The sequence below is a fragment of the Herbaspirillum huttiense genome (genome assembly GCF_047300815.1).
Classification (GTDB): Bacteria; Pseudomonadota; Gammaproteobacteria; order Burkholderiales; family Burkholderiaceae_D; genus Herbaspirillum; species Herbaspirillum huttiense_A.
The window spans coordinates 680955-793344 of the sequence record NZ_CP178608.1 but is presented as its reverse complement, the minus strand read 5'-3'; the positions used below and the strand labels follow the sequence as shown (position 1 = coordinate 793344).

The 112390-nt window shown below is 62.2% G+C and carries 107 protein-coding genes (2 of these 107 only partly in view); 53 read left to right on the top strand and 54 right to left on the bottom strand.

The features are described 5' to 3' along the window. The 9 genes from ACLRDN_RS03725 to ACLRDN_RS03685 form a co-directional block, all read right to left on the bottom strand. A protein-coding gene (locus ACLRDN_RS03725) for a TonB-dependent receptor (protein WP_413459018.1) crosses the window boundary here: on the bottom strand, positions 1-1343 show its 5' portion. 781 nt of this gene lie to the left of the window's left edge; only the first 1343 of its 2124 coding nucleotides appear in the window; the start codon lies at positions 1341-1343; its stop codon lies off the left edge, out of view. 204 nt (positions 1344-1547) lie between these two features. Continuing rightward, a complete protein-coding gene (locus ACLRDN_RS03720; protein WP_413459017.1) occupies positions 1548-2831 on the bottom strand; it encodes a chloride channel protein in 1284 nt (427 codons plus the stop codon). A gap of 153 nt (positions 2832-2984) precedes the next feature. Next, on the bottom strand, positions 2985-3389 hold the full coding sequence (gloA, locus tag ACLRDN_RS03715; RefSeq protein ID WP_039790136.1) for a lactoylglutathione lyase: 405 nt from the start codon (positions 3387-3389) through the stop codon (positions 2985-2987). A gap of 106 nt (positions 3390-3495) precedes the next feature. Next, complete coding sequence (locus tag ACLRDN_RS03710) at positions 3496-5091, bottom strand: EAL domain-containing protein (RefSeq protein ID WP_413459016.1); 1596 nt, start codon at positions 5089-5091, stop codon at positions 3496-3498. Positions 5092-5345: 254 nt separating this feature from the next. Continuing rightward, positions 5346-5723: a hypothetical protein gene (locus ACLRDN_RS03705; protein ID WP_413459015.1), complete on the bottom strand. Its 378-nt coding sequence runs from the start codon at positions 5721-5723 to the stop codon at positions 5346-5348. A 163-nt stretch (positions 5724-5886) separates the two neighbouring features. Next, positions 5887-6669, bottom strand: a complete 783-nt coding sequence (gene rsmA, locus ACLRDN_RS03700) for a 16S rRNA (adenine(1518)-N(6)/adenine(1519)-N(6))-dimethyltransferase RsmA (protein WP_413459014.1) — start codon at positions 6667-6669, stop codon at positions 5887-5889. 26 nt (positions 6670-6695) lie between these two features. Further along, a complete protein-coding gene (gene pdxA, locus ACLRDN_RS03695; RefSeq protein WP_413459013.1) occupies positions 6696-7718 on the bottom strand; it encodes a 4-hydroxythreonine-4-phosphate dehydrogenase PdxA in 1023 nt (340 codons plus the stop codon). 123 nt (positions 7719-7841) lie between these two features. Next, positions 7842-9329: a peptidylprolyl isomerase gene (locus tag ACLRDN_RS03690; protein WP_413459012.1), complete on the bottom strand. Its 1488-nt coding sequence runs from the start codon at positions 9327-9329 to the stop codon at positions 7842-7844. Between the two features lie 25 nt (positions 9330-9354). Next, positions 9355-11637, bottom strand: a complete 2283-nt coding sequence (locus ACLRDN_RS03685) for an LPS-assembly protein LptD (RefSeq protein WP_413459011.1) — start codon at positions 11635-11637, stop codon at positions 9355-9357. 97 nt (positions 11638-11734) lie between these two features. Here ACLRDN_RS03685 and ACLRDN_RS03680 point away from each other — a divergent pair, with 97 nt between their 5' ends. The 5 genes from ACLRDN_RS03680 to upp all read left to right on the top strand — a co-directional run bounded on the left by ACLRDN_RS03680 (position 11735) and on the right by upp (position 16851). Continuing rightward, positions 11735-12766, top strand: a complete 1032-nt coding sequence (locus tag ACLRDN_RS03680; protein ID WP_413459010.1) for an aminoglycoside phosphotransferase family protein — start codon at positions 11735-11737, stop codon at positions 12764-12766. 10 nt (positions 12767-12776) lie between these two features. Next, the gene (gene murU / locus ACLRDN_RS03675) at positions 12777-13493 is read left to right on the top strand and encodes an N-acetylmuramate alpha-1-phosphate uridylyltransferase MurU (RefSeq protein WP_413459009.1); all 717 of its coding nucleotides are present in this window, start codon (positions 12777-12779) and stop codon (positions 13491-13493) included. Beyond that, positions 13490-14836 carry a Xaa-Pro aminopeptidase gene (gene pepP / locus ACLRDN_RS03670; protein WP_413459008.1) on the top strand — a complete coding sequence of 449 codons (1347 nt, stop codon included), beginning with the start codon at positions 13490-13492 and terminating at the stop codon, positions 14834-14836. Before murU ends, pepP begins: the two co-directional genes overlap by 4 nt. A 107-nt stretch (positions 14837-14943) precedes the next feature. Then, on the top strand, positions 14944-16092 hold the full coding sequence (locus ACLRDN_RS03665; RefSeq protein ID WP_413459007.1) for an FAD-dependent monooxygenase: 1149 nt from the start codon (positions 14944-14946) through the stop codon (positions 16090-16092). A 111-nt stretch (positions 16093-16203) separates the two neighbouring features. Beyond that, positions 16204-16851 (top strand): uracil phosphoribosyltransferase, encoded by a 648-nt coding sequence (gene upp, locus ACLRDN_RS03660; RefSeq protein WP_006461705.1) that lies wholly within the window; start codon positions 16204-16206, stop codon positions 16849-16851. 85 nt (positions 16852-16936) lie between these two features. Here the strand turns inward: upp and ACLRDN_RS03655 are convergent, their stop codons facing one another. The 4 genes from ACLRDN_RS03655 to ACLRDN_RS03640 form a co-directional block, all read right to left on the bottom strand. Beyond that, positions 16937-18376 carry an NAD(P)(+) transhydrogenase (Re/Si-specific) subunit beta gene (locus tag ACLRDN_RS03655; protein WP_413459006.1) on the bottom strand — a complete coding sequence of 480 codons (1440 nt, stop codon included), beginning with the start codon at positions 18374-18376 and terminating at the stop codon, positions 16937-16939. Continuing rightward, on the bottom strand, positions 18373-18687 hold the full coding sequence (locus ACLRDN_RS03650; RefSeq protein ID WP_034335569.1) for an NAD(P) transhydrogenase subunit alpha: 315 nt from the start codon (positions 18685-18687) through the stop codon (positions 18373-18375). Before ACLRDN_RS03650 ends, ACLRDN_RS03655 begins: the two co-directional genes overlap by 4 nt. 60 nt (positions 18688-18747) lie before the next feature. Beyond that, complete coding sequence (gene panD / locus ACLRDN_RS03645; protein WP_008325650.1) at positions 18748-19110, bottom strand: aspartate 1-decarboxylase; 363 nt, start codon at positions 19108-19110, stop codon at positions 18748-18750. 85 nt (positions 19111-19195) lie between these two features. Further along, positions 19196-20311, bottom strand: a complete 1116-nt coding sequence (locus ACLRDN_RS03640) for a Re/Si-specific NAD(P)(+) transhydrogenase subunit alpha (RefSeq protein WP_413459005.1) — start codon at positions 20309-20311, stop codon at positions 19196-19198. Between the two features lie 167 nt (positions 20312-20478). Here ACLRDN_RS03640 and ACLRDN_RS03635 point away from each other — a divergent pair, with 167 nt between their 5' ends. From ACLRDN_RS03635 to bfr, 9 genes are all read left to right on the top strand, one after another. Beyond that, entirely contained in the window at positions 20479-20967 is a 489-nt protein-coding gene (locus ACLRDN_RS03635) for an NUDIX hydrolase (RefSeq protein ID WP_413459004.1), read from the top strand. Positions 20968-21024: 57 nt separating this feature from the next. After that, positions 21025-22131, top strand: a complete 1107-nt coding sequence (gene mnmA / locus ACLRDN_RS03630; RefSeq protein ID WP_413459003.1) for a tRNA 2-thiouridine(34) synthase MnmA — start codon at positions 21025-21027, stop codon at positions 22129-22131. Between the two features lie 219 nt (positions 22132-22350). Beyond that, positions 22351-22539 carry a hemin uptake protein HemP gene (gene hemP, locus ACLRDN_RS03625; RefSeq protein ID WP_008325641.1) on the top strand — a complete coding sequence of 63 codons (189 nt, stop codon included), beginning with the start codon at positions 22351-22353 and terminating at the stop codon, positions 22537-22539. Positions 22540-22637: 98 nt separating this feature from the next. Continuing rightward, positions 22638-22958: a hypothetical protein gene (locus ACLRDN_RS03620; protein WP_088754613.1), complete on the top strand. Its 321-nt coding sequence runs from the start codon at positions 22638-22640 to the stop codon at positions 22956-22958. A gap of 46 nt (positions 22959-23004) precedes the next feature. Continuing rightward, positions 23005-23232 (top strand): bacterioferritin-associated ferredoxin, encoded by a 228-nt coding sequence (locus ACLRDN_RS03615; protein ID WP_259435241.1) that lies wholly within the window; start codon positions 23005-23007, stop codon positions 23230-23232. A gap of 9 nt (positions 23233-23241) precedes the next feature. After that, positions 23242-23940: an energy transducer TonB gene (locus tag ACLRDN_RS03610; RefSeq protein WP_413459002.1), complete on the top strand. Its 699-nt coding sequence runs from the start codon at positions 23242-23244 to the stop codon at positions 23938-23940. A 95-nt stretch (positions 23941-24035) separates the two neighbouring features. Further along, complete coding sequence (locus ACLRDN_RS03605) at positions 24036-24767, top strand: MotA/TolQ/ExbB proton channel family protein (RefSeq protein ID WP_039786252.1); 732 nt, start codon at positions 24036-24038, stop codon at positions 24765-24767. Continuing rightward, positions 24767-25183: an ExbD/TolR family protein gene (locus tag ACLRDN_RS03600; protein ID WP_145607184.1), complete on the top strand. Its 417-nt coding sequence runs from the start codon at positions 24767-24769 to the stop codon at positions 25181-25183. Before ACLRDN_RS03605 ends, ACLRDN_RS03600 begins: the two co-directional genes overlap by 1 nt. Positions 25184-25463: 280 nt before the next feature. Continuing rightward, entirely contained in the window at positions 25464-25943 is a 480-nt protein-coding gene (gene bfr / locus ACLRDN_RS03595; RefSeq protein WP_008325625.1) for a bacterioferritin, read from the top strand. Positions 25944-26036: 93 nt separating this feature from the next. Here bfr and ACLRDN_RS03590 read toward each other — a convergent pair whose 3' ends face one another. After that, positions 26037-26651, bottom strand: coding sequence for a glutathione S-transferase family protein (locus tag ACLRDN_RS03590; protein ID WP_286863578.1), 615 nt, complete (start codon positions 26649-26651; stop codon positions 26037-26039). 241 nt (positions 26652-26892) lie between these two features. Between ACLRDN_RS03590 and purB the strand changes: the two genes are divergently transcribed. From purB to ACLRDN_RS03560, 6 genes are all read left to right on the top strand, one after another. Next, positions 26893-28260: an adenylosuccinate lyase gene (purB, locus tag ACLRDN_RS03585; RefSeq protein ID WP_413459001.1), complete on the top strand. Its 1368-nt coding sequence runs from the start codon at positions 26893-26895 to the stop codon at positions 28258-28260. 305 nt (positions 28261-28565) lie between these two features. Continuing rightward, complete coding sequence (locus tag ACLRDN_RS03580) at positions 28566-29090, top strand: cytochrome b (RefSeq protein WP_209579873.1); 525 nt, start codon at positions 28566-28568, stop codon at positions 29088-29090. Positions 29091-29153: 63 nt separating this feature from the next. After that, a complete protein-coding gene (locus ACLRDN_RS03575; RefSeq protein WP_413459000.1) occupies positions 29154-29726 on the top strand; it encodes a YceI family protein in 573 nt (190 codons plus the stop codon). 120 nt (positions 29727-29846) lie between these two features. Next, the gene (locus tag ACLRDN_RS03570) at positions 29847-30419 is read left to right on the top strand and encodes a YceI family protein (protein ID WP_413458999.1); all 573 of its coding nucleotides are present in this window, start codon (positions 29847-29849) and stop codon (positions 30417-30419) included. A gap of 221 nt (positions 30420-30640) precedes the next feature. Next, entirely contained in the window at positions 30641-31276 is a 636-nt protein-coding gene (gene pdxH, locus ACLRDN_RS03565) for a pyridoxamine 5'-phosphate oxidase (RefSeq protein WP_413458998.1), read from the top strand. Between the two features lie 57 nt (positions 31277-31333). Then, on the top strand, positions 31334-32542 hold the full coding sequence (locus ACLRDN_RS03560) for a class I SAM-dependent methyltransferase (RefSeq protein ID WP_413458997.1): 1209 nt from the start codon (positions 31334-31336) through the stop codon (positions 32540-32542). Positions 32543-32631: 89 nt separating this feature from the next. Here the strand turns inward: ACLRDN_RS03560 and msrA are convergent, their stop codons facing one another. Continuing rightward, a complete protein-coding gene (gene msrA / locus ACLRDN_RS03555) occupies positions 32632-33195 on the bottom strand; it encodes a peptide-methionine (S)-S-oxide reductase MsrA (RefSeq protein WP_413458996.1) in 564 nt (187 codons plus the stop codon). A gap of 114 nt (positions 33196-33309) precedes the next feature. On the opposite strand from msrA, the gene ACLRDN_RS03550 reads away from it, so the two are divergent. Next, positions 33310-34671 (top strand): site-specific integrase, encoded by a 1362-nt coding sequence (locus tag ACLRDN_RS03550; RefSeq protein ID WP_413458995.1) that lies wholly within the window; start codon positions 33310-33312, stop codon positions 34669-34671. 150 nt (positions 34672-34821) lie between these two features. On the opposite strand, the gene ACLRDN_RS03545 is transcribed toward ACLRDN_RS03550, so the two are convergent. After that, complete coding sequence (locus tag ACLRDN_RS03545) at positions 34822-36324, bottom strand: hypothetical protein (protein ID WP_413458994.1); 1503 nt, start codon at positions 36322-36324, stop codon at positions 34822-34824. Position 36325: 1 nt separating this feature from the next. Continuing rightward, positions 36326-36754, bottom strand: a complete 429-nt coding sequence (locus ACLRDN_RS03540) for a plasmid mobilization protein (protein ID WP_413458993.1) — start codon at positions 36752-36754, stop codon at positions 36326-36328. A 319-nt stretch (positions 36755-37073) separates the two neighbouring features. Between ACLRDN_RS03540 and ACLRDN_RS03535 the strand changes: the two genes are divergently transcribed. Next, entirely contained in the window at positions 37074-37298 is a 225-nt protein-coding gene (locus tag ACLRDN_RS03535; protein WP_413458992.1) for a hypothetical protein, read from the top strand. A gap of 991 nt (positions 37299-38289) precedes the next feature. On the opposite strand, the gene ACLRDN_RS03530 is transcribed toward ACLRDN_RS03535, so the two are convergent. Continuing rightward, entirely contained in the window at positions 38290-38721 is a 432-nt protein-coding gene (locus tag ACLRDN_RS03530) for a hypothetical protein (RefSeq protein WP_413458991.1), read from the bottom strand. Between the two features lie 100 nt (positions 38722-38821). Between ACLRDN_RS03530 and ACLRDN_RS03525 the strand changes: the two genes are divergently transcribed. After that, entirely contained in the window at positions 38822-39115 is a 294-nt protein-coding gene (locus ACLRDN_RS03525; protein ID WP_413458990.1) for a helix-turn-helix domain-containing protein, read from the top strand. Between the two features lie 96 nt (positions 39116-39211). On the opposite strand, the gene ACLRDN_RS03520 is transcribed toward ACLRDN_RS03525, so the two are convergent. Both ACLRDN_RS03520 and ACLRDN_RS03515 read right to left on the bottom strand, forming a co-directional pair. Further along, entirely contained in the window at positions 39212-39976 is a 765-nt protein-coding gene (locus ACLRDN_RS03520) for a MipA/OmpV family protein (RefSeq protein WP_413458989.1), read from the bottom strand. Positions 39977-40014: 38 nt separating this feature from the next. Continuing rightward, positions 40015-40713: a TetR/AcrR family transcriptional regulator gene (locus ACLRDN_RS03515; RefSeq protein ID WP_413458988.1), complete on the bottom strand. Its 699-nt coding sequence runs from the start codon at positions 40711-40713 to the stop codon at positions 40015-40017. 533 nt (positions 40714-41246) lie between these two features. On the opposite strand from ACLRDN_RS03515, the gene ACLRDN_RS03510 reads away from it, so the two are divergent. Continuing rightward, complete coding sequence (locus ACLRDN_RS03510) at positions 41247-41756, top strand: flavin reductase family protein (RefSeq protein WP_413458987.1); 510 nt, start codon at positions 41247-41249, stop codon at positions 41754-41756. A gap of 93 nt (positions 41757-41849) precedes the next feature. On the opposite strand, the gene ACLRDN_RS03505 is transcribed toward ACLRDN_RS03510, so the two are convergent. From ACLRDN_RS03505 to ACLRDN_RS03460, 10 genes are all read right to left on the bottom strand, one after another. Next, entirely contained in the window at positions 41850-42599 is a 750-nt protein-coding gene (locus ACLRDN_RS03505) for an OmpW/AlkL family protein (RefSeq protein WP_413458986.1), read from the bottom strand. Between the two features lie 354 nt (positions 42600-42953). Continuing rightward, positions 42954-44009: an L-threonylcarbamoyladenylate synthase gene (locus ACLRDN_RS03500; RefSeq protein WP_413458985.1), complete on the bottom strand. Its 1056-nt coding sequence runs from the start codon at positions 44007-44009 to the stop codon at positions 42954-42956. 12 nt (positions 44010-44021) lie between these two features. Then, positions 44022-45227 (bottom strand): 5-(carboxyamino)imidazole ribonucleotide synthase, encoded by a 1206-nt coding sequence (locus ACLRDN_RS03495; RefSeq protein WP_413458984.1) that lies wholly within the window; start codon positions 45225-45227, stop codon positions 44022-44024. Then, positions 45224-45721 carry a 5-(carboxyamino)imidazole ribonucleotide mutase gene (purE, locus tag ACLRDN_RS03490; protein ID WP_034331809.1) on the bottom strand — a complete coding sequence of 166 codons (498 nt, stop codon included), beginning with the start codon at positions 45719-45721 and terminating at the stop codon, positions 45224-45226. The genes ACLRDN_RS03495 and purE overlap by 4 nt, the downstream gene beginning before the upstream one ends. Before the next feature lie 12 nt (positions 45722-45733). Then, entirely contained in the window at positions 45734-46630 is an 897-nt protein-coding gene (locus tag ACLRDN_RS03485; protein ID WP_413458983.1) for a phosphoribosylaminoimidazolesuccinocarboxamide synthase, read from the bottom strand. 102 nt (positions 46631-46732) lie between these two features. Then, positions 46733-47797, bottom strand: coding sequence for a class II fructose-bisphosphate aldolase (fba, locus tag ACLRDN_RS03480; RefSeq protein ID WP_006461735.1), 1065 nt, complete (start codon positions 47795-47797; stop codon positions 46733-46735). Positions 47798-47823: 26 nt separating this feature from the next. Continuing rightward, complete coding sequence (gene pyk / locus ACLRDN_RS03475; RefSeq protein ID WP_034331813.1) at positions 47824-49257, bottom strand: pyruvate kinase; 1434 nt, start codon at positions 49255-49257, stop codon at positions 47824-47826. Between the two features lie 189 nt (positions 49258-49446). After that, on the bottom strand, positions 49447-50637 hold the full coding sequence (locus ACLRDN_RS03470) for a phosphoglycerate kinase (protein ID WP_134221377.1): 1191 nt from the start codon (positions 50635-50637) through the stop codon (positions 49447-49449). Between the two features lie 122 nt (positions 50638-50759). Next, entirely contained in the window at positions 50760-51083 is a 324-nt protein-coding gene (locus ACLRDN_RS03465; protein WP_039789151.1) for an AzlD domain-containing protein, read from the bottom strand. Then, positions 51080-51880, bottom strand: a complete 801-nt coding sequence (locus ACLRDN_RS03460; RefSeq protein ID WP_413458982.1) for an AzlC family ABC transporter permease — start codon at positions 51878-51880, stop codon at positions 51080-51082. The genes ACLRDN_RS03465 and ACLRDN_RS03460 overlap by 4 nt, the downstream gene beginning before the upstream one ends. 210 nt (positions 51881-52090) lie before the next feature. On the opposite strand from ACLRDN_RS03460, the gene ACLRDN_RS03455 reads away from it, so the two are divergent. From ACLRDN_RS03455 to ACLRDN_RS03435, 5 genes are all read left to right on the top strand, one after another. Continuing rightward, entirely contained in the window at positions 52091-53011 is a 921-nt protein-coding gene (locus tag ACLRDN_RS03455; protein WP_402708912.1) for a branched-chain amino acid transaminase, read from the top strand. A 67-nt stretch (positions 53012-53078) separates the two neighbouring features. Continuing rightward, positions 53079-53279, top strand: a complete 201-nt coding sequence (locus tag ACLRDN_RS03450) for a zinc-finger domain-containing protein (protein ID WP_413458981.1) — start codon at positions 53079-53081, stop codon at positions 53277-53279. A 68-nt stretch (positions 53280-53347) separates the two neighbouring features. Continuing rightward, entirely contained in the window at positions 53348-53782 is a 435-nt protein-coding gene (locus tag ACLRDN_RS03445) for a YybH family protein (protein WP_121043029.1), read from the top strand. Positions 53783-53841: 59 nt separating this feature from the next. Then, the gene (locus ACLRDN_RS03440) at positions 53842-54834 is read left to right on the top strand and encodes a YheT family hydrolase (RefSeq protein ID WP_039789159.1); all 993 of its coding nucleotides are present in this window, start codon (positions 53842-53844) and stop codon (positions 54832-54834) included. Then, positions 54827-55432 carry a DUF2946 family protein gene (locus ACLRDN_RS03435; protein ID WP_413458980.1) on the top strand — a complete coding sequence of 202 codons (606 nt, stop codon included), beginning with the start codon at positions 54827-54829 and terminating at the stop codon, positions 55430-55432. Before ACLRDN_RS03440 ends, ACLRDN_RS03435 begins: the two co-directional genes overlap by 8 nt. An 18-nt stretch (positions 55433-55450) precedes the next feature. On the opposite strand, the gene ACLRDN_RS03430 is transcribed toward ACLRDN_RS03435, so the two are convergent. After that, entirely contained in the window at positions 55451-56995 is a 1545-nt protein-coding gene (locus tag ACLRDN_RS03430) for a M48 family metalloprotease (protein WP_413458979.1), read from the bottom strand. A gap of 147 nt (positions 56996-57142) precedes the next feature. Here ACLRDN_RS03430 and moaC point away from each other — a divergent pair, with 147 nt between their 5' ends. Further along, entirely contained in the window at positions 57143-57649 is a 507-nt protein-coding gene (gene moaC, locus ACLRDN_RS03425) for a cyclic pyranopterin monophosphate synthase MoaC (RefSeq protein WP_039789163.1), read from the top strand. Positions 57650-57761: 112 nt separating this feature from the next. Here moaC and ACLRDN_RS03420 read toward each other — a convergent pair whose 3' ends face one another. The 6 genes from ACLRDN_RS03420 to recA form a co-directional block, all read right to left on the bottom strand. Then, positions 57762-58268, bottom strand: a complete 507-nt coding sequence (locus ACLRDN_RS03420; protein WP_413458978.1) for a pilin — start codon at positions 58266-58268, stop codon at positions 57762-57764. A gap of 202 nt (positions 58269-58470) precedes the next feature. After that, complete coding sequence (locus tag ACLRDN_RS03415; protein ID WP_413458977.1) at positions 58471-59205, bottom strand: TerC family protein; 735 nt, start codon at positions 59203-59205, stop codon at positions 58471-58473. A gap of 178 nt (positions 59206-59383) precedes the next feature. Further along, complete coding sequence (gene sucD, locus ACLRDN_RS03410; RefSeq protein ID WP_013232695.1) at positions 59384-60265, bottom strand: succinate--CoA ligase subunit alpha; 882 nt, start codon at positions 60263-60265, stop codon at positions 59384-59386. A gap of 99 nt (positions 60266-60364) precedes the next feature. Further along, positions 60365-61525, bottom strand: a complete 1161-nt coding sequence (sucC, locus tag ACLRDN_RS03405; protein WP_034341272.1) for an ADP-forming succinate--CoA ligase subunit beta — start codon at positions 61523-61525, stop codon at positions 60365-60367. A gap of 523 nt (positions 61526-62048) precedes the next feature. Then, positions 62049-62513, bottom strand: coding sequence for a recombination regulator RecX (recX, locus tag ACLRDN_RS03400; RefSeq protein WP_413460337.1), 465 nt, complete (start codon positions 62511-62513; stop codon positions 62049-62051). A gap of 149 nt (positions 62514-62662) precedes the next feature. After that, entirely contained in the window at positions 62663-63712 is a 1050-nt protein-coding gene (gene recA, locus ACLRDN_RS03395) for a recombinase RecA (RefSeq protein WP_413458976.1), read from the bottom strand. A gap of 470 nt (positions 63713-64182) precedes the next feature. Between recA and ACLRDN_RS03390 the strand changes: the two genes are divergently transcribed. The 6 genes from ACLRDN_RS03390 to ACLRDN_RS03365 all read left to right on the top strand — a co-directional run bounded on the left by ACLRDN_RS03390 (position 64183) and on the right by ACLRDN_RS03365 (position 69881). Further along, a complete protein-coding gene (locus ACLRDN_RS03390; protein ID WP_413458975.1) occupies positions 64183-65811 on the top strand; it encodes a tetratricopeptide repeat protein in 1629 nt (542 codons plus the stop codon). 2 nt (positions 65812-65813) lie between these two features. Beyond that, positions 65814-66419, top strand: a complete 606-nt coding sequence (locus ACLRDN_RS03385; RefSeq protein WP_413458974.1) for a sensor histidine kinase — start codon at positions 65814-65816, stop codon at positions 66417-66419. A gap of 386 nt (positions 66420-66805) precedes the next feature. Continuing rightward, on the top strand, positions 66806-67792 hold the full coding sequence (locus tag ACLRDN_RS03380) for an aliphatic sulfonate ABC transporter substrate-binding protein (protein ID WP_413458973.1): 987 nt from the start codon (positions 66806-66808) through the stop codon (positions 67790-67792). A 4-nt stretch (positions 67793-67796) separates the two neighbouring features. Continuing rightward, positions 67797-68714, top strand: a complete 918-nt coding sequence (locus ACLRDN_RS03375) for an ABC transporter permease (protein WP_413458972.1) — start codon at positions 67797-67799, stop codon at positions 68712-68714. Between the two features lie 25 nt (positions 68715-68739). Beyond that, positions 68740-69723 (top strand): aliphatic sulfonate ABC transporter substrate-binding protein, encoded by a 984-nt coding sequence (locus ACLRDN_RS03370; RefSeq protein WP_413458971.1) that lies wholly within the window; start codon positions 68740-68742, stop codon positions 69721-69723. A 2-nt stretch (positions 69724-69725) separates the two neighbouring features. Further along, positions 69726-69881: a hypothetical protein gene (locus ACLRDN_RS03365; RefSeq protein WP_413458970.1), complete on the top strand. Its 156-nt coding sequence runs from the start codon at positions 69726-69728 to the stop codon at positions 69879-69881. A gap of 258 nt (positions 69882-70139) precedes the next feature. On the opposite strand, the gene ACLRDN_RS03360 is transcribed toward ACLRDN_RS03365, so the two are convergent. Together ACLRDN_RS03360 and ACLRDN_RS03355 are read right to left on the bottom strand one after the other, a co-directional pair. Further along, complete coding sequence (locus tag ACLRDN_RS03360) at positions 70140-71102, bottom strand: Tim44 domain-containing protein (protein ID WP_413458969.1); 963 nt, start codon at positions 71100-71102, stop codon at positions 70140-70142. Between the two features lie 215 nt (positions 71103-71317). Continuing rightward, positions 71318-71740 (bottom strand): hypothetical protein, encoded by a 423-nt coding sequence (locus ACLRDN_RS03355; RefSeq protein WP_413458968.1) that lies wholly within the window; start codon positions 71738-71740, stop codon positions 71318-71320. Between the two features lie 299 nt (positions 71741-72039). On the opposite strand from ACLRDN_RS03355, the gene ACLRDN_RS03350 reads away from it, so the two are divergent. The 5 genes from ACLRDN_RS03350 (at position 72040) to ACLRDN_RS03330 (ending at position 78349) form a co-directional block, all read left to right on the top strand. Further along, positions 72040-72750 (top strand): response regulator transcription factor, encoded by a 711-nt coding sequence (locus ACLRDN_RS03350; RefSeq protein ID WP_039789191.1) that lies wholly within the window; start codon positions 72040-72042, stop codon positions 72748-72750. A gap of 49 nt (positions 72751-72799) precedes the next feature. After that, complete coding sequence (locus ACLRDN_RS03345) at positions 72800-74395, top strand: sensor histidine kinase N-terminal domain-containing protein (protein WP_413458967.1); 1596 nt, start codon at positions 72800-72802, stop codon at positions 74393-74395. A 1-nt stretch (position 74396) separates the two neighbouring features. Next, entirely contained in the window at positions 74397-74681 is a 285-nt protein-coding gene (locus tag ACLRDN_RS03340) for a DUF4212 domain-containing protein (protein ID WP_034329583.1), read from the top strand. Next, positions 74671-76722 (top strand): sodium:solute symporter family protein, encoded by a 2052-nt coding sequence (locus tag ACLRDN_RS03335; protein ID WP_413458966.1) that lies wholly within the window; start codon positions 74671-74673, stop codon positions 76720-76722. Before ACLRDN_RS03340 ends, ACLRDN_RS03335 begins: the two co-directional genes overlap by 11 nt. 247 nt (positions 76723-76969) lie before the next feature. Continuing rightward, on the top strand, positions 76970-78349 hold the full coding sequence (locus ACLRDN_RS03330) for an MFS transporter (RefSeq protein WP_413458965.1): 1380 nt from the start codon (positions 76970-76972) through the stop codon (positions 78347-78349). Positions 78350-78454: 105 nt separating this feature from the next. Here the strand turns inward: ACLRDN_RS03330 and ACLRDN_RS03325 are convergent, their stop codons facing one another. From ACLRDN_RS03325 to ACLRDN_RS03310, 4 genes are all read right to left on the bottom strand, one after another. Continuing rightward, positions 78455-79390 (bottom strand): transglutaminase family protein, encoded by a 936-nt coding sequence (locus tag ACLRDN_RS03325; RefSeq protein ID WP_413458964.1) that lies wholly within the window; start codon positions 79388-79390, stop codon positions 78455-78457. 1 nt (position 79391) lies between these two features. Further along, positions 79392-81893, bottom strand: coding sequence for a circularly permuted type 2 ATP-grasp protein (locus ACLRDN_RS03320; protein WP_413458963.1), 2502 nt, complete (start codon positions 81891-81893; stop codon positions 79392-79394). Between the two features lie 95 nt (positions 81894-81988). Beyond that, positions 81989-85384, bottom strand: coding sequence for a DUF2126 domain-containing protein (locus tag ACLRDN_RS03315; RefSeq protein ID WP_413458962.1), 3396 nt, complete (start codon positions 85382-85384; stop codon positions 81989-81991). A 237-nt stretch (positions 85385-85621) separates the two neighbouring features. Next, entirely contained in the window at positions 85622-86848 is a 1227-nt protein-coding gene (locus ACLRDN_RS03310) for a polyhydroxyalkanoate depolymerase (RefSeq protein ID WP_413458961.1), read from the bottom strand. Positions 86849-87186: 338 nt separating this feature from the next. Here ACLRDN_RS03310 and ACLRDN_RS03305 point away from each other — a divergent pair, with 338 nt between their 5' ends. From ACLRDN_RS03305 to ACLRDN_RS03285, 5 genes are all read left to right on the top strand, one after another. Further along, on the top strand, positions 87187-87843 hold the full coding sequence (locus tag ACLRDN_RS03305; protein ID WP_413458960.1) for a glutathione S-transferase family protein: 657 nt from the start codon (positions 87187-87189) through the stop codon (positions 87841-87843). Between the two features lie 87 nt (positions 87844-87930). Next, positions 87931-88374 (top strand): cupin domain-containing protein, encoded by a 444-nt coding sequence (locus ACLRDN_RS03300; RefSeq protein ID WP_413458959.1) that lies wholly within the window; start codon positions 87931-87933, stop codon positions 88372-88374. 258 nt (positions 88375-88632) lie between these two features. Continuing rightward, positions 88633-90060 carry a circularly permuted type 2 ATP-grasp protein gene (locus tag ACLRDN_RS03295; protein ID WP_034338355.1) on the top strand — a complete coding sequence of 476 codons (1428 nt, stop codon included), beginning with the start codon at positions 88633-88635 and terminating at the stop codon, positions 90058-90060. A gap of 1 nt (position 90061) precedes the next feature. After that, positions 90062-91066 (top strand): alpha-E domain-containing protein, encoded by a 1005-nt coding sequence (locus ACLRDN_RS03290; RefSeq protein WP_039789198.1) that lies wholly within the window; start codon positions 90062-90064, stop codon positions 91064-91066. Between the two features lie 171 nt (positions 91067-91237). After that, complete coding sequence (locus ACLRDN_RS03285) at positions 91238-92116, top strand: peptidase (protein WP_413458958.1); 879 nt, start codon at positions 91238-91240, stop codon at positions 92114-92116. 160 nt (positions 92117-92276) lie between these two features. Here the strand turns inward: ACLRDN_RS03285 and purM are convergent, their stop codons facing one another. After that, entirely contained in the window at positions 92277-93320 is a 1044-nt protein-coding gene (gene purM / locus ACLRDN_RS03280; protein ID WP_413458957.1) for a phosphoribosylformylglycinamidine cyclo-ligase, read from the bottom strand. A gap of 104 nt (positions 93321-93424) precedes the next feature. On the opposite strand from purM, the gene ACLRDN_RS03275 reads away from it, so the two are divergent. From ACLRDN_RS03275 to folK, 5 genes are all read left to right on the top strand, one after another. Next, positions 93425-94507, top strand: a complete 1083-nt coding sequence (locus tag ACLRDN_RS03275) for an AI-2E family transporter (RefSeq protein ID WP_034338366.1) — start codon at positions 93425-93427, stop codon at positions 94505-94507. Between the two features lie 123 nt (positions 94508-94630). Then, complete coding sequence (hda, locus tag ACLRDN_RS03270; RefSeq protein WP_034338369.1) at positions 94631-95347, top strand: DnaA regulatory inactivator Hda; 717 nt, start codon at positions 94631-94633, stop codon at positions 95345-95347. Next, complete coding sequence (locus ACLRDN_RS03265) at positions 95344-96027, top strand: HAD family hydrolase (protein WP_413458956.1); 684 nt, start codon at positions 95344-95346, stop codon at positions 96025-96027. Before hda ends, ACLRDN_RS03265 begins: the two co-directional genes overlap by 4 nt. After that, positions 96024-97643 carry a polynucleotide adenylyltransferase PcnB gene (pcnB, locus tag ACLRDN_RS03260; protein ID WP_413458955.1) on the top strand — a complete coding sequence of 540 codons (1620 nt, stop codon included), beginning with the start codon at positions 96024-96026 and terminating at the stop codon, positions 97641-97643. The genes ACLRDN_RS03265 and pcnB overlap by 4 nt, the downstream gene beginning before the upstream one ends. A 5-nt stretch (positions 97644-97648) precedes the next feature. Next, entirely contained in the window at positions 97649-98134 is a 486-nt protein-coding gene (folK, locus tag ACLRDN_RS03255) for a 2-amino-4-hydroxy-6-hydroxymethyldihydropteridine diphosphokinase (RefSeq protein WP_413458954.1), read from the top strand. 15 nt (positions 98135-98149) lie between these two features. Here the strand turns inward: folK and ACLRDN_RS03250 are convergent, their stop codons facing one another. The 7 genes from ACLRDN_RS03250 to ACLRDN_RS03220 are packed head-to-tail and all read right to left on the bottom strand — an operon-like array spanning position 98150 to position 106368. Further along, complete coding sequence (locus tag ACLRDN_RS03250; protein ID WP_413458953.1) at positions 98150-99412, bottom strand: EAL domain-containing protein; 1263 nt, start codon at positions 99410-99412, stop codon at positions 98150-98152. Beyond that, positions 99390-100583 carry a protein-glutamate methylesterase/protein-glutamine glutaminase gene (locus ACLRDN_RS03245; RefSeq protein ID WP_413458952.1) on the bottom strand — a complete coding sequence of 398 codons (1194 nt, stop codon included), beginning with the start codon at positions 100581-100583 and terminating at the stop codon, positions 99390-99392. Before ACLRDN_RS03245 ends, ACLRDN_RS03250 begins: the two co-directional genes overlap by 23 nt. After that, entirely contained in the window at positions 100580-102289 is a 1710-nt protein-coding gene (locus ACLRDN_RS03240; protein WP_413458951.1) for a CheR family methyltransferase, read from the bottom strand. Before ACLRDN_RS03240 ends, ACLRDN_RS03245 begins: the two co-directional genes overlap by 4 nt. A 41-nt stretch (positions 102290-102330) precedes the next feature. Next, the gene (locus ACLRDN_RS03235; RefSeq protein ID WP_413458950.1) at positions 102331-104532 is read right to left on the bottom strand and encodes a chemotaxis protein CheA; all 2202 of its coding nucleotides are present in this window, start codon (positions 104530-104532) and stop codon (positions 102331-102333) included. Further along, positions 104529-104843: an STAS domain-containing protein gene (locus ACLRDN_RS03230; RefSeq protein ID WP_413458949.1), complete on the bottom strand. Its 315-nt coding sequence runs from the start codon at positions 104841-104843 to the stop codon at positions 104529-104531. The genes ACLRDN_RS03235 and ACLRDN_RS03230 overlap by 4 nt, the downstream gene beginning before the upstream one ends. A 39-nt stretch (positions 104844-104882) precedes the next feature. Beyond that, positions 104883-105251, bottom strand: coding sequence for a response regulator (locus tag ACLRDN_RS03225; RefSeq protein ID WP_088756398.1), 369 nt, complete (start codon positions 105249-105251; stop codon positions 104883-104885). Between the two features lie 16 nt (positions 105252-105267). Continuing rightward, positions 105268-106368 carry a chemotaxis protein gene (locus ACLRDN_RS03220; RefSeq protein ID WP_413458948.1) on the bottom strand — a complete coding sequence of 367 codons (1101 nt, stop codon included), beginning with the start codon at positions 106366-106368 and terminating at the stop codon, positions 105268-105270. Positions 106369-106784: 416 nt separating this feature from the next. On the opposite strand from ACLRDN_RS03220, the gene ACLRDN_RS03215 reads away from it, so the two are divergent. Both ACLRDN_RS03215 and panB read left to right on the top strand, forming a co-directional pair. Next, positions 106785-107426 (top strand): deoxynucleoside kinase, encoded by a 642-nt coding sequence (locus ACLRDN_RS03215; protein WP_413458947.1) that lies wholly within the window; start codon positions 106785-106787, stop codon positions 107424-107426. A 7-nt stretch (positions 107427-107433) separates the two neighbouring features. Next, positions 107434-108261, top strand: a complete 828-nt coding sequence (panB, locus tag ACLRDN_RS03210) for a 3-methyl-2-oxobutanoate hydroxymethyltransferase (RefSeq protein WP_134135504.1) — start codon at positions 107434-107436, stop codon at positions 108259-108261. 98 nt (positions 108262-108359) lie between these two features. Here panB and dnaJ read toward each other — a convergent pair whose 3' ends face one another. The 3 genes from dnaJ to grpE all read right to left on the bottom strand — a co-directional run. Beyond that, positions 108360-109487: a molecular chaperone DnaJ gene (dnaJ, locus tag ACLRDN_RS03205; RefSeq protein WP_088756402.1), complete on the bottom strand. Its 1128-nt coding sequence runs from the start codon at positions 109485-109487 to the stop codon at positions 108360-108362. 252 nt (positions 109488-109739) lie between these two features. Then, positions 109740-111680: a molecular chaperone DnaK gene (dnaK, locus tag ACLRDN_RS03200; RefSeq protein WP_121042962.1), complete on the bottom strand. Its 1941-nt coding sequence runs from the start codon at positions 111678-111680 to the stop codon at positions 109740-109742. Between the two features lie 155 nt (positions 111681-111835). Beyond that, positions 111836-112390: the 3' portion of a nucleotide exchange factor GrpE gene (gene grpE, locus ACLRDN_RS03195; RefSeq protein ID WP_413458946.1), read on the bottom strand. It continues 9 nt past the right edge of the window; 555 of the gene's 564 nt are visible here — the last part of the coding sequence; its start codon lies off the right edge, out of view — the gene reads right to left on this strand; the stop codon is at positions 111836-111838.

Below are 112390 nucleotides of genomic sequence, written 5' to 3'. Positions count from 1 at the left end.
GTTTTGCGGGCATAGCCGACTTCCCAGGTCTGACCGGCGTCGGGCGTGAAGCGCGCCAGTGCAGTGAGGTCGATGTTGTTGTCGGTCTTCGCATGGCCGCGGGCATTGAAGGCATTGGCCGCCGTCAGGTCAGCCATGTTCATCATGTTGGTGCCATAGGATTGCACGTTGCCGGCATCGGTCTTGACCAGCTCGTCGCGCACACCCACGATCGTGCTCCAACGTTCATTCAACTTGCCTTCCCACTCGGCGAAGAGGGCGTAACGATCGCGCTTGCCGTCGTTGATGTTCACATAGGTCCGGGGGCCCATCATCATCGAGCCCGGTACGGCCGGCCAGTCGTCATCCAGATGGAAGCTGTGGTATTCGTTGCCCACGCGCAGTACGCTGCGGCCCTCGGGCGCGAGATCGAACTCGGCGCGCAGCGTGTAGCCGAGATCACGGCCCTGCGTCTGCATGGGCATGGTGCCGGTGCGTTCTGCGCTGAAGAATCCCATCTCATGCTCGGTCCGTTGCCAGTACACGCGGCCCAGCAGCTTGCCCCAGTCGAAGCGACGCTCATAGCCCAGGTTGGCAAAGGTGGAGCGGTTGCCGGTCATGTCCATGTACTGATTGGGGAAGCCCTGGTAAGGGATGTATTGCTGTCCGGCCTTGAACACCAGTTGCTGTCCTTCGCCGCGCGCGGCCACCGTCACCGCGTGGTTGTTGCTCTCGAACTGGCTGCCCAGCACCTTGTCGCCACGGCCGTTGAGGTAGCTCTCGGCCCGCGACTGGCTGGCCACGTAATGCACCGAGAGACTGTCACTGGCCACTGTCCCCTCCACCGACGCCGACACTTCCGAATTGACGCTGCGTGCGGCCACCGAGAAGCCGCCCTTGGTCAACAGCTCCCCGGGCTGTGCTGCGAACTGCGGTGCCGGCGAAGCCAGTTCGATGGTGCCGCCGATGCTGTCGCCACCGACGCTGACCGGCGTGATGCCGGCCATCACGCGCGTGACCCCGACCTGCGCGGGCGGCATGTAGGACATGGGTGCGTTCATCTGGTTGCCACAGGCGGCAGTCACCTCCATGCCATCCAGGCGGATCTTGAGGCGGTCGGCAGCGAAGCCATTGAGCACCGGCAGCGCCGAAACACCGCCCGCTGCAGCGCTGGCGTAACCAGGTTGATCGGCCAGCAGCGCAGCGCTGTCGGCGTTGAGCGGCACCGTTGCGGCAGGCTTGTCACCGCGTACGGTGACGGTCGGCAAGGGCGCATCGGCCGCTTCAGAAGTGGTCTGGGCCAGAGCGTGGCCACAAGCGCTGAAGGCCAGCGCGATAGCGCAGGCACAAGGAGTGAGTTGCATGGAAATCCCCAGGGGTTGTCGTTATCGGTCTGCCTGTCTGTGCAGGCAGGTGCAGCGGGCGATTATGGCCATGCAAAACGACGAGGGAGTGCGACATATTGTCGCGCGCGGCACGACAGAATGACGAAGGCGGCGCGCAAGCGCCCGGGGAGCGGGTGTCGGCGGCTGCGTCAAATTGACGCAGCCTTTCGACGATGTGTAGCGTCAGTGCTTGAGATAACGTTCGGCCAGCGTTTCGTAGAGCGGTGGTGCGAATACCTTGGAGACCGCAGAGGCAATCAGGGCGGTTGCCATCAGCGAGATCACCAGCGCATGGCCGTCGACCATTTCCATCACGATCACGAAGGCGGTAATCGGTGATTGCGTCACCGCCGCCAGATAGCCCACCATCGCCAGCGCCACCAGCATCGGCAGCGAGGTGCCACCGAAGAGCAGGTGCAGCAGGTTGCCGAAGCCGGCGCCGATGGACAGCGAGGGCGCGAAGATGCCACCCGGCAGGCCCGGCAGGTAGGAGCCGATCATGGAGGCGAACTTGAGGAAGGGATAGAACACCGACAGCCCCTGCCCGTCATTGAGCAAGCCATGCGCCTGCTCGTAGCCGCTACCGAAGGTGGCCCCGCCGGCCGCCACGCCGATGACCGCGACGATGAAACCGCACAGCGCCGCAAACACCACCGGACGCTCAGCGCGAAGGGTCACCACGGGAGCAGGAATCCAGCGCGCGGGATTCAAGATGAGCCAGCAGAAGAGCCCGCCGGCCACGCCCATGAGCACCGCCGTCACGATGACGGCAAGGATCAGGCGGCCACTGGTTTCGCCAGGGAAGGCAATCGAGCCGAAGTAGGTGTAGTTGCCATTGATCGACAGCGCCACCAGGCCGGCGAAGATGATGGTGGTAATGACCACGCCGCTGGCGCGCTGTTCGAAGCTGCGCGAGAGTTCCTCGATGGCGAAGACGATGCCCGCCAGCGGCGTATTGAAGGCCGCCGCCAGGCCGGCGGCAGCACCGGCCAGGATCAGGCGGCGCTCCATGTGCTCGTATCCGGCTGGATACAGGCGGCGCAGGTTGACCATGATGGCCGCACCGATCTGCACCGTCGGTCCTTCGCGCCCGATGGTCATGCCGCCGGCGATGGCCACCACCGACAGCACGACCTTGCCAACCAGTACGCGGATGGACAGCAGAACGCTGCTACGTTCAGTGGTATCCCCATGCAGGGTGGCGATGGCCTGCGGGATGCCGCTGCCTTCGGAGCCCGGGAAGTAGCGGCGCGTGAGCCACACGCAGGCGGCACAGACAGACGGCGTCAGCAGCAGCGGCAGCCAGGGCGACCTGTGTTCGATGCTGCGAAAGAAGCCGAAACCGATCTCGATGGCCTGTGCATAAAGCACGGCGACCAGGCCGACGATGATGGCGCCGCTCCAGAGGATGCCGTATTCGACCCACAGCCGGCGCAGGTGGCTTTTGGAGAGTTGGTAGAGGCTCAATTGGCGTTCCTGTTCTTGTTCTGTTGATGCGGAGTTACGTGGATGCGTGGATGCATCCTCATGGACACGGCCTGCGCTGCGAAAATCCCGCAGCAGGTCCGCACCATGAAAAAAGCCCGCGTGAGCGGGCTGGCAGGCTGACAGCGGCTTGCCTCAATCGGCGGCGCTGTACTGTTCCTTCTTCTGGATGAACTCGATCTTGTAGCCATCCGGATCGGTGACGAAGGCAATCACGGTCTTGCCGTGCTTCATCGGACCGGCTTCGCGGGTGACCGCGCCGCCCTTGGCCTTGACCGCCTCACAGGCAGCGTAGGCATCGTCGACCTCGATGGCGATGTGGCCGTAGCCGGTGCCTAGGTCATAGGATTCGGTATCCCAGTTGTGGGTCAGTTCAAGCACGGTGTGATCGCGTTCTTCGCCGTAACCGACGAAGGCCAGCGTGAACTTGCCGTCGGGGTAGTCATTCCTGCGCAGCAGTTTCATGCCCAGCACCTGGGTATAGAAATCGATGGAACGGTCCAGATTTCCCACGCGCAGCATCGTATGCAACATTCTCACTTGGCGACTCCTTTTCATGGCTAACGTGAAGCAAGCCGACATTATCCCTGATTTGCCGCGCGCTCGCCCACGGGCCGCCGGGCGCGCACTGGCACACGCTGTACTGTCAGTCCTGGTCGGTCCCGCGCAGGCGGTGGATCTGCTCTTCCAGGGCGTTGATGCGGTAATGCAGCCGGCGCTCGGTGCTGATGTCAACGATGACGCCGTACCAGCGCACGATGCGTCCCTCGGCATCGGCATGGGGCGAAGCGCGGCTGCGCATCCAGCGCCACTGTCCATCGGGCCAGAGCACCCGGAACTCGGTACTGAAGGGACGCCCCGTGGGGATGTTGGCCAGCCATTCCTGGCGCACCCGCAAACGGTCTTCCTCGGGCATGCGCGCCAGCCACTGCTGGTGGCGCTCCGTGGTGGTCAGTTCGGGCAGCCATTCGAAGGTCGGCCCGATGTAGTCGATCACGCCTTGCGCGTCCGCGGCCCAGGGGATGTTGGGGCTCAGGTCGATGGCCCGATGGAAATGCTCTTCACTGTCGCGCACGGTGCGCTCGGCGCAGACCCGCGCCGTGATGTCCACGGCCGAGCCCGAGATGCCCAGCATTTCACCCAGGTCGCTGCGCACCAGCTGGAAGGCCAGCAGCGAAGTGCGCCCGGTGCGTGAGTTGAAGAATTCCATGGGCGCGGGCGCTGCCCCATCGACCACCTCGGCCACCATCTGCAACAGTGGGCGGTGTTCACTGCGGTCCAGCAGGTCGATCACGGGACAGCCCTCCAGGTCGCTGCCGGCATTGCCGCCGAGCAGGTCGATCATCATCGCATTGGCGCTGACCACCCGCAGCAGCGGGTCGAGGAAGCACAGCCCCACCGGCGCGCTGCGGTAGAGCGAATCAAGCTGGTGCCAGCGCTGGAAAGGCGATGTATCGATACCGGCACTGTGGCGCTGCCAGACGCCGCGCTCACCGATGGCGCGCGCGGCGTCGGCCAGCGGGGCCGGACGGCCGAGATGGAAGCCCTGCCCGAATTCGCAGCCCATGCGCTTCAACAGGTGGGCGTGGTGTTCGGTCTCGATACCTTCGGCCACCACGTGCATCTTCAGGCTCTGGCCCAGCCCGGCCACCGCCAGCACGATGCGAAAGTTGTCCGGATCCTGGTCCATCGTGCGCACGAAGCTGGCGTCGATCTTGATCTCGTCGAAGGGATAAGACTGCAGCCGCGTCAGGCTGGAATAGCCGGTGCCGAAATCGTCCAGCGACAGGCTGGCACCGGCCTTGCGCGCGGCCAGGATGGTCTGCAGCGTGCGCTCGTGGTCCTGCACCAGCACCGTTTCGGTGATCTCCAGCTGCAGGCGCGACATGGGCAGGCCATGGGCATGCATGACGGCGGCCAGCCGCTCCAGCAGGCCGGTGTCGAGGAACTGGCCGGGCGACAGGTTGATCGCCAGCCGCAGCTCGGGCGGCCAGTGACACAGGCTGGCGGCCACCGTATCGAGCAGCTTGAGCAGCAGCGCATCGAGCACGCCACCGCGTTCGGCCACCTCGATGAAATCGATGGGAGAGACCACGCCGCGCTGCGGGCAGGTCCAACGTGCCAGCATCTCGAACCCGGCGATGCGGCCAGTCCGCAGATGTACCAAGGGCTGCAGCGCAGGCCAAAGGTGGCCAGCGTCGAGGGCGGTCCTGATGTCATCGGCAGCGATGGGGGCCATCATCTGGAGTGCGTCTCCTTGCTGTTGGGCAATGCGCGCCATTTCGTCATTCTGACGAAACGACAGGGCCTATTATGCTGACAAAATGCCAATCGCTTCGTCATTATGTAGCGTTTTATTGACGATTTGCTTGTCCGGCGGCTCCTTTTTCAGGCTGGCGAAAAAAAACGGGCAAGCCGCAAAGCTTGCCCGTTTCCCTCAAGATGGCTTGCGCCGGGATGTCCCGCCTCCTCGGAGGAACTGGTTTTACGCCAGGTTTAGCGGCCGTAGTAGGAGTAATAATCCGGACGGTCGTCGTAGCGATAGGTGCGCACTTCGGTGCGCTCCACATAGCGCACCGGACGCGGCGGCGGCGGTGCATAGTAACGCGGCTGCTCATAGACCACTTGCTGCGGCGGCTGGTAATACACCGGCTGCGGCGCCTGGTAGTAGACCTGTTGCGGCGGGGCTTGGTAGACCGGTGCCGGCTGCGCGTTGGCGATCAGTGATCCGATGGCGACGGCACCGATGATGCCGGCAGCAATGGCCACGCCGTTGCCGCCCCGATCATGCGCCATCGCAGGCGTGCTGACGACGGCGGCCGAAGCCAGAAGTGTGGTGGCGATCAATACCGATGCGATTTTTTTGCTGGCCATGATTGGCTCCTGTCAAAGAAGTCCGCGATCTGTCGCGGCACGATTCCAATATAAGACAGGTTCAGCTTGAAACTACGGAATATGAAACTTCGTTACAGTTCTTACGGGTCGCGGCGCGGCTGTAATAAAGTGCGACAGCCGCACTGCGCGCCCCACGCCGGCCTCAGGCCTGGCGCACCGCCAGCAGGTTGGCCAAGGCCACGAACTGTTCCACCGGCACCGCTTCCGGGCGTGCCTGGGGATCGACGCCGGCCTGGCGCAATTCGTCTTCCGTGAAGAGGCCCGCCACGCAGTTGCGGATCACCTTGCGGCGTTGGGAGAAGGCCTTCGTGACGACCTGCTCCAGCAAGGCCTGCTCGCAGGCCATGGGCTGTGCCAGCGGGATCATGCGCACGATGGCCGAATCCACCTGCGGTGGCGGATCGAAGGCAGTCGGCGGCACCACGAACAGCAGCTCCATGTGATAGCGCCACTGCAGCATCACCGACAGGCGGCCATAGGCCTTGCCGCCCGGCTCGGCGACCATGCGCTCGACGACTTCCTTCTGCAGCATGAAGTGCTGGTCCTGCACCTGCGGGGCGATCTCGGCCAGGTGGAACAGCAAGGGGCTGGAGATGTTGTAGGGCAGGTTGCCGACCACGCGCAGCTTGCGGCCTTCGGGGACCGGGATGCTGGCGAAGTCGAACTTGAGGGCGTCGGCTGAATGCACGGTCAGGCGCTCGGCGCTGAAACGTTTCTTGAGGCGCTCGACCAGGTCGCGGTCCAGTTCCACCACGTGCAGGTGGCGCAATTGTTCCAGCAGCAGCGTGGTCATGGCCGCCAGGCCCGGGCCGATCTCGACCATGGCATCGTCGGCGGCGGGCGCGATGGAGGCGATGATGTCGTACAGCACCACGTCATCGGTGAGGAAGTTCTGGCCGAAGCGTTTGCGCGGGATGTGTTTCATGGGGGTTCCAGTGGGTTCTTGCAATCTCAGGCGGCGGCCCGGCGGCGCGCCATGTCGGCGGCAGCGCGGATGGCCACGCACAGGCTGCCATGGTCGGCGTGGCCCAGGCCGGCGCCGGCCAGGTCCAGGGCCGTGCCATGGTCGACCGAAGTGCGGATCAGGGGCAGCCCGAGGGTGATGTTGATGCCATGGCCGAAGCTGGCGAATTTCAGGACCGGCAGGCCCTGGTCGTGATACATGGCCAGCACGCAATCGGCCTCTTCCAGGTATTTGGGCTGGAACAGCGTGTCGGCCGGATAGGGACCGCGCGCATCGATGCCGCGCGCGCGCGCCGCTTCCAGCGCGGGCGTGATGACATCGATCTCTTCGCGGCCCAGGTAGCCGTTCTCACCGGCGTGCGGGTTCAGGCCCGTGACCAGGATGCGCGGACGAGCGATGCCGAACTTCTCGCGCAGGTCCGCTTGCAGGATATCGAGCGTGCGCGCCAGGCTCTCGGCGGTGATCGCGGCCGGCACATCCTTCAGCGCCAGGTGCGTCGTGGCCAGGGCTACGCGCAGGTGCGGAGCATCCCCGCCGGCCAGCATCATCACCACTTGCGGGGTGCCGGTGACTTCGGCCAGGTATTCGGTGTGGCCGGTGAAGGCCACGCCGGCATCGTTGATGGTGCTCTTCTGCAGGGGCGCGGTGACGATGGCGGCAAAAGCACCCGAGAGCGCGCCCTGTACCGCCAGGTCCAGCGTCTGCAGCACGGCGCGGCCATTGCGTGCATCCAGCACGCCGGCGCGCACCGGTTCGGCCACCGGACAATCGATCACGGTCAGGCAATCCACCGGGAAAGCGGGCAGGCCGCTGTTGCGCCAGGCCTGGATGGAAAGCGCGGCGACCCGCATCTGCGGATCGATCTCATAGGCCGTCTGCGCCAGCAGGGCAGCGTCGCCCAGCAGGATGCAGCGCGCTTCGTGGCGCAATTCCCAAGCGGCACGCAGGGAAATTTCCGGACCGATGCCTGCCGGTTCGCCGCAGGTCAGCGCGAGGATGGGTCGGTTCATGGCGGTCTCACTCATGGCCTGTGAAGGCAAAAACGGGCTTCAAAAAGGCAAGGGCCGGCAACAAGGCCGGCCTCTCTTGCACGCATGGGGACAGCCCGCTGGCTACCCCTGATGGTGCAGCGATCAGTCGTCGTTACGATACTCGACGTAGGCTCGGTCGCGGATCTGGCGCATCCAGTCCTCGGTGGCTTCCTCGATCTTGCGGTCGCGGATGGCCTGGCGGGCGGCCTGGCGAGTACGCTCCTTGGAGGCGTCGTCGGTCTTGCGCTCGACTACCTGGATCAGGTGATAGCCAAACGGGCTTTCCACGGGCTGGCTGACTTCGCCCGGTTTCAACTGGTCCATGGCGCGCTCGAACTCGGGTACGGTGTCGCCCGGATAGATCCAGCCAAGGTCGCCGCCCTTGGAGGCGGACAGGTCATTGGAATACAGCTTGGCCAGTTCCTCGAAGGTGGCCGAACCGTGGTCCAGGCGCTCCTTCAACTCGGTCAGCTTGCGCTTGGCTTCGGCTGCCGAAACGACCTGGTTGACCTTGATGAGGATGTGGCGCACATGGGTCTGCTGCACGGCCGGGGCGGCAGCCTGGGTGTTGCCGGCGGCGCGGCGGCCGACCAGCTTCAGGATGTGGAAACCGTTGCCGCTCTTCAGGAGGCCGCTGACCTGGCCATCCTGCAGCTTGGCGACGCCATCCAGGAAGAGCTGCGGCAGGCGATCGGCCGGACGCCAGCCGAGGTCGCCGCCGGAAAGAGCATCCGACGAATCGGAGAAGGCGGCGGCGGTCTTGGCGAAGTCCGCACCGGTCTTCAACTGGCGCAGCACGTCTTCGGCGCGTTCACGGCGCGCGGCCAACTGTTCGGGGCTGGCATTCTCGGGCACGCGGATCAGGATCTGGGCGATGTCCAGTTCCTGGCGCTCACCACCGGCATTGGATTCGGCAGCGAGGTAATTGTCGATCTCGGACTCGGTGACCACCACCTTGTTGTCCACTTCACGCTCGCGCAGGCGCTGGCTCAGGATTTCGCGGCGGATCTCTTCGCGGAAGCTGGCGTAGTTCATGCCTTCGGCTTCGAGGCGGGTGCGGAATTCGGGGATGGACAGCTTGTTCTGCTCGGCGATGCGCTGCATGGCACGGTCCAGCATGGCGTCGTCGACCACGATGCCGTTTTCCTTGGCCATCTGCGCCTGGGCGCGTTCGACGATCATGCGTTCGACCAGCTGGCGCACCAGTTGCTGGCGCGGCGGCAGCTGCACGTTCTGCGCGGCCATGCGCTTTTCGACGCTGGCCAGGCGCTCGGCGACTTCCTGGCGGGTGATGACTACATTGTTGACCACCACCAGGATCGAATCCACCGGACGCGGCTCCACGCGCGCGCTGGCCGCGGCCGGCGCGGAGGCGGCTGGCGCCGCCGGGGTGGCCGGCTTGCTGGCAGCCGGCTTGGCAGCAGCCTTGGGGGCGGCCTTGGCCGGAGCGCTGCCGGTGGTCTCCGGCGGGGTCACCGGAATGATGGTAGTGGCGAACTGCGCATGCGCATTGCTGATCACGCCCAGCATGCACAGCAGCGCGGTCACTGTTTTGGTTGTAGCGAGGAGTGGAGTACGCATATTACGCATGGACTAATCGTTGGTTCGAAAAAGGTTAGAAGTTGTTGCCGGGCATGGTGTTCGGCAGGTTCACGTTCTGGTAACCGGGCACGCTGCTCTTGATGGCATCCATCGGGTTGGACCCGATCTTGGAGAGGCCGTTGAGTTCGAGCTGGATGAAGAAGCCCGTCGAGGCCTTGGTGGACGAGGTCGGGATGCGTTGCGCCACCACCCGGAAGACCCAGCAATCGGCCTTGTATTCGAAGCCGGCCAGGCCTTCGGCAACAGTGCGGTCGGGAATCGAGTAGTTCAAGCGGCCCACGGCGTAGATGCGCTGGGTGAGCGGCCACTGCCCGGACACATCGACCTGCTTGAGCGGATCAAGCACGCCGGTGTAGGGACTGATGTAGGTACGGTCGAGTCGGTATTGCAGGTTCAGCACGCGCTTGGGGGCAGGCTGCCAGCGGATGCCGAACGTCGAACGCACCATCTGGCGCTGGGTCTCGCTGTACTGCACCGTGTTGTCGGTGGAGAACTCGCGGGTGATCTGGCCGCCCAGGGCCAGCAGCAGGTCCGACTTGCTGCCCAGCGTGGTGGTGGTGGAACCGCTGATGGCCACCTTGGGGTCGGTAAGGTAGTAGCGCTGGCCGATTGCCGCGCGTAGGCGTTCCAGTCCGTTTTCCTCGATCAGGCGCGTAGTGACGGCGGCGGTCAGCTGGTTGGCATCGCTGATGCGGTCATGGCCGACGAAGCGGTTTTCAGTGAAGATCTGTGCGAAGTTGAAGTCAGCCAGGCCCGAATCAAAGACCGGGAACTGCGACTGGTCACGATAAGGGGTTCGCACGTAAAACAGGCGCGGTTCCAGCGTCTGGGTCATGCTGCGGCCGAGCAGGTTTGATTCGCGCTCGAAGATCAGCCCCGAGTCCAGCGACAAGGTCGGCAAGGTCCGGCTGAAGCTGGTGGGCTGGCCGGCGTTGACATTGTTCAGGTTGTAGCTGGTGGCATCCACGCTCACCTTGGGGGTGATGAAATAACCCGGACGGATGATGGGATAGGACACCGTCTGCGTGACATAGGCGCGATCACCGCCCACCAGGCTGCCGCTGGAGAAACGCGTGAAGTCGGCAACCGTATTGAAGTCGAAGCCGCCGATGTCGTAGCGGTTTCCGGTGAAGGTGATCTGCGGCACCCGGTCGTAGGGCTTGCCGATCGGCGCGTTGACGTCCTGCAGCAGCTGGTATTTGGATACCAGGCCCACCACGCTCCAATAGGTGCTGGAGTAGCTTAGGCTGACGTTACGCGGCAGCAGGCGTTGCGTGGTGGCGGTAATGGAGCGCGAAAAGTCCGAAGGATAGTCGTTATCGGATGCCTTGTTCAGGTTCCAGCCCAGTTGCAAGCCCGGGGCCAGTGTCTGGTTGTGAATGGAGGACAGCGAATAACGGCCGGTGCCGGTCACACGATCCTCGATCCCTTCCACGTTGGTGATGCCGCTGTAGCTATCGCCCCGGTAACGTGTCTCGGCACCCAATTGCAGCCCGCGGCGTGCGATGTACCGGGGTACCAGCGTCAGGTCGTAATTGGGCGCCAGGTTGAAGTAGTACGGCACCGAGATCTCGGCGCCACCGTTGGTGGTCATGCCGATGGTCGGCGGCAGCACGCCCGACCGACGCTCGCCCGACAGCGGGAAGGACATCCAGGGCGAGCCCAGGATCGGCACATCCTTGAAATACACCAGCCCGCCACGCATGACGCCTTCATCCCGGCCGCTGTCGAGATCCATGGTGTTGGCGCGCAGATACCAGTCGGGATCGGGCGCCTCACAGGTGCTGTAGGTCCCCTGGGTTACCTTGGCCTGGTCGTCGGAGAGGAAATCGATGCGCTGGGCCTTGCCGCGGCCACCGCTCTTGCCGATCAGGTACGTGGGATTGGTCACGTAGCCGGCGCCGGTGCCCATGTTCATCTCGGCGTAGTCGCCGGTGTACTGGTCCTGCAGTCGCTGCATCCAGACGTGGCCGGTGGCCTCGACTTCATCCTGGATGATGCGGTATTCGGCCTTGTCGGATTTGATGGTGGTCGCAGCCTTGACCAGTTCCACGTCGCGATCCAGGTTGACCTGGCGGTCGGGACGGCCGGTCATCTGCTCGGCGCTCACATTGACCGGGGCGTCCTGGTCCTGTGCGGGCGGCGCGGCGGGCGCAGGCGCGGGCATGCTCATCTGGGCGTGCACCGACAGCGGCAACAGGGCCGAGGCCGAAGCCACTACCATTGCCGAAGAGAACAGACGCGCCAGCCGCCAGTTGACAGTACGTTCAGTGAAAGACTTGGAAAACCGGATCATGAAAAGAGAGGCTAGATACCGTGCAGGCGGATTTTTTGGGTTTAATCCCTTATTATATGGGAACTCAACCTCGTCAAACGATTTCCTCAGATAGTTCATGTCTTCACCTGGTTCCACCCCCGATCTCCGCCTGTCCGAACTGCAAGCCTGGCTGGCCACCCTGGCCGATACCCCGGTGCTGTCCTCCACCCTGCGCCCGGCCTCGGCCGACGCCAGCTTCCGCCGCTATTTCCGGGTGGATACACCCGAGGGCGGCAGCGCCATCGTGATGGATGCCCCGCCGCCGCAGGAAGACGTCCGCCCCTTCGTGAAGGTCGCCGGCCTCTTCGGCGAGACCGGGGTGACCGTGCCGAAGGTACTGGCGCAGGATACCGAGCGCGGTTTCCTGCTGCTCTCGGACCTGGGTTCCACGACCTACCTCTCGCAGCTCTCGGCCGACAGCGCGCACGCACTATACATGGATGCGATCGAGGCACTGGTACTTTTACAAGCGCAAAGCAAACCCGAGGCCCTGCCCGAATACGACCGCCCGCTGCTGCTGCGCGAGCTGGAACTGTTCCGCGAGTGGTATATCGGCAAACACCTGGGCGTGACCCTCACCGACGAGCAGAACGCGGTGCTGGACAAGACTTTCGACGCCATCCTGGCCAACAACCTGGCCCAGCCCCAGGTCTACGTACACCGCGACTATCACTCGCGCAACCTGATGGTGCTGCCCAAGGGCAACCCGGGCATCCTGGACTTCCAGGATGCGGTCTATGGCCCCATCACCTACGACCTGGTCTCGCTGCTGCGCGACGCCTACATCCAGTGGGATGAGGAAATGGTGCTGGACTGGGCCATCCGCTACTGGGAAAAGGCACGCCGCGCCGGCCTGCCGGTCACGCCCGACATCGATACCTTCTACCGCGACTTCGAATGGATGGGCCTGCAGCGTCACCTGAAGGTGCTGGGCATCTTCGCACGCCTGTGGCATCGCGACGGCAAGGATGGCTACCTGAAGGACATCCCGCTGGTGATGGAATACACCCTCAAGACCGCGCGCCGCTACGTGGCCTTCACGCCGCTGGTGCGCCTGATCGAGAAGCTCGAACAGGAACACGCGCCCAAGTTCGGCTATACCTTCTGAGGCGCCCTGCATGAAAGCCATGATCTTCGCAGCCGGCCGCGGCGAGCGCATGCGTCCGCTGACCGATACCTGCCCCAAGCCGCTCTTGAAAGTACGCGGCCGCCCGCTGATCGTCTGGCAGATCCTCTCGCTGGTACGCGCCGGCATCACCGAGATCGTCATCAATCACGCCCACCTGGGCCAAATGATCGAAGACACCCTCGGTGACGGCAGCCGTTATGGCGCAAAGCTCTTTTATTCACCTGAAACGACCGCGCTGGAAACGGCAGGCGGTATCGCCCAGGCCCGCCACCTGCTGGGTGAAGAACCCTTCATCGCGATCTCCGGCGACATCTGGTGCCCGCACTTCGACTACAGCGAACTGCTGAGCGTGCTGGAAGACGAGGACCCGTGGGGCAATCCGCTGCCGCATGACAAGCGTGACCTGGCCTGGCTGTACCTGGTCAAGAACCCGCCCTTCCATCCCGAGGGCGACTTTGCGCTCAACAACTTCGCCATCGCCAACGAGGGCCAGCCCAAGCTGACCTTTGCCAACATCGGCGTGTATCGCCCGGAAATGTTCGACGGCATCGCGCCCGGCAGCCACGCCAAACTGGGACCGCTGCTGCGCCAATACGCCGACCAGGGCCGCATCGGCGGCGATGTGTATCGCGGCGCTTGGCACAACGTCGGTACCATCGAACAACTGGAAGCACTGAACCTGCCACCGCAAGGAACCCGACCATGAGCTTCGACGCCACCCCCTTCGCCGCCCGCCGCGCACGCCTGCTGGCCAGCCTGCAACAAGCCGGGGGCGGCGTGGCCATCATCCCGACCGCGCCCGAGGTGATGCGCAATCGCGATGCCGATTATCCGTATCGCCACGACAGCTACTTCTACTACCTGACCGGCTTCACCGAACCCGAAGCGGTGCTGGTGCTGGTGGCCGGCAAGGAAAACCGCAGCATCCTGTTCTGCCGCGACAAGAACCTGGAACGCGAGATCTGGGACGGCTACCGCCACGGCCCGCAGGCCGCGCAGCAGCTCTTCGCGCTCGATGCAGCCCATCCGATCGAGGAGCTGGACAAGAACATGCCCGCCCTGCTCTCCGACGCCCGCGCCGTCTATTACGCGCTCGGCCAGGACGACCAGCGCGATGCCCAGCTGCAGCGCTGGCTGCAGGGCGTGCGCGCACTGGCCCGCAGCGGCGTGTCCGCGCCCGGCGCGGTGGTCGATGTGAGCGTGCTGCTCGATGACATGCGCCTCTTCAAGGACGCCTACGAGATCGACGTGATGAAGCGCGCCGGCATCATTTCCGCCGAAGCGCATTGCCGCGCCATGCGCATCTGCCGCCCCGGCCTGCGCGAATATCACCTGGAAGCCGAACTGCTGCACGAATTCCGCCGCAACGGTTCGCAGTATCCGGCCTATGGTTCCATCGTCGCCACCGGTGCCAACAGCTGCGTGCTGCACTATCGCGCGGGCGACGCCGAAATCAAGGACGGCGACCTGGTCCTGATCGACGCCGGCTGCGAACTGGACAGCTACGCCGCCGACATCACCCGCACGTTCCCGGCCAATGGCAAGTTCAGCGGGCCGCAGAAGGCGCTCTACGAGATCGTGCTGGCCGCACAAGCTGCCGCCATCGCCGAAACCGCACCGGGCAAGCGTTTCATGGATGGCCATGACGCCGCCGTGCGCGTGCTGGCGCAGGGCATGCTCGACACCGGCTTGCTGGACAAATCCAAGGTCGGCTCGCTGGAAGACGTGCTCGAAAAAGGCGACTACCGCCAGTTCTACATGCACCGCACCGGCCACTGGCTGGGCATGGATGTGCATGACGTGGGCGACTACCGCGACCCTGCCACCGCCGATGGCAGCAAGCCCTGGCGCACGCTGCAGCCGGGCATGGTGCTGACCATCGAACCGGGCATCTACGTGCGTCCCGGCGAGGGCGTGCCGGAGCAGTTCTGGAACATCGGCATCCGCATCGAGGATGATGCGCACGTGACACCCTCCGGCTGCGAATTGCTGACCACGGGCGTGCCCACCAGGGTCGATGACATTGAAGCGCTGATGCGCCAGCGCTAAGCGCTCGTCTCCCCAAGGCCGCGCATGCGCCGGATCAAGCCCGGCCGGCGCGGCTCCGCTACAATGAGGCCTTCCTGAATCTTCTGCAGAAGGCATTTCCCGGCATCATGGAATCCGTCGATTTCGACCTCATCATCTGCGGCGGCGGCCCGGTCGGCCAGAGCGTGGCCGGCCTCTTGGCGCGCCGCCAGTTGTCCGCCGCGCGCATCGCGCTGGTGGACATGAAGTCTCCCGAACAAGCCGCCGCTGACCCCCGCACCATTGCCCTCTCCTACGGCAGCCGCCAGATCCTCGATGAACTGGCTGCCTGGGACGCCATCGGCCGCAGCGCCACCGCCATCGAACAGATCCACGTTTCGCGCCGTGGCCATTTCGGCCGCACCCTGCTGGACCGCAAGGATTATCAATTGCCTGCACTGGGCTACGTGGCGCGCTATGGCCAGGTCAACCGCGCCCTTGCCTCGGCCATCGCACCGCTGGGACTGACCCAGATGCGCCCCGCCGAAGCACAGGAGATCACGGAAGAAGACGACCACGTCGCCGTCACCCTCAAGGAGGGCAGCGTGCTGCGAGCACAACTGGTGATCCAGGCCGAGGGCGGCGTCTTCGGAGAACAGCAGCAAAAAAGCCTGCAGCGCGACTACCAGCAACTGGGCATCATCGCGCACGTGCAGGCCGATGGCGTGATCGCCCATCGCGCCTTCGAACGCTTCACCGATGAAGGCCCGCTGGCCCTGCTGCCGCAGGATGATGGCTATGCGCTGGTGTGGTGCGTACGCCCTGCCACCGGCGAAGCGTTGCTGGCACTGGACGATGCCGCCTTCCTCGCGGCCCTGCAGCGCACCTTCGGCGAACGGGTGGGCCGCTTCACCCGCATCAGCGCGCGTCACGCCTTCCCGCTGGGCTTGAACGCCCGCCCCGGCCAGAGCCGGCGCGTGGTGGCCATCGGCAATGCTGCACAAACCCTGCATCCGGTCGCCGGCCAGGGCCTGAACCTGGGCCTGCGCGACGCCCGCGTGCTGGCCGATGTGCTGGCGCGTGAGGTCTCGCCCGAAGCCCTGCAGGCCTTCGAGCGCCAGCGCGGGCAGGATCGCGGCCTGACCATCCGGCTCACCGACCTGATGGCGCGCATCTTTGCCGGCTCGCCCCAAGGTTCGCCCCTCCAGGCGGCACTGGGCCTGTCGCTGGGCGCGATCGACCTGCTGCCGGCAGCACGCGGCTTGCTGGCCGAACAGATGATGTTCGGTCGCCGATGAAGTGAACAATGCTGCAGTCGCGCGACGTCCCGGCGTCGCGCAGGCGGTCAGGAAATGCGACAATGCTGACTTGCGGCACTCGCCGCTCCACCCAGCAGATACGCATTTGCCATGAAACAAGACCCGCGCTTCAAGAATCTCTTCATCCTCGACCATCCGCTGATCCAGCACAAGCTGTCGCACATGCGCGACAAGCGCACCTCCACCCGTACCTTCCGCGACCTGCTGCGCGAAATCACGCTGCTGATGGGTTACGAAATCACGCGCGACCTGCCGCTGACCACCGAGACCATCGAAACCCCGCTGGTGACCTATGAAGCGCCGGTGATCGCCGGCAAGAAGCTGGCCGTGGTGCCGGTGCTGCGCGCGGGCGTGGGCATGAGCGATGGCCTGCTGGAACTGATCCCCTCGGCACGCGTGGGCCATATCGGCGTCTATCGCGACGAAAACCACCTGCCGGTGGAATACCTGGTCCGCCTGCCGGACCTGCAGGACCGCATCATGATCCTGTGCGACCCCATGGTTGCCACCGGCAACTCGGCCGTCTATGCCGTGGATGCCCTGAAGAAGCGCGGCGTGCCGGCTTCGCATATCGTCTTCGTGGCCCTGGTGGCGGCACCGGAAGGCGTGCAGGTGTTCGCTGATGCCCATCCGGATGTGAAGCTGTACGTCGCTTCCTTGGATTCCCACCTGGATGAGGATGCCTACATCGTGCCTGGGCTGGGCGATGCGGGAGACCGCATTTTCGGGACCAAGTAAGCAGCACCTTCGGACTTCACGGTTCCAAGACAAAACGGGTTGCGCATCGCTGCGCAACCCGTTTTTTCATTGAGGCTGGGGAAGATCAGTCCACTGCCTTGACCATATCTTCGATGACCTTCTTGGCATCGCCAAAGACCATCATGGTCTTGTCCATGTAGAAGAGCTCATTGTCCAGACCTGCATAACCGGCCGCCATGGAGCGCTTGTTTACGATCACGGTCTTGGCCTTGTAGGCTTCCAGGATCGGCATGCCCGCAATGGGCGACTTGGGATCCTTGGCCGCCGGGTTGACCACGTCATTGGCCCCCAGCACCAGCACCACATCGGCCTGGGCGAATTCGCTGTTGATGTCTTCCATCTCGAAGACTTGGTCATAGGGCACTTCGGCCTCGGCCAGCAGCACGTTCATGTGGCCCGGCATGCGCCCGGCCACCGGGTGGATCGCGTATTTCACGGTCACGCCATTGTGGGTCAGCTTTTCGGTCAATTCCTTCAGCGCATGCTGCGCGCGTGCGACGGCAAGCCCGTAACCCGGCACGATGATGACCGTTTCTGCATTTCCCATCAGGAACGCCGCATCGTCGGCCGATCCCGACTTGACGTTGCGCTGCTGCTGCGCCCCGCCACCGGCGGCCGCCGCTTCACCACCGAAGCCGCCCAGGATCACGTTGAAGAAGGACCGGTTCATCGCCTTGCACATGATGTAGGACAGGATCGCGCCGGACGAACCCACCAGCGAACCGGCGATGATCAGCATGGAATTGTTCAGCGAGAAGCCGATGCCCGCCGCCGCCCAGCCGGAATAGCTGTTGAGCATCGAGACCACCACCGGCATGTCCGCCCCGCCAATCGGGATGATGATGAGCACGCCCAGCGCAAAGGCGATGGCGGCCATGATGATGAAGGGCAGCCAGTTTTGCGTCAGCACGAAGATGATGCCGAAACCGATCATGGCCACCGCCAGCAGCAGGTTCAGGAAATGCTGGCCGGCGAAGTTGACCGGCGCACCCTGGAACAGGCGGAACTTGTACTTGCCCGAAAGCTTGCCGAAGGCGATCACGGAACCCGAGAAGGTGATGGCCCCCACGAAGGTGCCGATGAACAGTTCGACCCGGTTGCCCACCGGGATCAGCTGCCCGTGCGCCGAAATGCCCAGCGCCCACGGCTCGGCCACCGCCGCCACCGCGATACAGACCGCCGCCAGACCGATGAGCGAGTGCATCGCCGCTACCAGTTCGGGCATCTTGGTCATCTCGACGCTGCGCGCCAGATAAGCGCCGATACCGCCACCGACGATCACGCCGGCAGCCACCAGCAGGTAACCAATGTCACCGGAAGGATTGGCACCCTCCCCCTTGAGCTTGACGATCAGCGCCAACGTGGTCAGCACGGCGATGACCATGCCGGCAATGCCGAAGCTGTTGCCACGGCGCGCCGTGGCCGGGTGCGAGAGGCCCTTCAGGGCCTGGATGAAGCAGATCGATGCGATCAGGTACAGCAGGGTCACCAGGTTCATGCTCATGCTCGTTCTCCCGACTTGGCCTTGGGCTCTTTCTTCTTGAACATTTCCAGCATGCGCTGGGTCACCATGAAGCCGCCGAACACGTTCACCGCCGCCAGCGCCACGGCCAGCGTGCCGGCGATGCGGCCCACCGTGCCTTCGGTGAGGCCCGCGGCCAGCATGGCGCCGATGATGATGATGGCCGAGATGGCATTGGTCACCGCCATCAAAGGCGTGTGCAAGGCCGGGGTCACCGTCCAGACCACGTGGTAGCCAACGTAGATGGCCAGCACGAAGATGATCAGGTTGATGATGGTGTGGCTGACTTCCATGGTGTTCCTCCTTGTGAGGCAGCCCGCCGGTGAAACGGGCCGCATGGTTCTTGTCGAGGGTCAGATTGCCTTGAGGCTGGTGATGCGGTTCTTGTCGTCCACGAAGACCACCTTGGGCTTGTAGCTGGCGACTTCTTCATCGCTCATCGGGGCGTAGGTACAGATGATGAGCAGGTCGCCCAGGTGCGCCAGGCGGGCCGCGGCGCCGTTGAGTGAAATCTCGCCGCTGCCGCGCTTGCCGCGAATGGCGTAGGTGGAGAAACGTTCACCGTTGTTGACGTTGTAGAGTTCGATCTTCTCGAACTCACGGATGTCGGCGGCTTCCAGCAGGTCTTCGTCGATCCCGCAGGAACCTTCATAGTTCAGGTCGCACTGGGTGACCGAGGCGCGGTGGATCTTCGCGCGCAGCATGATGCGTTGCATGTACTTCTTCCTTCTTGTTTCAAAAGTGATGGGCGTGAGGGGGACTGAAAACGCCCGGGTTTTCTGCCGACCCGGGCCGGCAGATTCATTTGCGCAGGATCTCGCCGCCCTGGCAGAGCAGCGTGGCCGCGACGATATCGTCTTCCTTGTTGATGACCAGCTTGCCTTCGGCATCGATGATCAGTTTGAGGAAGTCCAGCACGTTGCGCGCGTACAGGGCCGAGGCATCGGCCGCCACCAGGGCCGCCAGGTTGCCTTCGCCGATGATGTGCACGCCGTGCTTGATGACGGTCTTGCCAGGCTCCGACAAGGGACAGTTGCCGCCCTGGTCGACGGCCATGTCCAGGATCACCGAACCGGGCTTCATGGCCTTGACGGTTTCTTCGCTGATCAGCACCGGGGCCTTGCGCCCGGGGATCAGGGCGGTGGTGATGATGATGTCGGCCTGTTTGGCGCGTTCGTGGACCAGTTCGGCCTGGCGTTTCATCCAGTCCGGTGGCATGGGGCGGGCGTAGCCGCCCACGCCCTGGGCGATTTCCTTTTCTTCCTCGGTCAGGAAGGGAACATCCAGGAATTTGGCCCCCAGCGACTCGATCTGCTCCTTGACCGCCGGACGCACGTCGGAGGCCTCGATCACCGCCCCCAGCCGCTTGGCCGTGGCAATGGCCTGCAGGCCGGCCACGCCGGCTCCCATGATGAGCATGCGCGCGGCCTTGACGGTGCCGGCGGCGGTCATCAGCATGGGCATGAAGCGTTGATAGGTATTGGCGGCCATCAGCACGGCCTTGTAGCCAGCGATGTTGGCCTGCGAGGACAGCACGTCCAGCGACTGCGCGCGGGTGGTACGGGGCGCGGCTTCCAGGCCGAAGGCGGTCAGGCCGGCGGCGGCCATGGCGGCGATGTTGTCGGCATCGAAGGGATTCAACATGCCGACGACCACGGTACCCGGCTTGAGACGGGCGCGCTCGGCCTCATCGGGGGCGCGCACCTTGAGCAGGATCTCGGCGGTATAGACCGCTTCGGCACTGCCGATGCTGGCGCCGACGGCCACATAGGCCTCGTCAGGAATGCTGGATTTGCCCCCGGCGCCGGACTCCACCATCACTTCGTGCCGGGCCGCGACCAGTTTCTTGACGGTTTCGGGGGTGGCGGCGACACGGGTTTCTCCGTCCCGGCTTTCGGCGGGGATCGCTATCCTCATTCCTGACTCCTTTTTTTGTGGATTCTTGGCCCAATCTTACACGACTCGCCTTGTCCGGCAAGAAATTGGCGGGCAGGCAAGAAACCCCGGCCATCCCGCGCCGTGGCGGCCCGGGCGCTGAAGAGTCGGCCCTGACAGGGTAAAATGGCGGATTCACGAGGTCATCAATGTCTGAAGTCTGGAAACCCTCTGTCACCGTGGCCGCCATCATCGAGCGCGACGGCCGCTTCCTGATGGTGGAAGAGCACAGCGCCGGCGGACTGCGCATCAACCAGCCGGCCGGCCACCTGGAACCGGGCGAGTCCCTGATCGAGGCCGCCGTCCGTGAGGCGCTGGAAGAATCGGCGCATGTCTTCACACCGACGGCGCTGGTGGGGACTTATCTTTCACGCAACGTCTCGTCCTCGCGCGGCGGCCTGTCTGTTACCTACCTGCGCTTTGCCTTTGCGGGGACAGTTGGCGAGGCGCTGAATCGGCCGCTGGACGAGGGCATCGTGCGGGCCGTCTGGATGACCCGCGACGAACTGGCCGCTTGCGCCGAACGGCATCGCAGCCCGTTGGTACTGCGTTGCGTGGACGATTACCTGGCCGGCCAGCGCGCACCGCTGGAACTGGTGCATACGGATCCCAGCGCCATCGGCGCCCTGCCCGGCTGAGGCGGGCGCATCACTTGGCGGCTCCCTTTACGGAGGGCCGCATGGAACGGAAACAACATGAGCAAGAAAAGAGTAGTCATCGGCATGTCGGGCGGCGTGGATTCGTCGGTTTCGGCATGGCTGCTGAAGGAGCAAGGCTATGAGGTCATCGGCCTGTTCATGAAGAATTGGGAAGACGACGACGATTCGGAATACTGCTCCACCCGCGAAGACTGGATCGACGCGGTCAGCGTGGCCGATGTGGTCGGGGTGGATATCGAGGCAGTGAATTTTGCTTCCGAGTACAAGGATCGCGTCTTTGCCGAATTCCTGCGTGAATACCAGGCCGGCCGCACCCCCAACCCGGATGTGCTGTGCAATGCCGAGATCAAGTTCAAGGCCTTCCTCGACCACGCCATGAAGCTCGGTGCCGACCTGATCGCCACCGGCCACTACGCGCGCGTGCGCCAGGGGCCGCAGGGTGACTACCAATTGCTCAAGGCGCTCGACGCCAGCAAGGACCAGAGCTATTTCCTGCACCGCCTGAACCAGGAGCAGCTCTCGCGCACGGTGTTTCCCCTGGGTGAGATCCACAAGACCGAAGTGCGCAAGATCGCCGAGCAGCTGCAACTGCCGAACGCGAAGAAGAAGGACTCGACCGGCATCTGCTTCATTGGCGAGCGCCCTTTCCGTGAATTTTTGAACCGTTACCTGTCCTACAAGCCCGGCCCGATCAAGACCGCCGACGGCCAGACCGTGGGCGAGCACGTGGGCCTGTCCTTCTATACGCTGGGCCAGCGCAAGGGGATCGGCATCGGTGGCCTGAAGGCGCACCAGAATGCCGATGGTCATGGCGACGCCTGGTACGTGGCCCGCAAGGACGTGGAAAACAACACCCTCTACATCGTCCAGGGGCATGACCACCCCTGGCTGCTCTCGCCGACCCTCTCGGCCGGCCAGATCAGCTGGGTAGCGGGCCACGCGCCGCAACTACCGGCCTTGTCGGCCAAGACCCGCTATCGCCAGGCCGATGTTCCCTGCGGCTTTGCCGATGCCGGCAGCAGCTTCTCGCTGGCCTTCGACACCCCGCAATGGGCGGTCACGCCGGGCCAGTCCGCGGTGCTGTATGACGGCGACGTCTGCCTGGGTGGCGGCATCATAGAAAGCGGCGCCCTGCCGGATTAAGCTTTCACCAAGGCAACTATTGAATGCCCCGCGCGCGATCTTCGCGCCGGGGCATTTTCTTTTGGGCAAGCTTGACGGCCTTGATAGGCTGGAAGTGTTTCCCGCAAGACCCTAAATGATAAAAATTATCAATCACACCGATAAAAGGGCTTGCAATCCCGCCGCAAATCGCAAATAATCTAAATAAGAATTGTTCGCATTTAATAGGAGGTGATTGTAATGAGCCAACTGAACGACAACAGCATGGACCGTCGCAACAAGCCGGGCACGACCGCCAACGGAACGCCGATCACCCGCATCAAGAGTACGGACCTGTTCCGTCAGATGCGCGAGCTTGAGATTGATCACGGCGGTCGCATCTACAAATTGCGTCTGACCCAGCTGAACAAGCTGATCCTGACGGCGTAAGCCGGCAGTATCAGGACAAGGTGGATCCATAAACAGGCCAGCCAGCGTCGTTCGTCATGACGCACCGCCAGCCAAGCTAGCCCAGCGAGGAGAGTTTGATGGTCAACGAGAACATGACGTCCACGTTCGTGGAACCGAGCAACGCACCGGCCCAGCCTGAACTTCTGGTGTCCGCCGTGCTGCATCTGATGTCGCACTACACCGCCAACAACAGCCAGGAAACACAGAGCTGCGTGAAGCTGGCCTCGGTGATCGAAAGACACCTCAAGGCCCTGGCGGACCTGCCCAACCTGGCACCGGTGCTGCGGGCCACCTGCCAGCAGTTGTCGGAACAATGGGCGCATGTAGTGGAACGCACGATGCCGCCGCAGGAAAAATTCAACTTCTTCTCGCGCATGGTTGCAGGAGCGAGAACTTAGCCATCGTCAAGTCAAGAGCCTGATGAAGCAGGCAGCAAGGCGTAAAATGATCGTATGTGTTTGTAACAACATCTCTGAAGGCAAGATCCATCAGGCGGTCGATGCAGGCGTGTCGTCCATGGCCGAGCTGCGCAAGCAGCTTGGCGTGGGCACCTGCTGCGGCAAGTGCCATTCCTGCGCCAAGAACGTCCTGCGCGAATGCCTCAGCAGTTCCCGTCAAACACAGCAAGGTGCGCGTCCGGTGGTGTTCCATCCCTCGCTGGCCGCTGCTTGAACCAGATCAATGAACGCTATTTCACCGTCTCTCATGAGTGTCAGCCCACCCAGCGCCCTGATGCGCCAGGTACGCAAGATTGGCCCGCTGGGCCTGATCATCCTGTTGCACATCGCTTTCTTCTGGGCGCTGCAAAGCGGCCTGGTCCACCAGGTCGCCAGTGCCGTTCCCAAGGAAGTCATCGCCACCTTCATCGTGCCCGAGAAGGCCCCTGAGCCCGCGCCTCCCAAGGCCGAGCCGGCTCCGCCCAAGCAGGTGCAGATCGTCAAGAAAGTGGTGGCACCGCCCAAGCCGGTCCCCGTGACCGAAACGCCGGCACCCACCGCCATCACTGCGCCACCCCAGCCGCCACAACCGGCCGCACCGGCACCGCAGGTGGCCGCCGAACCGACGCCGGCACCGGCCGCACCGCCTGGCCCGGTCCTGCCCAAGCAGATTACTTCCGGTATCGAATATATCGAGAAGCCGAACCCGACCTATCCCAGCGTCTCGCGCCGCATGGGTGAAGAAGGCGTGGTGGAATTCCGCGTGACCGTCAACACCAGCGGCCGTGCCGAAAAGGTCGAGATCACCAAGTCTTCCGGCTACTCGCGCCTGGACGATGCCGCCCGCAGCGCCGTGATGCACGCCGTCTTCAAGCCTTACATCGAAAACGGCAAGGCGATCACCGTCAGCACGGTCGGCAGCCTGGCCTTCCGCCTGAACTGAGCAAAGCATCTCGCCTGGCCGGGTCTTGCCCGGCCAGGCAGTCATTTCGTTTCATCATTCCCCTCATCTGATAGCCAAAAATAGAAGGAAACATCATGGAAGTTAGTCCGTACGGATTGGAAAGCCTCTGGGCCCAGGGCGATTTCGTTACCAAGGGCGTCGCCGTCCTGTTGCTGGCCATGTCGATCGCGTCCTGGTACGTGATCTTCACCAAGGCCTTCCAGTTGCTGCGTTTCCGCAAGGCCTCGGCCGCCGCCGGTCACCAGTTCTGGGATACCACCAGCCTGCCCGAAGGCGTGGCCACCCTGGGCCATGACAATCCTTTCGCCGAAGTGGCGAAGGCCGGCGTCACCGCCATGAGTCACCACACCGCCCACAAGGGCCACTTGCATGACCAGCTGTCGGTGAGCGACTGGGTCACCCTGTCGCTGCGCCAGGCCATCGACGAAGCCTCCGGCAAGCTGCAGACCGGCATGGCCGTGCTGGCCTCGGTCGGCTCGACCGCTCCCTTCGTGGGCCTGTTCGGCACCGTCTGGGGCATCTACCACGCGCTGGTCTCCATCGGTACCACCGGCCAGGCCAGCATCGACAAGGTCGCGGGTCCCGTCGGTGAAGCCTTGATCATGACTGCGCTGGGCCTGGCCGTGGCCATTCCCGCCACCTTCGGCTACAACGCCCTGGTGCGCGGCAACAAGACCACCATCGCCAAGCTCAACAAGTTCGGTTTCGACCTGCACGCCCTGTTCGTCACCGGTGCCCGCGCCGCCGGTGAAGACGGCCAGCCCAATGGCGGCAAGGCCAAGCTGACCGCAGTCGGGAGGGCATGATGGGCATGGGTTCCCTGTCCGATTCGGACGACGATTTCAATCCCGAGATCAACACCACCCCGCTGGTGGACGTGATGCTGGTCTTGCTGATCATCTTCATCATCACCATCCCGGTGATGAACCATGCGGTCAAGATCGACCTGCCCAAGGCCAGCAGCCAGCCGGACCAGGTCAAGCCGGAAAGCATCAACCTGTCCATCGATGCGGCCGGCAACGTGTTCTGGAATGAAGAAAAGATCGACAGCAGCGAACTGAGCGCCCGCATCGCCGTGGCCGCCCAGAAACAGCCGCAACCGGAAATGCACCTGCGCGCCGAGCGCACCACCCAGTATGAAAAGGTGGCGCAGGTGATGTCGGCGGCGCAGTCCGGTGGGCTCGCCAAGATCGGTTTCGTGACCGATCCTGACAAGAAGTAAACATCGGCAGCACAGCAGCAAGGGGAAGTGCGGCGCACTTCCCCGCCCCCCGCAAGCCCCCGTATGGCGGGCCTGCCCAGAAAACCTCCCTCGCCTGGCGACGGAGGTTTTTTTTGATTTTCTGTCTACCGGACAACCAAGGTAAGAATGATTACCGCTAATTCTTGCTGAACAATGCAGGCATCTGGACTATGATCCGTCCGTCCGCGGTCAGGCAGCTATACAGTCACCCATAATTAACGCGGTTTTCCTCTCACATCAATTTTTAAAGGTAATCCCCATGAAAGGCGATCCCGCAGTCATCAAGTTGCTCAACGCTCAACTGACCAATGAGCTCACCGCCATCAACCAGTACTTCCTGCATGCCCGCATGTACAAGCACTGGGGCCTGGACAAGATCGGCGCCAAGGAATATGCCGAATCCATCGGCGAGATGAAGCACGCTGACAAGCTGATCGACCGCATCCTGATGCTCGACGGCCTGCCCAACCTGCAGGCACTGCACAAGCTGATGATCGGCGAGAACACCCAGGAAATGCTGCAATGCGACCTGAAGCTGGAACAAGCGGCCCACAAGACCGTCAAGGAAGGCATCGCCACCTGCGAACAGCATGGCGATTACGTCTCGCGCGAACTGTTCCAGATGATCCTGGATGACACCGAAGAACACATCGACTGGCTGGAAACCCAGCTGGACCTGATCGACAAGGTCGGCATCCAGAATTACCTGCAAAGCCAGATGTCCCCGGCCAGCGAGTAATCGCAAGCCGTTCAGGGCAAACAAAAAGCGCGCTCCTCGGAGCGCGCTTTTTTACGTCATCGCCAACCTGGCCCAAGGGCCAATGGCCCTGCCTCACACATGCGGCACGGTTTCCTTGAAACTGGCCCGTTCCGACACCTTGTCGAACAGCCGCGCCAGTTGCGGATAATCCTCGCGCCAGGCGAGGTCCGGGAAGCGGAACGCCAGCCAACCAAGCGCACAGCCCACGGCCACGTCGGCCAGGGTGTAATGGTTGCCGACGCAGAAGGGCTTTTCGCCCAGGCCCTCGGCCATCGCCTTCAAGGAGGCTTCGACCTTGCTCCACTGGCGCTTGATCCATTCCGGGCTCTGCTGCTTGGTCGGACGCAGGGTCTTTTCCAGGCGCACCAGCACGGCGGCATCCAGGGCGCCATCAGCCAGCGCTTCCCAGCACTTGATCTCGGCGCGCTCACGGCCGTTGGGCGGCAGCAGCTTGCCGACCGGGGTCAGGGTATCGAGATATTCAACGATCACCCGCGAATCGAACATGGCGCCTCCATCATCCATCAACAGACAGGGCACCTTGCCCAGCGGATTGCTCTCTTGGATGGTGGTCGATGCACTCCAGACATCTTCCAGGATGAATTCGTAATCGATCTTTTTTTCGGCCATCACGACGCGCACCTTGCGCACGAACGGGCTGGCATTGGAACCGATGAGTTTTAGCATAGCGTGTGGAGTAATGATCTGAGACGATTATAACATTCGCGTTTCCTGGCAATTTTATGAAGAATCGCGCCAGGAACGGAATGCAACGGTCCAAAAGGACTGCGCCGGACGGGAAAATTGGGCCGGCCGGCGTGCCGATGGTAAAATGCCGGGCTCAGGCGATTCGGGTTTTGGCATAAAAGCCTGCCAAAACTCGCCAATCTTCAGTCAACGCATCTCTTCCGTTTCCATCGTTTCCATCATGTCCCTCTCCGCTCTCTCGGCCCTGTCCCCGCTGGACGGCCGCTACGCCTCCAAGACCGATCAACTGCGCCCGCTGCTGTCTGAAGCGGGCTTCATGCACCATCGCGTGAAGGTCGAGATTGCCTGGCTGCAAGCGCTGTCCGAAGCCGGTTTCGCCGAGATCAAGCCGTTCTCGCCCGAGGCCCGCGCGCTGCTGGACAAGCTGGCCACCGACTTCACCGAAGCCGACGCTGCCCGCATCAAGGAAATCGAAGCCGTCACCAACCACGACGTCAAGGCCGTGGAGTACTGGCTCAAGGAACAAGTCAAGGATGTGCCCGAACTGGTGGCCGCCTCCGAATTCATTCACTTCGCCTGCACTTCCGAAGACATCAACAACACCTCGCACGGCATGATGTTGAAGGCCGCACGCGACACCGTGCTGCTGCCCTCGCTGCAAGCCGTGATCACCAAGCTGACCGCCCTGGCCCACGAACACGCCGCCGTGCCGATGCTCTCGCGCACCCACGGCCAGCCGGCCAGCCCGACCACCCTGGGCAAGGAAGTGGCCAACGTCGTGGCGCGCCTGCAACGCGCCGCCAAGCGCATTGCCAGCGTCGAGATCCTGGGCAAGATGAACGGTGCCGTGGGCAACTACAACGCCCACCTGTCGGCCTACCCGCAGACCGACTGGGCGGCCTTCTCCAAAGAAGTCGTGGAAAAGCGCCTGGGCCTGACCTTCAACCCCTACACCATCCAGATCGAGCCGCACGACTACATGGCCGAACTGTTCGATGCCGTGGCCCGCACCAACACCATCCTGCTGGACCTGAACCGCGACATCTGGGGCTACATCTCCCTGGGCTACTTCAAGCAGCGCACCAAGGCCGGCGAAATCGGTTCCTCGACCATGCCGCACAAGGTCAACCCGATCGACTTCGAGAACTCCGAAGGCAACCTGGGCATGGCCAACGCCGTCCTCAAGCACCTGGCCGAGAAGCTGCCGGTCTCGCGCTGGCAGCGTGACCTGACCGACTCCACCGTGCTGCGCAACATCGGTGTGGGCTTCGGCTACACCCTGCTGGCCTATGACAGCTGCCTGCGCGGCCTGAACAAGCTGGAAGTGAACCCGCAGCGCCTGGCCGACGACCTCGACGCCACCTGGGAAGTGCTGGCCGAGCCGGTGCAGACCGTCATGCGCCGCTATGGCATCGAGAATCCGTATGAGCAGCTGAAGGAACTGACCCGCGGCAAGGGCATTTCCAAGGACGCCCTGCGCGACTTCATCAATGGCCTGGCCATCCCGCAAGAAGCCAAGGACCACCTGCTGGCCATGACCCCGGCCAACTACATCGGCACCGCCGTGGAACTGGCCAAGCAGATCTGATAGCTCAGCCCATCGAGCAGCAACATGAAGAAATGGCGCACAGCAATGTGCGCCATTTTTCATTGGTGCGGCCACAAACCTGAATCATTGTTAGGATTACTCGCAAAAGCGGACGGCTGAAGTACGATTTCGGCGAGTAATGCGAGCAGCGAAAGCTCTTTATACTCAGCAGGGTCAAAAAGAGTGGCATCATCGCTTGCCGCCCGGAATCTTCGCGGATTTCGCGACGCCAGCCCGGCCTGCCCGCCCTGCAGAACCATTGCAGAGCCAGCCGCTCCAAACGCCACCTACGCTCGCCACATCCTATGGAACGCTATACCAAACCCGCCGTGCTGCTGCACTGGCTGATTGCCCTGCTGATCATCTCCGCCTTCGGCCTGGGGCTGACCATGGTCGACATTCCCGGCCTGACGCCGACCAAGCTGAAGTATTTTTCTTGGCACAAGTGGCTGGGCGTGACCGTACTGGCGCTGGTCTGCGTGCGCCTGCTGTGGCGCCTCACGCACAAGGCCCCGGCCTACCCGGCCAACATGCCGCTCTGGCAACAGTCGGCGGCGCACGGGCTGCACCTGGGCCTGTATGTGCTGATGTTCGCCATTCCCGTCTCCGGCTATTTCTACAGCCTGGCCGCCGGCGTGCCGGTGGTCTACCTGGGCGTGGTACCGCTGCCGGTGCTCATTGCCCCCAATCCTGAGTGGAAGCCACTGCTCAAGGCCACCCACTACTGGCTCAACATGACCCTGCTGGCGGCCTTTGCCCTGCACGTGCTGGCCGCGCTCAAGCACCAGTTCATCGATCGTGACAACATCTTCAAGCGCATGCTGCCCTGATCCCCTGCAAGCCGCACGCTACGCAAGATCATTCATATTGCTCGTTTTTTTACGGAACCCGACATGACCGCCACTTCCTCCACCCGCTTCCTCAAGCCCACCCTGCTGACCCTGGCCGCTGCTGCCGTCACCCTCTCCGCACACGCGGCCCCGCTGAAGGTGGATGCCGCCAAGAGCGGCGTGACCGCCACCTTCAAGCAACTGAACGTCCCGGTCGATGCCAAGTTCAAGAAGTTCAACGCCGCCATCGACTTCGACGCCGCCAAGCCGGAACAAGGCAAGGCGTCGGTCGAGATCGATGTCACCAGCTTCGACCTGGGCGAAGCCGAGTACAACAAGGAAGTGCTGAAGAAGGAGTGGTTCAACGCCGCGCAATTCCCCAAGGCCAGCTTCGTGGCCAGCAGCATCAAGGCTGCGGGGGCCGGCAAGTATGACGTGGCCGGCAAGCTGACCATCAAGGGCAAGAGCACCGATGTCAGCTTCCCGCTCACCGTCAAGAAGGATGGCGCCGCCCAGGTCTTCGACGGTGCCCTGCCCATCAAGCGCCTGACCTACAACATCGGTGAAGGCGAATGGAAGGATACCGGCATGGTGGCCGATGAAGTGACGATCAAGTTCCACATCGTGGCCCAGTAATTCGTAGCAACAGCATCAGCAGCCTCAACAACATCAATAAAAGTCGTTCCGCGCCATGACGCACCGCCCTGCAAGGGGCGGGCTCCCCAGCGGTTTTTCTCACTCAAGGAATCAACACAGATGAAACTGAATCACCTCTTCTTCGCACTCGTCGCCGCTGGCGCCGCCGTCTCTGCCAACGCTGCCGACACTTACAGCATCGACCCCAGCCACACCTACCCCAGCTTCGAAGCTGACCATATGGGCGTGTCCATCTGGCGCGGCAAGTTCGACAAGACCAGCGGCACCGTAACCCTGGATCGCGCTGCCAAGACCGGCACCGTCGACATCACCATCGATACCGCCTCCATCGACTTCGGCATGGCCAAGATGAACGATCACGCCAAGAGCGCCGAGATGTTCGACGTGGCCAAGTACCCGACCGCCCAATACAAGGGCAACATCAAGTTCAACGGCGACAAGCCGGCCACCGTCGAAGGCGAACTGACCCTGCACGGCGTGACCAAGCCGGTCACCCTGACCCTGAACAAGTTCACCTGCATCCAGCACCCGATGCTCAAGCGTGAAGTCTGCGGCGGCGATGCATCGGCCTCCTTCAACCGCGCCGACTTCGGTATCGACTACGGTGCCAAGTATGGTTTCTCGATGGACACCAAGCTGGCCATCCAGGTCGAAGCGATCAAGACCAACTGATCCTGACTGACCTTGCCTGGGGCCGGCGCAACCTGGTCCGGCCCCGGCAAACCACGAAAGCCGATGCGATAATGCATCGGCTTTTTTATTGGCCCGCCTTGCTTGCGATCATGGAGCAACCGCCCGCCAAGCCGCACAATGGCTCGCATTCGCCGTTTTGCTGCTCTGCAAAACATTTTGAAACGCGCTAATCTAGCGCCACTCCCCAAGGAGCAAGAAGCATGTCGTTAGCTGACCTACGTAAAGACTACAGCCGCGCCAGCCTGTCCGAAGTTGACACGGCCGCCGACCCGATTGACCAGTTTGCCGTCTGGTTCGAGGAAGCGACCAAGGCCCAGATCCCCGAGCCCAACGCCATGAGCGTGGCCACGGTCGGGTCCGATGGGCGGCCTTCATCGCGCATCGTGCTGATCAAGCAGTTCGATCAGCTGGGCTTTACCTGGTTTACCAATTACGACAGCCGCAAGGGCGCTGACGTAGCGGAGAATCCCTACGTGGCACTGCTGTTCCACTGGGTAGAACTTGAACGCCAGGTCCGCATCGAAGGAAAGATCGAGCGCGTGACCAAGGAAGAGAGCGACGCGTACTTCTACAGTCGCCCCCTGGCCAGCCAGCTCGGCGCGATCGCCTCGCAGCAGAGCCGGACCGTCGCCAGCCGCGAGACACTGGAACAGCAATACGAAGCAACCAAGCAGCAATTCGGGGACCATCCGACCCGCCCGGAACACTGGGGCGGCTACCGCGTGATTCCCGATCGCATCGAATTCTGGCAAGGCCGACCCTCCCGCCTGCACGACCGCGTGCTCTACACGCGCTCCGATGACGGCCAGTGGCAACGGCAGCGCCTGCAGCCCTGACGACATCCCCATGCCAGGGCTGGCCGGACAGCATTCATCACTGACGCGGAGGACATCGTGTTTTGGGAAAAGAAGCTAGACGCCTGGGTAGAAAACATTCGCAATGTGTCGGCCCTGCCACTGCGGCTGGAGCTGTGGAACGGACAGCATTACGACTTCGGCAGCGGTACGCCTGAAGTCACGCTCAAGGTTCCGCACGCTTCGGCCATCACTTCACTGCTCACGCCCTCGCTGGCCAACCTGGGCGAGGCCTACGTCGAAGGCAAGATCGAGGTCGAGGGCAAGGTCAAGAGCATCATCCAGGTCGCCAACGGCCTGGCCTCCAACACCCTCAAGGCCGAAGGCCGGCTGGGCCGCATGGTGCGCAGCGTGACGCACACCAAAAAGCGCGACGCCGAAGCCATCCAGTATCACTACGACGTTTCCAATGACTTCTACAAGCTGTTCCTGGACGAGAACATGGTGTATTCCTGCGCCTACTTCGAGAACGGCGACGAGGATCTCGGCGCGGCCCAGCTCAAGAAGATCGACCACATCCTGCAGAAGATCCAGTTGAAGCCCGGCCAGACCCTGCTCGACATCGGTTGTGGCTGGGGCGCGCTGGTCTTGCGGGCGGCGCAGAAATTCGGTGCGCGCTGCGTGGGCGTGACGCTTTCCAGGAACCAGTACGCCCTGGCGCGCGAGCGGGTGGAAGCGGCCGGGCTCAGCGACCGTATCGAGATCCGCCTGCAGGACTACCGTGACGTCACCGGCACCTTTGACCGCATCACCTCGGTGGGCATGTTCGAGCATGTGGGCATCAAGAATTTGCCGACGTATTTCGCCCAGATCAGGAAGCTGCTGGCCGATGGCGGCATGGCCATGAACCACGGCATCACCAGCACCGATATCGAGAACGGCGAGTCGCCTTATGGTGCCGGTGAATTCATCGACAAATACGTATTCCCCGCCGGCGAACTGCCGCACATCAGCACGGTGCTGCGGACCATGCAGGAAGGCGGCCTGGAAGCCTTCGACGTGGAGAACCTGCGGCGCCACTATGCCCGCACCTGCGGCATCTGGGCCGACAATTTCGAAGCCAATGCCGAGGCCATTCACCGGGTGACCGACGAGAAGCGCTACCGCATCTGGCGCGTCTACCTGGCCGGCAGCGCCTATGGATTCGAACGGGATTGGATCTCGCTGTACCAGGTCATCTGCACCAAATCCGGCCGCAGCGCACAGCAGCTGCCGTGGTCGCGCAAGTACATCTACGCACAACAATAAGCGTTCGCCAGCCCCATAAAACAACGGGCCTGTCCTCTTACCAGAGGCAGGCCCGTTGTACGTTCTGCGTCGCCACGCGCAGCGAAGATTTATTCCGGCTTGCTCTTCTCTGCAAACACCTCCCGCAGCTTGGCCACCTTGGGCGCCACCACGAAGGCGCAGTAGCCCTGGAAAGGATGCTGCACGAAGTAGTTCTGGTGGTAGTCCTCGGCGCGGTAGTAAGTCTGCGGCGGCGACAGTTCGGTCACGATGGGGGCATCCCACACCAGCGCCATCTCGGCGATGATGTGCTTGGCCGTATCGTGCTGGGTGGCGTCCTGGTAGTAGATGACTGAACGATATTGCGTGCCGACGTCATTGCCCTGGCGGTTCAGGGTGGTCGGATCATGGATGGTGAAGAAAATTTCCAGGATCTCGCGGTAGCTGATCTGCTGCGGGTCGAAAGCCAGCTTGACCACCTCCGCATGCCCGGTCTGGCCGCCGCACACCTGCTCATAGCTGGGATTGGCCACACTGCCGCCGGTATAGCCGGACTCCACCGACTGCACGCCCTTGACCTGCTGGTACACCGCTTCCAGGCACCAGAAACACCCGCCGCCTAAAGTAGCTGTTTCAAGTTTCCCACCTTGTTGATTTTCCTTGTATTTTTCCATTTTGGCCGCTTCCTAAAATTTGACAAAATACCAGAAATCCGGGGTAAAATTGGCAGAAATTTGCCAAAGACCACCCTCATAGTTGTGGCCTTGGCCAGCACAAGGAGCCCGCCGATGTCTGCCCTGCCTCGTGGCATAACACAAGTTTATTGGAAAAACAAGACGAAGACCAAGGAAAAGCAGGTCAAATTCCGAGTTCGTGTCAATAAGAAAATAAACGGCGATCCGATCAAGGTTGATCAGCTATGCGATACCTTAGAACAAGCAAAGGACTTGCTTGCCACCTATCAATCAAATATCGGCAGGCAGACACTTAACAAGATTGAGCTTGATAGGGACGAAAAGGTCAAAAAGATAGCTGACTTGCTGACAAGCCCGCCGCTTTCTTTCTATATCAAGCAATACATTGCCCAGCACATTCCAGAAGCTCCAGAAGGCGACGATCTCAAAAGGCGGAATCGGGTTAGCAAATTATCTTTTTTCAAGACAATTGAAAATACCGCTATTCCCGACCGTCACAACGAGATTGCAGAGCCGCTATTGCAAGCTGGGGGCTTGCTCGCTCAAATGGCCCAAAAGGCTATCTCCAGTGGCACAAAGAAACGATTGGGCGATTTCAAGCCTGAACAAGTTACTTATATTGAAATTAACGACTATATCAAGGCACGGCTCACCACCCCTGCCATGACTGGCAATCGCAAGAACACCCTTGGCCGCAATGTCTCCAAGATTTCCGTTTCTCGTGAGCTTTCGTTTATCAAAAAACTGTTTGAAAACCTGCGACACCAAGAAGCTAAGTTCAAAGGAATTCGCAATCCTGTTGATGACTACGATAAAGAATTACTGAAAAATCGTGATCCGAAAAATGTCTATCGTCTAGGTAAAGAAGAAAAGGAAATTTTGTTTAAAGCTCTGGATGAATACTCTAATCCAGAATTGAAGCAAATCTCTTTGCTTGCATATTATTGCGGCTTTCGCCGCAGTGAAGTTGTGCCGCTCACATGGGAACAAATTAACTGGGACGAAAACTATATCCAACTTTATCAAACAAAGTCAGGGAAACCTCGCAAGGTAGTTATTACCAAAGAAGCCCGCCAAATCTTGGAGACTGTCCCAAAGAGGGAAAATGACCCTAGATTGTTCACCTATACCCTGCTCGGCTTCTCTGGCTCATTTGATAAGCTGATTGACCGCCTTGGCTTGGAAAAATTCAGGTTTCACTTTTTCAGACGAGAGGCAATCAGCAATCTGGTTTTCAATATTGGACAGATTACAGGGATGGACGGGGCTAATTTCTCCATTCTCATTAGTGAATTGCTCGGCATTGAGAATGTCCGAACCTTGGAAAAGAACCATATCAGTGAGTTGCCTCCTTCTGGCCTAACCAGTCAAGAACAAATCATGCGGTCTATTGGTCATAGCAACAAGCAAACCACTAAACGATATAGCCCTATCAAGCTGCCGACCAGGAAATAAGCGGCCTTCTTGATTCCCCAGAAGGACCCGACGAAGCGGTCCTTTTTGCCTGCGGCACCTCTCTGCAAAGGAAGGTGCTTTTTTTATTGCCTGCTTTATTTCTGTGAATGGAACATTCACGGAAATGAAGTAGGAGCCACCGGCAGGGAATTAGATTTTTAGCCTGCCGCCTGTGTTGCCGTTCCTGTAGCGGTTGGCATATTGGTTGATTAGCTCGGTTTCTGCTGCTTGTTCCTGCTCTGCCTTTAAGACGGCAATTTGCTGCTCTAGCACTGCAATCTTCTGCTTGAGTGATTGAATTTGAATTAAATCGGACAGCTTGAATTGGTTCAGGTTGCCAATCTGCAATTCCAAAGTTAATTTGAAAAACAATATCTGGTGAATTTGGACAGAAATAAATACTGCTCTTGAGCTGTAGGAAAGCTGGCTAAATGCGGCGATAGCGGGTTTGCGATTGTGCTGAATCTGTTTGCTGTCATTAGATTTCGCCACGATTGAATCAGTAGGCTTGGCGACTTCCTGTTTCTTGTTGTCCAGCTTTTCAAATGTTTCCTGCTTTCTCAATGCCTGTTCGTTTTCCTGTCTGACTTCGTTCATCATTTCGTTCATTGCCTCCATTGGGTCAGGTATTTGCTCTTGGTTTTTTTGCTGTCTAGGCTGTTGTGTTGATTTGGAAGAAGCAGACTTGTTTACCCTCATGGACTTTGGACCGAAAATGCGAACCTTCTTTTCCTTCTGCTGATACTGCTTCTTGAAATATTCAAGGCGAGACTGCTTCAAGCGACTAATTTTTTCCTCGTTCTTCTGGAACTGATCTTGAGTCAAATTCTTTCGCTCTTGCTTGGGCTGTTGGTAGTCTTTGGATTTTTCTTTTAATTCCTTATAGTCTGCCCCTTCCTCAAAAACAGGGCCTTTCAAGCGAATGGCTTTTGCTTCGCCCTCTGGCTTGAATGAAATGTAATCATTGCCGACTCTGGTTATGTCGCCGTGTTCCTGGAGTAAATCAATAATATCCTGACGGCTTTTAATCTCGTCATGCTCAATGGCAGACTTGAAAAGTTCTTCCAAATTATTTCTGGTTTCTTTGTGAGACTTGGCCTGTTCGCAGATATCGGCGGTAGCTTCTTTGAGTGGGAGAATTTTCCTCTCAAATTTTGAACAGGAGATTTTCAGCGGATCAGTGACGACTTGGTCATAGCCAAGTTTTTGATTGGTGTTCTGAACCCATGCATCATTGAACTCATGTTGAAGGGTGCCAGGTGGAAAAGGGTTCAACTGCTTGCCGGTGGTTAGCTCGGTTGTAGCAAGAAAGTAGTTCAGTTCGAGATTGCCCTTGTCCCAATGGGCAACCCATGCAATAGAGTAGTTCTTGTCTTTCTCAAGGCCGGGAAGGAAGGCGGCTTCAAAGTCCCTCATAACGGCCTGCTGCTGGGCCACGGTGGGCTTTTCCTCGTCGCGAAAGGCCAATGCCCCACTTGCATACTTGTGGGCTCTGGTGGTCATGCTGGCAATCTTGGCGACATTGTTGGGATCACCGTCCAGAATTTCAGGTATGACAGAGCGAGGCTTGCCAGTGTGATCCTTATCACTCAAAAGATAGTCGGCGGCTTTCTGCGGATCTCCTTTCCCATGCTTCATTCGGATATGCAGCATGTCATTCCCCGTTGTTCATATCGGAAATCTTTTCAAGCTCAAGCCTGATTTTTTCCATTTCATAAATCAAGGTCTTGGCAGTTATGAAGTCATATTTTGAGTTCAACTGCTTGGCAATCTGATTGAAATTGGAGCCAATCTTGCCAAGGGCACCTTGCACCTTGAGGCGATCAAGGGCTGCCTGCTTTTTCTGGTTCAGGTGAATTTCTATCTTGTCCTCGTCGCCAAACATGCAGGCACGAGCATAGCGGGCCATTGAGTTGTGCTTGCCTGACTTGTGCCATTGAGCGGCAAAAGCCTCATATTCAATTGCTGAAAGTCTGACCTCAAATCTTGTATCTCGTTTATATAGGTGATCGTCGTTTGTCCTTCCTGGATGTTGTTTTGCTGTTGCCATTTTTGTTGTCTCCGTATTGTTCTTATGGGTCATAGGGCGGAGCCCTATCAAGGGATTTCTCCAGAAACGAGACTATGAAATAGCCGTAAGTTTCGTTTGGAGAAATTGGCCTTGCTTCTTATGTTTTTATCTTACGAAATGAAAATGAAATGTCCACGGCCTGGGTGAAATTCGATAGCGGAGATAGGTATTCACTGGAGGTTGAATACAAGTGTTCTGCTGCCAGCAGTGGCTATGTATTCACTATACGGAGCCAGAAAGACCGTGAATACAGGTGTTCAAGTCGATAGCAAGACTGACTTGATTTCGGCCCTCCGTTTGTTAACTCTTGAATATATTCAAGGAGAAAAAAATGGAGAGAACCAATGTGTTTTTTGAGGCCCGTGACCTCAACAGATTGAAAGAGATTGCCGCTAACAATGAGCAAAGCTTGGCTTGGATCATTCGTAAGGTGGTCAGTGGCTTTGTCAAGTCCGTGGACGAAAAGCAGTTACCAACCTCCACTGTTGCGGAAGTGAATGCGGCAGTCAGTGAAGTAGACCAGGCTTGGGCTGATTTCCTTGGGTGGTCAAAATGAGCTTATTTCTAGAGGAAAAATATCAGAGAGAATGTGCTGATCTTTGTCATGAGTTTGAGCAAATTCACCAAAGTAAACCAGACCTGAGCGAAGAAGAAAAATTCCAGGTGCTGAATGAGTTCACCGATAGAATGACTGAGCTTATGCTTTCATACAGGTATGAAAAAATTCAAACAGCGAGATCACGAAAGTGAAAATGGACCTGCTCGCCAGGATCCTTCCAAAATGTAAAAAGGCCAGTTAATGACTGGCCTTTGTGTTTGTGCTGCGAAAAAATTTTTGCCGCTTCCAATTTTGTTCTATTTCATAGAACCCCTGTCGGGTTCTTCTTTGCTTGAATGGTATTAATTACTTTTTCTTTTGTACTCTTACTAAATTCTGTACGGATGATGGTTTAATTGTACTTTGCCTTCACCGTGCTATCACACGGTTCCGGCAAAGTCTTACCCAAACCCGAAAATATCGGGTCCGGACTTTGCCGTTGCTGAAACCGTGTGATAGCTACCACATAGCACCGGACGGAGAATTATTAACCACCTCCGTTTAGCAAGTTCGTTCTGTTAATAGAACAGTTGGGGGGTCTTGCCTTGTCTTCCCTGTGGCTTTCCAACTTCGCCTTTTAAGTTCTAGCCTACTTCCACAATAATGAAGTTCGCATTAGTTGTGTTCGCTACCTGCTTGGGGGGATTTACAGTTATCAGGAGCATTGCCCCTGAATATTTTTAACCTGCCTTCATACAAGCCATTCGCGTTAGCAATTTTTCGACCGGGGAACTTAATCGACGCATAAAAAAATTGCCCTAACAGTTCTCGTTGCGGCAATTTAATCTTTATTCTTTCTTGACAATCTTTGATTTTCAATTACGATTGAATTTTCCGCGCGAGAAACGGTTATTGCACTTATATTGAAAATCTAGCAATTGTCAAGAGTGCAGTAGTAAATAAAAAGCCAGTCATTTGACTGGCTTTTTTGTTGAGCGGGGTTCCTATCTCATTTCACTGGAAAAGCATTCGCACAACGGTGGCAATAAAATCCGTGGTCGTGCATGTTTTTCCAAACTGGATATTCATCTTTATATTTCTTGTCCCGTTTCTTGTAGGCACGGATCTCCCATGCCCACCACAGAATAATTCCAATGGAAATTGCCATAAGCGGGCTTTTGCTGAACAGCCAAGCACTTGTGGCGAGTGACATTACTGCACCCGCAATAATTTCTAATTTCTTGGGCTTCTTGGGTGGGCTGAATCGTGCGGCCAATGTTGTCTGGCTGGTGCTGCTGCTACTTCCTGTGAAGACTCCTGCACCGTCAGTCCCAAGACCCACCCCGCTCACGGAACCGGTGCTGTAGGTTGTGCCTGATTGAAGGATTGCCTTGACTGATTGAACTTGATCGCTGCCGCACTTTGGACATTGGATTGCCATTTTTGCTCCATTCTGATTGAGAGGTCTGCTAAACGGTGGCCTGCTCATGTGTGTAGCAAACTCCGTAGATGCAAATGTATCAGATGGGTAGCTTGGTGTCATGTCTGCCAAGCCCAAACCACCAACAGAACTCCCAGCCCCTGACGACCTCCGTGGGGTGCTGGCCTTCAATGTGCGATTGCTGAGAGTGCAGAAGGGCTGGTCACAAGAGGCCCTTGCCTTGGAGTGCGGCCTTGATCGGACCTATGTCTCTGCGGTGGAGCGATCACGGTGGAATGTGTCGCTGTCCAACATTGAGGCCATAGCAAAAGCCCTTGGGGTGCGGCCGTGGGTGCTGATCAAGCCGCCAGAAGGATCTAGCGTAGATACTCCCCACATACATGACATGCTCTGAGAGCAATTGCTGTTGGGGTTTGGTGCCGACTCTAACGAAAAGAAAAAGGCTAGTCGTAAGACTGGCCTTTCGCTTTTGTGCTGAGTGCGGTTTAAATCAGAACCGATACAGATAGCCAATACCCACCGTGGTTTGGTTCGATTTCTCCACAATCGGGCTGTCTTTGATAGCACTGCCGAATGTTTTGGCTCCGACATCTAAAAATAGGGTGTGCTGGCGAGCTGGGCTGTAATCCAACCGTAACCCTACATCCAGTGCTGTTGTGGAGCCGCCTTGGTAGGCACTACGAACGGCAGTCGCTTCCGAAGCTCGAACACCATAGTAATAATCAACGAACTTGCGGTCATACCATTCAACACCCATGCGGGGTGTCAGTCCGAACTTGCCAAAACCAAAACGGTGGTCAATTTGAAGACCAGCCCGTGTGCCTTTGCTGTTGCCTAATCCGTCGTGAAGTAATTCAGCAGTAACATTGGCATAATCATTTTTCCAAATGAAAGCACCGCCAACCCAAACACTGCTCTTGCGTTTTTCCATTCCGGATAGAAAAGGCGAATCCTCTGGATCGTAGCCGTCACCGTCATAACGAGCACGGAGGCGGAAAGACAATGACTCATTCGGTTCATACAGCTTTAAGTCGGCCTTGGGAACACCGACACTGACCCACTTATTTTCATAGCTCAAAAGAGGCAAAACGAAATTATCACGATCAATGCTGCGATAGACCTTTTGTTTTGTAATTGCCCCTAGTCCCAGCGACCATTGCGATTCGCTAGAGTTGTCTTGTGCGAATGCGGACGAACAAATAATACTCATGCCCAATGCTGCAGCGGCAGCCTTAGGAATTTCTGACATTTTCATAATTACCTTCTTTCTAGTTGGTGGAAAGGAGCCACGGCTTATTGCGGCGATTGAGGGGAAGGGACTTTGTAGGCTCTGAGAAAAATGTCCACCGCTCGATCCACAACTTCGGTAATGTAGGTGTCGTCAAGAGTGGTTTTGACATTGAATAAGCCGAGGTAATAAACCTCGGAATCAAGCAATGCATGGAAATCGCGAGCAACAATGCATGGGTCTGCTGGGCGAACTTTCCCAGCTTCTATGACCCGTGCGAAGTAGTGCTCAAGGAATTTCATTGCTCGACCAATCCCCTGCTCGTAGAAGATTCGGCCTATCTCTGGATCTGAGGATGCCGCGACTATCATTCGCGTCCCTGCAAACCGTTCTGGTGTATGAGCTTTTTTCAATGCCTCGTAGCCCAGCATTCGCAAAGTGGATTCAATGTCGCGGGTGGGATCAAGCAACGAGAGAATTTGCATGGCATGGTCGGGAAGTTGGCCTTCCTGGGCCTCTATGCCCATGCTCTTGAAAAGCAAATCCATACCGCCGCCCATTTCATTGGCGGTTTGGCTAATTAGCTCTTTGAATAGAGCTTCCTTGCTGCCGAAATAGCGATAGACAGTCGCCTTGGCACCACCGAATCGAGCGGCGACTTCGTCCATTGAAGCTCTGTCAAACCCCACTTCCTGAAAGACTTGCTTGGCGGCGGCCAAGATAGCCTCACGGCGTGCAGCGGTCTTCACTTTGACCATTGCCATTACCTCCTAATCAAGCAAAAGGAGACTCCATAGTCTCGTTATGACGAGACTATACGGTATCGTTTTGTTTTAATCAAGAGGCCAGCAAGCAAGCTCTGATGCCTGCCTAGCTGAGTCGGTGTGTGGAGTGGAAGGGTGCGGCTAGTGCCGCCAGAGAAAGAGATCTTGGCCGCTTAGGAGTGGGGCCGGGAAGGTCAATATTTGGCAAAAATTTGCCAGAATGTCTTTTGTCAAAACTTAAGTTGATGATTTTAAAGACATAACCACATAACTAGGTTTCTAGGCACCAGAAGCAGCCGCCGCCGAGTACTGCGATTTCCGTGGCCATGATGTTCTCCCGTTAAGTTGCTTGTTGTAAAACTTTACTCCAATTCAGCACTTCAAGTGAGGCCGATGTGAAGCATTCTCAAGTCATCCACGCCCAGCCCGCAAGGCAAGACTGCGCGCGATCCGTTATCATGTGCATCTCCGCGCATTGACCGGCTGGCCGCAAGGCGCACGCCGCAGCGCTTCGACCTCCAAGCAGACTCCCGATGCACACACGCTTTCCCCGCGCCGAAGCGCGTCAGTTCGACGCGGCGCACTTCCGCCAGGCCCTGTCGCAGTTCGCCACAGGGGTCACCGTCATCACCACGCGCCTGGCCGATGGCACCCTCCTGGGACTGACCGCCAGCTCCTTCAATTCGGTGTCGCTGGACCCGCCCCTGGTACTGTGGAGCCTGGCCACGCGCGCCAACAGCCTGCCGGTCTTCTCGGGCAACTCGCATTACGTCATCAACATCCTCAGCGCCGAGCAAGCCCATCTGGCGCAGCAGTTCGCCAGCAAGATGGAGAACCGCTTCGAGGGTGTGGCCTACCGCCTCTCGCGCACCGGACAACCGGTGCTGGAAGGCGCCTCAGCCTGGTTCGAATGCCACAACCGCAGCCAGTATCCGGAAGGTGACCACGTCATCTTCGTGGGCGAGGTGGAACATTGCGAAGTCGACCCGCAGGCCGCGCTGGTCTTCCACAACGGCCGGTTCACGAAGACTGAGGCTTTCTGAACGCCGCGTCTGCTGTGCCTTGAGGCAGTCGCCCAAAAAGAAAATGGCGCCCGGAACATCCGGGCGCCATTTTTTTGCAGCAGCTTTCCGTTTTTAGAAGCGGTAGCCGACCGACAGGAAGGTCACGATCGGGTTGATCGTCAGGCTGGTGCTCGAGTGGGTGGTACCACCTGCCAAGGCCGGCAGCTCGGTGGTGATGGTGGCATCGGTCTTCAACGGAACGTATGAAACGGACAGGCCTACGGACCAGTTCTTGTCGAAGTTGTAGTTGGCACCTACGGTCAGCACCGGTGCCCAGGAGGAGCTCAGGCTGGCGCTGGACTTGGCGCTGCTGATGGCACCGTTGGTGTACTTGCCGGAAATGGTACGCTGGAAGTTGTCGGTCAGTTCGACATTGTCGTACCAGACGTAGGTCACGCCGGCGCCGACGAAGGGACGGAACGCCGTGTTGGCGTCACCGAAGTGGTACTTCGCCACGATGGCCGGGCTCCACTGCTTGGCCTTGCCGACCTGGCCCACGCCAGCCAGGGTGCCGGTGCCGTCGAGCTTGAAGGTCGGTGGGATGCCCACGTCAGCGGTCAGCGAGAAATTGTCGGTGAGGTAATGGGTGAAAGCGATACCCAGGGTGTCGGTGTTCTTCACGGTGGAACCGGAGCCTGGAATCGGGCCTGCGCCCGGACCATCATTCTTGCGCAGAATCTCGCTGGAATCCTGCGGTGCAAAGTGGAACCAGCCCAGGTTGACGACGGTGCTGCCCGCCGTTTGCGCCATGGCCGGTGCAGCGCAAGCTGCCATCACGGACAGGGCGGCGATCTTCGGCAGAAGGGAAAATTGTTTTTGCATTGCTGTCTCCAAGAGTTGCGGGCAGTGCCCGGATTTATTATTCCCGGCCTCAGGCGTCGGACGGGATTGATCTCACGGCTGGTTACCGTTTTTCATTATTCAACGTAATCCTGCGTAACTGGTAAGTACGTGGTTTTTACACTGACGAAACAAAAAGAACGCGCGTGCTATTCCTTGGAGATACTATGCCAGCTTTGTCACAATTTGTATAGAACATGTGAAGAGCACGAACGTGCTTGTCGGCTTTTGGCAACCGCGTACTGACCCAAAGGTCAGTACCGGCGCGGCCGAGCGGAGGATTTCAGGAATGGCAGCGAGCCGCAGCGTTCAGGTTCGCCGCCGCAGAACCACTGCTCAGCTTGGGAGCAGGCGCGCCAGCAAACCTTGCGAATCGAAGGCAGCGCGGCGCAGGCGGTCGTTGACGCCCTGCCATTCTGCACTGAGGGGCAGGGATTCCACCACGATGAGGTCAGCGCCCGTATGGTCCATATCGCGCAGGGCGGCATAGAGATCGTGGGCATACGCATCGGCAGTGGGCGGCATGGGGCGGATCACACTCACGCCGGGCACATCCTCGCCCCGGAATTCACGCTGGATCAGCGCGACCTTCTGACCGATGCCGACCAGCTTGCCCAGCAGCGCCGGCAGCTCCGCAGGCGCCACCTGCACCACCGGTGCCTGCGGTGCATAGTGCGCATCGAGCGTGCCTGATGCGCGCGGTGCAGTGGCGTCGGGCGTGGCCAGGGGCACACCGAGCACGGCAGCGATACGATCCGCGCTGATCTGGCCGGGGCGCAGCAGCACGGGACCATGGGTCTCGATGCGGGACAGATCGACGATGGTGGATTCGATGCCCACTTCGCTCTGTCCGCCGTCGAGTACGTAATCCACCAGGCTGTCAGCATCGCTGCCGAATTCCTCGCGCACGTGCTCGGCGGTGGTCGGGCTGACGTGTCCGAACTTGTTGGCCGAGGGGCCGGCGATGCCGCCCTTGCCGCCACGGAATTCGCGCAGCAGCGCTTGCGCCACCGGATGCGAAGGACAGCGCACGCCCACCGAATCCTGGCCACCGGCCACGGCATCGGGAATGTGCGCAGCGCGCTTCAAGATCAGCGTGAGCGGACCAGGCCAGAACGAGGCAATCAGGCGCCGCGCTTCCACCGGTACCGACGCGGCCCAGTAACCGATATCGGCTTCCGGTGAAACGTGCACGATCACCGGATGATTGGCAGGCCGTCCCTTGGCCGCATAGATGGCAGCAATGGCAGCCGGATTCTCGGCGTCACCCCCGAGGCCGTAGACGGTCTCGGTCGGGAAGGCCACCAGACCGCCCTGCTCCAGCTTGCGCGCGGCATGCATGATGGCCGCGGCATCGATGGTCACGGTGGAAGAAGCGCGCTTGTCGTTCATCACCCGCCTCGCTTACAGCGTGATGCCGAGGATGGCGCAGGCGGCCGCCAGCTGTCGCTGTGCATCGGCCAGCGTGGCGCCGGTGAAGGTGACATGACCCATCTTGCGGCCACGGCGTGCTTCCGCCTTGCCGTACAGGTGCAGGTGCGCACCGGGCAGTGCCAGCACCTGATCCCAGGCCGGTTCGCGCTGGGCGTCCGTGTCATCCTCGTACCAGACATCGCCGAGAATGTTCAACATCACCGAAGGCGAATGCTGGCGCGTATCGCCCAGCGGCAGGCGCGCCATGGCGCGGGCTTGCTGTTCGAACTGGCTGGTGACGCAGGCATCGATGGTGTAATGGCCGCTGTTGTGCGGGCGCGGCGCCATCTCGTTGACCACCAGCGCGCCATCGTCCAGCACGAAGAATTCGATGCAGAGCACACCGACGTACTGCATCGCGCCGATGATCTGCAAGGCCGCCTGCTGCGCACGCGCAGCAGCATCGGCCTTGATGTTGGGACCGGGCACGGTGGTGGTAAAGAGAATGCCGTCACGATGCACGTTCTCGGCAATCGGATAGACCACGGCCTGGCCGTCATGGCCACGCGCCACCAGCACCGAGACTTCATAGGCCAGCGGCAGCATCTTTTCCAGCACGCAGGTCACGCCCTTCATGGAAGCGAACGCGGCGCGCACTTCGTCGATGGTGCGCACGCGTACCTGGCCCTTGCCGTCGTAACCCATGCGGGCCGTCTTGAGGATGCCCGGCAGCAGGTTGGCATCGAGGCCATCGATATCAGCCTCGCTGTTGATCACCAGGTGCGGGGCCGGCAGCACGCCGGACTGCGATCCGCATTCGGTGAAGAAGGCTTTCTCGGCAGTGCGGTCCTGCGCAATCGAGACGCCGGAAGCCGCCGGTGCCACGAAGGTCTGTGCCGCCAGCGTGGCCAGGCTCTTGGCCGAGACGTTCTCGAACTCGGTCGTGATGGCCGCACACAGCGCCCCCAGTTCGGCCAGCGCCGCACCATCGTCGTAGGCGGCGTTGATGAGGCGGTCCGCCACCTGCCCGGCCGGGCAGTCGGCATCGGCTTCCAGCACGGCGACCTTGAAGCCCATGCTCTGCGCCGCGTGGGCGAACATGCGGCCGAGCTGGCCGCCGCCCATCACGCCCAGCCAGGTGGCCGGAGTGGTCGAGGGAACGGCGGGACGAAGGGTGGAGGCGGACTGCTGGGTCATACAGGCAACTTCATGTCGAGGGCGACTTGCGTCTGGGTCTTGCGGAAGGCTTCCAGCTTTTCAGCCAGGGCCGCGTCAGTGGTGGCCAGCATGGCGATGGCCGACAGCGCCGCATTGGCGGCACCGGCTTCACCGATGGCGTAGGTGGCCACCGGAATGCCCTTGGGCATCTGCACGATGGAGAGCAGCGAATCCTCGCCACGCAGGTACTTCGAAGGCACCGGCACACCCAGCACCGGGACGATGGTCTTGGCAGCGATCATGCCCGGCAGGTGCGCGGCACCGCCGGCACCGGCGATGATGGCGCGCAGGCCGCGCGTGCGGGCGCTCTCGGCGTAGGCGAACATCTGGTCCGGCATGCGGTGCGCGGAGATCACCTGGGCTTCGAAGGGCACGCCAAAGTCCTTGAGGATGGCGACCGCATTCTGCATCACCTCCCAGTCGGAGGACGAACCCATGACTACGCCGATCAACGGTTTGACAGTATCGTTCATGTCCGGTCCTCGTCAGTCCTTGAGCTTCTCGCCGGTCAGGCGTTCCAGCGCCTCGCGGTACTTGGCGCCGGTCTTTTCGATCACCTCGGCCGGAAGCGCCGGTGCAGGCGGGGTCTTCTGCCAGCCCTCGACGGTTTCCAGGTAGTCGCGCACGAACTGCTTGTCGAAGGACGGCGGCGAGATGCCGACCTGGTAGCTGTCCGCCGGCCAGAAGCGCGAGGAGTCTGCAGTCAGCACTTCATCCATCAGGTGCAGCACGCCGTTGTCATCCAGGCCGAATTCGAACTTGGTGTCGGCGATGATGATGCCGCGCGTAGCCGCGTAGTCAGCGGCTTCCTTGTAGAGCTGGATGGCGACGTCGCGGATCTTGTGCGCCAGTTCGGTGCCGATGCGCTTTTCGGTTTCTTCGAAGCTGATGTTTTCGTCGTGTTCGCCCAGGTCGGCCTTGGCGGCCGGGGTGAAGATCGGCTGTTCCAGCTTGGAAGCCTGCTGCAAGCCGGCTGGCAGCTGGATGCCGCAGATCGCGCCGGTGGCCTGGTAATCCTTCCAGCCGGAACCGATGATGTAGCCGCGCACGACGGCTTCCACCAGGATGGGTTTCAAGCGCTTGGCCACCACGGCGCGTCCGCGCACCTGCTCCACTTCGGCCGGGCTCACCACGGACTCGGGATCGACGCCGGTGAGGTGATTGGGCACGATGTGGCCCAGCTTCTCGAACCAGAAATCGCTCATCTGGTTCAGAACCTTGCCCTTGCCGGGAATCGGTTCGTTCATGATGACATCGAACGCCGAGAGGCGATCAGTGGTCACGATCAACAGCTTGTCGTCGCCGACGGCGTAGTTTTCGCGGACCTTGCCTGTGCCCAGCAGCGGCAGGGAAGTGATCGAGGATTTGTAGAGACTGCTCATGGTGGTCTTCTCGTAAAGTCAAAAACCGGAACCGCCATTTTCAGGGCGATTCCGGTCGGTGGGGCCTTGCGTCCGGCGTAGGCCGTTCAGCGGCTTGCGTGCTTACTGGACGATCTGCGCCAGTTCGCCGCTCTTGTACTTCTCGGCGATCTTTTCCAGCGAGACCGGCTTGATCTTGCCCGCCTGGCCTTCGCAGCCGAAGGACAGGAAACGTGCCTTGCAGACCAGCTTGGCGGCTTCGCGGGCAGGCTTCAGGTAGTCGCGCGGGTCGAACTTGGACGGGTTCTCGAACAGGTAGCGGCGGATCGCGCCGGTCATGGCCAGACGGATGTCGGTGTCGATGTTGATCTTGCGCACGCCGTGCTTGATGCCTTCCTGGATTTCTTCGACCGGCACGCCGTAGGTTTCCTTCATGTCACCGCCGAATTCGCGGATCTCGGCCAGCAGTTCCTGCGGCACCGACGAAGAACCGTGCATCACCAGGTGGGTGTTGGGGATGCGGGCGTGGATTTCCTTGATACGATCGATGGCCAGGATGTCGCCGGTGGGCTTGCGCGAGAACTTGTAGGCACCGTGCGAAGTACCGATGGCAATGGCCAGCGCGTCGCACTGGGTGGCCTTGACGAAGTCGGCCGCCTGGTTCACGTCGGTGAGCAGCTGTTCACGGGTCATGGTGCCGTCAGCGCCGTGGCCGTCTTCCTTGTCGCCCTTCATGGTTTCCAGCGAACCCAGCACGCCCAGTTCAGCTTCGACCGTCACGCCGATGGCGTGCGAGAACTCGACCACCTTGCGCGAGACTTCGACGTTGTACTCGTAGCTGGCCACGGTCTTGCCGTCGGCTTCCAGCGAGCCATCCATCATCACGGAAGAGAAACCGGACTTGATGGCCGCCATGCAGACCGCCGGCGACTGGCCGTGATCCTGGTGCATCACCACGGGGATGTGCGGATAGGCTTCCACGGCCGCCGAGATCAGGTGGCGCAGGAAGGCTTCACCCGCGTACTTGCGGGCACCGGCGGAGGCTTGCATGATCACGGGCGCGCCGACTTCATTGGCGGCTTCCATGATGGCAGTGACCTGCTCCAGGTTGTTGACGTTGAACGCCGGCAGGCCGTAACCGTTTTCGGCGGCATGGTCCAGCAGTTGACGCATGGATACGAGAGGCATGATGAAAACTCCAGAACGATGAAAAATCAGTACTCGCCAACGCGCAGGATCTTCAGCGCATTGGTGCCGCCGACCTGGCCGATGGGCTCGCCCCAGGTCACGACGATCAGGTCACCCTTCTGCACCACGCCTTGCGCCAGCAGCAGATCCTGGGCGCCCTTCAACATGGCTTCGGTGTCGGGCGCCTGGGCCAGTTCCAGCGTATGCACGTTGCGGAACAGCGAAGCCTTGCGGCGCGTGGCGACATTGGGGGTGATCGCAAAGATCGGGATATCGATGTTGTGACGGCTCATCCACAGTGCCGTCGAACCGGATTCGGTGAGCGCGGCGATGGCCTTCACGCGCAGGTGGTGCGCGGTAAAGAGCGCGCCATAGGCGATGGACTGGTCCACGCGGGTAAAGCGCAGGTTCAGGAAATCGGCGTCCAGCTGCACGTTCTCGGAGCGCTCCGCTTCCAGGCAGATGGCCGACATGGCTTCCACGGTTTCCACCGGATACTTGCCGGAGGCGGTCTCGGCCGAGGTCATCACGGCATCGGTGCCATCCAGCACGGCGTTGGCCACGTCCGAGACTTCGGCGCGGGTCGGCACGGCGTTGACGATCATGGACTCCATCATCTGGGTCGCGGTGATGGTCAGCTTGTTGGAGGCGCGCGCCATCTTGATCATGCGCTTCTGCAAACCCGGCACGGCGGCATTGCCCACTTCCACGGCCAGGTCGCCACGGGCCACCATGATGCCATCGGAGGCATCCAGGATTTCCTGCAGCAGGGGGATGGCTTCGGCGCGCTCGATCTTGGCGATCATCATCGGCTTGTGGCCGAAGGGCTCACCGGCAACGTTGGACAACTGGCGCGCCATTTCCATGTCGGTGGCGTTCTTGGGGAAGGACACGGCCACGTAATCGGCCTGGAAGCTCATGGCGGTCTTGATGTCGTCCATGTCCTTGGCGGTCAGCGCCGGTGCAGACAGGCCGCCGCCCTGGCGATTGATGCCCTTGTTGTTGGACAGCTCGCCACCGATCTTGACCACGGTGTGGATCTCGTTGCCCATCACGCGTTCGACCTTCAGCACGATCAGGCCATCGTTCAACAGCAGCACGTCGTTGCCCTTCAGGTCACGCGGCAATGCCTTGTAGTCCAGGCCCACCCGTTCCTGGTTGCCCATCTGGCAATCGGAATCGAGGATGAACTTGTCGCCGTTGGCCAGCATGATCTTGCCATTCTCGAACTTGCCCACGCGGATCTTGGGACCTTGCAGGTCGGCCATGATGGCGACCTTCTTGCCGCATTCGTCGGCCACTTCGCGCACCAGGGTGGCGCGGTCGATGTGGTCCTGCGGCTTGCCGTGCGAGAAATTGAGACGCACGACGTCAACGCCGGCGCGGATCATGCGGGTCAAAGTGTCACGGTCGCTGGAAGCGGGACCGATGGTGGCGACGATTTTTGTTGCTCTGGACATGAATACCTTCTGGTTGCGACTTGGTGATAGAAGCCCGCTGCCCGGCCCGATGCAGGGCCGATCAGGCGGAGAGCTTCCGCCCCGAACGCGCGTCTCGGACGCGTTCATCATTGGTGGTGCTACAGACTCAGAATTCGGATGGGACAACCGTGCGCTGCGCCCGGCAACAGGGCGCAGCGCCGGTGAAGCTTACTGCGCGCGTTGCAGCAGGATCTCGACAGCCGGCAGGGTCTTGCCTTCCAGGAATTCCAGGAAAGCGCCACCACCGGTGGAGATGTAGCCGACCTTGTCGGCAATGTTGTACTTGGCAATGGCGGCCAGGGTATCGCCGCCACCGGCGATCGAGAAGCCGGACGATGCCGCGATGGCCTTGGCCAGGGTTTCGGTGCCACGGCCGAACTGGTCGAACTCGAACACGCCCACCGGGCCGTTCCAGACGATGGTGCCGGCGCGGCCCAGCTGTTCAGCCAGGACGGCAGCGGTCTGGGGACCGATGTCGAAGATCATGTCGTCGTCGGCCACATCAGCAGCCGCCTTCACGGTGGCTGCAGCGGTCGGGGAGAATTCCTTGCCCACCACCACGTCCGTGGGAATGGGCACCGAAGCGCCGCGCTTGGCCATCAGTTCGATGATGGCCTTGGCGTCCTCCACCAGGTCCGGCTCGGCCAGGGACTTGCCGATCTTCAGGCCGGCCGCCAGCATGAAGGTATTGGCGATGCCGCCACCGACGATGAGGTTGTCGACCTTCTCGGCCAGGGTCTTCAGGATGGTCAGCTTGGTCGAGACCTTGGAACCGGCCACGATGGCCACCAGCGGACGGGCCGGCTGGTTCAATGCCTTGCCCAGCGCATCCAGCTCGGCGGCCAGCAGCGGGCCGGCACAGGCCACGGGGGCAAACTTGGCCACGCCGTAGGTGGTGGCTTCGGCGCGGTGGGCGGTACCGAAGGCGTCATTGACGTAGATATCGCAGAGCTTGGCGATCTTTTGCGCCAGCTCGTCGCTGTTCTTCTTTTCGCCCTTGTTCAGACGGCAATTTTCCAGCAGCACGACCTGGCCGGGCTGCACGTCCACGCCATCGACCCAGTCGGCGACCAGCTTGACTTCACTTCCCAGCAGCTCGGAGAGGCGCTTGGCCACCGGGGCCAGCGAATCTTCGGGCTTGAACTCGCCTTCGGTCGGACGGCCCAGGTGGGAGGTCACCATCACTGCAGCGCCTGCCTGCTGGGCATCGCGAATGGCCGGGACCGAAGCGCGGATGCGGGTATCTTCGGTGATGTTGCCGGCGTCATCCTGCGGGACGTTCAGATCGGCACGGATGAAGACGCGTTTGCCTTGCAATTGCTTGGCAGAAATCAAATCGCTCAGTCGGTTGAATTTCATAGGGTGGAATTCGAAGAAGGGGGCGAAAAACGCCGTATTTTACTCCAGCCTGACCCGCTCCTGACGGCTTTTTGGCAGCCTCAACAACATCCGGAGCGCATCCTGGCGCTCTGCGCGAAACTTCATAGCAACCAGCGCAGCAGTGTAAAGAGTGACATTCCTGCCACAATAGTTCCCAGAAGATGACGCGTTGCCGCAAAGAAAACGCCGGCACCGATGCCAGCCAGCAACTTCGGATTGGCCAGGCTCATCTCGATGGCCCCGCCCGAGGTCACCAGATCCGGGAAGATGATGGCCGCCATGGCAGCGGCCGGCGCATAGCTCAAGGCGTGCTTGACGCGTGGCGGCAGCTTGACCGCATGGCCGAACAGGAAGAAGCCGCTGCGGGTCACCACCGTGGAGATGGTCAGCAGCACGATGGCGCCCCAGACATACCAGTCGCTCATGCTGCCGCCTCCGCATCGCCGTCATCGCCGCTGCCGGGCAACAGCTTGTCGGCCAGCATCGCCGCCGCCATGCCCAATACCATGGCCAGCAGCAGGCCCAGCCGGTAGGGCAGCTCCAGTGCCAGCACCGCCACCGTGCCCGACACCACTACGCCGGCCAGGGCCGGCAGGCTGCTGGTCATGGGAATCATCACGGCGATCAGGGCCAGGGTGCCGGCAAAGCCGATATTCCAGCTTTCCGGAATCTGGCTGCCGAGGAGGATGCCGATGGTCGCGCCGAGCTGCCAAGCAACCCAACCCGGATAACAGATCGCTGCAAAATAACCGATCTTGCCGGCAGGTTGATGAAAAGTAGAGGGAGGATAGCGCTGCGGAAAGAAGGCCATCGAAATATCGCCGTTGAAGAAGCCATACCAGACCCGGCGATACCAGGGCAGATGCTCGAAATGCGGTGCCACGGCCGCCGAGAAGATCACGAAGCGCAGGTTGACGATCATGGCCGTGAAGAACACCACCAGCAGCGGCACTCCGGCCGCCAGCAGAGGCAGCGCCGCGAACTGGGCCGACCCGGCATAGACCAGCAAGCTCATGCCCAGCGACTGGTAGATCGTCAGCCCCGACTTGACCATGGCCATGCCCGAGACCATGCCCCAGGCCAGCACGGCGGGAATGGTCGAGGCACTGGCGCGCCAGCCTTCCTGGAAGGCTTCCTTCTCGATGCGGCGGGCGGCGTCAGGGTCGTGCGCGGGGAGATTGCTCCCGGCCCCTGATCGGTCCTCGCCTGTCTCCTTCTGCATTGTTCTTCCGTGGCGATTGAAGAAGCGGCCGGCCGCAAAGGGTCGGCGCGCGTGATGTTGTATGCATTTTCACTCAGTCTTTTCATTCTACAGATGAAAGTTTTTACTCGCGTGAATCCGCTAAAATGGTGCTCTTTGTTCAGTTCGATTTGTCAGAACGGAACAATCCATTTCGGGAAGTTTGCATTCACCGCACACAGGGAGACCACCATGTCCATGGCTGACCGCGACGGCAAGATCTGGAAGGACGGCGCGCTGATCGATTGGCGAGACGCCACCATTCACGTACTGACCCACACCCTGCACTACGGCATGGGTGTCTTCGAAGGCGTGCGCGCCTACAAGACCGCGGAAGGCACGGCCATTTTCCGCCTGAAGGAACATACCCAGCGCCTGTTCAATTCGGCCAAGATCTTCCAGATGGAAGTGCCGTTCGACCAGGCCACCCTGGCCGAGGCGCAGTGCCAGGTGGTGCGCGAGAACAAGCTGGAATCTTGCTACATCCGCCCGCTGATCTGGATCGGCTCGGAGAAGCTGGGCGTGTCCGCCAAGGGCAACCAGATCCACGTGGCCATTGCAGCCTGGCCGTGGGGGGCCTACCTGGGCGAGGACGGCATCAACAAGGGCATCCGTGTGAAGACCTCTTCCTTCACCCGCCACCACGTCAACGTCTCGCTGGTGCGCGCCAAGGCCAGCGGCTACTACATCAATTCCATCCTGGCCAACCAGGAAGCGCTGGCCGATGGCTACGATGAAGCCCTGCTGCTGGACACCGAGGGCTATGTCTCCGAAGGCTCGGGTGAAAATGTCTTCATCGTCAAGAACGGCAAGATCTATACTCCCGACCTGGCCTCCTGCCTGGATGGCATTACCCGCGACGCCGTGCTGACCATGGCGCGCGACCTGGGCATCGAGGTCATCGAAAAACGCATCACCCGCGACGAGATGTATTGCGCCGATGAAGCTTTCTTCACCGGCACCGCCGCCGAGGTCACGCCGATCCGCGAACTGGATCGCCGCGTCATCGGCAACGGCGGCCGCGGCCCCATCACCGAGAAGCTGCAGACGCTGTTCTTCGACGTGGTCTCGGGGCGGGCACCGCAGTACAAGCACTGGCTCACGCTGGTGTGAGGCGCGGGCGGATCAGCGCAGATTTTTACGTATCAACTTCAGTCAATTGCAAGCAACGGAGAACAAGATGAGCCAAGCTCAAGCATCGCAGGGCGTGATCCTGCTCGAAGGCCGGGATCTGCCAGCCCACTGCCCCAACCCCAGCATGTCGGCCTGGAACTCGCACCCGCGCGTGTTCCTGGAACTGGACGCGCACGGCGCGGCCAAATGTCCGTACTGCGGTACCCAGTACCAGTTGAAACCCGGTACCGTGGTCAAAGGCCATTAACATCAAGATTTCGCACCAGACACGAGAGGGCCCACAAGGCCCTCTTTTCATCTGATCCGGAGATTGTCATGCCCCGCAACAAACTGATCCATGGTTCGCCCGATGAAATCGAAGCTGCCTACTACGACGCCCTGGCCCGTGCCGACCTGGACGCGCTGATGGACCTGTGGGCCGATGATGAGGAAATCGTCTGCATCCACCCCGGCGCACAACGCCTGGTCGGCCACGCAGACATCCGCGCCGTATGGGAAGACATCCTCTCCAACGGCGGCCTGCACATCCGCCCGCGCCAGTTGCACGCCACCCAGAACATGATGACCGCCGTGCACAGCGTGGTGGAAGACATCGACCACGGCGGCGACCCGCAGCAGGATGTACACGTCATCGCCACCAACGTCTACCTCAAGACCGCCCTGGGCTGGCGCATGGTGATGCACCACGCCTCGGTGGCGCCCGGCGCGGCACCGGTGGAACCGGTGATCAGCGGGGCCATGCTGCATTGACGGCGGCCTGATTTATCCACAGGCGCTTAGCGCCATCCGATTCCGAGCAAGGCTGCATCATGCTTTACGTCCCGCCCCGCTGGCTTCCCGGCGGCCATCTCCAGACCATTTATCCGTCCACCTTCCTGCCCAAGCCGAAGGTGGCGTTCCGGCGCGAGCGCTGGGAAGCGCCCGATGGCGACTTCATCGACATCGATTTCGTCGACGGCCAGCCGGGACGGCCGCTGCTGGTGCTGTTCCACGGGCTGGAAGGCTCGTCCGACAGCCATTACAGCCGCGCGCTCATGGCCGAGGTGCAGCGGCGTGGCTGGCACGGGGCGATTCCGCATTTTCGCGGCTGCTCGGGAGAGATCAACCTGGCGCCACGCTTCTATCACTCGGGCGATACCGCCGAGCTGGACTGGATCATCCGCCGCCTCAAGCTGCGCCAGCAAGACCTGGCGGCCACGCACCTGTATGCCTGCGGCGTCTCGCTGGGTGCCAATGCCCTGCTGCGCTGGCTGGGCGAATCCCAGCACGAGGCCGAGATCGTCGACGCCGCCTGCGCGGTGTCGGCCCCGCTGGACCTGGCGGGGGGCGGTGCGGCGCTGGCCAGCGGCTTCAACCGGCTCTACACCTGGGTCTTCCTGCGCACCATGCGGCCCAAGTGCCTGGCCAAGCTGGACCAGTTCCCGGGCCTGTTCGACCGCGAGGCCCTGCTGTCAGCGCGCGATCTCTACGCCTTCGACAACGTGGTCACCGCCCCCCTGCACGGCTATCGCAATACCGACGACTACTGGGACCGCGCCAGCGCCAAGCACATCCTGCACGACATCAGCGTGCCCACGCTGGTATTGAATGCGCAGAACGATCCCTTCCTGCCGGCGCGCCACCTGCCGCGCTCGGCGGCACCGGAAGTGGTGCTGGAATATCCCGAACAGGGCGGCCATGTGGGCTTTGCCGCAGGCGGGCCGCCGGGCAGCCTGGCGTGGCTGCCGCAGCGGCTGCTGCATTTCCTGGAAGGTAAAGCGGAAAGCGCCTTCGTGGCCCGCGCGGAGTTGGCCCATGGATGAGATCGTCCGCCAGGCCATGGCCCGCTGGCCCAACGTGCCGTACTGCTTCGGCTGGCTACGGCTGGATGCGCGCGGCCAATGGCGCATGCGCGACGAACGGGCACAGCAACTGGAACTGCCGGGGGACCCCATCCGCCACCCTGCCCTGCTGGCCTTCATCGACCGCAACTATGCCTGCGACGAGACGGGCCGCTGGTATTTCCAGAACGGGCCGCAGCGGGTGTATGTGGATCTGGAGTGGGTGCCGCATATCCTGCGGACCCAGCCGGGCGCGGATGCGCTTGTTCCCTCCCTCGTCCTGCATACCCAGGCCACGGTGGAGCATCTCGATGCCGCCTGGATGGACGAGAGCGGGCGACTCTACCTGCAAAGCGGCGAGATCGTTGCCGGTGTCGATGACCGCGATCTGGCCACCCTGCTGCCCTGCCTGCATCACGCCGGGCAGGCCGATGAAGAGGCCCTGCTGCGCTGGCTGGAGGGTGCGGCCGATTTGGCGCTGAGCTTCACCTGGAACGGGCAGGACCTGCCGCTGCAGCGCATCGCCAGCGATCAACTGGAACAATCTTTCAGATTCGTCTGCAGCCCCCGTCCCGCCTGACTTTCCGGCGGGCAGAGGTCAGCGGTCCTTGAGCTCCTTCTGCTCATCCTTCCAGCGCGCCTTCCATTCGCGCTCGCGCGCGTCGATCTGCGACTGGTCGTAGAAGGTCGCATCCGGCGCCTTGCGGGCAATGCCCAACTGATCGATGGCGGCCAGCAGGCTGCCGTTGAGTGCATAGGATTCGGCCAGCGCCAGATGCTGCAGGGCCTGCTTGCCCTGGGCCGCGTAGACCTTGGCCAGCAGCTGCTGCACCTGGGCATCCGAGCGATAGAGCTGTGCCTGGTCGCGCAGGTAAGCCGTGGCCTGGTCGTAGCGGTTGGCAGCGATCAGGGCATCGGCGTACTGGCGCGCGACACTGCGCGAGATGGGGAACTGCTGGCGCATGCCCTCGGCCACCTGTAGCGCCTGCTGGGCCTGCTTGCGGGCGATCTTGATGTCGATGTCGAGGCTGCCGAAGAAGATGCCGGTCTTCATCGGGATGGCCGCTTCCTGGGCCTCCTTGAGCGCGGCCTCGGCCTGCTCGAAGCGGTTCTGGCGGTAGTAGGCAAACGCCAGGCCATACTTGGCAGCGGCCGTCATCAGCTTGGTATTGTTTTTGGCCTGGTCGGAAAACTTGGCCACGTTCTCGCGCAGGCCCTGCACGCTGTCATTCTGCAAGACCTGGGTGCGCGCACGCGCGAGCTGGAATTCCGGGTTGTCCACGCGCTGCTTGTAGCGCTGGTCGCGGATGCGCGCCTGGATGTCGGCGATACGCTCGGTGGTCAGCGGGTGCGTCATCAGGTAGGGCGGCACGGCATCGCTGTAGTTGCGCGAGGCCGTCTGCAAGCGGCCGAAGAAGGTCACCATGCCCGACGGATCGAAGCCGCCATCACGCATGATCTGCAGGCCGATGCGGTCGGCTTCGCGTTCGGCATCGCGGCTGAAATTGAGCTGGCGCTGCACCGCCAGCCCGGTGCCGCCCATCATGGTGGCCATGGCAGCATCGCCCCCGGCCTTGGAAACGCCGGCCAGCGCCCCCAGCACGATGGCCGCCAGCTGGATCATGGAATTCTGCTTCTGCTGGCCCAGCATGCGGGCGATGTGGCGCTGCGCCACGTGGCCGATTTCGTGCGACATCACGCCGGCCAGTTCGGATTCGGACTGTGCCGCCAGCACCAAGCCGCTGTTGACCCCGATGAACCCGCCCGGCAGCGCGAAGGCGTTGAGCATGGGATCGCGCACCATGAAGAACTGGAAATCGAAGCCGGCCTCACCGCGCACCTCAGGGTGGATGGAGACCAGGTTCTGGCCGAAATTGTTGAGGTATTCCGAGATCGGGCCATCGTCGACATAATCGCGGTCGGTGCGGATGTCGCGCATGATTTCCTCGCCCAGCTTGCGCTCCATGACCGGCGAGAGGCCTTCGCGCTCGGTATCGCCCAGGGTCGGCAGGCCTTGCGCCACGCCGGGATGCGGCAACAGCGTCAAGGGGGCTGCCGGCAGCAGCAGGAAGGTGGCGCTGAGCGCACGCAGGAGCAGGCGGCGCAGGGGGCGGCGGGAAAGTTCAGGAACGGTTCGTTGCATGGACCCAGTCATCGATGGCAGACACATGGTGAAAGCAAGACAGCGGCGGCGGTGCAGGCAGTGCACAGTGCGGCGCTGGCGGCAAGCCGCAGGCTGCCTGCTATGATACCCGCTCCTTTCCCTTCATTTCATCATCAGCGAACCAGCATGAGCACATCCGGCGACTCCGCGCCCAACGGCGGCCTCACCCATTTCGACCAGGGCGGACAAGCGCACATGGTCGATGTCGGCGCCAAGAACGAGACCCATCGCGTGGCGCTGGCCACCGGCGTGATCCGCATGCAGCCGGCCACACTGGCCATCATCGAATCGGGCACGGCCAAGAAGGGCGATGTGCTGGGCATCGCCCGCATCGCCGCCATCATGGCGGCCAAGCGCACGGGCGACCTGATTCCGTTGTGCCATCCGCTGGCCCTGACGCATGTGTCGGTGGAGTTCGAGACCGATGCGGCCAGTTCTTCCGTGCGCTGTACCGCGCGGGTGGAAACTTTCGGCAAGACCGGGGTGGAGATGGAAGCGCTGACGGCCGTGCAGGTCGGGCTGCTGACGGTCTACGACATGAGCAAGGCGGTCGACAAGACCATGGTCATGACCGATATCTGCGTGACCGAAAAGCGCGGGGGCAAGAGCGATATCAGCATGGCGCGCCCTTGAGGCAGGAAGCTGCGGCAAATTTGCTGTGGATAAGTTAAATGAACCAATGAACCAATGAAAAACGCGCCCGAGGGCGCGTTTTTTTCATACTGCATCCTGCTACAAGCGCAGATCAGCCGCGGCAGTTGGCCGGTGCAAACTTGGCCGGCAGCGTACCGGCGACGAAGCCGGTATTGGCGGTAGCGCCTTCGGGCGTGGCGGCCTGCTTCACATCCTTGGCCGCGCATTGCCACTGGATGGTGCCGGAGGTGATGGTGGGGGTCAGCGTGAGCGTGCCGCCGTCGCCCACACGCGGGCTGTAAGTGATGGTGATGACACCGCCCACGCCGCGCTTTTCCATCGGCGAGACTTCGATCTTGCTGACGTTGTCGGTCGGAGTGAAGGCCGGCAGGCCCAGTTGCGCCACAGTGAAGACGCCGTTGTTGGAGCTGATCTGCTCGGTCACGGCCAGCTTGTAGGGCTCGGCCAGGTTGAAGCCTTCCGAGACGCGCGCGCGGGCGATGTAGTCCTGGTATTGCGAGGCGCCCAGCATCGCAAGAATGCCGATGATGGCCAGCGTGACCATCAGTTCGAGCAGGGTGAAGCCTTGTTGTGGGCGACGGGTGACGACGGGTTTCATGGGATCCTCGTAAAAATGAAAAGGGCGTTGCCAGTATCGGCAGCGCCGGTCATGCGTACCAGCGAAAAAATTGCAAAGCTATCAGGTTTGTCGTGCTGCGGCGCTGACCTGGCTCAAGCACGGCCGGGTATCGGGCGCGGCGGCACCGGTTCTGGTCTGCAGCGTGTCGGCCATCCCCATGGCCTGCACGCGCCTTTGCCGCTCAGCCGGCCGTTTTCTGGCGCTCCTGCTTCCGGCGCTTGAGCGTAAGACCGGTCAGCACCACACCAAGCGCACCGACCAGGCCGGGCAGGCTCAGGTGCACCGCAGCACCAGGCAACACGAATTCGGTGTCGCCAATGAAGCCCTCGATCCAGCCCTGTACCGCGACATCGCTGAAGATCATGCCACCGGCGATGTAGCCCAGCAAGGCCGCGCCCAGCGTGACGATGACCGGGAATTTTTCCATCAGCTTCAACACCAGGGTACTGCCCCAGACGATGATGGGGATGCTGACCACGATGCCGAACACCACCAGCAGCAGCTGGTGCTCTCCGGCCGCTTGCTCGGCGGCGCTGGCAATGGCGATCACGTTGTCCAGGCTCATCACCAGGTCCGCCACGATCACGGTCTTGACGGCACCCCACAGGCGGTCGCTGCCGTTGATGTCGGTGTGCTCATCGTCTTCGTTGAGCAGCTTGATCCCAATCCAGAGCAAGAGGATGCCGCCGATCAGCTTCAGGAAAGGCAACTGCAGCATCGTCACGGCAAAGGCGATCAGGGCGATGCGGATGCCGATCGCACCGACGGTGCCCCAGACGATGCCCTTCATGCGCAGCTTGTCGGGCAGGTTGCGGCAGGCCAGGGCAATGACGATGGCGTTGTCGCCACCGAGCAGGATATCGATCAGGATGATCTGCGCCACGGCGACCCAGTTCAGGTTGGCCAGGAATTCCATGCATGTCCTCTTGGAAAAACAGCGCCTCGGATCGGGCGCATGGCTGAAAGACCGCGTTGTGCGCGGTTAGTGCCTCCCCTCGGGATGGCTTGCCAAAAATGACATGGGGAGCCGGAGCTCCCCATGCTGGTCTTGCGGGTACTGCTTTACTGCTGTGGCTGGTTCAGCCCAAGATCAATTACAGCACCGACTTCAGCAGACGGCCCATTTCGGACGGGTTGCGGGTGACCTTGATGCCGCACTCTTCCATGATGGCCAGCTTGGCTTCGGCGGTGTCAGCACCACCGGAGATCAGGGCACCTGCGTGGCCCATGCGCTTGCCCGGGGGCGCGGTCACGCCGGCGATGAAGCCAACCACCGGCTTCTTCATGTTGTCCTTGATCCAACGTGCAGCGTTGGCTTCGTCAGGACCACCGATTTCACCGATCATGATGACGGCGTCGGTGTCCGGATCGTCGTTGAAGGCCTTCATGACGTCGATGTGCTTCAGACCGTTGATCGGGTCGCCACCGATACCGACGGCGGAGGACTGGCCCAGGCCCAGGGCGGTCAGCTGGCCCACGGCTTCATAGGTCAGGGTGCCCGAGCGGGAAACCACGCCGATGCGGCCCTTCTTGTGGATGTGGCCGGGCATGATGCCGATCTTGATTTCGTCCGGGGTGATCAGGCCGGGGCAGTTCGGGCCCAGCAGCAGGGTCTTGGAACCGGCCTTGGCCATGCGGTCCTTCAGGGCCAGCATGTCGCGCACGGGGATGCCTTCGGTGATGCAGATGGCCAGGTCCAGCTCGGCTTCGACGGCTTCCCAGATGGCAGCAGCAGCGCCGGCGGGCGGCACGTAGATCACGGAGACGGTGGCGCCGGTGGCGTTCTTGGCTTCGGTGACGTTGGCATAGATGGGGATGCCTTCGAAGTCTTCACCGGCCTTCTTCGGGTTCACGCCTGCGACGAAGGCATTCTTGCCATTCGCGTAGTCGCGGCACATGCGGGTGTGGAACTGGCCGGTCTTGCCGGTGATACCTTGGGTGATGACCTTGGTGTCTTTGTTGATGAGGATCGACATTTCTCTTCCTTGACTGTGATGCCTGCGCCGCGGGAGGCGCCTGGCTGCAATGGCTTGCAGCCGGCGGCTCGCGCCGCGCAGGCTTGCGTGTTGGGTTACTTACTTGGCAGCTGCCACGACCTTTTGGGCGGCTTCTTCCATGGAATCGGCCGAGATGATCGGCAGACCGGAATCGGCCAACAGCTTCTTGCCCAGGTCTTCGTTGGTGCCCTTCATGCGGACCACCAGGGGCACCTTCAGCGAGACGGCCTTGGAAGCCGCGATCACGCCTTCGGCGATCACGTCACAGCGCATGATGCCGCCGAAGATGTTGACCAGGATGGCCTTCAGTTCGGGGTTCTTCAGCATGATCTTGAAGGCTTCGGTGACCTTCTCGGTGGTAGCACCGCCGCCCACGTCCAGGAAGTTGGCCGGCTCGCCGCCGAACAGCTTGATGGTGTCCATGGTGGCCATGGCCAGGCCGGCACCGTTGACCAGACAGCCGATGTTGCCGTCCAGGGAGATGTAGGCCAGGTCGAACTTGGAAGCTTCGACTTCAGCCGGATCTTCTTCATCCAGGTCGCGGTAGGCGACGATTTCCGGATGACGGAACAGGGCGTTGGAGTCGAAGTTGAACTTGGCGTCCAGGGCGATGACCTTGCCGTCGCCGGTCAGGATCAGGGGGTTGATTTCAGCCAGGGAAGCGTCGGTTTCCCAGTAAGCCTTGTACAGGCCTTGCAGGTTCTGGCGAGCGGCCGGGATCGATTCGGCGGGCACGCCGATCTTGGCAGCCACGTCGTCGGCTTGGGCGTCGGTCAGGCCATCGATCGGGTCGATGATGACGTTGTGGATCTTTTCCGGGTTGCTGTGGGCCACTTCTTCGATGTCCATGCCGCCTTCGCTGGAGGCCATCAGCACGACCTTTTGCGAGACGCGGTCGGTGACCAGGGAAACGTACAGTTCCTTCTTGATGTCCGCGCCTTCTTCGATCAGCAGGCGACGCACCTTCTGGCCTTCAGCGCCGGTCTGGTGGGTGATCAGTTGCATGCCCATGATCTGGTTGGCGTATTCCTTGACCTGCTCGATGGACTTGGCCACCTTCACGCCACCGCCCTTGCCGCGGCCGCCTGCATGGATCTGGGCCTTGACGACCCACACCGGGCCGCCGAGCTTCTGCGCAGCCGCTTCGACTTCGTCGACCGACATGCAAGGAATGCCGCGCGGCACGGTTACGCCGAACTGGCGCAGGATTTCTTTACCCTGATACTCATGGATTTTCATGGGAGCTTCCCTTTAGACACTGAATGAATGAAACTTGCCGGATTGAAATTCGGTAGCCGGCATCGAGCCGGCCGACCAGAAAGCAGACTGCAACCCGCAGGCGGGGGTCGCATCCGTTGCCGGATGGAGTCGGGCGCAGGCGTGAGCTGCGCGGGTTGCGAGTGAATTCGTCGAATTGGGCATATGCATGCCGTCTGCTTTAGTTGGTCTGATAGTCGAAACGCGCCAGCTTGCGCCGAAGCGTTCGCATTATCCATTCCTGCTCCTGACGTGGGCCTTGCACCGATGCGCCGTTTTAACAAACCGGCAACACGCGATATCTCCTCAGGCTTGCGCGCCGCAGCAAAAACTTCCGAATTTTAGCACACGACAACCGCCCTGTCGGCCGGTAGCGCTAACACGGGACGCAATGCGCCGGAATTACCATCGGGCAGGACAAGTCCACACGCTGGCGCGCGGTTTTCGGGGGAAAAGCGAGAAAAATGTGCTTGGCCGGGGCGGCCGTACAGGGTGCGACGGGGTTTCAGGCGGACTCTTCGTCGTCGGCCCAGGCCGTCTGGAAGGCTTCGCGGATGCTGCGATGGGAAAAACCGCGCTGCTGGAGGAAGCGCATCTGCTTGGCGCGGGTCTCGGCGTCGGGCGGTGGGGCGCTGTACTTGCGGCGCAGCACCTGGGCGGCACGTTCGCCCTCCCCGGCGGCCAGATCGGCCTTCAGTTCGGCGATGGCTTCACCTTCAATGCCGTGACCGTGAAGTTCGGAGATGATGCGCTGATTGCCGTAACGCGCCGCGCGACGATGCACGAGCGATTCGGAAAAACGTTCCTGGGAAAGAAAACGGGACTGCTCCAGCCATTGCAGGAGCGCGTCGATGTCATCGCCCTCTTGCGCGTAAGGGGCAAGCTTACGCGCAAGTTCCTGGCGACTATGCTCACGTGAAGAGAGATATTTGAGCGCCCGTGCTTTCAGGCTGATCGGGGGTCTTGGCATGTTGCGAACTTGCTGTACTGCGGTATTGCCTCCCTCTGAGACCGCCAACACAGCACGGCACCAGCGGGATAAACAAGCCACCATCACGACCTCCAGGGCTCAGGCAAACCCTGTGGCCGCGATGGCGCTTGAATCCTTTATGCGCGGACTCAGGAAGCCTTGGCTTCGGCTTCGCCACCGGCCAGTTCCGGCACGCCCAGGGCGACGCGGACCTTGTTCTCGATCTCGCGGGCCAGTTCCGGATGTTCCTTCAGATAGTTACGGGCATTGTCCTTGCCCTGGCCGATGCGCTCGCCGTTGTAGCTGTACCAGGCGCCGGACTTCTCGACCACCTTGTGTTCCGAACCCAGGTCCAGGATCTCGCCTTCGCGGGAAGTACCTTCGCCATACAGGATGTCGAAGTGGGCTTCGCGGAACGGGGGCGCAACCTTGTTCTTGACGACCTTGACCTTGGTTTCGCTGCCGATGACTTCGTCACCCGACTTGATCGAACCAGTACGGCGGATGTCCAGGCGCACGGAAGCATAGAACTTCAGTGCGTTACCGCCGGTGGTGGTTTCCGGGTTGCCGAACATGACACCGATCTTCATACGGATCTGGTTGATGAAGATCACGGTGGTGTTGGTGCGGTTGATGCTGCCGGTCAGCTTGCGCAGCGCCTGCGACATCAGGCGGGCTTGCAGGCCGGGCAGGGAATCGCCCATGTCGCCTTCGATTTCAGCCTTGGGGGTCAGCGCGGCCACGGAGTCGACCACGATCAGGTCCACCGCACCGGAGCGCACCAGAGCGTCGCAGATTTCGAGGGCTTGTTCGCCGGTGTCGGGCTGCGAGATCAGCAGGTCGTTCAGGTTCACGCCCAGCTTTTGCGCATAGGTGACGTCCAGCGCGTGCTCGGCGTCGATGAAGGCGCAGGTGCCGCCCAGCTTCTGCATTTCGGCGATCGCCTGCAGGGTCAGGGTGGTTTTGCCCGAGGATTCCGGACCGTAGATTTCGATGACGCGGCCACGCGGCAGGCCGCCGATGCCCAAGGCGATGTCCAGGCCCAGGGAGCCGGTGGACACCGCCTGAATTTCCTCAGCGACCACGCCATCTTCCATGCGCATCACCGAGCCCTTGCCAAACTGCTTTTCAATCTGTGCCAACGCGGCGGCCAGCGCCTTGCTCTTTTCAGAGTTGTTCGCAGCTTTTTTGTCGTCCATAAATCTCTCTCGGCAAAATGTCGTGAAGACGGGTGTCAGGGGGAGTCTTGCTGATGTTGCTTGAATGTTGCTTGAATGTTGCTTGGATCTTGCTCGCGGTGGCTGGCCATCGCTGGCAGGCCGCGGGTGTTGCCCGGGGGCAGTGGATGACCGCCCCGATAGAGCGATACTGTATAAAAAAACAGTGCTTAGTGCAAGCCTTTTTGTCGGCCCAAATTCGATCCGTGGGCGAAAACCACAATTATACGAGAGCCCGCCCTGCCAAAAACTTCATAAATCGCAGAGGAATGATGCATGGAAGGAAAAAAAACGGCACACTCGTGAGTTGGTGGGAATAATTCGTCAGCAATGGCTTAATTGGTATCAATAGTCGTCATCTCGCACGATATTGCACTGCGGCAATTATTCAGCCCACAGCATTCCGCAATCCCGAACAGATCGCCTTACAGATCGCTTTACAGACCGTTCTCATGAGTTTAGTGCCCTTCAGCCACATCAGCGCCCTGCGCTGCCTGGTCATCGACGACATGCCGACGATGCGCCAGAACATCCGCATGCACCTCGGGCAGCTCGGCGTGACCAAGGTCGACCAGGCTGCCACGCCCGATGAAGCCATCCGCTTCGTGCAGTCCGGCACCTATGACCTGATCATCTGCGACTACAACCTCAACAAGGAAAGCAACGGGCAGCAGCTGCTGGAGTTCTTCCGCACCCAGAACATGCTCTCGCCGACCTGCATGTTCATCATGGTGACGGCCGAGAGCGGCTACAACCTGGTGGCCAGCGCCGCCGAGTTCCAGCCGGACGCCTACATGTTGAAGCCGCTGACGGCCAGCCGCATCGCCGAGCGCGTGGACCGCCTGCTGGAAAAGCAGCACGCCATGCTGCCGGTGACCGAGAAGATGAAGCGCAAGGACATCGCCGGCGCCATCATCGAATGCGACAACGTGCTCAAGTCGGCCCCCAAGTGGATCGTCGAGATCATGAAGACCAAGGGCACCCTGCTGATCGAACAGCGCCGCATCGACGAAGCGCGCGAGGTCTACAAGCAGGCCCTGGCCATGCGCGACGACCTGGTGTGGGCCAAGATCGGCCTGGCCCGCTGCAACATCGTGGCCGGCCAGATGGATGATGCGCGCGTGATCGTGCAGGACGTGCTGGCGCAGAACAAGCAGTTCATCGCCGCCTATGACCTGATGGCGCAGATCGACGAAGCCCAGGGCAACCAGGAAGGCGCGCTGGAGGCGCTGACCAAGTCCTCCGAGATCATTCCCTCGGCACGCCGCAGCCGCCTGGTGGGCGATGTGGCCTACCGCAGCGGCCATCTGGACCAGGCGCGCGAGGCCTATGACAAGGTCTTGAAGCACACCAAGGGTTCGCTCACCGCGCAACCGACCGACCTGCTCTCGCTGGCCCAGGTGCACATCGACAGCGGCGATCCGGATGCCGCGCTGCGTTTGCTGGAAAGCGCGCCGCGCCGCTACGAGGAATCCAACATCTTCGTCTCCGCGCAGGCCGCCGTGCAGGCCCAGGCCTACGTCCAGCTGGGCGATACCATCTCGGCCCAGCAAGCCTTCGAGACGGCCCGCCAGGCGGCCGGCAAGGAAGCCTCGGACACCGCCACCCTGGCCCTGGCCAAGGCGGCCTTCTCGATGGGCAAGGATGAGGAAGGCGCCAAGCTCATCGCCGAAGCGGTCAAGTCCGACCACGAGAACAAGACCCTGCAGATGCTGGCGCGCAAGGTGCTGGCCGATACCGGCCGCGCCAACCTGGCCGAGGAGCTCATCGACGGTGCCGTCAAGCACTGCATGAGCATCATCGCCGAAGCCAATGCCCTCATGCGCAGCGCCAAGCCCGACGAGTCGCTGGCGCGGCTGGAAGAGGCGCTGGCCAGCATGCCGGAGAACACCGGCGTGCTGCTGGCCGCCGCCCAGCTGCACCTGCTGTGGATGAGCCAGCGCGGCTGGAACGAAGAATACGTCAAGCGCGTGCGCCGCTACCTGGCCACCCTGGACCGCCTGATTCCCGGCAACGATAGAGTCGCGAAGATGCACAAGTTCCTGCGCGACACCCTGACCAAAGTAGCCCCGAAGAGCTGACCATGGATCCCAAGCTTGCCGCGATCATCATTCACGACATCAAAAACTCCCTGGGCGTGCTGGAGGGGGAATTGCGCCGCCTGTCCGACGACGTGCCGCGCGTGCAGCAGGCCCATGTCACCTGCCTGGCCCTGCAGGAAAAGCTGATCGCCTTCCTGACCCTCTACAAGGCCGATTCCCAGGGCCTGCGTGCGCAGGTCGAGGCGGTCTCGCCGCTGGACTTCCTCGACGCCCTGGTGCGTGAGCACGGCGTCTCCCGCAGCAGCGACATCGCCCTGCGGGTGGACGAAACGGACATGCCCGTCATCGGTTTCTTCGATGAACACCTGGTGGCGCTGGCGCTGGAAGCGGCGCTGCAGAATGCCAGCCGCTTTGCACGCTCGCAGATCGCACTGGGCTGCCGCAAGCATCCCGAAGGCGGCCTGATCTTCACGGTGCGCGACGATGGCCCCGGTATCGGCACCCAGGAAAAGAAGCCTTCCACCGGCTTGGGCATGGACCTGTGCAATGCCATTGCCACTGCCCACAACAAGGAGACCCGGCATGGCGAAGCGCGCCTGTCCAATCATCCGGATGGCGGTGCCTTGTTCGAGCTGTGCCTGCCCTGACCCGATGAGGAGCGCGCGGCAGTGCCTCCTCCTCTGCATCCCTGCACCACAAGGACCACGAGGGTCTCCTGTACAGGACTGCATGAGTGCATAAGTGCATAAGTGCATAAGTGCATAAGTGCATGAGTGCATGAATACAGGCGTGCAGGAGTAAATGAGTACAGGAGTACAGGAGTGCAGAAGCGCACCGGTACTCTTCTCCCACCCATCTCGGCCTCCTTGCATGCCTCGGGCCACATGCGCCGCCCGCATATGCAAGCGCGAAAATAGTCGTTCTTCCGCCAGAGCTTCCTCCTTAGAGTGTCAGTTTGTCCCGCCTTTGCGGCCGGCCACGGCCGTGCTGCGCCACCTCGCGCGGGACGATCCAACCTAGGGAGAACCCATTCATGCAACGCAGAGACTTCCTGCGCCTGGCCCCGGCCGCGCTCGGTGCTACCGTACTGGGCAGCGCGCCCCTGCTGGCGCGTGCCGCACAGCCGCCCAAGACCATCCGCCTGGACTACGCCTACTACTCGCCGCCCAGCCTGGTGCTGCGCAAGTTCGGCTGGCTGGAGGAAGACCTCAAGGCGCAAGGCACGGAAGTCAAATGGGTCCTCAGCGCCGGCAGCAACCGTGCGCTCGAATATCTCAACAGCGACAGCGTGGACTTCGGCAGCACCGCCGGCCTGGCCGCCCTGCTGGCGCGGGCCAACGGCAACCCGGTCAAGGCGGTGTACATCTATTCGCGACCGGAATGGACGGCACTGGCGGTGGGCAAGGATTCGACGGTCAAGTCCATCAGCGAACTCAAGGGCAAGAAGATCGCCGCCACCAAGGGCACCGATCCGTATCTCTTCCTGCTGCGCGCGCTGCACGAGAATGGCCTCAAGAAGAGCGACGTTGAAATCGTCCACCTGCAGCACGCCGACGGCCGCGCCGCCCTGGAACAGGGCCGCGTGGCTGCCTGGGCCGGGCTCGATCCCCATCTGGCCGCCAGCGAACTGGAAGCCGGATCGCGCCTGATCTACCGCAACGTCAACTTCAACACCTACGGTTTCCTCAACGTCAGCGACAGCTTCGCCGTGCGTCATCCGGACCAGATCAAGCGCGTGATCGCCGCCTATGAGCGTGCGCGCACGTGGATCATCGCCCATCCCGATGAGACCGTGGCCCTGCTGTCGGAAGAGTCCAAGCTGTCGGCCCCGGTGGCGCGCCTGCAACTCAAGCGCAACGATTTCTCGCAGCCGCAGATCGGCCGCGAACACATCGAAGCGCTGCGCGCAGCCTCGCCCATCCTGCTGGAAGAAGACCTGGTCAAGAGCGGCACCGACCTGCCGCGCACCATCAATGCCTTGATCGATCCCAGCTATGCGCAGGGCGTGGTGAAGGCCTGAGGCCATGGCCGATCCCATCCCGCTTCCGGCCACGCTGCAGGCCACGCCCCAGCTGGGGTCCGCGCAAGCCCACCCCGAGGCCGTGCGGCCGCCTGCGGTGCGCGCGGCCACCCCGCGCCGCCGTGGCTGGCCGCATGACGATGGCTATCGCCCGGGGCGTTTCACCGGCTGGATCGTGCCGTTGCTGTTCCTGCTGGCAGTGGAAGCCGGTGCCCGGCTGGATTGGATTCCCGCGCGCCTGCTGCCGCCGCCCAGCGAACTGGCACACACCCTGTGGACGCTGGCCCAGCGCGGTGAATTGCTGCCGCATATCGCTGCCAGCCTCGCCCGGGTGGCCTCCGGTTTCGTGATCGGCAGCGTGCTGGCGGTGGCCCTGGGCTTGCTGGTCGGCATCAGCCGCCGCGCCGAAGCCCTGCTGGAGCCCAGCTTCCAGGCACTGCGCGCCATTCCCAGCCTGGCCTGGATTCCGCTCTTGCTGCTGTGGCTGGGCATCGATGAAACGCCCAAGGTGGTCTTGATTGCCATCGGCGCCTTCTTCCCGGCTTACCTGAACCTGGTGGCCGGCATTGGCGACATCGACCACAAGCTCATCGAAGTCGGTACCAGTTCTGGCCTCACCACCGGCGAACTGATCCGCCACATCCTGCTGCCAGCCTCCCTGCCCTACCTCTTTGCCGGCCTGCGCAGCGGCCTGAGCCTGGCGTGGATGTTCCTGGTGGCCGCCGAACTGATCGCCGCCACCAAGGGCGTGGGCTACCTGCTCTCCGACGGGCGCGAAAGCAGCCGGCCGGACCTGGTGCTGGCGGCCATCCTCATCCTCGCCCTGCTGGGCAAGATCAGCGACAGCCTGTTGCGCGCCGTCGAACAGAAAAGCCTGGGCTGGCGCGATGCGCGGCGTCAATCCAGCCAGCAGAAATCCTGAGTTTTCCTTTTACCTGAGCACATCCATGTCCAAGCATCGCACCGACTTTACCCGCCGCCTCCTGCTGCAGGCCGGCGCCGCCCTCGGCCTGGGCGCCGTCGCACCTGCGTCCGTGCGGGCGCAAAGCGGCAAATCCATCCGCATCGGCTACCAGAAATCCTCCACCCTGCTGACCATCCTCAAGGCCAACGGCACGCTGGAGAAACTGCTGGGACCCGGTGGCGCCAAGATCAGCTGGCATGAATTCGCCAGTGGGTTGCCGCTGCTCGAAGCCCTCAACGTCGGCGGCGTCGACCTCAGCGCCGACGTGGCCGATACGGTGCCGGTGTTTGCCCAGGCGGCCGGCGCCAAGCTGGCCTATGTGGCACAGGAGTCGCCCTCGCCGGCGGCACAGGCCATCGTGGTGCGGGCCGACTCCCCGCTGCGCAAGACCAGCGATCTCAAGGGCAAGAAGATTGCCGTCACCAAGGCGGCCGGCGTGCACTACCTGCTGATTGCCACGCTGGAGAAGGCCGGGCTGAAGTTCAGCGATGTCGATGCCGCCTACCTGTCCCCGGCCGATGGCCGCGCCGCCTTCGAACGCGGCAGCGTCGATGCCTGGGTGACCTGGGACCCCTTCCTGGCGGGCGTGCAGCGTCAATCGCAGGTGCGCATCCTCTCCGACGGCCGCGGCGTGGCCGATTACCAGCGCTACTACCTGGCCTCGGCCAGCTTTGCCCAAGCCAATCCTGAGGTCTTGCGCGTGGTCTTCGATGAACTGAAAAAGACCGGCTTCTGGGTCAAGCAGCAGCCGCGCGAAGCCGCCACCTTCCTGGCGCCCCTCTGGGGCCTGGACGCCGACACCATCGAACTGGCCAACAGCCGCCGCAGCTATGAGGTGCGTGCGGTCAGGCGCGAAGCCCTGGGCGAGCAGCAACGCATCGCCGATACCTTCCTGGCGGCCGGACTCCTGCCCAAGAAGGTCGATACCGGCGACGTGGCGATCTGGTCGCCCGAGAAGGCTGCCTGACCATGGACGGGCTGGATCAGGTCACGCTGGGTCTGCTGGTCATCCTGGTGGTGGTGGCGCTGCTGTTTCCCTTGTCGGACGGACGTCGTCCACGGCGCGATCGGGATCGGGAGCGTCCCGGCAGAGCGCCGGACGAGCAATCTCACAAGCGCCGCTGATGCGGTGCTTTTTTATGGGGCGCTGCGATACGAAGGAATAAGCCGGAAGAGGAAAGATGACGCCCGCCGCTCGGGCGGCTCCGGACCGAAATGAAGAAAACTGCAGGCGTGGAAGATAAAACAAAGCGAACAAAAAAAACCGCCGGCAAAAGCCGGCGGTAAAACGGACTGGCGACGCTCATCCACTAACCGCCGCCTTCCGCGCCAAACTGAACCTTGTTACATGAACGTTCTTGCCAATTTGTCCGGGCCGATATTTCAGCCGTGAACCGGGTCGAGCTGCTGGATACCTGCCAGCACCCAGCCGCCCTGGCCGGCAGCCGGCTTGGACAGGTTCCAGATCTCGGCGAACTGGGCCGGCGAGGCGGTCGGATCTTCCTTGATGAAGCCGAAGAACTTCACGCTGGCCAGGTAATCATTGCCCACGGTTTCCACGCCCAGCACTTCCGCATCCAGCGAGACCACATCGGTCTGGTTGGCGGCAGCACCGCGTTCCTGGATCTGCAGGCGCAGCTCGGCAAACATCTCGGGCGTGGTGAATTCGCGGATATCGTTGATGTCAGCCTTGTCCCATGCCGCTTGCAGGCGGATGAAGTAGGTCTTGGCATTGCGCACGAAGCCCACGGTGTCAAAACCGGCCGGGATGCCATAGGCAGGCGCTGCCTCGGCATTGCCGAAACCACCACCGAAACCGTTCTGGGTGGTCGAGGCTGCGGACTGGTCGGTCTTCAACATGGAGCCGATCTGCGGCGTGGACGATTGGGGTTCAGCCGCTTGCGGTGCAGCGCTGGCCCAGGCCGGTGCCGGTTGCGCGGACTGTGCCGATTCCGACTTGCGGCGGAACAGACGGATCACGAACATGATCGCCAGGGCGATCAAGGCCACGGTCAGGATGGTGCTGATCATGCTGGCCAGTGCGCCACCCAGGCCGAAGTGCGACAGCAGCGCGCCCAGGCCCAGGCCCAGCAAGGCGCCACCCAGCAGGCCCTTCCACATGCTCGGCTTGGCCGCTGCGGCAGCCGGGGCAGCGGCAGGGGCGGCCGGCTTGGCAGCGGCGGCCTGGTTCTGCTGCATCGGGGCAGGGCTCTGCGCCTGACGGCTGGCGCTGGAAGACTGTTTGCCGATCGAACCGCCACCGCCAAGACGCTTGGCTTCGACGGCCGACATGCCAACAGACAGCGTCATCACCGCCACTATCAGCGCGACAAATGCTTTTTTCATGCTTTCTCCTAGAGGATTCTGATGATGTGATGCGGTCACATCGGCCGTAATTCGGGAAACACTGGAACGGGTGTGCCCTGGAGGATCAGCACCGGCGCGGGCAGGCCGACGCTGGCCGCGCACGCGCAGGGTCCTGCTGTCGCACGGCGCGAAGCCTCAATCCATCAGGGGCAGTTCAGCGGGCGCAGCAAAACCTGTCGCGCGTGGCGACGGGATCAGGCCCGGGGAGGACGTCCTGCGCGGGGCAGGAACGGGGGTTGCAGGGCGGCATCGCTGCGGACAGCGGGCGCCAGGCGGGAAGTTTGCGGCACCAAGGCCAGGGATTGCATCAGCACGGGCTCGTCACCGATGCCGGCGTGCGTGGAGAAATCTTCACCGCTGTCGGCGTAACCGCTGCTGTCGTCGTCGTTGCCGGCGGCGTCAGCCACCAGGGCGTGCGGCTGCTCATCACTGAGCGAAGCGGCCTGGTCAGACAGGGAAACGGTCTTGGACACCAGATGCTGCGTCGCCACGGCGGCTTGTACCGGGGCCGGCACTGCGAAGTCGGTCGCGGCCATCGAGCTGGCGTACGTCAGCACCGCTGCAAATACTTGCACCGGGAGCAGACAGATCAGCAGGAGGACCCACAAACGTTTCATCAGATTTTCCAGCGGTTTTCCAGAAATGGATGCGAGAAATTATATCAACAAAAATTGCGCTGCCAGCAAGTAAATATTACTGACGCCTCCTACTATAAGGCCTAAGCTTCAGACTTCAATGCCCTTAACTGAATTGTTACACTTCAAACCCGAGGCGTGACCTGGCGCAAAGACAGGTCTCATCAGGCAAACCCTGATTTGCATTGGGGGTTGAATTAGTGGAATATGAACGAAAAGGAAGCACAATAATTCAACCATCCGAGACAATTCAGCCGGCCCCGCCTCGCTGACCGATTCCTATGCGCATCCTCCTTGCTGAAGACGACAGCGTACTGGCCGACGGCCTGACCCGATCCCTGCGCCATTCCGGCTATGCCGCCGATTGCGTCAAGAACGGGGTGGAAGCCGATTCCGCCTTGTCCACCCAGGATTTTGACTTGCTGATCCTGGACCTGGGCCTGCCCAAGATGTCCGGCCTGGAAGTGTTGCGGCGCTTGCGGGCGCGCAATTCGCGCCTGCCGGTGCTGATCCTGACGGCTGCCGATTCGGTGGAACAGCGCGTGCAGGGGCTTGATCTCGGTGCCGACGACTACATGGCCAAGCCGTTCGCGCTCTCCGAACTGGAAGCGCGGGTGCGGGCGCTGACCCGGCGCGGTGCCGGCGGCGGGCCGACGGTCATCAAACATGGTCCGCTGTCCTTCGACCAGGTCGGCCGCATTGCCTACATCGGCGAACAGATGCTGGAACTGTCGGCGCGGGAACTGGGGCTGCTCGAAGTATTATTGCAACGCACGGGCCGCCTGGTCTCCAAGGAACAGCTGGTGGACCACCTGTGCGAATGGGGAGAGGAAGTCAGCAACAATGCCATCGAGGTCTATGTCCATCGTCTGCGCAAGAAAATCGAGGTCGGCGGCGTGCGCATCGCCACCGTGCGCGGGCTCGGCTATTGCCTGGAGAAGCTGCCCGAGAACGGCGCGGCCCCGCTGGCGGCCTCCAACAGCGCGGCCTGAGGCCGCGTCCGCCTTCGCTTCACGCTTGCAAGCCGCGCGCTGATCCCCCATGACCGCGCGCGATCCCTCCCCTGCTGCCTCATCGGCCAAGCCGCCCGAGGCCGCGCCGCCTAACGCTGCTGCGCCCGCCACACCGCGCAAGAAACGCCGCGCCGCACTCGCCACGCAACCGGTGGAACGCATCCAGCGTTCGCTCTTCGGTGAAATCCTCGACTGGATGCTGGCCCCGCTGCTGCTGCTGTGGCCGATGAGCATCGCCATCACTTACCTGATTGCGCAATCGATCGCCAACCAGCCCTTCGACCGTGCGCTGGAAGACAGCGTGACCGTGCTTGCGCAGCAGGTCTCGGAAGTCAACGGCAAGGTGGTCGCGCGCCTGCCGGTCTCGGCACGCGACCTGCTGCGCGCCGACGACATCGACAACATCTACTACAAGGTCACCGGCCCCAGCGGCGAATATGTCGAAGGCGACGTCGACATGCCGCAACCGCCTGCCGACGAAGACCGCATCACGCTCGGCACGGTGCAATTCCGCAATGACATCCTGCACGGCAGCGACGTACGCATTGCCACCCTGCAGGTAGACCTGCGCCGCAGCGCCGCGCAGCGTGCCGCCCAGCGAGAGCCGCGCATCGCCACCGTGCAGGTCGGCGAGACCCTGGAAAAGCGCGCGCAACTGGCCAATGAAATCATCAAGGGCGTGATCCTGCCGCAGTTCGTGATCCTGCCGGTAGCGCTGGCGCTGGTGTGGTTCGCACTCTCGCGCGGCCTCTCTCCGCTGTCCGAATTGCAGCAGCGCATCCGCGCGCGCCGCCCCGACGATCTCTCGCCCATCGATTCCGGCCAGGTGCCCGAAGAAATTTCCCCGCTGGTGCGTTCGCTCAACGACATGCTGGCGCGCCTGTCGCAAACCATCGCCATCCAGAAGCGCTTCATCGCCGATGCCGCACACCAGATGAAGACGCCCTTGGCCGGCATGCGCATGCAATCCGAACTGGCGCTGCGGCAAGATGACCAGGACGACGTGCGCCGCTCACTGGAGCAACTGGCCAAGAGTTCGGAAACCGCCACGCGCCTGGTCAATCAATTGCTGTCACTGGCCCGCGCCGAAAACCAGCAATCGCAATCCGGCGGCATGGTCCCGCTGGAGCTGAACGAACTGGCGCGCAGCGTGGTACAGGACTGGGTGCCGATGTCCTTCACCCAGCGCATCGACCTCGGCTTCGAACAGCCGGATCACCCGATCCTCATCACCGGCAACCCGGTGATGCTGCGCGAACTGTTATCCAACCTGCTGGACAATGCCCTGCATTACACACCACACGATGGCAATGGCCGCGTCACCGTACGCGCGCGCACCGATGAAGGCGGAGGGCTGGCCATCCTCGAAGTGGAAGACAACGGCCCCGGCATTCCGGTAACCGAACGTGCCAACGTGTTCGAACGTTTCTATCGCATCCTCGGCACGCCCAGCACCGGCAGCGGCCTGGGGCTGGCCATCGTGCGCGAGATCGCGCAGCAACATGAGGCGATCGTGGAGATCACCCACAATCCGCGCAGCAGCGATCCCAAATATCCGGGCAGCCTCTTTCGCGTGAGCTTTCGCATGATGCCGCGCACGCCCTTCTTCGACGACATCACCTGACATGGACCACGGCACGCCTCCCCCGGACCCCGGCAACCAATGGCACCGCACCCGCCGCATGACGGCCTGGCTGCTGGCGCTGTGGTTCGCGGCCACCTTCTTCTTCATCTACTTCGCGCGCGAACTGGACCGGGTACACCTGTTCGGCTGGCCGGTCTCCTTCTACATGGCCGCGCAGGGCATGATGCTGATCTACCTGGCCATCGTGGTCCTCTACGTGCGCCGCATGCGCCGCATCGAACAACTGGTCCGACGTGAACAAGGTGAGCACTGGCATGGAGAGTAACAAGGACTTCTTCCGGCGCCTGTGCCGCTACTATGGTTTCTACACGCTGGGCTTCATCATCTTCCTGTGCGTGCTGGCCATCCTGGAGCGCGAAGGCATGCCGCGCTCATGGATCGGCTACCTGTTCCTGTTTGTCACCATCGGCCTGTATGCCGGCATTGGCGTGGTCTGCCGCACCTCCGACGTGCCCGAATACTACGTCGCCGGACGGCGCGTGCCGCCACTCTTCAACGGCATGGCCACGGCCGCCGACTGGATCTCGGCGGCGACCTTCATCAGCCTGGCTGGCGGCCTCTACCTGCAGGGCTTCGACGGACTGGCCTACATCCTCGGCTGGACCGGCGGCTACGTCCTGGTGGCTCTGCTGATCGCGCCCTACCTGCGCAAATTCGGGCAATACACCATCGCCGATTTCCTGGCTGCACGCTATCCGGGCAAACCCGGCAGCCACGGTGCCAACGTGATCCGTATCCTGGCGGTGGCGGCCACCATCCTGATCTCCTTCACCTATGTGGTGGCGCAGATCTATGGCGTGGGCCTGATCACCTCGCGCTTTACCGGCATCGATTTTTCCATCGGCATCTTCCTGGGGCTGGCCAGCATCCTGGTGTGTTCCTTCCTGGGTGGCATGCGCGCCATCACCTGGACCCAGGTGGCGCAATACATCATCATCCTGTTCGCCTACCTGATCCCGGTGATCTGGCTCTCGGCCAAGCATGCGACGGTACCGGTGCCGCCGGTGGCCTATGGCGCGGTGCTGCCCAAGCTCTCGGCGCTGGAACACAAGCTGGAAGACGACCCCAAGGAAAAGGAAGTGCGCCAGATCTTCCAGGCGCGCGCCGAAGACTACGACCGCAAGCTCAAGGGCCTGCCGCAATCCTGGCTCGATGGCCGTGTCGAGGCACAGAACCAGGCCGACCAGATCCGGCGTGATTCGCACGCATCGCTGGCCGACATCAAGGCCGCCAGCCGCGCGCTGTCGTCCTATCCCAAATCGCCCGAGGAGGCCGAACGCAAGTGGACCGAAGCACGCGCAGCCAACCAGGCACGGGCACAGCCGCCGGTCTCGCAAACCGAGCCCTTCCCGGGGCGCGACCAGCAAAGCTCGGACATCAAACGCAACAATTTCCTGGCGCTGGTGTTCTGCCTGATGCTGGGCACCGCCGCCTTGCCGCACATCCTCATGCGCTACTACACCACGCCCACCGTAGCGGGCGCGCGCAGCTCGGTATTCTGGACGCTGTTCTTCATCATGCTGATCTACCTCACCGTGCCGGCACTGACCGTCCTGGTGAAATACGACATCTACACCTCGCTGGTGGGCAGCAGCTACAGCCATCTGCCCGACTGGGTGTATTACTGGGCCAATATGGACAAGCTCAATCCGCTGGTCTCCATCAACGATCTCAATCGCGATGGCCTGGTGCAGCTGGGCGAGATTTCCATGGATGGCGACATCATCGTATTGGCCATGCCCGAGATCGCCGGCCTGCCGTATTTCGTCTCCGGACTGGTGGCTGCAGGCGGGCTGGCCGCAGCGCTCTCCACTGCGGATGGACTGCTGCTGACCATCTCCAATGCGCTCTCGCATGATGTGTATTACAAGGTGGTGGATCCCAGCGCCTCGACACAAAAACGCGTGACCATTTCCAAGCTGCTGTTGCTGGTGGTGGCCTTGTTGGCCGCCTACGCCGCGTCATTGAAACCGGGCGACATCCTCTCCATGGTCGGCGCCGCCTTCTCGCTGGCGGCCTCCACGCTGTTCCCGGCGCTGGTGCTGGGCGTGTTCTGGAAGCGCGCCAACCTGCCCGGCGCGATTGCGGGCATCGTCTGCGGTTTCCTGATGTGCGTGTATTACATGCTGCACACCAATCCGTCCTTTGGCGGCAGCGCGGCCGGCCAGTGGTTCCATATCGCGCCGATCTCGGCCGGCATCTTCGGCGTCCCGGTGGGCATGGCCGCCATGGTCATCGTGAGCCTGCTCACGCCGCCGCCGGATGAAGCCACCATCGCGCTGATCGATCACATCCGCACGCCCTGACCCCTCCTGACCCGGGGCCACCGACAAGGCTGGCCCGGGTTCAGGGCGGTTTTCTTCATCCCTCCTGCGCAGCCCTGCCCGCTCTGATCCAGCGGGCGGGGGCCCTTGTGCAATCTTTCATAACTCACGATTCCGTTCGCTTACCGCACAGATGCGCACTGACCGAACACACAGCGGCCGCATTGTTTTATACTTTTCGCAGAAAAATTAAAACAGCCGTACCCCCCAATATCCAGAAGAGAGAGACATGAGACCAGAAACCCCTGCCCTGGACGTCCAGGCCTTCATCAACCGCGAGCCCTTCTCGCGCTATCAATGGCTGATCTTTGCGCTGTGCTTCTTCGTCGTCCTGCTGGACGGCTTCGACACCGCCGCCATCGGCTTCATCGCCCCCTCGTTGCTCAAGGACTGGGGCATCGCCAAGCCGGACCTGGCGCCCGTCCTGAGCGCCGCCCTGTTCGGCCTGGCCGCCGGTGCGCTCACCTCCGGCCCCCTGGCCGACCGCTACGGCCGCCGCAAGATCCTGCTGCTGTCGGTGCTGGTCATGGGCGTGGCCTGCATGGGCTCGGCCTTCGCCGGCAACCTGCAGGAGCTGACCATCCTGCGCTTCCTGACCGGCCTGGGCCTGGGTGCGGCCATGCCCAATGCGGTCACGCTCACCAGTGAATACAGTCCGGCCGCACGCCGCGCCATGCTGACCAATGCCATGTTCTGCGGCTTCCCGCTGGGGGCGGCGCTGGGTGGTTTCCTGGCGGCATGGATGATCCCGCTGTGGGGCTGGCGCAGCGTGCTCATGCTGGGCGGTGCCGCCCCGCTGCTGCTGTTGCTGGTGATGCTGCCCAGCCTGCCGGAGTCAGTGCGCCACATGGTGGCCAAGGGCTATGCGGCCGAGCGCATCGGCGCGGTCCTGCGCCGCATCTCTTCTTCAGCCGCCGCGTTCAATCGCTTCACCCTGGCCGAGACCGGCCCGCAAGGCGAAGCCGCCACCGGCAAGAGCGGCATCGCCCTGTTGTTCGAACCGCGCTACCTGGTCGGCACCTGCATGCTGTGGCTGGCCTACTTCATGGGCCTGGTGATCTTCTATGCGCTGGTGAACTGGATGCCGGTGCTGTTCAAGGATGCCGGCCTGGCCCCCAAGACCGCCACGCTGATTGCCGCGCTGTTCCCGCTGGGCGGTGTGGGTGCCATCCTGTTCGGCTGGCTGATGGACCGCTACAACGCCAACCGCGTCATCGCCATCGGCTTTGCCGCCACGGCCGTGGCCGTGTTTGCCATCGGGCAGGCAGTAGGCAATGTGGGTGTGCTCACCGTCGTGGTGTTCGTGGCCGGTACCCTGATGAATACCGCGCAATCTTCCCTGCCGGCGCTGGCCGCCGCTTACTATCCGACCCGTGGCCGTGCTACCGGCGTGGCCTGGATGCTGGGTGTGGGGCGCTTCGGCGGCATTGCCGGCTCCTTCTTGGTGGCCGAACTCACACGCCGCCAGTTGGGATTCAGCGAAGTGTTCGCGGTGGTGGCCGTGGCTGCGCTGGTCTCCACGGTGGCCTTGCTGGTCAAGCAGGCCTCGGACCGCAATCGTCCTGATGGCGGCAAGCCGCTGATGGTGGCGGACGCAAGCGCACATTGAGCGCAATCCCGAGCTTGGCGTAAAAACAAACATGGCCACTATTCTTTCGAATAGTGGCCATTGTGTTTTATGGCGACGCTGCGGCGACAATACAGAAAATTGCGCTCAGATCGACAGCTGCAAACCCTGCGCCTCTTCCCCCGGCAACACCGTCACCGCCACCTGCATGGTCTGCTGCCCGCCGCCGATGAGTACGCCGCGCAAGGGCGAGATGTCGAGGAAATCGCGTCCCCAGCCCAGCGTGATGTGGCTGGTATCGGGGAAGACGCCATTGGTCGGATCAGCGTCGATCCACGTCCCCTCACTACCGTCCGCACCGGGGCAATACACCGAGACCCAGGCATGCGAGGCATCGGCCCCGATCAGGCGGGGTTGTCCCGGCGGCGGCTCGGTCAGCAGATAACCGCTCACATAGCGCGCCGCCAGTCCGATGGAGCGCAGGCAGGACAGCATCAGGTGCGCGAAGTCCTGGCACACGCCGCGCCGGTTGGTAAATACTTCCGTCACCGGTGTGGACACAGTGGTGGCCGCCGGATCGAAGGCGAATTCCTCATGGATGCGCATCATCAAGGCACGCACCCCCTCCACTACCGACAGGCCAGGGCTGAAGCACTCGGCCGCATAGCGGATGAACTCGCGCTTGATGCGCACATGCGAGGATTCGAACAGGAAATTGGACGCCTCCAGCATGCCCGGCGCCATGATGCGGCCGCCGTGATAGGCCATCACGGTAGCTGCTTCCTCCCACTGCATGCCGGGTTGCGGCTGCGCACGCGGTGTGAGCGCGACCCAGGAATCCGCTTGCACATCGAGGCTGGTGTGGTCGGTATCGAGCGAGAAGGCCTTGATGACGTTGCCGAAATTGTCTTCGTAGCTGCGCACCAGTTGCGGCGCAGGCAAGACATTGACGGTATGCGAGAGGCATTGCTGCCACGGCAGTTCGCGCGGCGTCAGGTGCAGCACCTGATGCGACAGCCGCACCGGCAGCGAATACTGGTAAGTGGTCTGGTGATGGATGCGGTAGACGGTGCGCTCGCTCATGTCATACCCCCTGGCTGACCGGTGCGGTCAGCGGCGTGAAGTAATGGCGCGAGAGATCATCCGAGAGCATGTAGCCACCGCTGACGGCGTCGCGCATCAATTGCGTCAGGCGTGCATTGGCCTCGGCGACGTTGGGATGATCGTGCGCAAACTCGGTCAGGTTCATCGCCTCCAGCTGGCTGGTCAGGTGGGCAGGAATGGTCATGCTGAGCAAGCCCAGTTGCTGAGCGATCTCGCTCATGTATTGCTGCAGCATGCGGAACTGGTAGGCCATGCCATGCGGATTGCTGACGTCGAACACCAGCAGGTGCAGCACCGGCAGCCACTCGGGCGTACGGCGATAGCGCACGCGATAGGTGACGATGCTGCTGGCCGCCTCCAGCAGCCAGGACAGCGCCGCCGTCTGGCGCTGCGGCGGCAGGCGCAGGAAGTTGTCGAAGAGCGCGGCCATGTTGGCCATGCGTTCGATGTGGCGGCCCACCATCAGGAACTGCCAGCCGGCATCGCGCGTCATGTCATCCAGCGCATGACCGGCCAGGCCCGAACAGGCATCGATGACATTGCCCAGCACATGCTGTGCAGCGGCCGGTGTGTTGATGCGTTCCTGCACCATGGCCGGCATCTTGGTCAGGGCATGCCAGTTGTCCAAGGACAGATGTTCGCGCACCTGGTAGGCGGCATTGGCGAGCTGGCGCAACTGCGTGGCCACGCTCACCGGTGCCGAAGGATCGACCACGGCCGCCTGCAGGCTCTGCTGCAGGCCGGTGATGGTGGGGCGCGGATCGGATTTGGGCATCTGCACGCCGAGCTGGCTGCAGATCCACGAGACACTGCCCAGCATGCCACGGCTCTCGGTCTGGCCATCCATGGTGTATTGCAGGGTGGTGCGCAAGAGGCGCGAGAGATTCTTCACGCGCTCCGAATAGCGCCCCATCCAGAACAGGTTCTCGCCCGAGTGCGAGGACACATCCACCGTGCCCCTGATGACCGTGACGTTTTTTGCACCATGGCCGTCATCGGCCAGGGCCGGGTCCGGGCGCTCCTCTTCCCGCAGCACCCACACATCCTTGCTGGTGCCGCCCTGCTGCATCGAGACCACGTCGCGCCGCTGGCGTGGCGCCACCCGCGTCAATCCGCCCGGCATGACCTGGTAGCCGCCTTCGCCATCGGCCACCGCAAATACGCGCAGGCTGATGGTGCGGTTCATCAGGCGATAGTCACCGCTGCGCGACATCACCGGTGCTTGCGACAGGCGCACCCATTCCTGGGCGGCATAAGCGTGCGGCTGCAATTGCAGGCTTTCGATCAGGCGGCGGCGCGCGGTGCCCGTAACGGTATGGCCGAACACCGGCTGCATGCGCATCGAAGAAAACGCCGGCACGATCACCAGTTCATCCAGATGCGCCAGCGTGTAATCGAGTGCCGGCTTTTCGCCGCACCACCACGACGCCACCGACGGCAACAGCAGCGATTCGCCATACAGTCGCTCGTTGATGGCCGGCAGGAAACCGTGCAGCGCGGTCGATTCCAGCACGCCGCTGCCCAGCGAATTGGCGATGACCACATTGCCCAGGCGTGCGGCCTGTGTCAGGCCCGGCACGCCGAGGGCGGAATCGGCGCGCAGTTCCAGCGGGTCGCAATAGTCGTCGTCCATGCGGCGCAGGATGGCGTGCACGCGGCGCAGGCCGTTCAGGGTCTTCAAGAATACCTGGTCGCTGCGCACCGTCAGGTCCACCCCTTCCACCAAGGGGAAACCCAGCGTGTGCGCCAGGAAAGCGTGTTCGGAATAGGTTTCGTTGTAGGGGCCGGGCGTGAGCAGCACGATCAGCGGCACTTCACCCTGGGCCGGGGCCAGGCGCGTCAACATCGCGCGCAGGGTATGGAAGTAGCGATGGGGCGACTCCACATGCATGTCGCGCAAGGCTTCCGGCATGGCGCGCGACATGATCTGGCGGTTCTGCAGGGCGTAGCCGGTGCCGGACGGGCCTTGCGTGCGGTCCGACACGACCCACCAGGTACCGTCGGCCGAGCGCGCCAGGTCGATCGCGTACGCATGCAGGTGCACGCCACCGGGCGGCTGCCAGCCATGGCAAGGCATCAGGTAGCCGTGCTGGCCGAACACCAGCGCCGGCGGCAGCAGGCCTTCGGCGATCAGGTCCTGGGGGCCGTAGATGTCGGCGAGCAAGCCGTTCATCAGGCGCGCACGCTGGGCCACGGCGCGTTCCAGGAAATCCCATTGTTCGGAAGAGACCAGATGCGGCAGCAGGTCCAGCTCCCAGGGGCGGTTGGCGCCCTTGGGGTCGGCATAGACGTTGTAGGTCACACCATCGGAGGCGATGGCGTCGCGCACCTCGTTGGCGCGCCGGCGCAGCATCTCCGGCGAGAGGTTTTCAAGCTGGTCGATCAGCGTTCGCCAGTGCGGGCGCAGGCGGCCGTCAGCCGCCAGCATCTCGTCGTAACGATCGCTGGCAACTGGATAGCTTTCCAGGAGACGCTGGGGCATAAGTCAGTGGTGGCCGGGCTGCGCACGCCGGAAGATCCCGGTGGGCACGGCGTGCCGGGCGGCGCGCCGCGCCAGGAACGGCGCCCGGCTCAGTTTTAGAAGTAGCGTAAGTCTAACGTAAAAGGAAACTCGATAGACGCCCGCGCCGGCGTGACCTGCCATTTTCCCGGGGTATGGTTCGTGCGGAAATAGCGCGCCAGGCGGCGGCTTTCCGCCTCGAAGGCATTGACCGGGAACGTCTCGTAATTGCGGCCGCCCGGATGCACCACGTGATACTGGCAACCGCCCAGGCTGCGGCCGTTCCAGGTATCGACCAGGTCGAAGGTCAGCGGCGTATCCACGGGAATGGTCGGATGCAGCGCCGAAGGCGGCTGCCAGGCCCGATAGCGGATGCCGGCCACGAACTGGCCGACGATGCCGGTGGGCTGCAGCGGCACCGAGACGCCATTGCAGGTCAGCACATAGCGATCGGAGGCCATGCCGCTGATCTTGACCTGCAGCCGTTCCAGCGAGGAATCCACATAACGCGCCGTACCGCCGCCGCTGTTCTCCTCGCCCAGCACATGCCAGGGTTCGAGCGCGGTGCGCAGTTCGACCTGCATGCCCTTGACCGCATAGTCGCCGATCTTGGGGCAGCGGAATTCCATGTGCGGCGCGAACCATTCGGCACGCATCGGATAGCCGGCCTCGTTCATGTCGGCCATCACATCGGCGAAATCCTGCTCGATGAAATGCGGCAGCAGGAAGCGGTCATGCAGTTCAGTCCCCCAGCGCACCAGGCGCGCCGGCTTGTAGGGATCCTTCCAGAAGCGCGCCACCAGGCCGCGCAGCAGCAGTTGCTGGGTCAGGCTCATGCGCGCGTGCGGCGGCATTTCGAAGGCGCGCAGTTCCAGCAGGCCCAGGCGGCCGGTGGCACTGTCAGGCGAATACATCTTGTCGATGCAGAACTCGGCGCGGTGCGTGTTGCCGGTGACGTCGATCAAGAGATTGCGCAGCAGGCGGTCCACCAGCCAGGGCGGGCAATCGCCCTTGGCGACCTGCTTGTCCATCTCGCTGAAGGCCAGTTCGATTTCCACCGTCGAATCATTGCGCGCCTCATCGATGCGCGGCGCCTGCGAGGTCGGGCCGATGAACATGCCCGAGAACAGGTAGGACAGTGAAGGATGGTTGTGCCAGTACGAGATGAGGCTGCGCAGCAGATCGGGCCGGCGCAGGAAAGGTGAATCACTGGTCGTGATGCCGCCCAGCACCATGTGATTGCCGCCGCCGGTGCCGGAGTGATGGCCGTCGAGCATGAACTTTTCGGTCGTCAGGCGCGAGGCGCGTGCGGCGTCATACAGGTGCGTGGTCTGCTCGACCAGTTCGCTCCAGTTGTTGGCCGGCTGGATGTTGACCTCGATCACGCCAGGATCGGGCGTGACGCTGAACTTGCGCAGGCGCGGATCGTGCGGCGGCTCGTAGCCTTCCAGCAGCACCGGCTGCTTCAGTTCCTCGGCCACCGCTTCGATGGCGGCCACCAGTTCGAGGTAATGCTCCAGTTGCGACAAGGGCGGCATGAACAGGTAGAACACGCCATTGCGCACCTCGGCGCACAGGGCCGTGCGGGTCAGCCAGTTGGCCGATTCGAAGGGGGCCGGCACAGACTGGGCCGCACTGCTCGTAGCAGCGGCATTGGCCGCATTGGCTGCATTACCCGCCGCAGCCTTTCCTTCAACGCCAATCGCAGCCGAACTGCTGGCCGCCTTCTTCAGGAGCGCAGCAGGCTCCTGCGGGCTGCCCAGCTGGCGGCGGATCTCGGCGCTGCTGGGCAGCGGGCGGAAGGCCTGGGTCGGATCGGCCGGATAGACCACCGGCGCCTCGCCTTCCTTGACCCAGGGCAGCGAATCCAGCGGCAGGCGATAGCCCAGCGGCGAATCACCCGGATACAGGTAGCAGCGCTCGCTGCGCAGGAACCACGCCCCGCTCTGCCAGCCACGGCCATCGTCGCGGCGCGCCAGCGGCAGCACATGGCCGACCGCGCTTTGCAGGCCTTGCGTGAAGACCTTCATGAGGCGCTCGCGCTCCTGCTTGTCATCCACGCGCGAATCGAAGGGATCGACATTGCCCGGCAGGCGGCGCTCGCGCCACATGTAGTAGAACACGTCTTCATAGGCCGGGAAGACGTTCTTGCCGTCCACCTGCAGGCGCTGTGCCACGCGGTGCAGGAAATGGCTGGTGACGATCTTGTCGCTGACGTTGGGCTGGGTCTCGTCGCCGATCAGTTCAGGGTTCAGCCAGATCGGTTCGCCATCGCGGCGCCAGTAGCAATTGAGCGCCCAGCGCGGCAGCTGCTCGCCGGGATACCACTTGCCCTGGCCGAAATGCGGCAGGCCCTGTGCAGCATACTTGTCGCGCATGCGGTGATACAGCTCGGCGGCCAGCGGCTTCTTGGTCGCGCCCAGGGCGGCGGTATTCCATTCCGGTTCGTCCGGGTGGTCCAGCGAGACGAAGGTCGGTTCGCCGCCCATGGTCAGGCGCACGTCATTGGCCTGCAGGTCGGCATCGATGGCATGGCCCAGCTTCTCGATGGCGATCCACTGCTCTTCGGTGTAGGGCTTGGTCACGCGCGGCGCTTCCCAGATGCGCTTGACCGACATCAGGTGCTCGAACTCCACTTCGCAGGGATCGACCAGGCCGCTGACCGGCGCGGCCGAGGCCGGTTCCGGCGTGCAGGACAAGGGGATGTGGCCTTCCCCGGCAAACAGGCCCGAGGTCGGGTCCAGCCCGACCCAGCCGGCACCGGGCAGATAGACTTCGCACCAGGCGTGCAGGTCGGTGAAATCGGCCTCGGGACCGGAAGGACCATCGAGCGACTTCTGGTCGGCCGTCAGCTGGATCAGGTAGCCGGACACGAAACGCGCCGCCAGCCCCAGGTGACGCAGCAACTGCACCAGCAGCCAGGAGGAATCGCGGCAGGAGCCGGATTTCAGCTCCAGCGTTTCTTCCGGCGTCTGCACGCCGGGCTCCATGCGGATGGTATAGCCGATGTGGTTGGCCAGCTTCTGGTTCAGCGCCACCAGGAAATTGGCGCTGCCGACCTTCTCGCGCGGGATGCTCTTGAGGAATTTTTCAAACAGCGGCGACAGCGGCAGCTTCTGCCGGTAGGGCATCAGTTCGTTCTGCAGGTCCTTGGCATACTCGAAGGGGAACTCCTCGGCATAGGGTTCGAGGAAGAAATCGAAGGGGTTGATGACCGACATCTCGGCCACCAGATCGACCTCGATCTTGAATTCGGTGGTCTTCTCCGGGAATACCAGGCGCGCCAGGTAGTTCGATTCCGGGTCCTGCTGCCAGTTGATGAAGTGCGGCTCGGGCAGCACGCGCAGCGAATAGCTCAGGATGCGGGTACGGCTGTGCGGGGCGGGACGCAAGCGGATGACTTGCGGACCCAGGTTGATGGCACGGTCGTACTTGTAAGAGGTGACATGGTTCAGGGCCACGTGGATCGACATGGAATTCCTTTACGACAAGCAAATGGTCAAGCGCGGGGCTTGGTTGTTGGCGACATGCGGAGCCGTTCTCCTGCATACCTTGTTTTTCTTACCGCCTTATTACTTTCCTGATACTTTCCTGTTGGGGCTACCTCGTTGTGAGTGTAGGTGAGAGTGTTAGTGCCGGGGGAAGAAAAACTTAATTTTTCGATCCTGAAAACTAAGTCTTTCACTCGCGTTGGCAAGCACGCCGCAAGCTCACCTGTGATGCATGTTAATGAAATCCCGCAGGCGCGGGTAGATCTCGTTGTCCCAGCGCCGTCCGTTGAAGACCCCGTAATGCCCCACGGCCGTCTGAACATGGTGCAGGCGCATGTAGGGCCGGATGTTGCTGCACATTTCCTGTGCGGCCACGGTCTGGCCGACCGCACAGATATCGTCCTTCTCGCCCTCGATGGTGAAGAGCGCCGTGCGGCGGATGGCGCGCGGGTCGACCACGCGCTCGCGATAGGTCAGCTTGCCCAGCGGCAGCGCATGTTCCTGGAACACCGTGCGCACCGTTTCCAGGTAGAACTCGGCCGGCAGGTCGGCCATGGCGAAATATTCTTCGTAGAAATCCTTGATCTGTGCGGCCTGCGCCTCCTCGCCTTCCACCAGATGGTGATACAGCTTGCGGAAGGCGTCGACGTGGCGGTTCAGGTTCATGTTCATGAACGCACTCAACTGCACGAAGCCCGGATAGACGCGCCGCCCGGCCCCGCCATGGCGGGCCGGGACGGTGCTGATCATGTTCTTCTCGAACCAGCTGATCGGCTTGCTCTTGGCCAGCGCGTTGACGGCCGTGGGGTTGACGCGGGTGTCGAGGGGGCCGGCCATGAGCGTCATGGTGCGCGGCTGGGCCGGATGATTGTCTTCGGCCATGACGGAGGCGGCGGTCAGCGCGGCCACGGTCGGCTGGCACACCGCCAGCAGGTGCGCACCGGGTCCCAGCACGCCGAGGAATCCGATCACGTGGGACACGTATTCATCCAGGCCAAAGCGGCCGTGCTCCAGGGCAACATCGCGGGCATTGCGCCAGTCGGTGATGTAGACGTCGTGGTCGCGCAGCAAGGTCTTGACGGTGCCCCGCAGGAGCGTGGCGAAGTGGCCCGACATGGGCGCCACCACCAGCACCTTGGGCTGTGCGGCCGAGGTTTCCTTGCGGAAATGCAGCAGGCCACAGAAGGGCGTGGCGCTGATCTCCTCCTCATGCACCGCAATTGTGCGTCCGCCATCGAGCACTTCGCCGATCTCGAAAGGCGGGCGTGCATGGGTCAATTGGGTCCGCGCAAAGACCTCGCAGGCCGAGGCCATCTTGCGCAAGGCCGGATTGACCGGCACACCGGGCCAGGTCGCCCCCAGCAGGGGCGCCATCATGCGGGCACAGGCCCGCAGCGGATCGGTGGCGTCGGCGTAGTTCTGGTAGAGCTGATAGGTATTGATCATGAAGCGCCGCCCTCGGTTGTCTCTTTTTGGTGTCCGCTCGCCATGGCAACGATGCAATTGTCGTGCCATTGATGGGCCGCCAGCCCGCCTGCGCGCAGCTTTTGCGAGTTTTGCCGGGGCATGGGTGGCCGTGGGGAAATACGCGCGGTGCGCACGCTGCCGTTCCCGCGAGCTGGCACAAGCCTTGCAAGCAGTGGTACGCGGCCTGCTCCCGAGGGCCGTGTCCTCCCCGAGCGCAGACGGGGCGGGCGATGAAGATGATGACCATGAACAAGACACCGCCGCTCACGCGGCCGCGTGCCCAAAGTCAACCCGCACAAAACAGATAAAGGACTGACATGCCTAAGACGACTTTGCGCATCACCAGCAAGAACTACTCCTCGTGGTCCCTGCGCGGCTGGCTCATGGCCAGGTTCGCCGGGCTCTCTTTCGAGGAAGACATCGTGCCGCCGGACGACCCGTCGGCACGGGCAGAGATCCTGCTGCTGTCTTCCTCCATCCTGGTACCCAGCCTCCACCATGGCGACGTACTGGTATGGGATACGCTGGCCATTGCCGAATATCTCAACGAAATCCGCCCCGGCGCCAAGCTGCTGCCGGCCGACCTCGCCGCCCGTGCGCATTGCCGCTCGGTGTGCGGCGAAATGCATTCGGGCTTCTCGGCCCTGCGCGCGGCGCTGCCGATGAACCTCAAGGGCCACTTCCCCAACTTCAAGGTGTGGTCCCGCGCCGAAGCCGACATCGTGCGCATCACCACCATCTGGAAGGAGTGCCTGGCCAAGTACGGCGGGCCCTTCCTGTTCGGCGAACAGCGCACCATGGCCGATGCCATGTATGCGCCGGTGGTCACGCGCTTCATCACCTATGACGTCAAGCTCGATCCCATCTGCACCGCCTATGCCAAGCGCATCATGGCCATGCCGGAGATGCAGGAGTGGATCACGGCAGCCAAAAAGGAACCGGAGGATATCGACGAACTGGACGTGGAATTCTAGGGCGCAGAAGCAGTTGAAGGCAGCAAAAAGTCGCGCCCGTTTTTTGTCGCAGGCCCATGGCGGGAGACCGCAGAAAGGATGGATGTGATGAATACCGTAGCGGAGGCAAGCGTACTGGCGCAGAACACGTTTTCGCATGTCAGCGAAGGCGATACGCCCTATGAAACGGGAGGGCTGCGCGACTTCTTCCTGTATCGCGACCTGGGCATTGCCGCAGCCACCGGCGGCCAGGTGGTGGCGCAGCTGGTCAAGGCCAACATGGCGCCACAAGCCGGCACCGGATGGCATCGGCACGAGGCCAACTTCCACATCGTCATCATGTTGAAAGGCTGGGCGCGCTTCATGTACGAGACCGAAGTCACGCTGGTCAAGGCCGGGGATTGCGTGCACCAGCGGCCGGGCATCGTGCACTTCCTGTTCGACTATTCGCCCGACATGGAGTATCTGGAAATCGTTAGTCCGGCCGACTTCAAGACCATCGACATGCCGGCCCCCTGCGAGGTTCCCGCACCCACGCCCTGGAATAACTGAAGCCGCTGCGGGTCTGCGTTTGATGGCAGCAGACCCGCGCGGGCGAGGAGCAAAAGCATGCAATTTTCCTCTGTCAAAAAATTCAAGCCTCTGTTAGTCTTTCTTCATGCACGCTGGCGCTGGCGTGCAGCGGCAGTCCCCTAGCGCCATCGCATGACGCTGTACCCACGCTGTAGTTTTGCCGTACCCACCGCCTCTGTTTTCGTTACAACCTACTTAGAAAGATTCCCGCTCCCCACGGGAACACGAAGCAAATCTATGGCACATTTTTTTGATGAGATGTATTCAGGAGGCGCAGGCAGCGAAGCAGGTCAAGTGCGTCAGCACTATGCAGAATTCGCCAGCTGGCTTTCGGCGCAGTCGCCCGAAATCATCGCCCGCAAACGTGCCGAATCCGACCTGATCTTCCGCCGCGTCGGCATTACCTTCGCCGTCTATGGAAACGATGCCGGCACCGAGCGCCTGATCCCCTTCGACATCATCCCGCGCATCATCCACAAGGCCGAATGGGCCAAGCTGGAAGCGGGACTGGTCCAGCGCGTCAAAGCGCTCAACATGTTCATCCACGACATCTATCACGAACAGAAGATCGTCAAGGCCGGCATCATCCCGCCCGAGCAGATCTTCCAGAACGCCCAGTACCGGCGCGAGATGCAGGATGTGAACGTGGTCAACGACATCTACGCGCACATCGCCGGTGTCGATATCGTGCGGGCGGGCGAAGGTGAATTCTACGTCCTGGAAGACAACCTGCGCGTGCCCTCCGGCGTGTCCTACATGCTGGAGAACCGCAAGATGATGATGCGGCTCTTCCCCGACCTGTTCAAGCGCCACAAGATTGCGCCGGTCGATCACTATCCCGACCTGCTGCTGGACAACCTGCGTTCGGTGGCACCGGCGGGCGTAACCGATCCGACGGTGGTGGTGATGACCCCGGGCATGTACAACTCGGCCTACTTCGAGCACGCTTTCCTGGCCCAGCAGATGGGCGTGGAACTGGTCGAGGGACAGGACCTGTTCGTCAAGGACAACGTGGTCTACATGCGCACCACGCGCGGCCCCAAGCGGGTCGACGTGATCTATCGCCGCATCGATGACGACTTCCTCGATCCGCTGGCTTTCCGTCCCGATTCGGCGCTGGGCGTGCCGGGCCTGCTGCAGGCCTATCGCGCCGGCAAGGTGACCCTGACCAATGCGATCGGCACCGGTGTGGCCGACGACAAGTCGATCTATCCGTATGTACCGGACATGGTGCGCTTCTACCTGTCCGAAGATCCCATCCTCAACAACGTGCCCACTTACCAGTGCCGCAAGAAGGAAGATCTCTCCTACACCCTGGCCAACCTCGAAAAGCTGGTGGTCAAGGAAGTCCACGGTGCCGGCGGTTACGGCATGCTGGTCGGTCCCGCTTCCACCAAGCAGGAAATCGAAGACTTCCGCGCGCGCATCATCGCCAAGCCGGATGGCTACATCGCCCAGCCCACGCTGGCCCTCTCCGTGTGCCCGACTTATGTGGAATCGGGCATCGCCCCGCGCCACCTCGACCTGCGTCCGTTCGTGTTATCTGGCAAGCAGATCACCATGGTCAAGGGCGGCTTGACGCGCGTGGCCTTGAAGGAAGGCTCGCTGGTGGTGAACTCGTCGCAAGGCGGCGGCACCAAGGACACCTGGATTCTGGAGAAATAAGATGCTGAGCCGTACCGCCGATCACCTCTTCTGGATGGCCCGCTACACCGAGCGCGCCGAGAACACTGCCCGCATGCTCGACGTGCATGTGCAGACCGCCCTGCTGCCGCAATCGGTCGACGACGCCGAGCAAGGCTGGCGCGCCGTGCTGGGCATCTCGGAACTGCTCTATGGCTACAACCAGAAATACGACAAGCTCACGCAGAAGGATGTCATCGACTTCATGGTGCGGGACCCCAACAACCCGTCCTCGATTGCCTCCTGCCTGCGCCAGGCGCGCGAGAATGCGCGTGCCGTGCGCGGCGCGCTGACCACCGAAGCGTGGGAGATCCAGAACGCCACCTGGATCAAGATGCAGTCCTACCTGCAGACCAATGCACTGGAGCAGAACCCGAGCGATTTCTTCGAATGGGTCAAGCATCGCTCGCACCTCTCGCGCGGTGTGACCATCGGCACCATGCTGGAGGATGAGGCTTTCCACTTCATCCGCCTGGGGACTTTCCTGGAACGTGCGGACAACACGGCGCGCATCATCGACGTCAAATTCCACGGCGCCAAGGAAGCGCAGTCGCAGAAGCAGAACGGCCAGTCGCAATCCCAATCGCAATCGCAAAGCCAGTCGGCGCGCGATGAAGCGGGACAGCTGGACTTCTACTACTGGGCCGCGATCCTGCGTTCGGTGTCGGGCTTCGAGATCTACCGCAAGGTCTACCGCGACGTCATCACGCCCGAGCGTGTGGCCGAGCTCTTGATCCTGCGCGCCGACATGCCGCGTTCGCTCCTGGCCTGCATGGGCAACGTGATCTCCAATCTGCATCACGTGCGCAATGACGTCTCGGCCGATACCGAGCGCTTTGCGGGCAAGCTGCATGCCGACCTGAAATTCGCCCGCATCGAGGAAATCCTGGAAGCCGGGCTGCACGATACGCTCACCGAATTTTTGGAGCGCATCTTCGAACTGGGCAATCGCATCAGCCGCGATTTTCTTGTTCCTTTGGCAGCGTAAGCCGCCCCGGCTGTGCTTCACGGGCAAGAAAGAAGCACAGCCGCTGTCATCTTTTCTGGAAACAGGCCGTTACTGTAGGTACGTCACGACAGATGCCCCCGGCGCGCACGCTCTGGCACCGGGCCTTACGGTAAAATCCGGCTTTCCGTTTCCACGTATCACGTTTCCATCATGACCTACTGCGTAGCCCTGCGCCTCAACAGCGGCCTGGTGTTCCTGTCCGATTCACGCACCAACGCCGGCGTGGACCATATCGGCACCTTCCGCAAGATGAGTGTTTACGAGAATCCGGGCGACCGCGTGATGGTCATGATGACCGCCGGCAACCTGTCGATTTCGCAATCCATCCGCCAGATGCTGACCGACCGCACCAATGCGGAAGGCCGCAGCATCTGGACTGCCACCTCCATGTACGAAGCCGCCCAGATCCTGGGCGATGCCATCCGCGCCGTGCATGACCGCGAGGCCGCCGAGCTGAGCAAGTTCGGTATCGATTTCAACGTCAGCATCATCTTCGGCGGCCAGATCCGAGGCGAGCGCTGCAGATTGTTCCAGATGTATTCGGCCGGCAACTTCATCGAGTCGCACGACGAGAACACGTATTTCCAGATCGGCGAATCCAAGTACGGCAAGCCCATCATTGACCGTGTCGTCACGCCCCAGACCTCGCTGGACGAGGCGGCCAAGTGTGCGCTGATCTCCATGGATTCCACGCTCAAGTCCAACATCTCGGTGGGCCTGCCGCTGGACCTGCTGGTTTATGAGAGCGAAGACCTGGCCGTGACCCGCTTCGTGACCATCGATGAGCAGAACCAGTATTTCCAGATGATCCGCCGCAGCTGGGGGTCGCAATTGAAGCGCGTCTTCGAGGCCATCGATGATCCGGTCTGGGATGCCCCGCCGGAAGATACCCTGAACGTGCTCTCCACCACCGCCGACATCAGCGAGCCGGTGCGCGTGCCGCCGCCCAATGGCGTGGCGCGCGGCCTGCAGTCCGTGCCGCGCCAGATCCTGGCGGAGCAGGATGGAGATGTCGGGCAGGCGAGCTGAACTCACTGTTAGTTTTTTCTTGTGGGAAACTTAGTTTTTGTTTTAACAAAACTAAGTTTTCATCTGACGGGAAATTCTCCACCGGAAATAAAAAAGGCTGCATTCCTGAGAATGCAGCCTTTTTACTTTATAAATCGTTAAAACGATTTACTGGGATCGATCAGCGCACGATGGTCTGTGCTTCGCCTTCAGCGCGGGCGCGGATGGCGCCGATGCGGTAGACGGTTTCACCGGCGGCCTTCAGGTGGGCTTCAGCGGCGTCGGCGTTTTCCTTGGAGACGATCACGGTCATGCCGATGCCGCAGTTGAAGACGCGGTGCATTTCCGCATCGGCCACGCCGCCATGCTGCTGCAGCCAGGTGAACAGCGGGGGCATGGTCCAGGACTTGGCGTCCAGCTCAGCCGTCAAGTGATCCTTCAGCACGCGCGGGATGTTTTCGACCAGGCCGCCACCGGTGATGTGGACCATGCCCTTGACTTCCAGCTTCTCCATCAGCGCCAGCAGCGGCTTGACGTAGATGCGGGTCGGGGCCATGAGCACATCGGCCAGCTTGCGGCCGTGGAAATCGGCTTCCAGGTCGGGCTTGGCCACGTCCAGGATCTTGCGCACCAGCGAGTAGCCGTTGGAGTGCGCGCCCGACGAGGCCAGGCCCAGCACCACGTCGCCCGGGGCGATCTTGGTACCGTCGATGATCTTGGACTTTTCCACCGCGCCGACCGCGAAGCCGGCCAGGTCGTATTCACCGTCCGGGTACATGCTGGGCATTTCTGCGGTTTCACCGCCGATCAGGGCGCAGCCGGCCTGTTCGCAACCGGCGGCGATACCCTTGATGACATCGGTGGCCGAGGGCACGTCCAGCTTGCCGCAGGCAAAGTAATCCAGGAAGAACAGCGGCTCGGCACCTTGCACCAGGATGTCGTTGACGCTCATGGCCACCAGGTCGATACCGACCGTATCGTGACGGTTCAGGTGGAAGGCCAGCTTCAACTTGGTGCCCACGCCGTCGGTGCCGGAGACCAGCACCGGTTCCTTGTACTTCTTGCTGATCTCGAACAAGGCACCGAAACCGCCAATGCCGCCCAGCACGCCTTCGCGGGTGGTGCGCTTGGCGAACGGCTTGATCGCTTCGACCAGGGCGTCACCGGCATCGATATCGACGCCAGCGTCACGGTAGGAGAGGGAGACATTGGAAGGTGAAGTCATGATGAAATATTGCCAGTGAAGACGGTAAAATAGGGGATTCAGGGCGGAAGTGCCCCTGCCAAGCCGTGATTTTAACAAAACCGCCACCCGCGAACTCCGAATCCATGCCTTTTTCTTTGTCCGAAGAGCAAAAACAGAACCTGGCGTGGCTGATTGTCGGCATTTTGCTGTTGGCACTGCTGGTGGCCCTGGGCCCGATGCTCTCGCCCTTCGTCGCCGCCGGCATCATCGGTTATGCGCTCAACCCCGGCGTGGACTGGATCGCCAGCCGCCGCATCGGCCCGCTGCGCATCCCGCGTTTCGTGGGCGTGACCATCATGGTGCTGCTGTTGATCCTGGCCGGCTTGGCGCTGGTGCTGATCGTGGTGCCTTTGGTACTGCGCCAGATCCCGCTGCTGCAGGCCCAGGTGCCGCCGCTGCTGGACAAGTTGAACGCCTTCCTCTCGCCGCGCCTGCACCAGCTGGGCATCGACGTGCGGCTGGACCTGGCGGGCATCAAGGCCTTGCTCACGCAACAGATCAGCACCAGTGGCGACGAGCTGTGGAGTTCGGTGCTGGCCTCGGCCAAGGTCGGGGGCACGGCGCTCCTGGCCTGGCTGGCTAACCTGCTGTTCGTGCCGATGGTGCTGTTTTACCTGCTGCAGGACTGGCATCCCTTCCTCAAGCGCCTGCAGATCATGATCCCGCGCCGCTGGGCCGGCCGCGTCAATACCATGGCGGCCGAGGTCGATAGCCTCCTGGGACAGTACTTGCGTGGACAATTGCTGGTGATGCTGGTGCTGGCGGTCTATTATTCGGTTGCGCTCACTGCAGCCGGATTTGACAGCGCCCTGCCGGTGGGCGTCCTGACGGGCCTGCTGGTGTTCATTCCCTATGTGGGCTTCGGCCTGGGACTGGTGCTGGCGATCCTGGCGGCCATCCTGCAATTCGATGGGGCCATCGGCTTGCTGTGGGTGGCCCTGATTTATGGCGTGGGACAGGTGCTGGAAAGCTTCATCCTCACGCCCAAGCTGGTGGGTGAGCGTATCGGCCTGCACCCGCTGGTGGTGATTTTCGCGCTGCTGGCCTTTGGCCAGCTGTTCGGTTTTGTCGGCGTGCTGCTGGCGCTGCCGGCCTCGGCCATTGTCTCGGTGATCGCCATGCATGTGCGGCGCGAGTATCTGGCCAGCAATTTTTACAACCGTTGAAGAGTTTATGATCGATCACAGCCTCCCTGCCCTTGCAGGACGCTGCGCAGGCTCGGGCGCTTGGCGCCGTCCTGCATTAACTGGCCGCAAGCAGCTTGCGGCCTTCGTAGCTGATAGCCACCGATGAAACAGATTCCGCTCGATTTGAGCGCGGACCAGCCGCAAAGCTTCGACAGCTTCGTGACCGGCCGCAACGCAGAACTGCTGGAGCGCTTGAAGCTGCTGGCCACGGCCGGCGTGGACAAATCCATCCAGACCGGCAGTGCCAGCACCGACCGCTTCATCTATCTCTGGGCCGAAGCCGGTGCCGGCAAGACCCACCTGCTGCACGCCCTGGCTACCAAGGCTGGCCAGGAAGGCAACCGCGCCCGCCTCATCAGTGCCGACTCCCCCGAGTCGGCCTTCGACTACAGCCCGCAGACCAGCCATTACCTGCTCGACGACGTCGATCAACTGTTCGAGGAACAGCAGATCGCCGCCTTCAACCTGTTCAACCAGATCCGCGAACAGGGCGGCTGCATGGTCTGCACCGGCACCCTGCCGCCGACCCGCCTGGAGCTGCGCGAAGACCTGCGCACCCGGCTCGGCTGGGGCCTGATCTACCAGGTGCACGACCTGTCGGATGACGAGAAGATCGCCGCCCTGCTGCAGATCACCCTGGACCGCGGCCTGGAAATCCCCCCGGCCGTGATGATGTACATGCTCACCCACTACCGGCGCGACATGCCCTCGCTGTCGCGCATGCTCGACGCGCTGGACCGCTACTCGCTGGCCACCAAGCGCGCCATCACCCTGCCCTTGCTACGCGAACTGTTACAACAGGAATCCGGAGAACAATGAACCTCGCCCTTTTCGATCTCGACCATACCCTGCTGCCGCTCGACTCCGACCACGAGTGGGGTGAATTCATGGCGCGCATCGGCGCCGTGGATGCCGACAGCTTCCGCAAGGCCAATGACGAATGGTTCGCCCATTACCAGAACGGCACGCTCGATCCGGTGGCCTATCTGGAATTCGCGCTGGGCAACCTGTCGCGCTTTACGCGCACGCAGCTCGACGAGATGCACCTGCAATTCATGGACGAAGTGGTCAAGCCCGCCATCCTGCCGCAAGCCGTGGCCCTGGTGAAGCAGCACCTGGACGCCGGTGACCTGGTGGCCATCGTCACCGCCACCAACCACTTCGTGACCAAGCCGATCGCCTCGCACTTCGGCGTGGAGCACCTGATCGCCGCCCTGCCCGCTCTCGATGACGCCGGCAACCTCACCGGCAAGCTGGACGGCACGCCGACCTTCGGCCCGGGCAAGATCGTGCACACCGAAGCCTGGCTGGAACGCTTGGGCTTGAAGCTGGACCAGTTCGAGCGTAGCTACTTCTACAGCGATTCGCAGAACGACATTCCGCTCTTGGAACGGGTGACCGATCCGATCGCCACCAACCCCAACGACAAGCTGCTGGCGCACGCCCAGGCGCGCGGCTGGCCGGTGCTGAACCTCTTCGCCGACGGCCACGCGCAATGATCAAGAAACTGATTCGCTCCATTCTCGGCCGCGGCAAGGCCGCTGCCGCCGAGAGTGCCGAGCCCGTGAAAAAATCGCGCGCCAAGGCCGCGGCCGCCGGCGGCAAGATCGAGCCCGATGTGCTCGGCCCCAAAGAGCATGGCATCGATCCGGCACTGGTCTCGCCCAATGCGGTGCGCGTGACGCAGACCCTGCAGGATGCCGGCTACAAGGCCTTCATCGTCGGCGGTGCGGTGCGCGACCTGCTCTTGGGCATCAAGCCCAAGGATTTCGACGTGGCCACCAATGCCACGCCGGAACAGGTCAAGCAATTGTTCCGCCGCGCCTTCATCATCGGCCGCCGCTTCCAGATCGTGCACGTGATGTTCGGACAAGAGTTGATCGAAGTCACCACCTTCCGGGGTGCCTCGGCCGAAGCCGCGCCCAAGGATGAACATGGCCGCGTGCTGCGCGACAACACCTTCGGCGAGCAGCATGAAGATGCCACCCGCCGCGACTTCACCATCAACGCGATGTACTACGATCCGGCCAGCCAGGCCGTGCTCGATTACCACGGCGGTATCGCCGACATCCGCGACAAGAAGCTGCGCATCATCGGCGAACCCGAAGCGCGCTACCGTGAAGACCCGGTCCGCATGCTGCGCGTGGTGCGCTTCGCGGCCAAGCTCAAGTTCACCATCGATCCGGCCAGCAGCGCGCCGATCCGCGTGATGGCGCCGCTGATCGACAACGTGCCGGCGGCTCGCGTGTTTGATGAAATGCTGAAGCTCCTCATGAGCGGCCATGCACTGGCCTGCCTGCAGCAGCTGCGCAAGGAAGGCCTGCATCACGGCCTGCTGCCGCTGCTCGACGTGGTGCTGGAACAGCCGCTGGGCGAGAAGTTCGTCAGCCTGGCGCTGGCCAATACCGATGCCCGCGTCAAGGAAGGCAAGGGGGTCTCGCCGGGCTTCCTGTTCGCCTCGCTGCTGTGGCACCAGGTGCTGGAAAAATGGCGCGCCTACCAGGCTGCCGGTGAGTATCCGATTCCGGCCCTGCATCTGGCCGCCGACGACGTGCTCGATGCCCAGACCGAGAAGCTGGCCCTGCAGCGCAAGATCGCCTCCGACATGCGCGACATCTGGGCCATGCAGCCGCGCTTCGAACGCCGTGTCGGCAAGGCCCCGTACAAGCTGCTGGAACACCTGCGCCTGCGCGCCGGTTTCGATTTCCTGCTGCTGCGCTGCCAGTCCGGCGAACTCGATGCCGAACTCGGCGAATGGTGGGAAGCCTTCATCGCCGGCAACGGTGCCGAGCGCGAAGAACTGATTGCCCGCAAGCCGGCCGATCCCGCCAGCAGCAACGCCGGTCCCAAGAAGCGCAAGCGCCGGGGTGGACGCAGCCGCAGCAAGTCGGCGGGGGATACCGTTGATGCCGTTGACACCAGCGACAGCGGCAGCGAGCAGGAAGCCACCGCCCCGGCGCCGGTGCGCGCACGCGCCCCCAAGGAAGCGGCCGAAACGCCAGCTGAACCGGCCGATACCGGCACGGGCGAGGCGCCCAAGCGCCGTCGCCGTCGTCGCAGCAGCGGTGGTGCAGGCGGTGCGGGTGGTGAAGGCGCGCCTGCAAGCGACGACTGAACAGCGTGCAATCCTCCTCCACAGAGGCCTGGATCGGCATCGGTGGCAACCTGGGCGACGCCCGTGCCACCGTCGAAGAAGCCATCGCCCATCTGGCCCGGCTGCCGCAGTCGCAACTGCTGCGGACCTCTTCGCTCTATCGCACCGCGCCCATCGATTCCAGTGGCGACGACTACGTCAATGCCGTCGCACTGGTTTCCACGTCGCTTTCCGCACTGGAACTGCTGCATGCGCTGCAGGCCATCGAGCTGCAGCACGGGCGTGAGCGCCCCTACCGCAATGCCCCGCGCACGCTGGATCTGGATGTGTTGATGTATGGAGAGGCCGTGCTGGAGGATGAAGAACTGATCGTCCCGCATCCCCGCATGGCACAGCGCGCTTTCGTGCTGGTGCCCATGCTGGAGATCGATGCGCAGGTGCAGATTCCGGGACTGGGCGCGGCCCGTGATTTCCTGGATGCAATCACCGACCAGCCGATCAGCCGGCTGTGAGCTGAGCCACGCCGCTCAGACCGAACCGCCCGTGGCGGCACCCTTGCCCAGCGGCCGCAGTTCATTGAGGCGGCGATGATGCCCCTTCAGCCACAACGGCAATTCATTGGCCGGCATGGGCTTGCCGATCAGGTAGCCCTGTCCCAGGATGCAACCGAAGTCCTGCAGCAGGCGCCAGTCCTCCATCGTCTCCACCCCTTCGGCCACAGTCACCAGGTCCAGGCGCTGTGCCATGTCCAGCGCGGATTGCAGGATCACGCGCAGGTTCTTGCGGTCATGCGCGCCATGGACGAAGGAACGGTCGATCTTCAGTTCGGTGAAGGGGACGCGCGCCAGCTGCTGCATCGACGAAAAGCCGGTGCCGTAATCGTCAATGGAAAGTCCGAAGCCCTTCAGGCGCAAGCGCGCCAGCATGCCCAGCGAATTGCCCTTGTGCGCCACCACCGAGCTTTCGGTGATTTCCAGCACCACGTTTTCGGCCGGCAGGGCGTGCTTGTCCACCAGCTCCAGGATACGGCGCAGGAAATCCGGCTGCTCCAGCGACAGTGGCGACAGGTTCACCGCCACCTTGATCGCCAGTCCCCGGCTATGCCAGACGGCCGCCTGTGCCATGGACTGGTCCATCATGCTGATGGTGAGATCGTGGATCAGGCCGGACTGCTCGGCCAGCGGAATGAAGCGGTCCGGCGGGATCATGCCGCGCTCGGGATGGATCCAGCGTGCCAGCGCTTCGACCCCTTTGAGGATGCCGGTCTGCACATCCACTTTGGGCTGGAAATACGGCAGTACCTGGCCGCCACCGATGGCCGTGCCGAGGTCGCTTTCGCACATGGAAGGCTGGGGATCATCGTCCGCGTGGGCACCGCCGCCACGCGGACGGAAGGAGCGTAAGGCGGCGCGCAGCTGGCCCTGGTTGAGCGGCTTCTGCAGTACCCCGATCAGGTTCATGCCCAGGGCCTGGATCATGGTTTCCACCGACAACAGCAGCGAAGTCTCGCGGCTGGAGGCGACGATCAGGGGAATGTCGATGCCCTGTTGCTGCAATTGCTGGATCAGTTCGATGCCATCCATGCCCGGCATCTCCAGGTCGATCACTACCAGGCCCGGCGGCAGCTTGAGCAGCGCCAGCAGATCCAGCGCCTCGTTGCCGTTGCCGGCCTCGTAGATCAGATCGACGCCCAGCTCCTGCAGCAGCGACACACTGTGCTGGCGCTGCAGGGCACTGTCATCGACGACCAGCGCGGATTCGATCAGCTCATTGAGATTCTCTAGAGGCATATTGTTCTATCACGGCGGAGATATGATCGAGCGGGAGGACGTCACCGACGCCACCCATGTGTATCGCTTCTTTCGGCATGCCGAAGACCACGCTGCTGGCCTCGTCCTGGGCGTAGGTGGCGGCGCCGCAATCGGCCATTTCCCGCATCCCCCTTGCGCCATCGTCCCCCATGCCGGTCAAGATGATGCCCACTGCATTGCTGCCCGCGGCCTTGGCCGCCGAGCGGAACAGCACATCCACCGAAGGCTTGTGCCGGCTCACCAGCGGGCCATCCAATGTTTCCACGTAATACTGCTGTCCGTCACGCCGCAGCACCAGGTGCTTGCCCCCGGGGGCGATGAGCACCCGGCCCGGCAACACCAGGTCGAGATGCTCGGCTTCCTTGACCTCGGCGCCGGAAATGCGGTGCAGCCGTTCGGCAAAACTGCGGGTGAACCGCTGCGGCATGTGCTGCACCACCACGATGCCCGGACAGCTGCGATCCAGCGGTTTCAGTACCCGTTCCAGCGCCTGCGGCCCCCCGGTCGAGGCACCGATGGCGACGATGCGCGCTGTCGGCGGACGATAGCCATCCTCCGGCCCCGGCGCTGCCAATACCGCATCGGCGGTATGACGCTGCAGCACCGCAGCCCATCCCGCATCATGCAGCATTTCCGCTGCGGCTGCTTTGACCGGGCGCAGCTTGAGCGCGGGTGACATGGCCCGTGTTGCCTGTACAGCGCCACCGATGAAGCTTTCAGGCTTGCCCCGCGCGCCAGGGCCGGTCAGGGCGGCAGCGCGGATGGCAGTGGCCAGCTCGGCCACCGCCTCATGAAGGAAATCGCGCACGCCCAGTTGCGGCCGGGCAATCACCGCCACGGCCCCAGCGGCCAGCGCTTCGGCCGTCACGCCGCCCTCGCCACCGGCCCGCGCACTGCACATGATGACCGGCGTGGGCCTGGTCGCCATGATCTGGCGCAGGAAAGTAATGCCATCCATGCGCGGCATTTCGATGTCGAGCAGGATCACGTCAGGCCACTCCAGCTGCATTTTGCGCAGGGCAAAGACCGGATCCGGCGCGGTGCCGATGACGCGGATGTCGGCCGTCTGCGCCAGCAGCTGCTGCATCAGCTGGCGCACTACCGACGAATCATCGATGACCATCACGCGGATGGCCGAGGGTGTACTCATGGCGGCCTCCGGTAGATGGAGGGCGAGTGCATCAGCAGCTCCAGCGCCATGCCGTGCAGCGATTCCGAATGGCCCACGATCAGGTAGCCGCCGGGACGCAGGCGCGCGATGACGTCGCGCAAGACCTGCAGCTTGGTGTCGCAGTCGAAATAGATGATGACGTTGCGCAGGAAGATCAGGTCGTACAGCCCGTCATCATGTTCATGCAGCGCGGTCAGGTTGCGCTGGGCGAATTCGACCTTGGCGCGCAGGTCCGCCTGGACCAGGAAATGGCCCTCGTATTCGCCGGTGCCGAGCAGGCAATAGCGACGCAGGTAGGGGTGGGGAATATTCTGTCCGCGCGCCATGGGATAGAGCGCACGGCGCGCAAAGCGCAACACCCGGGTGCTGATGTCGGAACCGAAGACCGACCAGCTGCCGGCGGGCCGGTGATTGTCCAGCAGCATGGCCAGGGAATAGGCTTCTTCACCGGTGGCACTGGCTGCGCTCCAGACGCGCAGGTACTCATGATCGCGCCACAGCGGCAGCAGCTCCCGCGTCAGGAAATCGAAGTGACTCTGCTCGCGGAAGAAATAGGTTTCATTGGTGGTGATGAGATCGATGGCGCGGGCGTTGTCGGCATTCTGGGCGATGGTGGCGGTGATCTCTTCCACCGAGGCGCTGGTTTCCTCGACATTGGCAGCCTGTTGCGAGGCATTGTGCGAGAGCGCCTGCGAGGAGGAGGATATCTCTTCGGAGGCCGAGGCCAGCGCACTGGCGGTGCCGCTGACATCGCCGATGACGTCGGTCCACTTGTTGACCATCTGCTGGGTGCTGTAGAGCACGCTGACCTTGTCATTCTTGCGCAGCGGCACGGTGACCGTCAGATCGCCCTCGGCCACGCGGCGCAGCACGCTCATGGCGTCGCGCGGCTCGCCGCCGATCTGTGCGCGGATGGTGCGGTAGGCAAACCCGAGGCAGACGAACAGCACCACTACCGATGCGGTGAGCAGCCAGAAAATCTTCTGTTCCAGTTCGGCATAGTCGCTGCCGGCCTTGAGTACGCGCGCCTGGGTGCGTTCATCGACCTGGCGCAGGAAGTCATTGATCGGGGCCATCACGCGGCCGAACAGAGTGCGGTAGGTCTGGTCGAATACCAGTTCCTGCGCCATGGCCTGGTTGGGCGCACCGACCACGGTGAACTTGCCCTCGCCATCATCGAACTCGCCCTTGACCGCGTGGAAGGCAGTGATCTCGATGCGCGAAAGCTGGTCGGCCAGCTTCAGCGCTTCCTGCATCTTGGCCAGTTCCTGTTCGGTGAAACCGGCGCGCTTCATCAATTCGCTCAGCGGCACCGTCTGGGCGCCCGCCTCCACCGGCAGCTTGCGGGCACTGACCAGGTCCCAGTTGAAGCGGTCATAGTTGGAGGGGCGCGCACGCTTGCCGTTGCGGATGTCCAGGATCATGTAATAGCGATCCTCGTCGTTGGGGTCGCCCGTGGTCACGTAGGCGCGCGCGAACTTGGTCATATCCTCGGTGGTACGGCGCAGTTCGTTGGCCAGCGCGCCAGATTCATAGCGCGACTGGTGCGCATGCTCCAGCGCCGTATTGGCCTGCCGCAGCGTATCGGTGAGACTGATCACCACCGCCACCAGGATGGACAGGACTACCGCCAGCCAGATGAAGATCTGCTTGATGCTCATCCTGTTGGTCATCGATTCTTGCATGCTCGCTTCCCCTCGTGGTGCGGGCGCATCGCCGGCGCCCGTCATGGCGCCGCCGCCACGCTGCGTTCGGCGTAGGCCGCCGTACTGCTTTGTTCCTGCTGCTGGGTATGCTGCACCAGGTGTGGAATATCCAGGATCAGCGCGACCCGCCCATCGCCCAGGATGGTCGAGCCGGACAATCCCTTGACCTTGCCGAAGAGCCGTCCCAGCGGCTTGATCACCGCCTGGCATTCACCCAAGAGGCCATCGACCAGCAGCCCGGCGCGCAATTGTCCATACTGGACGATCACCAGGCTCTTGCGCGCGCGCCCCTGCTCGCGCGCCGGCAAGTCGAACAGTTCGCGCAGCGGGACGAAGGGTAATGGTTCGCCGCGCACCGCGACGATATGGCTGCCGCTCTGGCGCGGCGGCATGTCGATGCACTCCACCACCATGTCCAGCGGAATGACGAAGACCGCATTGCCCACCACCACCTGGAAACCGGAGATGATGGCCAGCGTCAGCGGCAGGCGGATACGCACCACCGTGCCCCGGCCCGCTTCGGTATCGATGGCCACCTCGCCCTGCAGCGCATCGATGTTGCGCTTGACCACGTCCATGCCCACGCCACGCCCGGAGAGTTCAGTGATCTGCTCGGCAGTGGAGAAACCGGGCTCGAAAACGAAGCGGTAGATCTCGGCATCGCTCAGTTCGGCCTCCGGCGCTGCCAGTCCTTGCGCGATGGCTTTCTCCAGGATGCGTGCGCGATCCATGCCGCGGCCATCGTCCATCACTTCCACCAGCACGCTGCCCGATTCATGCATGGCATTGAGCCGCAGCGAAGCCTTGGGCGGCTTGCCGGCGGCGATACGCTCGGCCGCCGGCTCGATGCCGTGATCGATGGCATTGCGCACGATGTGCATGAGCGGATCGGCCAGGCGCTCTACCATCGATTTGTCCAGTTCGGTGTCCGAACCGGTCATGGTCAGTTCGATGTCCTTGTCGAGATCGCGGGCGATGTCGCGCACGATACGCGGGAAACGCTGGAACACTTCATTGATCTGCACCATGCGCAGCGTGAGCGCGGCATCGCGGATCTGCTCCATCAGGCCGTCGATGGCCTGGGTGGCCTCCTCGAACTGGCTATCCTTGCGGCGGCGCGCGATCAGCCGGGCACTGGCGCCGGCAATGACCAGCTCGCCCACCAGGTCGATGAGCTGGTCCAGCTTGGAGACTTCGATCTTGATGAATTTCTGTTCCTGAGCGCGCCGCTCGTCCAGCGGACGCGGACGCGCACCGGTAACAGGAACGGCCACCGGCACCACCTCTGCGGCCGCTTCCTCCAGGGTGGCCGCGCCGAGACTGCGCCATTGCGCTTCACTGAACAAGGCCAGGCTGCGCCACTGGCCCGCCAGGCGGGCCGCGTCCTCGCGTGCCAGGCGCTGCAGCACGGCCGCATACGCCGACAGGGGACTTTGCGGCGGCAGGATGTCGATGCGGCTGTCATCGCGCACGAATTCGAAAACGTCCTCCAGCGTTTGCCGGGTGGAGTCGGAGGCCAGGCAGATTTCCACGCCCAGGTAGCAGCTCTCGGCATCCATGGCACCGGCCTCGGGCAGGCCTCCTTCTACCGGGAGCACGGCGATGATGCGCCCCAGCGAACGCAGGTAGTACAGGAAGGACAGCGGATCAAGGCCGTCGCGCAGGACGTTTTCGTTGAACTGCAGCGACAGATGCCAGTAAGGGTAATCGGCCGCAGCCTGCAGGGCCGCGTCGACCTCCTGCCCGGCGCTCGCCTCCGCAAGCGCCTCGCCGGCGGGCCGAAGGCCGGTGCGGACCGGTTCGCTGGCCGCGGCTTCACCGGGCGCCGTGGCCGTCTGCGCCACCTCGGCCAGTTCGGCCAGCAAGGTGGCACGACGCTCGGCGTTGGGCTCCTCGGCTTCCTGGTTGCATTCGATGGCGTCGACCAGTTCGCCAATGTAATCGCCACACTGCAGCAGCAGCGACATCAGGTGCGCGTTCAGGGGCAGGCGTTCTTCGCGTACCAGGTCCAGCACGTGCTCCACCTGATGGGTGAACTGCACGATGCTGTCGAAGGCAAACAGGCCCGCTGAGCCCTTGATGGTGTGGGCAGCGCGGAAGATGGCGTTGATGCTGTCGCGCGTCGGGCCTTCCATCTCGATCTGCAGCAAAGCCGCTTCCATGGCCACCAGCAGCTCGCGGGCTTCCTGGACGACGGCGTCGCGGGCGGAGTCCTTCTTCATGCGGCCTCCACGGCGGGGCTCAATCGTTCATGCAATTGCAGCAGGTCCAGCACGGCCAGCACCGCCGGGCTGCAGGCGCCGATTTCCAGCCGGCGGCCGGCGTTGGCCAGCTCGCGCCGCAACAGCAGCAGCAACTGGATGCCGGCGGTATCGAGTTCATCGACCCCTGCCAGGTCGAGCACCACCTCCGTCTGCGGCAAGCTCAGGGCGTGCAGCAATTCCGGCTTGCGCTCGGCCGCCTGGAAAATGGTCAGTCCCCCGCTCACGGTGAGCAGCAGGCTGTCCTCTTGCACGGAATACGTCAGCGGCATGGTGGGGGTCTCAGCATTGTCTTCAACGGTGCGGGCGGCTCAAGGCTGCACCAGCTTGGCTACGGCATCGAGCAGCACCGGCGGCAGGAAGGGCTTGTGCACCCAGGCACGGATGCCGGCAGCCTTGCCTTCCTGCTTGCGCGCTTCGCTGCTTTCGGTGGTCAGCATGATGACGGGGGTGAATTTGTAGGCGGGCAACTGCTTCATCTCGCGCACGAAGGACAGGCCGTCCAGGTTGGGCATGTTGAGGTCGGAGATGACCAGGTTGAACTTGCGGCCATCGAGTTTCTTGAGCGCCTCGCGACCGTCGGCAGCCTCTTCGACCTGATAGCCGGCGCTCTTCAGGGCGGCCGTGATGGTCTGCCGCAGGCTGAAGGAATCGTCGACGATCAATATGCATTTTTCCATCTCGGTTCCTCGGGTCTCAGAAAAAATCCACCTGCGACGGTGGCGCCGGATGGCCCTGCTGGCCTGCGTGCATCTGGCGTTGCTCCTGGGTGGTATAGGTCTTTTCGAGATCGGCCAGCCACTGCTGCGGCGAGGGCAACGCCTGGGCCTCTGCGTCTGCGGCCGCGCTGCGCAGGCGCAGGATGTCCTGCTGCACGTGATCCAGGATCTGGCTGATGCGGTCCTGGAATTGCAGGTGGACCAGGATGTCGCAGACCTCGCGGTCCACTTCTCGACCCTCGTCTTCCAGCGCTTCCATGGACGTGGTGAGCTTCATGGCGGAGTGGCGGAAGTCGGCGATGATCTGGTCGATCACGGCGCGCGAGTTTTCGGCGATGCCTTCGGTACTGGCGGTGGCGTCCCCGGTGGTGCCGATGGCCGCCATGATCTGCTGGCGCGCGCTCTTGGCGCGGGCGGCAATCTGGCGGCTGTTCTCGGCCGAGCGTTCGGCCAGTTCCTGCCAGCTCTGTTCGTCGCTGAGCAGATCGGTCACGCCGGTCTGGCCAGCCAGTTGCTCGTTCTGCTGGGCCAGGCGGCGGATCTCGTCATTGGCGGCCATGAGGCTGTCGAACTTGGTCACCAGCACCTGGCGCGAGGCCAGCATGCCTTCCAGGGCCGTGGCAATGGCACCCAATTGTTCAGCCGCATGCTGCACCGTCTGCAGGATCTCGCCATTCGTGCCGTGCCTGGCCGGGTCCAGTGCGCCGCCAAGGCGCTCGTGGATGCCGACAAAGCGGGCCGTCAAGCTGTCGATGGCCGATTGCGTCTGCGCCCGGGCCAGCTGGACATTGCCCTGCCACACCGGCAGCACTTCGCGCAGCAAATCGGCCAGCGGCGCGCTGCCCGCCACCGGCGGCGCGGGAGCGGCCAGCACCGGCTCGGCGGCAACCGGCGCCGGCATCGGTTGCGCCAGCACCGGCGGCGTCGCCACGGCCGGGGCAGGCAGGCAAGTCAGGTAAAAGGCGCCGCCGATCAGCAGGCCCACCAGCAGCCCCAGCCACCAGTGCTGGGCCAGCATCATGAACAGCAGCAGATTCACCAGGCACAGCCCCGGCAAGATATTGCGAAGCGATTTCACAGCCACGTTTTCCTGTTGGTTGTTTCAGCTCGGATCAAAAACGGCAGGGCCAAGGACGACGCATCAAGCCCCATTGATGTTTACGGCAGGAACTGGCGCTTCTTGGGGCAGCGCGGGTAACTTCGGGCAACTTCGGGCCGGCCAGGCCGGGGCAAAGCCGCTACAGCCGCCGCCTCTGGCACTAATTCGCGGCCCCGCCGGTCTACCCTGCGCGCACCAAGCCACAGACTATTGTGCTGCTTGACCATGTGTTGCCTTGCGTGGAATAAGGGCCAAAATCCGCCTGAGTTGTCTGCACCACCTGACAATCTGCCGGATATTGACAGAGAATTAACAACAATCGCCTCCCGCGGCCAGCGTCGCCCGGGATGAAATCAACTACAATGCCGCACCCGGCGCGCCGGGGGAAAGAAGCCATGGAACTGGAAAGCTACCGCTACATCGCAATCGACGGCCCCATCGGGGCCGGCAAGACCTCGCTGGCCACGCGCCTGTCCACGCTGTGGGGCGCGCAGGCCGTGCTGGAACAGCCGGAGGGCAATCCCTTCCTGGCCGAGTTCTACCGGGATGCCGCACGGCATGCCTTCCAGACCCAGGTCTTTTTCCTCCTGCAGCGCATGGGGCAGTTGCAGGCGCCGCTGGATCCGGCGCAGCTGGAGGGACGCTTCGTGGCCGACTTCATGCTGGAGAAGAACATCCTGTTCGCCCAGCTGACCTTGGCCGGGGATGAACTGGCGCTCTATGACGCCTTGTATCGCCAGCTGCAGCCCAAAGCGCGAGTGCCGGACCTGGTGATCCATCTGCAGGCACCGGCCGATGTTTTGCAGACGCGCATCACAACGCGCGGGATCGCCATGGAGGAAGCCATCTCCCTGGATTACCTGCAACGGCTGTCGGAGTGCTACAGTCAATTTTTCTATCACTACCAAGACGCGCCGGTACTGACCGTCAACACCGAGCACCTGGATCCGGCCCACAGCGACGCCGATCTGGCCATCCTGCTGCAGCACATCCAGGAGATGCACGGGCCGCGCGCCTTTCTCAATCACGGAGGTTGAATCTTTCATGGCAGGCTATCTTCAGGAATCGGGCGCGGCACGCGCCAAGCCGGTGACCACCCACACCCTGCAGGCGATGCGCGCCAAGGGCGACAAGATCAGCATGCTGACCTGTTATGACGCCAGCTTCGCCACGCTCATGGAGCGTGCCGGGCTGGAAACGGTGTTGATCGGCGACTCCTTGGGCATGGTCTGCCAAGGGCATGATTCGACCCTGCCGGTAACGATCCAGGATGTGGCCTACCACACCGCGGCAGTGGCCCGCGGCACCCGCACCATGCTCATCATCGCCGACCTGCCCTTCGGCACCTACCCGACCCGCGAGGAAGCCTTCCGCAACGCCGCGCTGCTCATGCAAGCGGGCGCGCAAATGGTCAAGCTCGAAGGCGGCGTGTGGCTGGCCGATACCATCAAGTTCCTCACCGAGCGCGGCATCCCGGTGTGCGCGCACATTGGCCTCACGCCACAGTCGGTGCACCAGCTGGGCGGCTTCAAGGTGCAGGGCAAGACCAGCGATGGCGCCACCCAACTGCATGCGGATGCGCTGGCGGTACAGCAGGCAGGCGCCTCGCTGGTGGTCATCGAAGCGGTGCCGGCCACGCTGGGCAAGGAAGTGACCGACCGCCTGGCCATCCCCACCATCGGCATTGGCGCCGGCCCCGATTGCTCGGGCCAGGTGCTGGTGATGCATGACATGCTGGGCGTGTTCCCGGGCCACAAGAGCCGCTTCGTGCGCAACTTCATGGACGGGGCCAGCGGCATCGAGGAGGCGGTGCGCCACTATGTGGCCGCTGTGAAGGACGGCAGCTTCCCGGCGCAGGAGCATTGCTTCTGATGGCTTGATGGAGGCTGTGGACAAGAAAAAGGCCAGCGATGTCGCTGGCCTTTTGCTTTGCTGCTGGTGACGCAGGATGCTGCTGTGGCAGCGGCGGCTTACTCGAAGAATTCCTTGACCTTGTCCTTCCAGGTCTTGGTCTGCGGGCTGTGCTTGGCGCCGCCTTCGGTGGTGAGCTGCTCGAACTCGCGCAGCAGTTCCTTCTGGCGATCGGTCAGCTTGACCGGGGTTTCCACCACGACGTGGCAGAACAGATCGCCCGCGTAACCGGAACGCACACCCTTGATGCCCTTGCCGCGCAGGCGGAAGGTCTTGCCGCTCTGGGTACCTTCGGGAATGGAGAAGGACGCCTTGCCGTTGAGCGTGGGCGCTTCGATCTCGCCACCCAGTGCCGCCTTGGCGAAGGAGATCGGCATCTCGCAATGCAGGTCGTCGCCATCGCGCTGGAACACGTCGTGCGGCTTGATGTGGATTTCCACATACAGGTCGCCCGGGGGACCGCCGTTGACGCCCGGTTCACCGTTGCCGGAGGAACGGATGCGCATGCCGTCGTCGATGCCTTCGGGGATCTTCACTTCCAGCGTCTTGTTGCGCTTGATGCGGCCGGCACCGGCGCAGGTGGTGCAGGGTTCCGGAATGATCTTGCCGCTGCCGTGGCACTTGGGGCAGGTCTGCTGGATGCTGAAGAAGCCCTGCTGCATGCGCACCTGGCCGTGACCGCCGCAGGTGGTGCAAGTGACCGGCGAGGTGCCGGGCTTGGCGCCGCTGCCGTGGCAGGTATCGCACTGGTCCCAGGAGGGCACGCGAATGGTGGTGTCGAAGCCGTGCGCGGCCTGCTCCAGCGTGATTTCCAGGTTGTAGCGCAGGTCGGCGCCGCGATAGACCTGCGGACCGGAATTGCGGCCGCGGCCACCGCCGCCACCGAAGATGTCGCCAAAGATGTCGCCGAAGGCGTCGGCAAAGCCGCCCGCGCCGGCACCGCCGCCGCCACCCATGTTGGGGTCGACGCCGGCATGGCCGTAGCGGTCGTAGGCCTCGCGCTTCTGCGGGTCCGACAGCATCTCGTAGGCTTCCTTGACCTCCTTGAACTTGTCTTCCGCACCCTTGCTGTCGGGGTTGCGGTCAGGATGGTACTTCATCGCCAGCTTGCGATAAGCCTTCTTGATTTCGTCGTCGCTGGCGTTCTTCGCCAGTCCGAGCACTTCGTAAAAATCGCGTTTTGCCATGTTGTATAACCCACCTTGTTATTGTGTTCCGTCGCTGCTGCGATGGCCTGCATCTGCGGCCGCGCAAGCACGACCGGAAACCAACAATGTGAAAAAGCCGAGTTCAGCTTTTGACTGCGGACTCGGCGTACCGGCCTGGCCGAAAAAACAACCCGGCCGGGTGGATGCTTCTCAAAAATCCGCCCGGGCTGCGGAAAAACCGCACCCGGGCGCGAGCGCTGACCTCAGGTAAATCGAGGCGTCAGTCCCGGATTACTTCACTTCCTTGAAGTCGGCGTCGACCACGTTGTCGTCCTTCGGGGCTGCACCGGCGGCACCCGCCTGGGCACCGGCAGCGCCGGCCGCACCACCGGCGGCAGCGGCTTGCGCCTGCTGGTCGGCGTACATCTTCTCGCCCAGCTTCTGCGCCGCGGTCGACAGGGCTTCGGTCTTGGCATCGATGGTGGCCTTGTCGTCACCCTTCAAGGCTTCTTCCAGGTTCTTGATGGCAGCTTCGATGACTTCCTTCTCACCGGCTTCCAGCTTGTCGCCGTATTCGCCCAGGGCCTTCTTGGTCGAGTGCACCAGCGCGTCACCCTGGTTGCGGGTCTCGGCCAGTTCCTTCAGGCGCTTGTCTTCCTCGGCGTTGGCTTCGGCGTCGCGCACCATCTTTTCGATCTCTTCTTCATTCAGGCCGGAGTTGGCCTTGATGGTGATCTTGTTTTCCTTGCCGGTGGCCTTGTCCTTGGCGCCCACGTGCAGGATGCCGTTGGCGTCGATGTCGAAGGTCACTTCGATCTGCGGGGTGCCGCGCGGTGCCGGCGGGATGCCTTCCAGGTTGAATTCACCCAGGGCCTTGTTGCCCACGGCCATTTCACGCTCGCCCTGGTAGACCTTGATGGTCACGGCCGGTTGGTTGTCGTCGGCAGTGGAGAACACCTGGCTGAACTTGGTCGGGATGGTGGTGTTCTTCTTGATCATCTTGGTCATGACGCCGCCCATGGTTTCGATACCCAGCGACAGCGGGGTCACGTCCAGCAGCAGCACGTCCTTGCGGTCGCCCGAGAGGACCGAACCCTGGATGGCGGCACCGACGGCCACGGCTTCGTCGGGGTTCACGTCACGGCGCGGATCCTTGCCGAAGAATTCCTTCACCTTCTCGATGACCTTGGGCATGCGGGTCATGCCGCCGACCAGGATCACGTCGTCGATGTCAGACACCTTCACACCGGCGTCCTTGATGGCGGTGCGGCAGGGTTCGATGGTCTTGGCGATCAGTTCCTCAACCAGGGACTCCAGCTTGGCGCGGGTGATCTTCAGGTTCAGGTGGACCGGTGCGCCATTGGCCATGGCGATGTAGGGCTCGTTGATCTCGGTCTGTTGCGAGGACGACAGCTCGATCTTGGCGCGTTCGGCCGAAGCCTTGATGCGCTGCAGGGCGATGGCGTCCTTGGACAGGTCCAGGCCGTTGATCTTCTTGAATTCCTCGATGATGTAGTCGATCAGGCGCTGGTCGAAGTCTTCGCCGCCCAGGAAGGTGTCACCGTTGGTGGACAGCACTTCGAACTGCTTTTCGCCATCGACGTCAGCGATTTCAATAATGGACACGTCGAAAGTACCGCCGCCCAGGTCATACACGGCGATCTTGCGGTCACCCTTTTCAGCCTTGTCCAGGCCGAAAGCCAGTGCCGCTGCGGTCGGTTCGTTGATGATGCGCTTGACGTCCAAGCCGGCGATGCGGCCGGCATCCTTGGTGGCCTGGCGCTGGGCGTCGTTGAAGTAGGCCGGAACCGTGATGACGGCTTCGGTGACTTCTTCGCCCAGGTAGTCTTCGGCGGTCTTCTTCATCTTGCGCAGGACTTCAGCGGAAATCTGCGGCGGGGCCAGCTTCTTGTCGCGCACGCCGATCCAGGCGTCGCCGTTGTCGGCGGCCACGATCTGGTAGGGCATCAGGTTGATGTCCTTCTGCACTTCCTTCTCGGTGAACTTGCGGCCGATCAGGCGCTTGGCGGCGTAGATGGTGTTCTTGGGGTTGGTGACGGCCTGGCGCTTGGCGGGTGCGCCGACCAGGATTTCGCCGTCTTCCTGATACGCAATGATGGAAGGCGTGGTACGCGCGCCTTCGGAGTTCTCGATCACCTTGGGCTGGTTGCCTTCCATGACGGAAACGCAAGAGTTGGTGGTGCCCAGGTCAATACCAATGATTTTTCCCATGATTTTTCCTTCGTTCTTTCAGCCCTGGATGTCGGGCTACAGGTGTTTTGAATGGTTTGAATATGTGGAGGAAAGGCGGACTTTCAAGCGCCGAAACCACCGGGACAAGCAAAAATGATGCCTTTTGCGTTTATCCCCTCGCGGCGCCGGTCCGCTTACTTTCCCTGGGCCACCGTCACCAGCGCCGGACGCAGCAGACGGTCGGAAATCATATAGCCTTTTTGCAGCACGGCAACGACCGTGTTGGCTTCCTGCTCGGCCGGCACGGCCGAGACGGCCTGGTGCTTCATGGGGTCGAGCTTCTCGCCGGTTTGCGGGCTGACTTCCTGCAGCTTGTTCTTCTCGAAGGCCGAGGAGAGTTGCTTCAAGGTCATGTCCACGCCTTCCTTGAGCGATTCCAGCGAGGCGTTTTCAATCTTCAGGGCCATTTCCAGGCTGTCCTTGACCGCCAGCAGCGACTCGGCGAAGCCCTCGATGGCGAACTTGTGGGCCTTGGCGATGTCTTCCTGAGCACGGCGGCGGATGTTCTCGCCTTCGGCACGGGCACGCAGGAAGGCGTCCTGCATCTCGGCAGCACGGGCTTCAGCTGCCGCCAGCTTGTCTTCCAGCGTAGGCTCGGCAGCCGGAGCAGCCTGCTCGGAGGCGGTGGCAGCAGCGGCGTCAGCAGCCTGGTTGTCTTGCTGGACGGATGGGTTTTCCTGTTTTTCCAT

What these genes read in the sequence shown, in the direction of transcription:
- ACLRDN_RS03710 (WP_413459016.1), bottom strand. Translation starts at nt 5,091, where the DNA reads ATGATGGCCCCCATCGCTGCCGATGACATCAGGACCGCCCTCGACGCT.
- ACLRDN_RS03705 (WP_413459015.1), bottom strand. Translation starts at nt 5,723, where the DNA reads ATGGCCAGCAAAAAAATCGCATCGGTATTGATCGCCACCACACTTCTG.
- rsmA (WP_413459014.1), bottom strand. Translation starts at nt 6,669, where the DNA reads ATGAAACACATCCCGCGCAAACGCTTCGGCCAGAACTTCCTCACCGAT.
- pdxA (WP_413459013.1), bottom strand. Translation starts at nt 7,718, where the DNA reads ATGAACCGACCCATCCTCGCGCTGACCTGCGGCGAACCGGCAGGCATC.
- ACLRDN_RS03690 (WP_413459012.1), bottom strand. Translation starts at nt 9,329, where the DNA reads ATGCGTAATATGCGTACTCCACTCCTCGCTACAACCAAAACAGTGACC.
- ACLRDN_RS03685 (WP_413459011.1), bottom strand. Translation starts at nt 11,637, where the DNA reads ATGATCCGGTTTTCCAAGTCTTTCACTGAACGTACTGTCAACTGGCGG.
- ACLRDN_RS03680 (WP_413459010.1), top strand. Translation starts at nt 11,735, where the DNA reads ATGTCTTCACCTGGTTCCACCCCCGATCTCCGCCTGTCCGAACTGCAA.
- murU (WP_413459009.1), top strand. Translation starts at nt 12,777, where the DNA reads ATGAAAGCCATGATCTTCGCAGCCGGCCGCGGCGAGCGCATGCGTCCG.
- pepP (WP_413459008.1), top strand. Translation starts at nt 13,490, where the DNA reads ATGAGCTTCGACGCCACCCCCTTCGCCGCCCGCCGCGCACGCCTGCTG.
- ACLRDN_RS03665 (WP_413459007.1), top strand. Translation starts at nt 14,944, where the DNA reads ATGGAATCCGTCGATTTCGACCTCATCATCTGCGGCGGCGGCCCGGTC.
- upp (WP_006461705.1), top strand. Translation starts at nt 16,204, where the DNA reads ATGAAACAAGACCCGCGCTTCAAGAATCTCTTCATCCTCGACCATCCG.
- ACLRDN_RS03655 (WP_413459006.1), bottom strand. Translation starts at nt 18,376, where the DNA reads ATGAGCATGAACCTGGTGACCCTGCTGTACCTGATCGCATCGATCTGC.
- ACLRDN_RS03650 (WP_034335569.1), bottom strand. Translation starts at nt 18,687, where the DNA reads ATGGAAGTCAGCCACACCATCATCAACCTGATCATCTTCGTGCTGGCC.
- panD (WP_008325650.1), bottom strand. Translation starts at nt 19,110, where the DNA reads ATGCAACGCATCATGCTGCGCGCGAAGATCCACCGCGCCTCGGTCACC.
- ACLRDN_RS03640 (WP_413459005.1), bottom strand. Translation starts at nt 20,311, where the DNA reads ATGAGGATAGCGATCCCCGCCGAAAGCCGGGACGGAGAAACCCGTGTC.
- ACLRDN_RS03635 (WP_413459004.1), top strand. Translation starts at nt 20,479, where the DNA reads ATGTCTGAAGTCTGGAAACCCTCTGTCACCGTGGCCGCCATCATCGAG.
- mnmA (WP_413459003.1), top strand. Translation starts at nt 21,025, where the DNA reads ATGAGCAAGAAAAGAGTAGTCATCGGCATGTCGGGCGGCGTGGATTCG.
- hemP (WP_008325641.1), top strand. Translation starts at nt 22,351, where the DNA reads ATGAGCCAACTGAACGACAACAGCATGGACCGTCGCAACAAGCCGGGC.
- ACLRDN_RS03620 (WP_088754613.1), top strand. Translation starts at nt 22,638, where the DNA reads ATGGTCAACGAGAACATGACGTCCACGTTCGTGGAACCGAGCAACGCA.
- ACLRDN_RS03615 (WP_259435241.1), top strand. Translation starts at nt 23,005, where the DNA reads ATGATCGTATGTGTTTGTAACAACATCTCTGAAGGCAAGATCCATCAG.
- ACLRDN_RS03610 (WP_413459002.1), top strand. Translation starts at nt 23,242, where the DNA reads ATGAACGCTATTTCACCGTCTCTCATGAGTGTCAGCCCACCCAGCGCC.
- ACLRDN_RS03605 (WP_039786252.1), top strand. Translation starts at nt 24,036, where the DNA reads ATGGAAGTTAGTCCGTACGGATTGGAAAGCCTCTGGGCCCAGGGCGAT.
- ACLRDN_RS03600 (WP_145607184.1), top strand. Translation starts at nt 24,767, where the DNA reads ATGGGCATGGGTTCCCTGTCCGATTCGGACGACGATTTCAATCCCGAG.
- bfr (WP_008325625.1), top strand. Translation starts at nt 25,464, where the DNA reads ATGAAAGGCGATCCCGCAGTCATCAAGTTGCTCAACGCTCAACTGACC.
- ACLRDN_RS03590 (WP_286863578.1), bottom strand. Translation starts at nt 26,651, where the DNA reads ATGCTAAAACTCATCGGTTCCAATGCCAGCCCGTTCGTGCGCAAGGTG.
- purB (WP_413459001.1), top strand. Translation starts at nt 26,893, where the DNA reads ATGTCCCTCTCCGCTCTCTCGGCCCTGTCCCCGCTGGACGGCCGCTAC.
- ACLRDN_RS03580 (WP_209579873.1), top strand. Translation starts at nt 28,566, where the DNA reads ATGGAACGCTATACCAAACCCGCCGTGCTGCTGCACTGGCTGATTGCC.
- ACLRDN_RS03575 (WP_413459000.1), top strand. Translation starts at nt 29,154, where the DNA reads ATGACCGCCACTTCCTCCACCCGCTTCCTCAAGCCCACCCTGCTGACC.
- ACLRDN_RS03570 (WP_413458999.1), top strand. Translation starts at nt 29,847, where the DNA reads ATGAAACTGAATCACCTCTTCTTCGCACTCGTCGCCGCTGGCGCCGCC.
- pdxH (WP_413458998.1), top strand. Translation starts at nt 30,641, where the DNA reads ATGTCGTTAGCTGACCTACGTAAAGACTACAGCCGCGCCAGCCTGTCC.
- msrA (WP_413458996.1), bottom strand. Translation starts at nt 33,195, where the DNA reads ATGGAAAAATACAAGGAAAATCAACAAGGTGGGAAACTTGAAACAGCT.
- ACLRDN_RS03550 (WP_413458995.1), top strand. Translation starts at nt 33,310, where the DNA reads ATGTCTGCCCTGCCTCGTGGCATAACACAAGTTTATTGGAAAAACAAG.
- ACLRDN_RS03545 (WP_413458994.1), bottom strand. Translation starts at nt 36,324, where the DNA reads ATGCTGCATATCCGAATGAAGCATGGGAAAGGAGATCCGCAGAAAGCC.
- ACLRDN_RS03540 (WP_413458993.1), bottom strand. Translation starts at nt 36,754, where the DNA reads ATGACCCATAAGAACAATACGGAGACAACAAAAATGGCAACAGCAAAA.
- ACLRDN_RS03535 (WP_413458992.1), top strand. Translation starts at nt 37,074, where the DNA reads ATGGAGAGAACCAATGTGTTTTTTGAGGCCCGTGACCTCAACAGATTG.
- ACLRDN_RS03530 (WP_413458991.1), bottom strand. Translation starts at nt 38,721, where the DNA reads ATGGCAATCCAATGTCCAAAGTGCGGCAGCGATCAAGTTCAATCAGTC.
- ACLRDN_RS03525 (WP_413458990.1), top strand. Translation starts at nt 38,822, where the DNA reads ATGTCTGCCAAGCCCAAACCACCAACAGAACTCCCAGCCCCTGACGAC.
- ACLRDN_RS03520 (WP_413458989.1), bottom strand. Translation starts at nt 39,976, where the DNA reads ATGAAAATGTCAGAAATTCCTAAGGCTGCCGCTGCAGCATTGGGCATG.
- ACLRDN_RS03515 (WP_413458988.1), bottom strand. Translation starts at nt 40,713, where the DNA reads ATGGCAATGGTCAAAGTGAAGACCGCTGCACGCCGTGAGGCTATCTTG.
- ACLRDN_RS03510 (WP_413458987.1), top strand. Translation starts at nt 41,247, where the DNA reads ATGCACACACGCTTTCCCCGCGCCGAAGCGCGTCAGTTCGACGCGGCG.
- ACLRDN_RS03505 (WP_413458986.1), bottom strand. Translation starts at nt 42,599, where the DNA reads ATGCAAAAACAATTTTCCCTTCTGCCGAAGATCGCCGCCCTGTCCGTG.
- ACLRDN_RS03500 (WP_413458985.1), bottom strand. Translation starts at nt 44,009, where the DNA reads ATGAACGACAAGCGCGCTTCTTCCACCGTGACCATCGATGCCGCGGCC.
- ACLRDN_RS03495 (WP_413458984.1), bottom strand. Translation starts at nt 45,227, where the DNA reads ATGACCCAGCAGTCCGCCTCCACCCTTCGTCCCGCCGTTCCCTCGACC.
- purE (WP_034331809.1), bottom strand. Translation starts at nt 45,721, where the DNA reads ATGAACGATACTGTCAAACCGTTGATCGGCGTAGTCATGGGTTCGTCC.
- ACLRDN_RS03485 (WP_413458983.1), bottom strand. Translation starts at nt 46,630, where the DNA reads ATGAGCAGTCTCTACAAATCCTCGATCACTTCCCTGCCGCTGCTGGGC.
- fba (WP_006461735.1), bottom strand. Translation starts at nt 47,797, where the DNA reads ATGCCTCTCGTATCCATGCGTCAACTGCTGGACCATGCCGCCGAAAAC.
- pyk (WP_034331813.1), bottom strand. Translation starts at nt 49,257, where the DNA reads ATGTCCAGAGCAACAAAAATCGTCGCCACCATCGGTCCCGCTTCCAGC.
- ACLRDN_RS03470 (WP_134221377.1), bottom strand. Translation starts at nt 50,637, where the DNA reads ATGAAATTCAACCGACTGAGCGATTTGATTTCTGCCAAGCAATTGCAA.
- ACLRDN_RS03465 (WP_039789151.1), bottom strand. Translation starts at nt 51,083, where the DNA reads ATGAGCGACTGGTATGTCTGGGGCGCCATCGTGCTGCTGACCATCTCC.
- ACLRDN_RS03460 (WP_413458982.1), bottom strand. Translation starts at nt 51,880, where the DNA reads ATGCAGAAGGAGACAGGCGAGGACCGATCAGGGGCCGGGAGCAATCTC.
- ACLRDN_RS03455 (WP_402708912.1), top strand. Translation starts at nt 52,091, where the DNA reads ATGTCCATGGCTGACCGCGACGGCAAGATCTGGAAGGACGGCGCGCTG.
- ACLRDN_RS03450 (WP_413458981.1), top strand. Translation starts at nt 53,079, where the DNA reads ATGAGCCAAGCTCAAGCATCGCAGGGCGTGATCCTGCTCGAAGGCCGG.
- ACLRDN_RS03445 (WP_121043029.1), top strand. Translation starts at nt 53,348, where the DNA reads ATGCCCCGCAACAAACTGATCCATGGTTCGCCCGATGAAATCGAAGCT.
- ACLRDN_RS03440 (WP_039789159.1), top strand. Translation starts at nt 53,842, where the DNA reads ATGCTTTACGTCCCGCCCCGCTGGCTTCCCGGCGGCCATCTCCAGACC.
- ACLRDN_RS03435 (WP_413458980.1), top strand. Translation starts at nt 54,827, where the DNA reads ATGGATGAGATCGTCCGCCAGGCCATGGCCCGCTGGCCCAACGTGCCG.
- ACLRDN_RS03430 (WP_413458979.1), bottom strand. Translation starts at nt 56,995, where the DNA reads ATGCAACGAACCGTTCCTGAACTTTCCCGCCGCCCCCTGCGCCGCCTG.
- moaC (WP_039789163.1), top strand. Translation starts at nt 57,143, where the DNA reads ATGAGCACATCCGGCGACTCCGCGCCCAACGGCGGCCTCACCCATTTC.
- ACLRDN_RS03420 (WP_413458978.1), bottom strand. Translation starts at nt 58,268, where the DNA reads ATGAAACCCGTCGTCACCCGTCGCCCACAACAAGGCTTCACCCTGCTC.
- ACLRDN_RS03415 (WP_413458977.1), bottom strand. Translation starts at nt 59,205, where the DNA reads ATGGAATTCCTGGCCAACCTGAACTGGGTCGCCGTGGCGCAGATCATC.
- sucD (WP_013232695.1), bottom strand. Translation starts at nt 60,265, where the DNA reads ATGTCGATCCTCATCAACAAAGACACCAAGGTCATCACCCAAGGTATC.
- sucC (WP_034341272.1), bottom strand. Translation starts at nt 61,525, where the DNA reads ATGAAAATCCATGAGTATCAGGGTAAAGAAATCCTGCGCCAGTTCGGC.
- recX (WP_413460337.1), bottom strand. Translation starts at nt 62,513, where the DNA reads ATGCCAAGACCCCCGATCAGCCTGAAAGCACGGGCGCTCAAATATCTC.
- recA (WP_413458976.1), bottom strand. Translation starts at nt 63,712, where the DNA reads ATGGACGACAAAAAAGCTGCGAACAACTCTGAAAAGAGCAAGGCGCTG.
- ACLRDN_RS03390 (WP_413458975.1), top strand. Translation starts at nt 64,183, where the DNA reads ATGAGTTTAGTGCCCTTCAGCCACATCAGCGCCCTGCGCTGCCTGGTC.
- ACLRDN_RS03385 (WP_413458974.1), top strand. Translation starts at nt 65,814, where the DNA reads ATGGATCCCAAGCTTGCCGCGATCATCATTCACGACATCAAAAACTCC.
- ACLRDN_RS03380 (WP_413458973.1), top strand. Translation starts at nt 66,806, where the DNA reads ATGCAACGCAGAGACTTCCTGCGCCTGGCCCCGGCCGCGCTCGGTGCT.
- ACLRDN_RS03375 (WP_413458972.1), top strand. Translation starts at nt 67,797, where the DNA reads ATGGCCGATCCCATCCCGCTTCCGGCCACGCTGCAGGCCACGCCCCAG.
- ACLRDN_RS03370 (WP_413458971.1), top strand. Translation starts at nt 68,740, where the DNA reads ATGTCCAAGCATCGCACCGACTTTACCCGCCGCCTCCTGCTGCAGGCC.
- ACLRDN_RS03365 (WP_413458970.1), top strand. Translation starts at nt 69,726, where the DNA reads ATGGACGGGCTGGATCAGGTCACGCTGGGTCTGCTGGTCATCCTGGTG.
- ACLRDN_RS03360 (WP_413458969.1), bottom strand. Translation starts at nt 71,102, where the DNA reads ATGAAAAAAGCATTTGTCGCGCTGATAGTGGCGGTGATGACGCTGTCT.
- ACLRDN_RS03355 (WP_413458968.1), bottom strand. Translation starts at nt 71,740, where the DNA reads ATGAAACGTTTGTGGGTCCTCCTGCTGATCTGTCTGCTCCCGGTGCAA.
- ACLRDN_RS03350 (WP_039789191.1), top strand. Translation starts at nt 72,040, where the DNA reads ATGCGCATCCTCCTTGCTGAAGACGACAGCGTACTGGCCGACGGCCTG.
- ACLRDN_RS03345 (WP_413458967.1), top strand. Translation starts at nt 72,800, where the DNA reads ATGACCGCGCGCGATCCCTCCCCTGCTGCCTCATCGGCCAAGCCGCCC.
- ACLRDN_RS03340 (WP_034329583.1), top strand. Translation starts at nt 74,397, where the DNA reads ATGGACCACGGCACGCCTCCCCCGGACCCCGGCAACCAATGGCACCGC.
- ACLRDN_RS03335 (WP_413458966.1), top strand. Translation starts at nt 74,671, where the DNA reads ATGGAGAGTAACAAGGACTTCTTCCGGCGCCTGTGCCGCTACTATGGT.
- ACLRDN_RS03330 (WP_413458965.1), top strand. Translation starts at nt 76,970, where the DNA reads ATGAGACCAGAAACCCCTGCCCTGGACGTCCAGGCCTTCATCAACCGC.
- ACLRDN_RS03325 (WP_413458964.1), bottom strand. Translation starts at nt 79,390, where the DNA reads ATGAGCGAGCGCACCGTCTACCGCATCCATCACCAGACCACTTACCAG.
- ACLRDN_RS03320 (WP_413458963.1), bottom strand. Translation starts at nt 81,893, where the DNA reads ATGCCCCAGCGTCTCCTGGAAAGCTATCCAGTTGCCAGCGATCGTTAC.
- ACLRDN_RS03315 (WP_413458962.1), bottom strand. Translation starts at nt 85,384, where the DNA reads ATGTCGATCCACGTGGCCCTGAACCATGTCACCTCTTACAAGTACGAC.
- ACLRDN_RS03310 (WP_413458961.1), bottom strand. Translation starts at nt 86,848, where the DNA reads ATGATCAATACCTATCAGCTCTACCAGAACTACGCCGACGCCACCGAT.
- ACLRDN_RS03305 (WP_413458960.1), top strand. Translation starts at nt 87,187, where the DNA reads ATGCCTAAGACGACTTTGCGCATCACCAGCAAGAACTACTCCTCGTGG.
- ACLRDN_RS03300 (WP_413458959.1), top strand. Translation starts at nt 87,931, where the DNA reads ATGAATACCGTAGCGGAGGCAAGCGTACTGGCGCAGAACACGTTTTCG.
- ACLRDN_RS03295 (WP_034338355.1), top strand. Translation starts at nt 88,633, where the DNA reads ATGGCACATTTTTTTGATGAGATGTATTCAGGAGGCGCAGGCAGCGAA.
- ACLRDN_RS03290 (WP_039789198.1), top strand. Translation starts at nt 90,062, where the DNA reads ATGCTGAGCCGTACCGCCGATCACCTCTTCTGGATGGCCCGCTACACC.
- ACLRDN_RS03285 (WP_413458958.1), top strand. Translation starts at nt 91,238, where the DNA reads ATGACCTACTGCGTAGCCCTGCGCCTCAACAGCGGCCTGGTGTTCCTG.
- purM (WP_413458957.1), bottom strand. Translation starts at nt 93,320, where the DNA reads ATGACTTCACCTTCCAATGTCTCCCTCTCCTACCGTGACGCTGGCGTC.
- ACLRDN_RS03275 (WP_034338366.1), top strand. Translation starts at nt 93,425, where the DNA reads ATGCCTTTTTCTTTGTCCGAAGAGCAAAAACAGAACCTGGCGTGGCTG.
- hda (WP_034338369.1), top strand. Translation starts at nt 94,631, where the DNA reads ATGAAACAGATTCCGCTCGATTTGAGCGCGGACCAGCCGCAAAGCTTC.
- ACLRDN_RS03265 (WP_413458956.1), top strand. Translation starts at nt 95,344, where the DNA reads ATGAACCTCGCCCTTTTCGATCTCGACCATACCCTGCTGCCGCTCGAC.
- pcnB (WP_413458955.1), top strand. Translation starts at nt 96,024, where the DNA reads ATGATCAAGAAACTGATTCGCTCCATTCTCGGCCGCGGCAAGGCCGCT.
- ACLRDN_RS03250 (WP_413458953.1), bottom strand. Translation starts at nt 99,412, where the DNA reads ATGCCTCTAGAGAATCTCAATGAGCTGATCGAATCCGCGCTGGTCGTC.
- ACLRDN_RS03245 (WP_413458952.1), bottom strand. Translation starts at nt 100,583, where the DNA reads ATGAGTACACCCTCGGCCATCCGCGTGATGGTCATCGATGATTCGTCG.
- ACLRDN_RS03240 (WP_413458951.1), bottom strand. Translation starts at nt 102,289, where the DNA reads ATGCAAGAATCGATGACCAACAGGATGAGCATCAAGCAGATCTTCATC.
- ACLRDN_RS03235 (WP_413458950.1), bottom strand. Translation starts at nt 104,532, where the DNA reads ATGAAGAAGGACTCCGCCCGCGACGCCGTCGTCCAGGAAGCCCGCGAG.
- ACLRDN_RS03230 (WP_413458949.1), bottom strand. Translation starts at nt 104,843, where the DNA reads ATGCCGCTGACGTATTCCGTGCAAGAGGACAGCCTGCTGCTCACCGTG.
- ACLRDN_RS03225 (WP_088756398.1), bottom strand. Translation starts at nt 105,251, where the DNA reads ATGGAAAAATGCATATTGATCGTCGACGATTCCTTCAGCCTGCGGCAG.
- ACLRDN_RS03215 (WP_413458947.1), top strand. Translation starts at nt 106,785, where the DNA reads ATGGAACTGGAAAGCTACCGCTACATCGCAATCGACGGCCCCATCGGG.
- panB (WP_134135504.1), top strand. Translation starts at nt 107,434, where the DNA reads ATGGCAGGCTATCTTCAGGAATCGGGCGCGGCACGCGCCAAGCCGGTG.
- dnaJ (WP_088756402.1), bottom strand. Translation starts at nt 109,487, where the DNA reads ATGGCAAAACGCGATTTTTACGAAGTGCTCGGACTGGCGAAGAACGCC.
- dnaK (WP_121042962.1), bottom strand. Translation starts at nt 111,680, where the DNA reads ATGGGAAAAATCATTGGTATTGACCTGGGCACCACCAACTCTTGCGTT.